The following is a 99,287-nucleotide window of genomic DNA, read 5'->3' as shown; positions in this document are numbered from 1 at the left end:
TGTGATGGTGTGTGGGTCCTCTTTATGGGGTGATCCCGCTGTCGTGCGCGGGCCACAATCTTTTTGTGGGTTGTTGGTGCTGTGTTGTTCGGGTGTGTTGTGCCGGTCCTGGTGGGGGCCGGCGTTTTCTGCGTTCAGGGCATCTCGCGTGCGCAGTGCGCGACTGGGAGTCGCGCGGCTGCCGCCTTCGGTGCGGGTCCTTCAGCCTCGGTGCAGTGCTCTGTGGGGCAGTCCTGCATCGGGGTCTGCAGGGGCCTGACCGTTGCCAGGCATGGTGGAGTCGATCACCGGGGCCGAGCGCGAGGCCTGCTTCGCTGCACTCGATCCTCTAGATTGGGACGGAGCAGGTCAGAAGACAACAGAATGAGGGCGAGCACCATGGCCGACGAGCGCAGCGAGCATCGGAACGACAGCCGTACGGAGCACAGCAGCCGCGGCGGAGGCCAGGGCCGGCGCGAGGACGCGCGCGGCGGCGCTCGCTCGTACGGCTCACGCGATGACAAGACCCCTCGAACGTCGCGGGATGACCGTCCTCAGCGCAGCGGATATCAGGGCGGCAGCGGCCGCGGGCGAGATGATCGTAGTCAGGGTTCGGGCTACCAGCGTCGTGACGATCGTGCTCAGGGTTCCGGCTACCAGCGTCGTGATGATCGTGCTCAGGGTTCCGGCTATCAGCGTCGTGATGATCGAGGGGGCTACCAGGGCGGATCCGACCGCACCCGAGACGACCGTGGCGCCAGCTCGAGCTATCAGCGCCGCGATGATCGCTCGCAGCCCGGTGGCTACCAGCGCCGCGATGATCGTGGTGGCTATCAGCGCCGTGACGAGCGGTCGCCCTCCGGTGCCCGTGAGCACCGCGAGGATCGTTCCTCGAGCGGCAGCCACGAGCGTCGTGATGATCGCTCCGGGTATCGGGGACGGGATGACCGCGGAGCGCAGGGTCGCCCTCAGAGCGGCGGCTACCGCGATGATCGTGGCGCGCGCGGCGGTTACCGCGGTCGCGAGGATCGTCCCCAGGGCGGTGGCTACCGGGGCCGCGAAGACCGCGGCTCATCGAGTGGATACCGAGGCCGCGATCAGCGTCCCTCGGACGAGCGGCGCTCTTCGGGCGGATATCAGGACCGCGGCGACCGGGTTCGGTCGGGCGGCTATGGCGAGCGTCGTGATACCGGGGGATTCCGCGATCGCGACGATCGTGGTGCAGGCGGCGGGTACCGCGGTCGCGAGGATCGAGGGCAGTCCCGTCCTCCTCGCGATCGCGATGACCGCGGCGCCCAGAGCGGCTACCGGGGTCGCGATGACCGCGGCGCCCAGGGCGGTTACCGTGGCCGTGACGACCGTGGTGCCCAGGGCGGTTACCGTGGCCGTGACGACCGTGGCGCGCAGGGCGGCTACCGCGGCCGTGACGACCGCGGTGCGCAGGGCGGATTCCGGGGCCACGAGGATCGGGGGCAGTCCCGTCCTCCGCGAGATCGCGATGACCGCGGCGCTCAGGGCGGCTACCGCGGTCGTGATGACCGCGGGGGCTCGGCCGGGTACAAGGGCCGTGATGACCGTGGTCGCGATGGACGGGCAGCCTCCGAAGGCTCTGCACGTCCCGGACAGGAGCGCCGCAGCACGCGTCCGCCGGAGCCCGCTGTGCCCGAGAACATCACGGGCAAGGAGCTGGACCGGGAGGTCGCCGACGAGCTGCGCGCCCTCAGCAAGGACACCGCGGATCGCACCGCGCGCCACCTGGTGATGGCCGTCAGCCTTATGGACGAGGACCGCGACCAGGCGCTCGCGCACGCACGCTATGCAGCGAGCATCGGCGGACGCATCGCGGTCACCCGCGAGACCTACGGCGTCGCCGCCTATCAGGTGGGCGATTACAAGACGACCGTCCGCGAGCTGCGCACGGCGATGCGCATCAGCGGGCGCACCGACCTGCTGCCCATGCTGGCCGATGCGGAGCGGGGTCTGGGCCGCCCTGAGCGCGCCTTCGAGATCGCGGCATCGCCCGAGGCGGAGAAGCTCTCGGTCGAGAGCACCATCGAGCTGATGATCGTCGTCGCCGGCGCCTACGCGGACACAGGCGACACCGAGACGGCCCTGCAGACCCTCGAGATCCCCGCACTGCGCTCCAAGGTCGACGGGAAGTGGCCTGTCCGGCTGTGGGCCGCGTACGCGGATCTGCTGGAGACGGCCGGCCGTGCGGAGGAGTCCCGCCGCTGGCTGACCCTCGCTGCAGATGCCGACACGGAGCGTCTGACGGACGCGGCGGCCCGGCTCGGCCGACCGGCCCCTGAGGTCGAGGCGGATCCGACCTGGTACGACGATGAGGAGGTCGAGGTGCTCGACGTCTTCGAGGAGTACGCGGACCTGGACGACGAGGATCCTGCCTCCGCGGATGGCACCGAGGTCGACGCCGGCGCGACCAGCGCTGCGGACAGCGAGGAGCTCGACGACATCGACGCTGCCGACGACGACCACCGTGCCGAGGGCGAGGACCTCTCAGAGGCCCCCGTCACGGCCGATCTCGGTGAGGAGAGCACGGACGGGGAGGAGGCGCGATGACCGTCCCGATCTCCCCGAGCCTCCTGGACGTCTACGACGCACTGCTGCTCGATCTCGACGGCACGCTCATGCACGGCGGGGTGCCGATCCCGCACGCCGCCGACGGCGTGCGCACGGCCCGAGAGCGCGGCGCGCTGATCGGGTTCATCACCAACAACGCCTCCCGCACCCCGGATGCCGTCGTCGCGCACCTGGCGGAGGTCGGCGTGCAGGCCGAGGCGCACGAGGTGGCGACCTCGCCGCAGATCGCGGTGCAGCTCCTCGCCCAGCACGTCGAGGAGGGGGTCACTGTCCTCGTCGTCGGAGCGGAGAGCCTCGCCAGCGAGGTGGCGGGGGCCGGCTTCACGCCGGTCTTCCGCGACAGCGAGGACGTCGCCGCCGTGATCCAGGGCTTCTCCCCGACGCTCGGCTGGGCGGATCTCGCAGAGGGCTGCTACGCGCTGCGCCGCGGGGTCCCGTGGGTCGCCACGAACACGGACGCCACCCTGCCCACCGAGCGCGGGATGGCCCCGGGCAACGGCTCGCTCGTCCACACGCTGGTGCACGCCACGGGACGGACCCCGCTGGTCGCGGGCAAGCCGCAGCCGGAGATGTTCGCGCTCGCAGCCGAGAAGCTCGGTGCGCGGCGCCCCCTGGTCGTCGGGGATCGCCTCGACACCGACATCGAGGGCGGCAACCGCGCGGGCATGGACACCCTCCTGGTGCTCACCGGGGTCGATGGGATCGCCGAGGCGGTCCACGCCGAGCCGCTCCTGCGCCCCACGTGGATCCTGCCCGACCTGTCGACGCTCACGGCGCCCGCGCCCAGGCCGCTCGTCCAGGGCGATTCCGCGCGCTGCGGCGCATCGGGAGCGCGCTGGGACGGCGAGGACATCGTCCTCACCGGCCAGAGCGCGGACCCGCGCGCGCTGCACGCCGCTCTCGCACTCATCGCCCAGCGCCATGAGGAGGCTCGCTTCGGCGGGGCGGTGCGCGAGGAGTCCGGAACCGTCATCGCCCCGCCGGCAGAGGCCCCGGCTCCATGAGCGCCCGCCGCCTGGACCTCGCTCTCGCAGAGGAGGGGCTCGCGCGCTCGCGCACCCACGCCCAGCGCATCATCGCGGAGGGCCGCGCGCGGGTGGACGGCGCTCCCGCGCTGAAGCCCTCGCACCCGGTTCCCGAGGGCGCCGCGGTGGAGGTCGCCGACGTCCCCGACGGGATCGAGTACGCCTCCCGCGCCGCGCACAAGCTCGCGGGCGCCCTGGAGAGACTCGGCGTCGACCCCGAGGGGAAGCGCTGCCTCGACGCCGGCGCCTCCAGCGGCGGCTTCACCGATGTGCTGCTGCGGCGGGGCGCCGCGCGCGTGATCGCCGTGGACATCGGCCGCGATCAGCTCGCAGCCCACCTGCGGGGCCACGAGCGCCTGCAGATCCACGACAACACGTCCATCCGCGGGCTGCGCGCGCAGGACGTCGGGGGAGCGGCGGACCTGATCACGGCCGACCTCTCCTTCATCTCCCTGCGCACCGTCCTCGGCGATCTCGCTGCGCTCAGCGCGCCCGGCGCCGACCTGGTGCTCATGGTGAAGCCGCAGTTCGAGGTGGGGAAGGCGGCGCTGCCGCGCACCGGCGTCGTCAGCGAGCCGCGCGAGCGCATCCGGGCTGTCGCGGGTGTCGCGCAGGCGGGCCTCGAGTGCGGGATGTCCCTACTGGGCGTCGCCCAGAGCGACCTGCCCGGCCAGGACGGCAACCTGGAGTACTTCGTGCACCTGCGCGCCCCGCGCGAGACCCCGGACGCAGCCTCGGCCGTGCCGGGGGAGCCGGTGCTCGAGCGCAGCGCCTATGACATGATCGAACGCGCGGTCTCCCCGCTCTCCACCCCCTCGGCGCCGCTGCGGCGCGCGCCCGAGCCGACCGAAGGGTCCCGCTCCGCATGAGGCGATTCCTGCTCTACGTCCACTCCGGCCGGGCCTCCGCCCTGTCCGGCATGAAGAGCATCCTGCACGAGCTCGCCCAGCACGATGTGCGGGCGGTCGTCATCGACGAGCAGGTCGCCGAGATCCGAGCGAACGAGCCGGGCATCGTGCCCGACGGCCTGCTCGAGCTGCTCGGCGGCGAGGGCGTGGACGTCGTCGACGCGGTCAGCGCCGCGGACCTCGTCGAGCTGGGCATCGTGCTCGGCGGGGACGGCACGATCCTGCGCGCACTCGAGGTGGTGAGGGAGGCCGACGTCCCCGTGCACGGCGTGAACCTCGGCCACGTCGGATTCCTCGCCGAGAGCGAGGTGGAGGAGCTCTCCACCACGGTGCGCCGTCTCCTGGACGGCGCCTATGCGATCGAGGAGCGCTCCACCCTGGACATCGCGGTGCGCGGCGAGGGCGACGAGCTCATCGCCGAGGACTGGGCCCTGAACGATGCGAGCCTCGAGAAGGCCGATCGGCAGAAGATGATCTACGTCGTCGTCGAGATCGACGGTCGCCCGGTCTCGTCGTTCGGGTGCGACGGCGTGCTGCTGTCCTCGTCCACGGGCTCCACCGCCTACGCCTTCAGCGCCGGCGGACCTGTGGTGTGGCCCGAAGTCGACGCCTTCCTGATCGTGCCGCTGGCCGCGCACGCCCTCTTCGCCCGCCCCCTCGTGCTCGGGCGCTCCTCGGAGGCGGCGATCGAGATGACCGTCGACAACCGCGACGGCGGCGTCCTCACGCTCGACGGGCGCCGCACGATCGAGATCGCGGCCGGGATGCGCGTCGAGTCCCGCCTCTCCTCGCGCTCCGTGCGCCTCGTGCGGCTGCAGGCCACACCCTTCGCCGACCGGCTCGTGGAGAAGTTCCAGCTGCCTGTGATCGGATGGCGCGGCCGCGACGGCCGGGCCGTCTGAGAGCGGCACGGACGACTGCGAGGCCCTGACAGCGATGCTCTCCACCCTGAGGATCCGCCTCATCGGCGTGATCGACGATGCGACCCTCGAGTTCGGTCCCGGCTTCACGGTGCTCACCGGCGAGACCGGCGCCGGCAAGACGATGATCGTCACGGGACTGACCATGCTGCTGGGCGGCCGCCTCGATCGCGGTCGCGCAGGCACCGCGAGCACCGTGGACGGCACCCTGGCCCTGGCCGGGCACACCGAGCTCGCACGCGCTCTGGACGAGCTCGGCGCGGAGGACGAGGACGGAGAGGTGCTCGTCGTGCGGCGCGTCACCCGCGATGGCCGCTCCCGCGCCCAGATCGGCGGAGTCCCCGTGCCGATCGGTGCGCTCGCCCGGCTCGTCGGCTCCGCCGTCACCGTGCACGGGCAGTCCGACCAGACCCGCCTGCGCGAGGCCGATCAGCAGCGCGAGGCGCTGGACGCCTTCGCCGTCTCGACCGTCAGCGCGCCGCTGGAGCGGCACCGCGAGCTCTGGCAGGAGCGCACTCGCGCGGCCGAGGAGCTCGACGTCCTCCAGCGCCTCCTCGCCGAGCGGGAGACGCGCGGCGCGCAGCTCCGCACCGCTCTGGAGCGGATCGAGCGCATCGAACCGCAGCCGGGAGAGGAGGACGAGCTGCGCGCCCGGATCGAGCGCCTGGACCACGCGGTCGACCTCCGCTCCGCCGCCGACCAGGCGGGCGCCGCGCTCGCAGGCGACGACGACGGCCCCGCCGCAGGCCCCCTGCTCGACATCGCCACGAGCCTGCTGCGCTCTGCCGCACGCACCGACCCGGAGCTCGCTCCCGTCCTCGAGCGCCTGGAGAGCACCCGGCTGGAGATCTCCGACATCACCGCGGAGCTCTCCCGCTACGCCGACGGCATCGACGCCTCCCCGGGGGCGCTCGAGGACGCCAACGAGCGGCTCCACGAGATCACCGTCCTCGTGCGCGACCTCGGCCCCGTCCTGGGCGGCGCCGAGACCGCCGCAGAGGTCCTGGAGCGCTCCGCCGTCGCCGCCGCCGACCTCGACCGGCTCGACGGTGCGGAGGACGAGCACGCCGCGCTGACCGCGCGCCTCGCCGAGATCGATGCGGAGCTCGAGGACACCGCCGCCCGACTCACCGAGGCGCGCGTCGCCGCCGCGCGCACCCTCGCCTCCGCCGTCCAGGAGGAGCTCGGGCACCTCGAGATGCCGGCGGCGAGCATCCGGGTCGACGTCGCCCCCCACGCTCCCCGTGCGCACGGCCGCGACCAGGTCTCGATCCTGCTGGCCCCGCATCCGGGAGCGGACCACCTGCCGGTGGCGACAGCGGCGAGCGGCGGTGAGCTCTCCCGCGTGATGCTCGCGCTCGAGGTCGCCCTCGGCTCCTCGCGCGCGGATCGCAGCGCCGCCCCCGTGTTCGTGTTCGACGAGATCGACGCCGGCATCGGAGGCCGCGCTGCGCTCGCCGTCGGCCAGCGCCTCGCGCGCCTCGCCGAGCACGCCCAGGTCATCGTCGTCACCCACCTCCCGCAGGTCGCCGCCCACGCCTCCACCCACCTCAACATCGTCAAGCGCAGCGGGGACGGCACCACGAGCTCCACCGTCGAGGCGCTCGAGGGCGAGGCTCGCGTGCGCGAGCTCGCGCGGATGCTCGCCGGCGACGTCTCCGAGCTCGCGCTCGCCCACGCCGCCGAGCTGCTCGCCGAATCCCGCGCCGCGGCCGACGGGCCCGCATGACGGCCCCCCGCGCCGTCGTCAGCGGCACCGCGCGCCTCGGCCGCCGCACCAAGGACCTCACCAAGCGCCTGCGCGCCGGCGACATCGCCGTCATCGACCACGAGGACATCGACCGCGTCGCCGCCGAGGCGCTCGTCGAGAAAGGCCCGGCCGCCGTGCTGAACGCGGCCCGCTCCACCTCCGGCCGCTACCCGAACGCGGGCCCCCAGATCCTCGTGGACGCCGGGATCATGCTGGTCGACGACTGCGGGCCGTCGCTGTTCGAGAGCGTGCGCGAGGGGAGCAGCCTCACCATCAGCGAGGGGCGCATCCTGGAGGGCGATCGGGAGCTCCTGCAGGGCGCCGCGCAGGATGCGGCGAGCGTCGCCGCCGCGATCCTCGCGAGCCGCGAGGGCCTCTCGGAGCAGCTCGAGCTGTTCGCCCGCAACACCCTGGAGTACATGCTGCGGGAGCGGGATCTCCTGCTCGACGGAGTCGGCGCCCCGGACATCGCGACCGACCTCGCCGACCGCCCGGTGCTGATCGTGGTGCGCGGATACCACTACAAGGAGGACCTCGCGGCGCTCGCCCCCTTCCTGCGGGAGAACCGCCCGGTGATCATCGGCGTCGACGGGGGGGCCGACGCGGTGCTCGAGGCCGGCTGGAAGCCGCAGCTGATCATCGGCGACATGGACTCCGTCTCCGATCGCGCGCTGGCCAGCGGCGCTGAGCTCGTCGTCCACGCCTACCGCGACGGCCGCGCTCCCGGAATGGAGAGGCTCGAGGAGCTCGGGCTCGCCGATCGGGCCGTGCTGTTCCCCGCGTACGGCACGAGCGAGGACATCGCGATGCTCCTGGCCGACGAGAAGGGGGCGAGCGTGATCGTCGCCGTCGGCACCCACGGCACGCTCGAGGAGTTCCTCGACAAGGGGCGCGCTGGGATGAGCTCGACCTTCCTCACCCGTCTACGGGTCGGCTCCAAGCTCGTGGACGCCAAGGGCGTCTCCCGCCTGTACCGCCAGCGGATCTCCACCCTCCAGCTCGTGCTGCTCGCGCTGTCCGGGCTCATCGCCCTGGGGGTCGCTCTCTGGGCGACGCCCGGCGGGCAGGCCGTCTTCCAGCTGCTGGGGGCGAGACTGGACGATGTCCTGGCCTGGTTCACCGCCCTGTTCGCCACCCGCCCCGCCCCCGGATCCTAGGAGGGATGTCGTGATCGATTTCCGCTATCACCTGGTCTCGCTGATCTCCGTGTTCCTCGCTCTCGCCGTGGGGATCGTGCTCGGCGCCGGCCCGCTGCGCGAGAGCCTCGGCTCCCAGCTCACCGGGCAGGTCGAGCAGTTGCGCGCCGAGCGCGACCAGCTGCGCGCCCAGGGCGATGACCTCACCGCCCAGCAGGACGAGCTCGCGGCGTACATCGGCGCCACCGGCCCTGCCCTCGTCGCCGGCAGCCTGGAGGGCACGCGCACCGCGGTCTTCTACGACTCCGGCAGCGTCTCGGCCCCCGTGAACGGGATCGGCGCCCTGCTCACCGCGGCCGGGGCCGAGCAGGTCCTCACCGTCCGGCTGGAGCGCGGGCTGTGGGACCCCGCCGGAGCCGAGAGCCGCTCGGGCGCGCTGACCGCTCTGCGCGCCCTCAGCCCGCAGACCGTCGCCGAGGCGGAGCAGAGCGACGGCGCGCTCGCCGCTGCGGGCGAGGACTCCGACGCCGCCGTTCTCGGCAGCGTCATCACCGTGCTCGTGACGAGCCCCGACCTCGCCGAGGAGACCCGCACGCAGATGTGGTCCGTGCTCGAGGACGCCTCTCTCGTGAGCGCCGACGGCGAGACGGCTTTCCCCGCCGATTCCGTCATGGTCGCGGGCGCTGCCGCAGGCGATCTCGTCGTCGAGGGGGAGGACAGCGCTCTCGCCGCGCAGCGTGCCCAGCTCCTGCTGGAGACGCAGTCCGGTCTGCTCCTCGAGCTCGCCGAGGCGCAGGTCCCCGCCGTCGTCACCGCGGCGACCCCGCAGAACGACGACACCGTCGGCCTGCTGCGGACCGTCCGGGGGGATGCCCGCTTCGCGGGGCTGTCCACCGCCGACCGCCTCCAGGCGCCCGATGGTCCCGCGATCGCGGTCCTCGCCCTGGCCGAGCAGCTCCGCGGCGGCTCGGGGAGCTACGGCACCGCCTCCGACGCGCGCGCCCGCGTGCCCGAGACGCCCGCCCTCGCCGGCGAGGCGAGCGACGGCGGTCAAGGATGAGCGGGATGCGAGAGGCTCTGCGCCGCACGAACTTCGCCGGTCGCGAGGTGACCCTCGCACAGGGGGTCGCGGTCGCGATCGCCGTCCCCGTGCTCACCGGGCTGGCCGGGATGCGCGGGCGGGCCGCTGCCGCCGCCGGCATCGGCGCTCTGGGGCTGGCCGACGACCTCCTCGAGCCGATCCAGCGCCGCCGCGGCGCCGCGACCAGCAAGGGACTGCGCGGTCATGCCCGCGCCCTGCGCGAGGGGACTCTCACCACGGGCGCGGCGAAGGCCATCGGCATCCCGGTGCTGTGCGTCGCCGCAGCGCTGACGGAGACGGGCGGGCCGCGCCGGAGCCTCGCCGCCCGCGGCGCAGGCGCGGTCCTCGACGGGGCGATCGCGGCCGGCACCGCGAACCTCGTGAACCTCCTGGACCTCCGGCCGGGTCGCGCGCTGAAGGCGTCCCTCCTGCTCAGCGCCCTCGCTGCGGCATCCCCGCGTCGCCTCCAGAGCGACGCCGAGAGCCCCCTCGCCCCAGCGCCCGATGCTCGCGAGCGCGGTCGCGCGCTCGGAGCCGCCGCCGCCGGCATCAGCGCACTCGCGCTGCCCGTGGACCTCCGGGAGAAGGGGATGCTGGGCGACACCGGGGCCAACGCGCTCGGCGCGATGATCGGCACCGCTCTCGCGCTGCGCCTGCAGGCCGCCCCGGGCAGTCCCGCATCGGCGCACGTGCGCAGCGCCGCCGCCCGCGGCGCTGCGCTGCTGGGGCTGAGCGCTCTCACCCTCGCGAGCGAGAGGGTGAGCTTCAGCGCCGTCATCGAGGCGAACCCGGCTCTGCGCGCCCTCGACGCGCTGGGACGACGAGGGGCGCCATGAGCTCGAGCGCCCCGAACGCCGCATCCGACGCCGCGCCCGACGCGGGGTCCGGCGCATTGCCCGGCGCCGCGGAATCCCGCCCCACCGCCCCTGGTCTCGGCAGCGCGATCCTCCGCGGCGCGACCCTGATCCTGGTGATCACGCTCCTGGCCCGCATCGCGGGCTTCGTGCGCTACCTCGTGTTCGGGGCGAGCGTCGGCGCGGGGGACGTCGGCACCGCCTATGCGAGCGCGAACCTCGTCCCGAACCTCCTGTTCGAGGTCGCCGCCGGCGGTGCGCTCGCCGCGAGCGTGGTCCCGCTGGTCGCGGGGCTCGTGGGCGGCAGCCGCACGGAGCGCGAGGAGGCCAGCCGCATCATCTCGGTGCTGCTGTGCTGGACGCTGCTGGTCACGATCGTGCTCGCCGGCGCTCTCGCGCTCGCCGCGGATCCGCTCGCGGCCCTCATCCTCGACTCGCGGGCCCCGACGGACGCGGCGACCGTCGCCCTGGGCGCGCGGATGCTGCGCGTGTTCGCGCTCCAGCTGCCCCTGTACGGGATGACCGTCGTGCTCGCCGCGTACCTCCAGGCCCGCAAGCGCTTCTTCTGGCCCGCGCTCGTGCCGCTGCTGAGCTCGCTGCTGGTGATCCTCGCCTACCGGCTCTACGCCGGCGCCGCGCCCGCGGTCGCCACCTCCACCACCATCGGCCCCCTCGCCGAGGGCCTGCTCGTATGGGGGACGACCGCAGGCGTCGCCGTGATGGCGATCTCCCTGTGCATCCCCGCGGCGCGCGCCGGTCTGCGCCTGCGGCCGGGGCTGCGGATGCCCGCGGGGCACGGGCGGCGCGCCCTCGCGCTCGCGGGAGCGGGACTGGGAGCCGTCGGCGCTCAGCAGCTCGCGCTCGCACTGATCCTGCTGCTCGCGATGCGCACGGGCGGCACGGGCACGCTGCCGGTGTTCCAGTACGCGCAGGCCGTCTACCTCCTGCCGTTCGCAGTGCTCGCGATCCCGCTCATCACGAGCGTCTTCCCTCACCTGTCCGAGCAGCGCACGGTGGGCGATATCGCCGCCTTCGGCCGCACGGCGGGCCTCTCCCTGCGCACCCTGGCCGTGATCGGCGCGATCGGCGGCGCCGCCCTCTTCGGCGCCGGCCCCGCGCTCGAGGCCTTCTTCCGCCACATCGACCGCGCGGGCGCAGTCGGAGTGGGCGCCGCGGTCGCCGCGATGGCGCTCGGCCTCCTCCCGTACATCCTCACCGTCCAGTGCACGCGGATCCTCTCCGCGGCGCTGCGAGCGCGCGATGCCGCGATCGTCGGCTCCATCGGCTGGATCGCCGCGGGCGCGCTGATCGTCGCGGTGGCGATGGCCTCCACGGGCGCCGGGGCGGCCCAGGCCGCCACCGCGTTCGCCTTCGCCATCAGCATCGGCATGTGGGTCTCCGCGGTCTCCGGCATGCACAGGGTCTCCGACGTCCTCGCCAGCGGCGCGCAACGCGCGCCGCTGCATCGCAGCGTCCTCGCCGCAGCGGTCGCGGTCCCGGCCGGCGGCATCCCGGCCCTGCTCCTCGGCCGGGCCCTCGTGCACCAGGGCGTCGGGGAGATCGGCACGGTCCTGCTCGGAGTCCTCACCGGGGGAGTCGCGGCCGCTATCGCACTGGCCGTGATGGCGCTCGCCGATCCCGGCGCCGCCGCCCGGCTCCGCTCCCGCCTTCCTCGCGGCCGGGGCCGGCGATGAGCGGGCGCGCCCACGGGCTGCGCGTCCTGCTCGTGGAGCCCTCCGCGAGCGGGGGACTCGCCGCGCACGTGCGCATGGAGCGGGAGGTGCTCGCGGAAGCGGGAGCGCAGGTGCGCGATGCGCCGGTGCGGATCGGACCGCGGCCCTCGCTCCTGGACCTCCTCACCATCGCCCGGCTGCGCCGGCTCCTCTCGGCGGCCCGCCGCGGCGCCCCGCCGGTCGACGCCGTGCACGCGCACGGCCTGCGCGCCGGAGGGCTGACGGCCCTCGCCCTGCCGCGCACCGCCGCCGGGCGCCACCGCTCGCGCTCGCGCTCCGGGGAGGCGGGGCCGCGCGCAGGAGATACGCCCCGCCTCGTGGTCACGCTCCACAACCGCATCGCCGGACCGTTCCCGGTGCGCGTGCTCGGCAGGTCGCTGCTGAGCATCATCGTGCAGCGCGCCGACGTCGTGCTCGCCGTCTCTCCCGACCTCGCCGAGGCCGCCGCCGGCGCGGCGCGCATCGAGCACGCGGTCATCCCCGCGCCTGCGCGCACGTCAGCGCGCACGTCAGCGCCGCTGCAGACCCCCGCCGCGCTCGTCCCGAGCCTCACCCCTGAAGTGCCCGGCGCGGAGGGCGCGGGCCCGGGGGAGCCGGTCCCGCAGGTCTCCGGGGGGCCGCTGGAGATCCTCGCCGTCGGCCGGCTCGCTCCGCAGAAGGGCTTCGACATCCTGCTCGAGGCCGTGCGCACCGTGAAGGACCACGGCGCCGACGTGCGGGTGCGGATCGCCGGGGACGGCCCGGACCGCCAGGCCCTCGCGGCCCGGATCGCAGCGCATGATCTGCCCGTGGAGCTGCTCGGCCGACGGGAGGACATCCCCGCGCTCCTCGCCCGCGCCGACCTGGTCGTCTCCTCCGCGCGCTGGGAGGGCCAGCCCGTGTTCCTCCAGGAGGCGCTCGCGGCCGGTCGGCCCATCGTCGCCACCGATGCCGGCGGCACTGCGCTGGTCACCGGCCGTGCAGCCCGACTGGTGGCCCCGGGCGATCCGACCGCGCTCGCCGGAGCGATCCTCACGATGCGCAATCCCCGGGTCCGGGCCGCGGCCGGCGAAGCCTCGCGCGAGCGCTCCCGCGCCCTTCCCGGCCGCGGAGAGCTCCTGGACCAGCTGCTCGATGTCCTCGGCCCGCCGGGAGATCTCGCATCGTGCGGCTCGGAGGCGGCAGGCGCCGAGTTATGGTAGCTTGGCGGTCCGTGGCAGATTCCAGCGCGAGCACCCCCCTGACCCCGTCCGCATCGACCCGAGACGCAGCGTCCGGCCCCGGTGCGAAGCCCTTCCGCAACACCGGCATCACGAAGCACATCTTCGTCACCGGCGGAGTGGTCTCGAGCCTCGGCAAGGGGCTGACGGCATCCTCCCTCGGCATGCTCCTGAAGAACCGCGGCCTGCGGGTGACCATGCAGAAGCTCGATCCGTACCTCAACGTCGATCCGGGCACCATGAACCCGTTCCAGCACGGCGAGGTCTTCGTCACCGAGGACGGCGCTGAGACGGACCTCGACATCGGTCACTATGAGCGCTTCCTGGACGTGAACCTCTCGCGCGCCTCGAACGTGACCACCGGTCAGGTCTACTCGGGCGTGATCGCCAAGGAGCGCCGCGGCGAGTACCTGGGCGACACCGTGCAGGTCATCCCGCACATCACCGACGCCATCAAGTCCTCGATGCGCGCCCAGGCGGGCGAGGACGTCGACGTCATCATCACCGAGATCGGCGGGACCGTCGGCGATATCGAGTCCCAGCCGTTCATCGAGGCGGCCCGGCAGGTGCGCCAGGACGTCGGCCGCGACAACGTCTTCTTCATCCACGTCTCGCTGGTGCCCTTCATCGGCCCCTCGCAGGAGCTGAAGACCAAGCCCACCCAGCACTCCGTGGCGGCGCTGCGCTCGATCGGAATCCAGCCCGACGCGATCGTGCTGCGGGCCGACCGGCCCCTGCCGGCCTCGGTGAAGGCGAAGATCGCCTCGATGTGCGACGTGGACCTGGACGCCGTGGTCACCTGCCCCGACGCCCCCTCGATCTACGACATCCCGAAGGTGCTGCACAGCGAGGGGCTGGATGCCTACGCCATCCGGCGCCTGGGCCTGCTCAGCCACGACGTGGACTGGACGAGCTGGAGCGCGCTGCTGGAGCGCGTCCACCACCCCGACCGCACGGTGCGCGTGGGACTGGTGGGCAAGTACATCGACCTGCCCGACGCCTACCTGTCGATCACCGAGGCGCTGCGCGCGGGCGGCTTCCACCACAGCGCCCGCGTCGAGATCCGCTGGATCCCCTCCGATGACTGCGAGACCCAGGAAGGCGCGCAGAAGGCCCTGCGGGACCTGGACGCGATCATCGTGCCCGGCGGGTTCGGCGTGCGCGGCGTGGACGGCAAGGCCGGGGCGCTGCGCTTCGCCCGCGAGCAGGGGATCCCTGCGCTCGGGATCTGCCTGGGCATGCAGTGCATGGTCATCGAGTACGCGCGCACGGTGCTGGGCTGGGAGGACGCCCACTCCACCGAGTTCGGGCCCGAGACCGCTCACCCCGTGATCGCGACGATGGCCGAGCAGGAGGACATCCTCGCCGGCGGCGACCTCGGCGGGACGATGCGGCTCGGCGCCTACGATCACGAGCTCGTGCCCGGCAGCGTCGTCGCCGAGACGTACGGGGCGACCGTCGTCTCCGAGCGGCACCGCCACCGCTACGAGGTGAGCAACGCGCATCGCGGCCCGCTCGAGGAGGCAGGGCTCGTGGTCTCGGGCGTCTCCCGCATCGGCGAGGACCGCTCGCTCGTGGAGTTCGTGGAGCTGCCCCGCGAGGTGCATCCGTTCTACGTCGGCACGCAGGCGCACCCTGAGCTGAAGTCCCGGCCGACCGCAGCGCACCCCCTGTTCGCCGGGCTCATCGGCGCGGCGATCGCACGCCAGGATGCTGCTGTCGAGGGCGCTGCGGCCGAGAACACGGCGGTCGAGGGCGCTGCGGCCACCACGGCAGGCGACACCGCCGCGGCCGCCGTGGACGGTGCGCAGTGAGCACCTCGCAGCCGACTGCAGCGGCGGGCTCGGCCGCTGCGCAGGTGGCGGCGCTGCGCGATGAGCCCAGTCCCCGTCCCGTCAGCGCGCATCGCCGGGCGTATTCGGGGATGATCTGGGATGTCATCCGCGACACCGTGGACTTCGCCCCGGGGGTGCAGTTCGACCGCGAGTACATCGCGCACACAGGCGCCGTCGCCGTACTCGCCGTCCGGGAGGACGGCAACGGGGACCGTCGCCGCGCGCAGATCCTGCTGATCCGTCAGTACCGCCACCCCCTGCAGCGCGCCTTCTGGGAGATCCCGGCGGGCCTGCTGGATCAGGAGGGGGAGGATCCGGCCGACGCCGCCGCGCGCGAGCTCGCGGAGGAGACGGGCCTCGCCGCAGGGAGCATCGAGCACCTCATCACCACGGCACCGAGCCCCGGGAGCTCGCAGGAGGAGATCCGCATCCATCTCGCGCGCGATCTGCGCGAGGCGGAGGGCGTGGACTTCGAGCGCGAGGACGAGGAGGCGGAGATCGAGATCCGCTGGGTGCCGTGCGAGGAGATCCTCGAGGCGATCGGGCGCGGCGCGCTCACGAGCGGCACGCTGCTGACCGCCGTGCTCGCCTACCTGCAGCTGGGCTGAGCCCGGGCACTCGGGCTGAGTTCGGCCGCCCGGGAGCAGGTCCGGCCGGTCGGGCTGGGCCCGGTCAGTGGGACTCGGGCTTCGGCAGGGACGCGCACAGCACGGGCGCGACCAGCTCGGCCTGCCACGGCCGGGCGCCGAGCGCCTCGAGCTGCCCCCGCACCGCGACCTCATCGCCGGCCGAGTCGTTCTCCCAGATCCACGTGCGCAGCAGGCCGGGGTTCACCAGGTTCTCGGAGGGGACCTGCAGCTCCTCGGCGCGCGCGGCGACCGCCTCCCGCACGGGGAGGTAGCGCTCGGCGACCTCAGGCCACTTCTTCGACCACAGCTTGTGGGGCGGCGGATACGCGGGCTCGGAGCGGTCGGGCAGGTGCGCGGGCGCCGTGGTGAGGCCCGTGCGGGCCGCCTGCCACCAGGCGTCCTTCCCCCGCAGCGCCTTCGGCAGCGCGGCCGAGAACGCCTCCCGGGAGGTCTCGGCGTGCTTCGCGGCCTCGACGATCTCGCGATCGCGCAGCACCCGGTGCGGGGAGAGGTCCTCGCGCGAGGCGATCGCATCGCGCATCTCCCACATCGAGCGGGCGACGGCCATCTGCCGCTGCGAGCGCAGCACGCCCACGCCGTGCAGCTTCCGCCACGGCTCCGCGCGCGGAGCGGGGCTCCCGGCGGCGAGGAGATGCGCGAACTCCTCCTCGGCCCAGCGGGTCTTGCCCGCCTCCTCGAGGCGGGCGGCCATGATGTCGCGCACCTCGACCAGCACCTCGACGTCGAGCGCGGCGTAGATCAGCCACGGCTCCGGGAGGGGGCGCTTGGACCAGTCGGCAGCGGAGTGCTCCTTCGCGAGCGCGAGGCCGAGGGCGTCCTCGACGACGGCGCCGAGGCCGACGCGCTGCATGCCGAGCAGCCGCCCGGCGAGCTCGGTGTCGAACAGCCGCGCTGGGCGCAGGCCGAGCTCGTCGAGGCTCGGGAGGTCCTGGCTCGCCGCGTGCAGCACCCACTCGCGGCTGTTCATCAGCTCGATGAACGTGCCCGGGAGCGTGAAGGCGATCGGATCGATGAGCGCGGTGCCCGCGGCGTCCGTGCGCACCTGGATCAGGTACGCCTTGGAGGTGTACCGGTACGAGGAGGCGCGCTCGACATCGACCGCGATGGGCTCCTCGGGAGCGGTCGCGGCGCGCTCGCACCACTGCAGCAGCGGCTGGATGCGGTCGATGAGATCGACCATCCCGTCGCGGGGCGCGCGCAAGGGGGTGGCGGCGGGGCCTGCCTGGGCGGCGTCGTCGGCAGGAGCTGCCGCTGCGCTGCGCGTGCGAGGGGAGCGGCCGGGAGCCTGCGCCTCGGGGACGCGGGCCGGTTGCGGGGCGCGGCCGGCGCGGGAGCGCGTGCGGCGGCTCGACGGGGATCCGGCGGTCTCGGCGGGGGCCGAAGGAGCGGCGGGATCGTGCGGGGAGGGGGGAGTGGCGGGCATCAGCCGCGGTTCCTCTCGTCGGTCAGGGATCGAGCCCGGGCGCGATGCGAGGGCACGAGCGGCGCGACCTGGGCGGGAGCCGGGGGGAGGCCGCCGGCGGCCGCGAGCATTGCAGCCCACGCCGCGAAGTGGGGGCCGAGGTCGGCGCCGGTGGCAGGGGTGTCCGGAGTCCACGAGACGCGCATCTCGACGTCCACGGTGGAGGGCCGGGAGGCCAGCGCCCCGTAGCTCTGGGAGACGACGCGGGTGGCCGTGCAGCCGAGCTCGCGCGCCTGCGCGCCGTTGAGCTCGAGCGACTCGGTCACCCAGGACCACGCGACGTCCCCGAGCATCGACTCGATCGCGAACTCGGGCTCGAGCTGCGCCTGGACGAGGGCGACCATGCGGTACTCCCCCTGCCAGGACTCCTCGCCGGCGGGGTCGTGCAGGATCACGATCCGCCCGCTGGCGAGCTCATCGTCGTGCAGGAGGACCTCGCCCTCGGCCGCCCAGGTGTGCGGGGCCATCCGGCCGGGCGCGGGGATGTCCCTCCATGCGACCTCGGGCCGCAGGGCCGCACGGGTCATCTCCTCGATCGCGGTGCGGAATGCGCGCGCGGCGGCGGGGAACTCGTGGACGGACACGCTCGGGAGCCTAACGGCGCAGGCAGCCTCGGCAGCCGAGGCGCGCCGGGCCCGGGTGCCCGGCCCTCAGTCCTGGAGGACGAGGCTGATGGAGTTGATGCAGTACCGCTGGTCGGTCGGGGTGGGGAACCCTTCGCCCTCGAAGACGTGCCCGAGGTGGGAGCCGCAGTTCGCGCAGCGCACCTCCACGCGCCGCATCCCGAGGGAGACGTCCTCCAGCACCTCGAGGACGTCGCTGCCCTGGGGTGCCCAGAAGGCGGGCCACCCGCAGTGCGCATCGAACTGCTCGCTCGCGCGGAACAGCTCGGCACCGCAGGCGCGGCACGCGTAGGTGCCGGCTGGGCGCACCTCCTCGTACTCGCCCGTGAAGGGCCGCTCAGTGCCGGCCTCGCGCAGCACCTGGTACTCGGCGGGGGAGAGGCGCTCGCGCCATTCGGAATCGGAGAGCTGGACGGGGTACTGCGAGCCGCCGATGGGGTGAGCGTTCATGGGGGTCCCTCCTCGGGGAGCGGTGGTGCGGCGGTGCGCCGCGCTCAGGACTCCAGGGTATGCCGGTCCTAGACTCCTGCCCATGACGCGACCCCAGCCCTCGACGCGCGATCCCCGGCCCTCCGCGTCGGCCGGGCGCTCTCTCCCTCTGCTGCTGGGGGCCGTGGGAGGGGGAGCGTTCCTGCTCACCGGCGGCGCGCTCGCGATCGGCGCGCGCATCATGGCGCGCACGCCGCTGCTGCCCCAGAGCTCCGCGCGCGCCCGGGCCGACGTCATGGTCCGCGCGGCCTACCCGGATCGCGTCCACCTCGATCACACCCCCGAGACCGCGCGCGCGGGCTGTCTCGCGCTGCGGCAGTCCGGCGGGGCCGCCCACGCCCGCCTCGGCCCCGTCACCGGTCGGCCGACGCCCACCACGGTGTCCCGCCCGATCCTCGCCCTCGACACCGCCGAGCCGCTGGTCCCAGGACCGGCGAGCACGAACGGCTTCTTCTGGCCCGGCACCCCTGCGAGCGCGCACGGCATTGCCTTCGAGGACGTCGAGATCGCCTCTCCCGTCGGGCCGATGCCCGCGTGGCTCGTGCGGCCGGAGCCTGGCCGCGCGGCCGATGGCGCGGCAGGCACCTGGGTGATCCTCGTGCACGGACACGGCGCGACGCGCGGGGAGGCCCTGCGCGTGATCCCCCTGCTGCGGGAGCTCGGACTCACGACGCTCACCATCACCTACCGCAACGACACGGGCGCCCCCGCCTCGGCCGACAGCATGCACCACCTGGGCGCCGCCGAATGGGAGGACGCCGAGGCGGCTCTCGCCCACGCGCTCGCCGCAGGAGCCGAGCGCGTCGTCCTGTTCGGCTTCTCCATGGGCGGGGGGATCGCGCTGCGCACCTCGGTGCTCTCCGCGCACAGGGGTCGGATCGCAGGGCTGATCCTGGACTCCCCGGCGGTGGACTGGAGGGACATCCTCACGTACCACGCGAAAGCGATGCGGGCGCCGGCACCGATGCGCCGACTCGCCCTGTGGATGATGTCGAGCACGCTCGGGCGCAGACTCGTGCGCCTGCATGAGCCGCTCGCGCTCGCCGAGATGCATCCCGCCTTCTACGCCGAGCACCTGACCCACCCGGCGCTCCTGGTCCACGCGCGCGAGGACTCGACCGTCCCGCTCGCACCGAGCCGCGAGCTCGCGCGCCTCGCTCCCGACCTGGTGCGGTACGTGGAGGTCGAGGGCGCGAGCCACACCCGCGAGTGGAACCGCGACCCCGCGGCGTACGAGCGCCTCATCGCAGAGCACCTGGTGGATCTGCTCGGTCTGGACGTGGACCCCGCGGCGCTGCGGCTCCCGATCCGCGACCCCGCCTCGCCGGCGGGGGAGGGCTCCACGGGCGAGCGGATCTGAAGCGCTCCGGGCTCGGACCCCGGCTGGAGGGCGTCGACGCCTCCGGCCCGCCGGCCGGTTCAGCGCACGCGGTACCGGGTGAGGGTCGCGTGCTCGCTGACGATCAGTGTCTCCAGCGCGAGGTCGGCGTCGAGATCCTCGCCGCCGGTGAGCCGGGGGCCCTGGCCGCCGACGGCCGCGTGCGAGACCGTCAGGCACAGCTCCTGGATCGCCCCTGCGGCGAGGAACTGTGTGAGCACGCCGGGACCCCCCTCGCACTGCAGGGCGCGGTGGCCTCGCGCTGCGAGCGCCGCGATGAGCTGCGCAGGCCCCTCGGCCGCGATGATCTGCGCGGACGGGAAGCCGCTGCGCCGGGCGGCAGCAGTCTCCTCGCCAGGGGGCACCGCGAGCAGCGTCGGCCAGTCGGGCTCGATGCTGCCGGGGAGATCTCCGGTGCGAGTGAGGATGACGAGCTCGGGGCGCGCCGCGCCGCCCGGCCGACGGGAGGGCGTGCGCAGGCTCGCGCGGCCCGACGGGCGGCGATAGTCCTCCGCGCGCACGGTCTGCGCGCCCACGATGATGCAGTCCGTCAGCGCCCGCAGCACCCCGAAGGCGAAGGAGTCGGTCGGGTTGTGGAGCGAACCGCTGGTGCCGTCGGACCCGGCGATGGCGCCGTCGACCGAGGTGTTGAGCATCGCGCGCACGTGCACGCGATCCACGGGCGGGGCGTAGAGATCTGCGAGGCGCTCGGCGCCGGCGTCGTCGAGGGCGATCTCCACGGGGCGGGCGGAGGGCGCCCCGCGGTCCCAGATCAGATGCACGGCGATGTCCTCCAGGAGCTGCGGGTGGCCAGGGCGCCTCAGCGTACGCGGTGCTCCCGCCCCTAGACTGGGGCCCCGTGACCGACACCCTGACTTCGCGCCGCCCGAACCCGCCTCTGGATCGGCTGGTGGCGGATCTCGTGCCCCCGCCGCGCTTCGCGCAGGCGCGGCTGGAGAACTACATCCCCGATCCCCGATTCCCCTCGCAGGCGGCGGCCAAGGAGCAGATCGGCGCGTTCGCGCGCGGCATCGGGAAGCCGGCAGGCGGTGGCGGTCTGCGCGGCATGTTCCGGAAGAAGCCCGCTGCTGCGCGAGGCCTCTATCTCGACGGCGGGTTCGGCGTGGGCAAGACCCACCTCCTCACCTCCCTCTTCCACGCCACGGAGGGCCACCGCGTCTACGGCACGTTCGTGGAGTACACGAACCTGGTCGGAGCGCTCGGCTTCAACCGCGCGATCGAGCTGTTCGGCGATGCGATCCTGCTGTGCATCGACGAGTTCGAGCTCGACGATCCCGGCGACACGCTCCTCATGACGCGACTGATCCGCGAGCTCTCGGACCGGGGTGTCTCGATCGTCGCCACGTCCAACACGCTCCCGGAGGCCCTCGGCGAAGGGCGCTTCGCCGCACAGGACTTCCTGCGGGAGATCCAGACGATGTCCGAGCGCTTCGAGGTGCTCCGCATCGACGGGCACGACTACCGGCGCCGCGACGCCGTGGAGGAGGCGCCCGCGCTGGATCCCGAGCTGGTCGCCTCCCACGCGGCTGCGACCCCGGGAGCGACCCTGGACGGCTTCCCGGAGCTCCTGCGCCACCTCGCGACCGTCCACCCCTCGCGCTACGGGGCGATGCTCGACGGGGTGAGCAGCGTGCACCTGCAGGACCTCGCTCAGATCGCGAACCACAACGACGGACTCCGCTTCGTGGTGCTCGTGGACCGCCTGTACGACCGCGAGATCCCCGTGCTCGCGAGCGGCCAGCACGCCGCGCAGATGTACTCCGCCGAGCTGCTCGCCAGCGGCTACCGCAAGAAGTACTACCGCTCGCTCTCGCGCCTGTCCTCGCTCGCGCGCGACGGCGCTGCGCTCGTCACACGCAATGCGTAGAGTCGAGCACCGTTTTCCGTGCCCGACGTGGCCAGAAGCTTCTCCGGCAGGATCTACCCCGCAATTCGATCACTCGCGCGAGGCACGGGTTGGGCTCCGTCCTCTCGGTCTGTCACTCCGCAGGGCGAGCGCAGAGCACGGGGCTTTCAAGGCCGGGCTGGGCCGGGCGAGAGGACTGGGGAAATCTGAACTCCCGGCCATAAAATGCGCTGCCGACGTCACCCAGTTAGAACCAAGTTCGGGTGAGGGGTCGTGGCTAGCGGGTACATGCTCTCGACGCAGATCCGCATCGGCGTAGCGATCGTGGCGCCAGGGAGCGCCCGCTAGGACACCTGTTCCACCCTCACGCGGACGTGAGTTCAGCATCTGCCTGCGACGCTGCGGAGGGTCGCCGGCTCAGGCGCCCGAGCGGGGATCCGAAGTCAGGAGAGTGCTGCGCAACAACGTTTCGACAGGATCCAAAGCGCGCGAGGGGAGGGGCGCATCGAGCTCAGGCTGCATGCCTGCCCGCCACCAGAGCACATCCTCCTGCGTGCGCAGGACCGTACCTGGTGCGCCGTACGGAGCCTGTGGGTCATGTACCCAGTACCGTTCAGCCCGGACTTCATCACCTTCCGCGTCCCACAGCGGCTCACCCTCGAGCAGTCGCAGCAGGCGGCCCTCGGCGAGCGCATGCAAGGAGCCCATGCCGACGACTGGTTGCTCGTCTGACGGCCACAGCATGGGGTGCGCGAGGTCGGGCGTCGATAGGCGTACGACTTCGCCCTCAACCAGTCGCGCACCACGCGCATCCGGATCTGCTGCAACGCTGACGAGAATGCCTAGGGCATGCGCGAACTCGCCTTCGGGCCCTTCCGTCGGGGTGACAATCCAACGGATTCCCTCTGCCTCGGATGCTCGTCGCTGGATCGGAATTTCCGCGACGCCGAGCAGCGCCTCGCTGTCATTGGGTTGGCGCCGCTCGACTCGAACTCGACACTCTGCGATCGCGCTGTCCTGAGGCACTGCTCCGGCTTCCTCGATCAAGATCCCGATGTCGCTGCGCAACGACTGCGGCCAGGTTCGCAGGATGCCGCCGCTGAACCAGCGGCGGTGAATGGCGATGGTCCCATCTGGTCCGCGCAACGCGATAAGCCCCGCGCCGGTGGAGAGGCTGTGCGTGTCGGCGTGCGGCCACGCCTCCCAGGCGATGGCACCCCATGTCGAACAATACTCGACGGCCAGCAGTTCTTTCCAATTCAGATTCATCAGCTGATCTCTGCAATGCGGCCGTCTGAATACAGGGATCCAACACGATTGCCTCTCGAGTCCAGCAACTTCCATGCGCGACCGCCGTTACCTGCGCGACCGCCGTGTCCCGCTGTGTCCTTCACGATAGACCATGCTTGGCCCCGCGACTCGCGGTAGCCGTTCGTGGTCTTCACGGGAAAGGCATCGAGGTTTACTCTTCCGGAACTCTTCATGAGTCGGTTCGGGATCCCGCCGCAGGCCGATAACGGCAAGGTTCCGTCATGGGTAGGGGCGGGTGCGGCAAAGCTACAGGTGTTGACGGCGGAAAAGGCTTGGTCGTCTCGTTGGAGGGCGGTCACGGCAGGGATTGCGAGTGCTACCGCCACCACGACTGTTGAGAATGTGCGCCTGAGGTGAGCGGGATGGGGTAGAGCAAAGCGCATGGAGGATTCCTCGCGTGAAGGGAGTCGTGGTCGACCGGTGAGAAAACCCAGATCGTTGTGAGGAAAATCTAGGGGGCAGTGCTCCACGTGTCAACCCGCTCTCCGGGGCTGGCTTCGCAACCGTGCACTCCGAAACCGGAGGACGGCGACAAGGCGTCGTGAGCTCTGTCCGAGAGCGGCAGGGCGAGTGCGAATGTGCGGAGGGGGCGGTTCGGGCCGCTGGTGGATCGATTCCGTCGTAGCCCTTTCTGACAGATCGTGTAATTCAACGAGCTGTGCGCCATCGAGCCGGCGCTGATCGGCATCTGGGATCTCCCCGTCGAATCCGACCTCCAGGTGGTGCGCGACGAGCTCGGCATCCGCATCGTGGAGACGGAGACCGGGCGAGAGATCCCGCTCGAGGAGCAGTACGTGCCGCCCCAGTTCCGCGAGCGCGGCTGAGAAGCTGAGGAACGTCCGTCAGCAGACCGCAGCGGGCAGCGACGCCAGCTGAGGTCTGCCCAGTCCTTGCGCCGGGGCTCAGGCCCGGCCGCGCACCACGATCACTCCGGGGCCGCTGAGCGCCAGCTCCTCGCCGTCCGTCCCCGCCGCGATCCGCTCTTCATCCGCAGGACTGCCGAAAGCGGCGAGCACCTCGGTATGCGGCACATTCGCTCGCACCTCGTGATCCGCATCCGAGACCAGCGCCGCGACCTGCCCGCGGCGCAGCACGATCCCGTCGTGCTCGAGGATCTCCACGCTGATGCGCGAGAGATCGGGATCCATCAGATCGGGCTCGGAGCGGCGCAGAGCGATCAGGGTGCGGTACCAGTCGAGCATGCGGGCGCTGGCCGGCGTCTCGACCTTCTCCCAGTCCAGGAAGGAGCTGGTGAAGGTGGAGAGCTCCTGCGGATCTGGCACCTCCGCGCTGTCCCAGCCCATCGCGGCGAACTCCTCGATGCGGCCCTTGGAGACGAGCGGCCCGAGCTCCGTGTCATGGGAGGTGAAGAACGCGAACGGCACTGCCGTCGCCCACTCCTCGCCCTGGAAGAGCATGGGGGTCGCGGCGCCCAGCAGGATCAGCGCCGCGGCCGCGGCGTGCTCCTCGGGCGAGATGAGCTGGTGGACGCGATCCCCGATCGCGCGGTTGCCGACCTGGTCGTGGTCCTCGAAGAAGGCGACGAACGAGTGGGCGTCGTAGTGCTGAGACGCAGGATCGACCTGCACGCCCCAGGGAGTGCCGCGGAAGGTGGAGAAGGTGCCCGCGTGCTCGAACATGCCGGTCAGGGTGCGCTGGAGGACCTCCGTGGAGCCGAAGTCCACGTAATAGCCCTGCCGCTCCCCGCTGATCCAGGCATGCACCGCGTGGTGGATGTCGTCGGCCCACTGCATGTCCATGCCGAGCCCGCCCTCGGCGGTCGGCGTCACGGTGCGGGGATCGTTGCGGTCGGACTCGGCGATGAGCACGAGCGGCCGCCCGGTCTCACCCTCCCAGGCGCGCACGGCGTCCGAGAGCTCGGCGAGGATGTGCCGGCTCGAGTCATCCTGAAGCTCGTGCACGGCATCCAGGCGCAGCCCATCCAGACCGAAGTCCACCAGCCACTGCCGGGCATTGCCGAGGATGAAGGCGCGCACCTCCTCGGAGCCGGGCTGATCGAGGTTCACCGCCGCGCCCCACGGCGTGTGATGGGCGCCGGTGAAATAGGGGCCGAACATCCCCAGATAGTTGCCGGCGGGGCCCAGGTGGTTGTAGACGACGTCCAGCAGCACCGCGATCCCGCGCTCATGCGCGGCGTCGATGAAGCGCGCGAATGCCGCGGGGCCGCCGTAGGAGCACTGCGTGGAGTAGAGGCCGACGCCGTCGTAGCCCCAGCCCCGGTCGCCGGGGAAGGATGCCACCGGCATCACCTCGATGGCATCCACGCCGAGATCCGCCAGGTGGTCCAGGCGCTCGATCGCGGAATCGAAGGTGCCGCCTGAGCCGCCCGGCCCCGGGGTGAAGGTGCCGACGTGCATCTCGTAGATGACGCCGCCGCGGATGTCCTTGCCCGCCCAGGGGGTGCGGGGGAGCGCCGACGGGTCCACGACCTCGCTGTCGGCGTGGACGCCGTCCGGCTGGGAGAGGGAGCGGGGATCGGGGACCCACTGCTCCGCGGCGTCCAGGCGGTAGGCGTAGCGCTGGCCGGGGCGGGCGGCGATCCCGGGCAGGGTGAACCATCCCCCTGCCTCCGGAGTCATCTCGTGCTCGGCGCCGTCGATGCGGATCGTCGCGGTGCGCGCGAGCGGCGCCCACACCTCGAAGCGCGAGTAGTCGCGCGACTGGGTCAGCGAGTCGGTGCGAGGCGCCGGCTGGGAATCGGGGAGGGGAGTCGCGGCGCTCATGCCGAGGCCTCCCGCACGAGCAGCGCCACGGGCCAGGTCTCCAGCAGGTCCGCAAGGCGCACGAGGCCCCCTTCGAAGGTGCGGCCCGAGAGCTGGTCGCGCCAGCTGCCGTCCGGCAGGACCACCGCGGCCTCGCTCCAGCCGCCGCGCTGGTTGAGGCCCAGCAGCAGGCGGGTGGCGACCGTGATGAGCTCTGCCTGCGTGCCGGACTCCCCGGCGGTCGCATCGAGCGCGCGCGAAGTGCCGCGGCCGAAGGCGACGGCGTGGCCGGTCGTCGTCGCGACGGGAAGGTAGGCGGCCTCGCGACCGGAGAACAGCTCCGGGCGCTCCCTGCGCAGCGTGAGGGCGTGGTGGGTCAGCCACAGCTTCTCCTCGCCGATGCCGTCGGGCTTCGCGCCCGCGAGCAGGCGGTCCAGCTGCTTCTCGTGCGCCGCATGGTCCACGGCGCGGCGGTTGTCGGGATCGACCAGCGAGAAGTCCGTGGTCTCGTTGCCCTGGTAGACGTCGGGCACGCCCGGGATCGTCAACTGGATGAGCTTCTGCCCGAGGATCGCGGCGCGCTGCGCGGCCAGAGTGCGCTTCGTCCAGGCGCCTAGGATCCGCGCGACCTCCCCGCTCTCCAGCGCCGCCCGGCCGAGGCCGAGAACGGCCTCCTCGTACTCCTCCACCGGGTCCGTCCAGGTGGTGTGCGCCTTGGCTTCGCGCATGGCCTTGGTGAGGTAGCCGTCCAGGCGCTCGGCCGTGATGCGCGGGCTCTGCGCGCCAGGAAGATCCCAGGTGCCGGCGAGGATCTGCCAGAGCAGCAGCTCCATCGCGCCGTCCACGAGCACGCCCCGGTGCTCGATCGTCGCCGCGCGCAGCTCCTCGACCACCGCGCTCCACTCCTCAGGCGCCTCGGTCAGCGGCACGAGACGCGCGCGCACGTCCTCGCTGCGCTTGGTGTCATGAGTGGAGAGCGTCGTCATCGCATCGGGGAAGGTGCGCACCATGCGGTGGCAGTGCTCGTGCAGATCATCGGGCTCCACCCCGATCAGATCCGGATTCGCCCCCACCTCGTTGACCGCGATGAAGCGGTTGAAGCGGTAGAACGCGGTGTCCTCGAGGGCCTTCGCGTGCACGGGGCCGCAGGTCTGGGCGAAGCGCACCATGAACTCCGCGCGGTCAGCGGTGTTCGTGCGGCCCGCGCTGCCGACCTCCTCGCCGCAGGCGAGAGCGACGATCGTGGTCAGGGTCGCGAGCGCGTCCTCGTCGGCGCCCAGCATGCGCCGGGCGCGCTCGGCGGCGTGCTCGATGACGGCCTTCTGGTCTCCGGGGGCCTTCTCGCCGGGCACGATGTAGGCGCGATAGCGGTCCATCGAGCTCAGCAGCGCGACGATCGCGCGCTGGATATTGCGGCGGGTCGCATCGCGCAGGCGGATGTCCTCGGCGCAGATGCGGTGCAGGATGTTCGTGAGGCGCTCGGTCTCGGTCCACAGGCTCGTGGAGATGATCTCCGCGGTCGCATCCGCCGCGATCTCCTCGAAGGGGCGCAGGTCCCCGGTGGTCTGCTGCCACAGGTGGGTGAGCCCCAGCGCGCCGCGCGCGTCCTGGAAGAGCCCGCCGATCCGCCAGAGCGCGTCGTAGCCGGTGGTGCCTGCGCAGGGGAAGTCGCCCGGCAGCTCCTCCTCGCCCTCGAGGATCTTCTCGACCACGGTCCACGCCCCGCCGGAGGCGGCGTCGAGATCGCGCAGGTAGCCGCGGGGATCGGCGAGGCCGTCCGGGTGGTCGATGCGGTAGCCGTCGATCACGCCATCGGCCTGCAGGCGCAGCAGCAGCTCGTGCGTCGCCGCGAACACCTCCGGGTCCTCGACGCGCACGGCGGCGAGGGTGTCCACGTCGAAGAAGCGCCGGTAGTTCAGCTCGTCGTCGGCGACCTTCCAGTAGGCAAGGCGCCACCACTGGCGGTCCAGCAAGTCCACGAGCCCCAGGTGCTCGGTGCCCGCGGCGATCGGCAGCACGTGGTCGAAGTACCGCACCACCTTCTGGGTGCGCGCGGGGATCGGGTGCTCGCCCTCGCGCGCGGGGATCTCGACCTCGTCGAGCGTGATGTCGCCGGCGGCCAGCACCTCGCCGATCGGACGGCCCAGCACCGGCACGAGGATCCCGCGCTCGCGGGAGGTGTCCAGATCGAACCAGTCGGCGTACGGCGATTCCGGGCCGTCCTCCAGGACCGACCACAGGGCGCGGTTGTGCCAGATCGGCGTGGGGATCGCCATGTGATTGGGCACGACGTCCACGATCAGGCCCATGCCGTGCGCGTGCGCGGCATCGGCCAGGCGCCGCAGCGCCGCCTCCCCGCCGATGTCCGCGCTGATCAGCGTGTGGTCCACGACGTCGTAGCCGTGCGTGGAGCCGGGAGCCGCCTGGAGCACGGGGGAGCAGAAGATGTGGCCGGCCCCGAGCTTCGCGAGATACGGGACAGCGGCCGCGGCGTCATCGGCGGTGAAGCCGGCGTGCAGCTGCAGGCGGTAGGTCGAGGTCGGCACGACCTGCTCCTGCGATCCGGTCCGAGCGGAAGGGGCGGTGGAGGCGGGGGATGTCGCCATGGGAGTTCCTTCGAGGCAGGGGGTGGGCGCTCGCGGGGGAGCGGGCGCTGCGGCCGACGGGCGGCGCCGGGCGAGGGGCCGAGAAGCAGAACCCCGGAGGCGCGATGCGCCCCCGGGGTCCGGGATCAGGCCGTGGTGGCGGCGTCGGGACTTCCCGTCGCCCCCGGGGCGTGCTCCTTCTTCGTCTGCTCCCTCTGGGCCTTCAGGGCCGCGGCGCGAGCCACGGCAGCCTGCGAGATGGAGATCGCGGGAGTCTCGGCATTCGCGACCTCCTCGACCTCCGCGTGCGGCCGGCCGAGGAACAGCACCGAGAACGCCGGGCGGGTGATCGTGGTGCCCGGTGCGAGCACATCGCCGATCTCCTGGGCGTTCGCGGTGCCGGTCACCACGAACCACTCCTTGCCGTAGGCGGCATCGGGGATCGTGAAGTCGACGTCGTTGCCCGCGAAGTTGAACAGGATCAGCGCGGAGTCGTCCACGATGCGCTCCCCGCGCTCGTTCGGCTCGGGGATGGCGCCGCCGTTGAGGAACACGGTGACGCACTTGTTCTGCGGATCCTGCCACTCGCCGTCGCTCATCGGGGCCCCGCCGGCGCCGAGCCACACGATATCGGCGAGCTCGGTACCGCCCTCGGGGGTGAGGCCCGTCAGGAAGCGGCGCCGACGGAAGATCGGGTGGGTGCGGCGCAGCCCGATCATCTGGCGGGTGAAGTCCAGCATCTCCTGCTGGTCCTCGTCGAGATCCCAGTCGACCCAGGAGATCTCGTTGTCCTGGCAGTAGGTGTTGTTGTTGCCGCCCTGCGTGCGGCCCATCTCGTCCCCGTGCAGGATCATCGGCACGCCCTGGGAGACCAGGAGCGTCGCCATGAAGTTCTTCGCGCGGCGCAGTCGCAGCGCGGAGATCTCGGCATCCTCGGTCTCGCCCTCGGCGCCGGAGTTCCAGGAGCGGTTGTGGCTCTCGCCGTCGTTGCCGCCCTCCCCGTTGGCCTCGTTGTGGCGCTCGTTGTAGGAGACGAGGTCGCGCAGCGTGAAGCCGTCATGGGCCGTCACGAAGTTCACCGAGGCGATCGGGGTGCGGCCCGTGTGCTGGTAGAGGTCCGAGGAGCCCGCCAGTCGCGAGGAGAACTCGGCGAGCGTGCCCGGCTCCGAGCGTCCCGCGTCGCGCACGGTGTCGCGGTAGCGGCCGTTCCACTCCGACCACAGGGGAGGGAAGCCGCCGACCTGGTAGCCGCCCTCTCCGAGGTCCCAGGGCTCGGCGATCAGCTTGACCTGGGAGATGATCGGATCCTGCTGGATGATGTCGAAGAACGCCGAGAGGCGGTCCACCTCGTGCAGCTCGCGGGCGAGGGTCGAGGCGAGGTCGAAGCGGAAGCCGTCGACGTGCATCTCGGTGACCCAGTAGCGCAGCGAGTCCATGATGAGCTGCAGCACGTGCGGGGTGCGCATGAGCAGCGAGTTCCCGGTGCCGGTGGTGTCGTAGTAGTGGGCCTTGTCGCCCTCGACCAGACGGTAGTACGCGGCGTTGTCGATGCCGCGGAACGAGAGGGTCGGCCCCATCTGGTTGCCCTCGGCGGTGTGGTTGTAGACCACGTCGAGGATGACCTCGATGCCGGCGGCGTGGAGGTTCTTGACCATGGTCTTGAACTCCTGGACCTGCTGGCCGGCGTCTCCCGCGTACGAGTACTCGTTGTGCGGGGCGAAGAAGCCGATGGTGTTGTAGCCCCAGTAGTTGCGCAGGCCCTTCTCGACGAGATGGCCGTCCTGGACGAACTGGTGCACCGGCATGAGCTCCACGGCGGTGACGCCGAGGGACTTGAGGTGCTTGATGATCTCGGGGTGGCCCATGGCGACGTACGTGCCGCGGATGTCCTCGTCGATGCCCGGGTGCTGCATCGTCAGGCCCTTGACGTGGGCTTCGTAGATGACGGTGTCGTGGTACTGGTGGGCCGGCGGGTGGTCGTTGCCCCAGTCGAAGAACGGGGAGACCACCACGGACAGCATGGTGTGAGGAGCGGAGTCCTCCTCGTTGCGCTGGGTGGTGTCGGCGAAGTCGTACGAGTAGAGCGAGGGGTGGTTCGTCGCCATGCCCGTGATCGCCTTCGCGTACGGATCCAGCAGCAGCTTGCTGGGATCGCAGCGGTGCCCGTTCTCGGGGTCGTAGGGCCCGTGCACGCGGAAGCCGTAGCGCTGACCGGCCTGCACGGAGGGGAGGTAGACGTGCCAGACGAAGGCGTCGACCTCGGTGATCTCGATCCGGCGCTCCTCGCCCGACTCGTCGATGAGGCACAGCTCCACGCGGTCGGCGACCTCGGAGAAGAGTGCGAAGTTGGTGCCGCTGCCATCGAAGGTGGCACCGAGCGGGTAAGGCTTTCCAGTCCAGATCTGCATAGCCGCAGACTACCGGGCGGGGCCCCCGTTCCATCGCGTCGTGCCAGGTCATGCCGCGCTCATGCGAGGAGCGACACCTTCGCGGCGTCGCAGGGGGGGCTCGCCAGTGGCGGGGGCCACCCCTGCGGCGCCGGAGCTCGGAGATGCGGGAGCGGGGCTCAGGAGTCCTCGGGCCAGTTCGCCGGGGCCTCGGCTCCGCCTTCGACGACGTCCTCCTGCTCGCCCGAGACCTCCGTCCAGGAGTCCTCGGGCCGGTAGCCCAGCTCCAGCATGGTGTTGGTGAGATCCCAGCGGCGGTTGGGGTTGTCGGAGATCGCGTAGTAGAGGCCGAAGCGCACCTCCGACTCGATCGCGGCGCGGACCACCCGTGCGGTGTCGTCCTCGGAGAGCCACATCGCATGGAGGAGGTCGGCGTCGGCGCCCATCGGGTCCTCGGACATCCAGCCGATGCGCAGGGCGATGAAGTCGAGCCCGTGCTCGTCGTAATAGAAGCGGCCGAGGGCTTCGCCGAAGATCTTCGAGACGCCGTAGAGGGAGTCCGCGCGGGGGATCTGGTGCGGGTAGACGGGCCACTGCTCCTCGCGGTCGTAGCCGCCCATCGCGTGGTTCGACGAGGCGAAGACGACCCGTCGCACGCCGGCCTCCCGCGCCGCCTCCAGGACGTTGCGCAGCCCGACGATGTTCGCCTCCAGCACCTCCTCCCACGAGGACTCGGGGGAGGCGGCGCCGGCGAGATGGACGATCGTGTCGATCCCGTCCATCATCGCGCGCACCTCGGCGTAGTCGGTGATGTCGGCGCGCACGAGCGACTTCTCCTGCTCGAGCGTCTTGGGGGTGCGGCCGTGAGGGACGATGTCGTACTCGCTCGCCAGCCGCTCGGACAGGGCCAGGCCCACGCCGCCGGTCGCGCCGGTGATGAGGATGCGCCGCTTCTGGGATGTGCTGTCAGGGGATGTGCTCATGCCGCCCAGCATGCCGTGCCGATGTGGGTGCACCCCGAAAGCCAGCAGGGCCCCGGTCGATGACCGGGGCCCTGCTGGATCTGGTGGGCGATACTGGGTTCGAACCAGTGACCTCTTTCGTGTCAGGAAAGCGCGCTACCACTGCGCCAATCGCCCGTACGGCCGAAGCCGCGGGAACAACCGGAGCGGACGACCGGGCTCGAACCGGCGACATCCACCTTGGCAAGGTGGTGCTCTACCAACTGAGCTACGTCCGCGTATCGGCGATGCCGACGAGGAAGAACACTACGGGGGAGGGTGGCGGCGCCGCAAATCTCCGACGCGCTTCGTGTCCCACCGCACAGGTCGGGACGGGAGGGGGCGGCTGGTGGCTCATGCCACAGCGCGGATGGCGCACTTGGGTGCGGGGGCGGGGCGGAGGTGGTGTAGTCTCGTTCAGGTCCTGCTGAGACAGCAGGGCTCCAGAGGTGCCGCGGAACATCGCGGGATCGACGGGCGATTGGCGTAGTGGTAGCGCGCTTCCTTCACACGGAAGAGGTCACTGGTTCGATCCCAGTATCGCCCACGAGCAGGATCCTGGATCCTGCTCACGCGGACGTAGCTCAGTTGGTAGAGCACCACCTTGCCAAGGTGGATGTCGCCGGTTCGAGCCCGGTCGTCCGCTCCGGGGAGGCGGCGCGCCCGACGATTGTCGGGAGCGCCGTTCCGCGTCACGGGCTCCTCACGGCCCGTGATCCCGGTGGGTTGGCCGAGAGGCGAGGCAACGGCCTGCAAAGCCGTGTACACGGGTTCGAATCCCGTACCCACCTCGAAAGGCTCCTGCGCGGAGCCGATCGAGGGCGATTGGCGCAGTGGTAGCGCGCTTTCCTGACACGAAAGAGGTCACTGGTTCGAACCCAGTATCGCCCACCAGCACGGAAGGAGCCCCGGTCCATCGGACCGGGGCTCCTCGCATTCCTGCAGCTCAGCGCGGTGTGAGGTGGTTCCCCGCGATCATGCAGCGCACGGAGCCGCCGGCCGACTCGATCGTCGGCACGTCGACGGCGACCACCTCCGCGTGCTCTCCGATCACTGCGAGCTGCGCGCGGGTCAGCGCGGCGCGGGCTGTCGTGGACATCGCGAGCACCGCACCGCGCGAGCCGCGCAGCTCCAGGCAGTTCCCCGCGAACGCAGCGATCTGCTCCTCGTCGAGGTGCACGATCGCCCGGCCACCGGTGCCGAGAGAGTCGAGGACCCGCTCGCGCTGCGCGCGATCGAGGATCAGGGAGTCCCCGATCAGCGCGAGGGACTGGCCGATGCTCATCATGACGTTGGTGTGGTAGATCGGGACCCCGGAGGCGTCGGCCGCATCGAAGACGACCGGCGTGAAGCCGCGGTCCGCGCAGAACTCCTCCAGGAGCTCCTCGTCCATGCGCCGCGACCGGCAGGCGTAGGCCAGGCGATGCACGTGGTCCAGGACCATCGCGCCGGTTCCCTCGAGGAAGAGGCCGTCGTCCTCGCGGGGGGAGTAGTCGATGACGCGCCGCACCACGAACTGCTCGCGCAGCCGGCGCAGGACGTCGGCCCGTCGCTCCTGGCGGCGGTTCGGCGCATACAGGGGGTACAGGCACACAGTGCCGTCGGCGTGGGTCGTCACCCAGTTGTTCGGGAAGACGCTGTCGGGCCGGGTCGCGGAGGCGTCATCGAATACCCGCACCGCGATCCCGCGGGCCCGCAGTGCGGCGGCGAGGGTCGTGACCTCGGCGCGGGCGCGCGCGGCGACGGTCTCCGCCCCGCCCGCGGCCTCGGACTGGAAGGCGTTGTCGCCGAGGGTCGCGGGATTGGGGGTGAAGTGCCGGGGGCGCACCAGGAACACCGCGGCCGGGGACTGCGACGTCGCGTCAGCAACTGCCTGCCCGGAGCGAGGCGCCGGGAGGGGTGCCTGCGGCGCCTGTCCCTCGAGGGCGGCCGCAGCGCCGCCGGGTGCCGGTCGCGAGGGTGCCGTGACGCTCATCCGACCGGGCTCATCACGGAGATCAGGGAGAAGAGGTCCTTCGGATCCTCGGGATCCGCGACCAGATCCACCTGCCCCATGAGATCGGTGCCGAGGTTCGCATCGCGGGCGAAGCGCAGTCCGGAGAAGTCGGAGACCGCGAAGCCCACGGAGTCGAAGATCGTGACCTCGTCGGCGCTCGAGCGACCCGGGTGGGCGCCGCTGAGCACCTCGTGCATCTCGACCACGGGGAAGTCGGCGGGCTTCTGCTGGATCTCGCCCTCGATGCGGGTCTGCGGAGCGAACTCCACGAACACCGGCCCGCGGTCGAGGATCGCCGCGTCGAGCTCCGTCTTGCCGGGGCAGTCGCCGCCGATGGCATTGATGTGCATGCCGGGAGCGATCATGTCGTCGGTGAGGATCGTGGCCTGGGCCTTGTCGGCCGTGCAGGTGGTGACGATGTCGGCGCCCTGGACGGCATCGCGGGTCGAGGCGGCCTGATGGATCCGGAAGCCCAGGGGCTCGAGGTTCCGGCGCATCTTCTCCATCGCTCCGGGATCGACGTCGAAGATCCGCAGGTCCTCGATGCCCAGCACCGCGCGCATCGCGAGGGCCTGGAACTCCGACTGCGAGCCGGAGCCGATCATGGCGCTCACGCGGGAGTCCTTGCGCGCGAGGCGGCGGGCGACCATGGCGGAGGTGGCGGCGGTGCGCAGCGCGGTCAGCAGGGTCATCTCCGCGAGGAAGATCGGATACCCGTTGTCGACGTCGGCCAGGGCGCCGAAGGCGGTGACCGTCTGGAAGCCGCGCGCAGGGTTCATGGGATGCCCGTTGACGAACTTGAAGGAGTAGAGCTCGCCGTCGGAGGTGGGCATCAGCTCGATCACGCCGAACGGGGTGTGGGACGCCACGCGGGGCGTCTTGTCGAAGCGCTCCCAGCGGCGGTAGTCGGCCTCCACGTAGTCGGTCATGCCGCGCAGGATCGATTCTGCGCCGTCGCGCTGGATCCAGCGGGCCATCGCCTGCACATCGAGCAGATCTGTCATCGGTCTCTCCTCCTGGCACGCGCGGGTGCCGCTCTCCGGTGCCGGGCAGCGCTGCACGGGCACGAGCGAGAGGCTATTCCGCACGAAGTGCGCGATCAATCGCCAGGATGCACGTTCTGAGCCGCGAAGATGCACAATCTGCTCCCGTCGGATTAGCATCATGCGCATGGCCGGTCTCTCCGACATCGATCAGCGCCTCCTGGCGCTCCTGCGCAAGGACGGCCGCGCCCCCGTCACCCGTCTCGCCTCCGCCCTGGAGGTCTCCCGGGCGACAGTCGCCGCCCGGATGGAGGCGCTCGAGGCGCGCGGGGTCATCACCGGGTACACGGTGCGCGTGCGCGAGGGGTCTCTGCTCGGACAGGTGCGCGCGGTCAGCTTCATCGAGGTGGAGGGCCGCACCACCGACCACGTGATCTCCGAGCTGCGCGGCTTCGAGGAGATCCAGGCGCTGCACACCACCAACGGCGGCTGGGATCTCGTGGCCGAGATCCTCAGCGCGGATCTCGCCGCCTTCGATGACGTGCTGCGCAGGATCCGCGGCATCGAGGGCGTGGTGAACTCCGAGACCTCGCTGCTGCTGAGCTCCGTGCTGCGCTGAGGTCCCGGGGGTGCTCCCACTACGATGGCGGGTGGGACCTGCACGGTAGGCAGGGCCGACATCGACTCTCAAGGAGACCCCGTGGCCGAGAACGCCATCACCCTCGACGGAACCCCCCAGCAGATCGCGGAGGGGACCACCGGAACGGAGCTCTTCGAGGGGCGGCGCGAGATCATCGCCCTGCGCATCGACGGGGGGCTGCGCGATCTGGCGACCCCCGTCGCCGCCGGCCAGAGCGTCGAGGGCGTCGCGATCTCCGAGCCCGACGGCCTCGCGATCCTCCGCCACAGCGCCGCCCATGTGCTGGCCCAGGCCGTGCAGAAGGTGAACCCCGAGGCGAAGCTCGGCATCGGGCCGCCCATCACCGACGGGTTCTACTACGACTTCGACGTCGCCGAGCCGTTCACTCCCGAGGACCTCAAGGGCCTCGAGAAGGAGATGAACCGGATCATCCGCGAGGGCCAGGCCTTCGTGCGCCGCGAGATCAGCGATGACGAGGGTCGCGCCGAAGAGGCGCAGGAGCCCTACAAGCTCGAGCTCATCGGCCTGAAGTCGAAGGCCGGAGAGGCCGCCGAGGGGGCGAGCGTCGAGGTCGGCGAGGGCGGCCTGACCATGTACGACAACGTGCGCCGCGGGGGAGAGGTGGCGTGGACGGACCTGTGCCGCGGCCCCCACCTGCCCTCCACCAAGCACATCGGCAACGGCTTCGCTCTCACCCGCAGCGCCGCCGCCTATTGGCGCGGCAGCGAGAAGAACCCGATGCTGCAGCGCATCTACGGCACCGCGTGGCCCACGAAGGACGAGCTGAAGGCCTACCAGGAGCGGATCGCCGAGGCGGAGCGCCGCGACCACCGTCGCCTCGGGCCGGAGCTGGACCTCTTCTCCTTCCCCGACACGATCGGGCCGGGCCTGCCGGTCTTCCACCCCAAGGGCGGTGTGATCCGGCGCGAGATGGAGGACTACGTCCGCGCGCGGCACATCGAGGAGGGCTTCGACTACGTCGCCACCCCGCACATCGCCAAGGAGGACCTGTTCTTTACCTCCGGGCACCTGCCGTACTACGCCGACGGCATGTTCCCGCCGATCATCGACGGTGCAGCGCCCGACGGCACCGGCGGCACGCGCTACCGGCTGAAGGCCATGAACTGCCCCGGGCACAACGAGATCTTCCGCTCGCGCGGCCGCTCGTACCGCGATCTTCCGCTGCGCTATTTCGAGTTCGGCACGGTCTACCGCGACGAGAAGTCGGGGGTGCTCTCCGGTCTGACCCGCGTGCGCATGATCACCCAGGACGACTCCCACAGCTACGTCACCCGCGAGCAGGCTCCCGGGGAGATCCGCCACCTGCTGCACTTCATCCTCGGGCTCCTGCGCGATTTCGGGCTCGATGACTTCTACCTCGAGCTGTCCACACGTGCCACCGAGGGCGACAAGAAGGGCAAGTTCATGGGCACCGACGAGCAGTGGGAGAGCGCGACCGCCGTGCTCGAGCAGGCTGCTCTCGAGACCGGGCTCGAGCTCGTCCCCGATCCGGGCGGCGCGGCGTTCTACGGACCGAAGATCTCCGTGCAGGCCCGTGACGCCATCGGCCGCACCTGGCAGATGTCGACCATCCAGTACGACTTCAACCAGCCCGAGCGCTTCGGCCTCGAGTACCAGGCGGCCGACGGCTCCCGGCAGCAGCCCGTCATGATCCACTCGGCGAAGTTCGGCTCCCTCGAGCGCTTCTTCGGCGTGCTCCTGGAGCACTACGCGGGTGCGTTCCCCGTGTGGCTCGCCCCGGTGCAGGTCGTCGGCATCCCCGTCGCCGCGGACTTCGTCCCCTACCTCGAGGAGGTCGCCGCGAAGCTGCGCGAGCACGGCGTGCGCGTGGTGGTCGACGACTCCGATGACCGCATGCAGAAGAAGATCCGCACCCACACCAAGGAGAAGGTGCCCTTCCAGCTGATCGCGGGCGGCGAGGACCAGGAGAAGGGCGCGGTCTCCTTCCGCATGCGCGACGGCTCGCAGGACAACGGCATCCCCGTGGACGAGGCCGTCGAGCGCATCGTGGAGGCCATCCGCACCAAGGCCCAGGTCTGAGAGGGGCGCGGCGATGAGCGAGGCCGACTGGACGCAGGCGGAGGATCCCGCGGACTTCGCGGGGGATCCCGACGGCATGGAGCGGCTGTGGACTCCGCACCGGATGGTCTACATCCGGGGCGAGGGGAAGCCGGAGGATCCGGGCGACGCGCAGCAGTGTCCCTTCTGCGCGGCGCCCGCGCGCAGCGATGAGGACGCGCTGATCGTGCACCGGGGGCGCAGCGCCTTCGTGATCCTGAACCTCTTCCCGTACAACTCCGGTCACCTGCTTGTGTGCCCCTACCGCCACGTCGCGGACTACACGGAGCTCACGGACGAGGAGGTAGCCGAGGTCGCTGCCCTCACCCGCACCGCGATGCGCGTGGTGCGGGACGTCTCGGCGCCGGCCGGCTTCAACCTCGGCATGAACCAGGGCGACATCGCGGGCGCCGGCATCGCCGCGCACCTGCACCAGCACGTGGTGCCGCGCTGGAAGGGGGATGCGAACTTCCTGCCGATCATCGCCCGCACGAAGGCGCTGCCGATCCTGCTCGCCACCACGCGCGAGCAGTTCGCCGCCGCGTGGCCGAGCGGTGCGGGCGAGGAGGGCTGAGGGGATGGCGCATCCCTCGGTGCAGGTCGACTACGGCTACGACCTGCGCACGGCGCCCGACTCCGGCCCGCTCGCTCCGGGGTCCTCGGCCCCTTCGCGCCGCCCTCGGCGCCGGTGGACGGGCAGGCTGATCTGGATCCTCGGCATCGGGGTCCTCCTGCTCGTCGGCGCCGCCGTCTTCGTCTTCGTGATCCGGCCGATGGGGATCGGCACGGCGCTCGTGTCCTTCACCGCCGCGCTGGTGCCGGTCGGTCTCGTGCTGGCGGCGGTGTGGTGGCTGGACCGCTACACCCCGCAGCCCCGCTCGACGCTCGCCTATTCCTTCATCTGGGGCGCCGCGGGATCGGTCGCCCTGACCTTCATCATCGGCGGGGCGTTCATCCTGTGGGTGAGCCCCGAGGACGCGGGGGAGAACACCGCGGCGTTCCTCGGCGCGGTGGTCCAGGCCCCCATCGTCGAGGAGTCGATGAAGTCGGCCGGCCTGCTCGTGCTCCTGCTCTGGGGGCGGCGCTTCATCGGGGGCCCGATCGACGGCGTCGTCTACGCCGCGCTGATCGCGGGCGGCTTCGCCTTCACCGAGAACATCCTCTACTTCGGCCAGGCATTCGCCCAGGCCCAGGCGGAGGGGGCGGTCGATGCGTTCTGGCAGACGTTCCTCCTGCGCGGTCTGCTCTCCCCGTTCGCGCACGTGAGCTTCACCGCCCTGTGCGGCCTCGGTCTCGGCATCGCCGCCGAGCGCCGCTCGGTGATGCTGTCCTTCGGGCTCGGCATCGGAGGGCTCGCGCTCGGGATGTGCCTGCACGCGCTGTGGAACGGCTCGACGTTCTTCCTCGAGGTGGATCCCGAGAACCCGCTCGCAGGCTTCGTCCGCTACTACCTCACGGTGCAGGTCCCGATCTTCCTGATCCTCGTGGCGATCGTCGCGTTCCTGCGGCTGCGGGAGAAGAGGATCGTGCGCCGGCAGCTCTCCGAGTACGGGCGCGCGGGCTGGTTCACGCCGTCGGAGGTCGAGATGCTGGTCTCGATCCGTCGGCGCCGCCGCGCGGAGAAATGGGCGCTGCGCCACGGCGCCGTGCCCGGGATGGCGATGCACGATCTGATCCTCGCCGCCGTCGACCTCGCGATGCACCGCCACGGTGCGCTCCAGGGCCGTCCCACCGCGCGCGCGTCCCAGCGCGAGGCGGAGCTGCTCGAGCGGATCACCGCGGACCGCCGCCTGATCGGGGCGCTGTCCCAGCCGGTCGTCCCGGCCTGATCCGGCCGACGTAGACTGGGCAGGCAATCCACCCGCCGCACGAGAATCCGAGGAGACACATGTCGGGTCACTCCAAATGGGCGACGACCAAGCACAAGAAGGCCGCGATCGACGGAAAGCGCGCCAAGCTGTTCGCCAAGCTCATCAAGAACATCGAAGTCGCCGCGCGGATGGGCGGCCCTGACCCGGCCGGCAACCCGACCCTCTTCGACGCGATCCAGAAGGCCAAGAAGTCCTCGGTCCCGAACGACAACATCGACCGCGCCGTCAAGCGCGGCGGCGGCCTCGACGGCGCCGGCGTCGACTACCAGACGCTCATGTACGAGGGCTACGGCCCGGGGGGCGTCGCCCTGCTGGTGGAGTGCCTCACCGACAACAAGAACCGCGCTGTCTCCGAGGTGCGCCTCGCGTTCTCGCGCAACGGCGGGAACATGGCCGACTCCGGCTCGGTCTCCTACATGTTCAACCGCAAGGGCGTGGTCACCCTCCCGAAGGCGGAGCTCACGGAGGATGACGTCATGCTCGCCGTCCTCGACGCGGGCGCCGAGGAGGTCAACGAGTACGAGGACACCTTCGAAGTGCTGTGCGAGGCGGCCGACGTCGTCGCCGTGCGCCAGGCGCTCCAGGCCGCGGGCATCGATTACGACAGCGCCGAGGCGCAGTTCGTGCCGAACATGCGCACCGAGGTCGACCTCGACGGCGCGCAGAAGGCGCTGCGCCTGATCGACGCGCTCGAGGACAGCGACGACGTCCAGAACGTCTACTCGAACCTGGACATCCCCGACGACGTCGCCGCGCAGCTCGAGTCCGAGTGATGCGCCCGCCCGCACCCGGAGAGGTCCGGTCGTGACCCTCCGGGTGCTGGGCGTGGATCCCGGCCTCACGCGCTGCGGCTACGGGGTGCTCGATGCGGGCATCGGCCGCTCCGCCTCCCTGGTGGACGTGGGGGTGGTGCGCTCCCGCCACGAGGACACCCTGGACATCCGCCTCCTGGAGATCGCGCGCGGCCTCGAGGCGAAGCTCGAGGAGCACGCCCCGGATGTCGTCGCGATCGAGCGGGTCTTCGCGCAGAACAACACCTCCACCGTCATGGGCACCGCGCAGGTGTCCGGCGTCGCGGTGCTCCTGGCCGCGCAGCGCGGGATCCGCGTGGCCATTCACACGCCCTCCGAGGTCAAGGCCGCCGTCACCGGCAGCGGCCGGGCCGACAAGAAGCAGATCCAGACCATGCTCGTGAAGCTTCTGGGCCTGGATGCACCCCCCTCTCCCGCCGACGCGGCCGACGCCCTCGCGATCGCGCTCACGCAGATCTGGCGCGGGCCGGGGCCGGTGCGACTGGACGCGGGCGGGAAGGCGCGCACGAGCGCGCAGGCCGTGTGGGCCGAGGCCGAGCGCTCCGCGCGGCGCGCCCGGGACACCTCCTCCTCCCGCTTCTGATCGAACACACGTTCTACGATGGTGCCGTGATAGCAACCCTGACCGGAACGGTCGCCTCCCTCGGTCTCGACTCCCTCGTCCTGGACGTGCACGGAGTCGGGTACCTCGTGCGCACGACTCCCGCGGCGCTCGCGCAGACCCGCCTCGGCGCCGACCTCACGCTGCACACCGAGATGGTGGTGCGCGAGGACTCGATGACGCTGTTCGGCTTCCCCTCCGCGCAGGACGCCGACGCCTTCCGCATCGTCCAGTCGGTCAGCGGCATCGGCCCGCGGCTCGCCCTGTCGGTCCTCGCGGTCATGTCCCCCGAGGATCTCGCCCGCGCCGTCGCTGCGCAGGACATCAAGGCGATCAGTCGCACGCCCGGCATCGGGCCGAAGGTCGCCAGCCGCATGGTCCTCGAGCTCGGCGGCCGGCTCGCGCCGCCGATCGAGCCCGCTGCGGCCGCAGAGGGCTCTTCCGGGGCGCCGTCGAAACGCGGCGCGGAGCCGGCCGGGACCAGCGGAGTGCAAGCGCAGGTCCTCGAGGCGCTGCTGGGGCTCGGCTGGCCCGAGAAGAGCGCGACCGAGGCCGTCTCCCGCGCGCACGAGGAGCTCGCCGCCGCGAGCGCCGGGGGCGAGCAGGGCGCTGCGATCGACCCGGCGACCCTGCTGCGCAGCGCCCTGCGGGGTCTCGGGGGCAGCAGGTGAGAGCGGAGGGCGAGGCGCTCGGAGGCGGCGAGCCCTTCCTCCCAGCGGACGAGTCCGCTGCGGCGGGGGAGGCGGGCGCCAGCGAGGCATGGGCCCAGGAGGCCCTGGTGCGCGCAGAGTCGGGGGATCGGGAGCGGGCGGCCGAGGCCGCTCTGCGCCCGCGGCGGCTGACGGAGTTCGTCGGCCAGCAGGTCGTGCGGAACCAGCTCTCGCTCGTCCTCGACGCCGCCCAGGCGCGCGGCCGCGCTCCCGAGCACGTGCTCCTGTCGGGCCCCCCGGGGCTCGGCAAGACCACGCTGGCCATGATCATCGCCGCGGAGATCGGGGTCCCCCTGCGGATCACCTCCGGACCGGCGATCCAGCACGCCGGCGATCTCGCCGCGATCCTCTCCTCCCTCGAGGAGGGGGAGGTGCTGTTCATCGATGAGGTGCACCGCCTCGCCCGGCCCGCCGAGGAGATGCTCTACATCGCCATGGAGGACTTCCGCGTCGACGTGGTCGTCGGCAAGGGCGTGGGGGCGACGTCGATCCCGCTGGACCTGCCGCCGTTCACGATGGTCGGCGCGACCACGCGCGCCGGGCTCCTGCCGGCTCCGCTGCGCGACCGCTTCGGCTTCGTCGGCCATCTGGACTACTACCAGCCGCACGAGCTGCACGAGGTCGTGATGCGCTCCGCCGCCCAGCTGGAGGTGGAGATCGCCCAGGGGGCGGCCCGGGAGATCGCCTCGCGCTCGCGCGGCACGCCGCGCATCGCGAACCGCCTCCTGCGGCGCGTGCGCGACTGGGCGCTCGTGCGCGGCAGCGGAGAGCTGGATCTGGACGCGGCGCGCGCGGCGCTCGAGGTCTACGAGGTCGACCCCCGCGGTCTCGATCGGCTGGACCGCGCTGTGCTCGCAGCGCTGTGCACCCGCTTCGCCGGAGGCCCCGTGGGGCTGTCCACCCTCGCCGTCGCGGTGGGGGAGGAGACCGAGACCGTGGAGACGATGGTCGAGCCCTACCTGGTGCGGGAGGGATTCCTCTCGCGCACACCCCGCGGGCGCATCGCCACCGCGCAGGCCTGGGAGCACCTCGGCCTGCCCGCCCCGACGCCGGGAGCGGCGATCGAGCCGACGCTCGGACGGTTCTGAGAATCGGATCTCCGCTCGGTTCTGAGGATCGGGTCCCGCTCCCGCCCCGACCCGCGCGGCCGGGCCCTCCCGGGCGATCAGGCTGCGCCGGGTACAGTGGGCCGGTGCGCGGCGGAGTCCTTCCGCCCCGCTCCGCTCCGTGAAAGGGCCCCCGTGGAACTCCTGCTCCCGCTCCTCCTGTTCGCCGTGCTCATCGTGCCGATGATGCTGATGACCCGCCGCCAGCGCGCAGCCCAGGTCGAGCTGCAGAAAGTGCAGAGAGCGCTCACCGTCGGCGACGAGGTGCGCACGCACTCCGGCTTCTACGGCCTGATCGTCGAGGAGTTCGAGGATGTCGTCATCCTCGAGACCGAGTCGGGCGCCCTCACCAAGTGGTCGCGCGCGGCCCTCGCAGGGCCTGCTGCCCCGTCGGCCGTCTCCGACGCCCCCCTCGAGCCGAGCGATGCCGAGCGCACCGCAGGCACCAGCGAGGAGTTCGAGACGCTCGAGAGCGCGGACCGCGCGGACGACACCATCCCCGGCGTGACCGCTCGCCGGGACGAGACCGACCCGCTGCGCTGATCGCACCGCTCCGCAGATCGCCCCGGCTGCGCGCCGGGGCGATCGCTTCCGCCGTCTGCTGAGGAATCCCGCACCTATGCCCGCACGCCGACTCTCCCTGGGCGCCCTCGTCCTGATCCTGCTGATCCTCGGCGGGACCGTCCTCGCCGGGGTGACCCGTGGAGGCTGGGACCCTGCGCCGAAGCTCGCCCTGGATCTCGAGGGCGGCACGCAGGTCATCCTGCAGGCCTCCACCACAGCCGGCTCGACGGTCGATGCGCAGGCGATGGAGCAGGCCCGCCAGATCATCGCCCAGCGCGTCAACGCGATGGGCGTGGCCGAGACCGAGATCTCGGTCCAGGGCGGCACCAACATCGTGGTCGACGTCCCGGGCCAGCTCGACGAGGCCACGCGCGAGGCGCTCAGCCAGACCGCCGCGCTCTCCTTCCGCCCGGTGCTCGGCACCGTGGCGCCCGAGGGCACCGGCGCCCCGAGCGATGCGGGCGGCGCGACGGATCCCTCTGCCGGCACCTTCTCCGGCCCCGTGTCCCTGGAGGATCCCTACGCCCCGGCGACGAGCACGGCGACCGGCACCGGCGCGAGCGACGGGACCGCCGCCCAGGAGACGGGCACTCCCGCGCCGTGGTCCATGGACTGGATCTCCAGCGGCATCCAGAACGACGTGATGCAGGTCGACTGCACCGATCCCTCGCTCCAGCAGGAGAAGGCCTCGCAGGCTCCCGCATCCCTGCCCGTCGTCGCATGCGCGCCCGACGGCTCCGCGAAGTTCGTCCTCGGCCCGACGGTCGTCGCAGGCTCCTCGATCGTGGACGCCGGAGTGGGGCCCGAGACCACCCCCACCGGCCAGTCGACCGGCTTCTACGTCGTGAACATGACCTTCGACGCGCAGGGGGGCGAGGCCTTCGGCGCCATGACCCAGGCGCTCTACGGCCAGGAGGGAGCGACCACGCAGTTCGGCATCCTCCTGGACGGACTGGTCATCTCCGCGCCCGTGGTCCAGGCGCCGACCAGCACCAACGCCTCGATCACCGGATCCTTCACGCAGGATCAGGCCACGCAGCTCGCGAACCAGCTGAAGTTCGGGGCGCTCCCGCTCCAGTTCGAGGTGCAGTCCGAGCAGCAGATCTCGGCCACCCTCGGCGGCGACCAGCTGCAGAAGGGCCTCCTGGCGGGACTCATCGGCCTCGTGCTCGTCGTCATCTACGCGGCGCTCCAGTACCGCACCCTCGCGATCGTCACCACCTCCAGCCTGCTGGTGATGGGCGTGCTCGCCTACCTCGTGATGACGATCCTGTCCCACATCCCCGAGATCGGCTACCGCCTCTCGCTCGCCGGGGTGGCGGGTCTGATCGTCGCGATCGCCTTCACCGCCGACTCCTTCATCGTCTACTTCGAGCGCGTGCGCGACGAGATCCGCGACGGTCGCGGCATCGTCGCCTCCGTCGACCACGGGTGGGATCGCGCCAAGCGCACGATCCTCGCCTCCGACGCGGTCAACCTGATCGCCGCGGTGGTGCTGTACCTGCTCTCCACGGGCGGAGTGCGCGGGTTCGCCTTCACCCTGGGGCTGACGACTCTCCTGGACCTGCTGGTGGTGTTCCTGTTCACGCACCCGCTGCTGCAGGCGCTCGTGCGCACCCGCTTCTTCGGGAAGGGCCATCCGATGAGCGGGCTCGATCCCGCCCTGCTGGGACGCTCCGTGCCCGCCTATGCGGGGCGCGGGCGCATCCGCTCCGGATCCGAGCGCGCAGACGCGTCCGAGCGCTCCCGCAGCGGTCGCGGCGATCGCGACGCGGCGCCGCGCGAGACCCTCGCCGAGCGCAAGGCGCGCCTCGCGCGCGAGGCGCAGCCCTCCCCGGAGGCCGACCGCACCGCCCCTGACGTCTCCACCGACAGGAGCGCACGATGAGCACCCTGACCCGCCTCTCCTCCCTCGGCAACGACCTCCACTCCGGGAAGGTCTCGGTGCCGATCGTGCGCCGCCGCCGCACCTGGTACGCGATCAGCCTGATCGCGCTCGTGCTCCTCGGCGGCATCGCCGCGCTGCGCGGGGTGAACCTCGGCATCGAGTTCACGGGAGGATCCGAGTTCCAGATCGCCGGCGCCGCCTCCGGGGACGAGTCGCTCGCCCGCGACGTCGTGCGCGCGCACGTGCCCCAGAACGAGCCCAAGATCACCGCCATCGGCGGCACCGCGCTGCGCGTGCAGACGGCCGAGCTCGACTCCGCGCAGACCCAGCAGGTCGCCGCCGAGCTCGCGGACGCCTACGGAGTCCAGCCCCAGGACGTCTCCAGCTCGTTCATCGGCCCGGTCTGGGGCGGGGACGTCACGGGCAAGATGGTGCGCGGGGTCGCCGTGTTCATCGTGCTGGTCGCGATCGTGATGGCGCTCTACTTCCGCAATGCGACCGTCTCCCTCGCGGCGATGCTCACGCTGGTGCACGACATGCTCCTCACCGCCGCCGTGTACGGCGTGGTCGGGTTCGAGGTGACGCCCGCGACCGTGATCGGCTTCCTCACGATCCTCGGCTACTCCCTGTACGACACGATCGTCGTGTTCGACAAGGTGCGCGAGAACACCGAGGACCTCGGCTCCCAGACCCGTTTCACCTACGCCGAGGCGGTCGAGCTCGGGGCCAATCAGACCCTCATGCGCTCGCTGAACACCGCGATCGTGGCCCTGCTGCCGGTGGGCTCGATCCTCGCGATCGGCGCCCTGCTGCTGGGCGCGGGCACACTGAAGGACATCTCGCTCGCGCTGTTCATCGGCATCCTCGTGGGCACCTACTCCTCGGCGTTCATCGCCCCCGGCCTGCTGGTCACCCTCCGCGGGCGCGAGCGCGCGATCCGCGAGCACACGGATCGCGTGCACGCCGCGCGCGCCGCCGGCGCGCCGGCCGGCACCGACCCCTCCCAGCCCCCGATCGACGCGGACCCGGAGGCCGGCGCTCGCGCCGACCGCTCGGGGATCGCGCACCCCGAGCGGGAGGCCGCCGCCGGCGGCTCCTCCCGCGCCTCCTCGCACCCCTCGCAGACAAGGCGCTGACGATGACCCGACCCTCCCTCACCCCGCAGGCGCTCCAGGAGCTGATGACCAGCCGGATCGCCGAGTACCCCGACTTCCCCGAGCCCGGGGTGCTGTTCCGCGACATCACGCCGCTGCTCGCGGACCCGGTCGCTTTCCACGCGATCATCAGCCACTGGTGCTCGATCCTCCCGGAGCGCATCGACTACATCGTCGGCCTCGAGGCGCGCGGATTCGTGATGGGCACCCCGCTGGCCTACGAGCTCGGCGCCGGGTTCATCCCCGCCCGGAAGGCCGGCAAGCTGCCGGGCACGCCGCGCCAGATCTCGTACTCCCTGGAGTACGGCAGCGCGACCGTCGAGATCGCCGAGAACGCGATCCCCGCCGGATCACGGGTGCTCGTGGTCGACGACCTGCTCGCCACCGGCGGCACCGCGGCCGCGGCGATCGAGCTGGTCCGCCAGTTCGACGTCGAGCTGCTGGGCGCCTCGTTCCTCGTCGAGCTGCAGGGCCTGGACGGCCGCAGCAAGCTGCCCGAGGTCCCCGTGACGACCGTCTGGTCGATCCCGAACTGATCCCGGAGCCGGGCTGCCCGGACACCGGTCCGGGCAGCCCTGGCCACGGCATAGACTTGCCGCTCCGCGCAAGGAGGTGGCCCCATGCCTGACCAGGACAAGCCCACGGTCCCGAAGCCAAGGGCCGGGTCGTCGGCTGCGCCCCGCTCCGGGGTCGGCGACTCCGCGGTGCCCACCCTTCGTCGCTCGCGGTCCCCGTTCTCGTTCTTCGGCGCGCGCTCGGCCGCGACGCCCTCGGCCGGACCGGCGAGCGCATACTTCGAGCCCCTCGCGCAGGTCGTGGTGTCCACGCGCTCCAAGGAGGACCTCGCGCTCCTGGAGCGGGCGTACGCGGTCGCCGAGAAGGCGCACCGCGGCCAGATGCGCAAGAGCGGCGATCCGTACATCACCCACCCGGTCTCCGTCGCCACGATCCTGGCGGAGCTCGGCAGCCCGGTGGAGGTGCTGGCCGCGGCGCTCCTGCACGACACGGTCGAGGACACCGACTACTCCCTGGACCAGCTCCGCAGCGACTTCGGCGACGAGGTCGCCGTCATGGTGGACGGCGTGACCAAGCTCGACAAGGTCACCTACGGGGAGGCCGCGCAGGCCGAGACCGTGCGCAAGATGATCGTGGCGATGAGCCGGGACATCCGCGTGCTGCTCATCAAGCTCGCCGATCGCCTCCACAACGCGCGCACCTGGAAGTACGTGCCGTCGGCCTCCGCCGAGCGCAAGGCCAAGGAGACCCTGGAGATCTACGCGCCGCTGGCGCACAGGCTCGGGCTGAACACCATCAAGTGGGAGCTCGAGGACCGCTCCTTCCAGGTCCTGTACCCCAAGGTGTACGACGAGATCGTCTCGCTGGTCGCGCAGCACGCTCCCGCGCGCGAGCAGTACCTGCAGAGCGTCTCCGGTCAGATCCAGGACGATCTGCGCCAGGCCCGCATCAAGGCGACCGTCACCGGCCGGCCCAAGCACTACTACTCGATCTATCAGAAGATGATCGTGCGCGGCCGGGACTTCGCCGACATCTACGACCTGGTGGGGATCCGCGTCCTGGTCGACACGGTGCGGGACTGCTACGGCGTGCTCGGCATCCTCCATTCGCGGTGGTCGCCGATCCCCGGCAGGTTCAAGGACTACATCGCCCTGCCGAAGTTCAACCTCTACCAGTCGCTGCACACGACCGTGATCGGTCCGACGGGCAAGCCCGTGGAGATCCAGATCCGCACCCGGGAGATGCACCGCCGCGCCGAGTACGGAGTGGCGGCCCACTGGAAGTACAAGGCGCTCGCAGGGGCGAATCCCGACCAGCGCGGCGGCAGCGGAGAGATGGCCTGGCTGCGCCAGCTCATGGACTGGCAGAAGGACACGAGCGACTCGGGGGAGTTCCTCGACTCCCTGCGTTTCGAGATCAACAGCCAGGAGGTGTTCGTCTTCACCCCGAAGGGCGACGTCATCGCCCTCCCGCAGGGGGCGAGCCCGGTGGACTTCGCCTACTCCGTGCACACGGAGGTGGGTCACCGCACGATGGGCTCGCGCGTGAACGGTCGGCTGGTCCCGCTGGACTCGGCGCTGAGCACCGGCGATGTGGTCGAGGTGTTCACCTCCAAGGCCGACGACGCGGGTCCGAGCCGCGACTGGCTCGGCTTCGTGAAGTCCCCCCGCGCGCGCACGAAGATCCGGCAGTGGTTCTCCAAGGAGCGCCGCGAGGAGGCGCTGGAGAAGGGCAAGGACGAGCTCGCCAAGGCGCTGCGCCGCCAGGACCTCCCGATGCGGCGCCTGCTGACCCACGAGATCCTCAACGGGGTCGCGCTGGATCTCCACCAGCCGTCGGTCGATTCGCTCTACACCGCCATCGGCGAGGGGCATATCAGCGCCGCGCACGTCGTCGAGACGCTTCGCGCCGGTCTCGGGGGAGAGGCGGGGAGCGAGGAGGACATCGTCGAGATGACGGTGCCCTCCAAGGCGCTCTCCCGGCGCTCGCACGCGCAGCAGCACACGGCCGAGACGGACCAGGGGGTCGAGGTCGACGGCCAGAGCGATCTCTGGGTGAAGCTCGCGAAGTGCTGCACCCCCGTGCCGGGCGATCCGATCCTCGGCTTCGTGACACGGGGCGCGGGCATCTCCGTGCACCACGAGGCCTGCAGCAATGTGCGCCAGCTGGTCGATCAGGATCCCGAGCGCATCGTCCCGGTGCACTGGTCCGGTCGCACGGGCGCGACGTACATGGTGCACATCAAGGTCGAGGCCCTGGACCGGGGTCGCCTGCTCACGGACCTCGCTCTGGTGATCTCCGACCAGCACGTGAACCTCAGCTCCGCCTCGTGCCAGTCCCACCGCGATCGGCTCGCGGTCGCGAACTTCACCTTCGAGCTCGCCGATCCGAGCCATCTGCAGTCCGTGCTGACCCAGGTGCGGAAGGTCGAGGGCGTCTACGACGCCTACCGGGTGACCGCCGACGGCAAGCCGGTAGAGGGGCGCGAGGCCGCGCGCGCCTGAGCGCCCTGGAGCCCGGGTCCAGGGGCTCGCCCTTCGCGGGGCTCGGGGTGCTCGCGGTGTTCGGGGTGCCCGCACGGCTCCCGGGTGAAGCGGCGCGCTCGCGCGTCCACCGAGGGGCGCGCTCGCGGATCCTCCATGCCGCGCAGCAGCTCAGCGGCCCTCCTCGAGCCGCGCAGGCCCTGCACCGAGCGCAGGGCGCGCCCCAGCTGCGCGGGGGTGCAGAGACCGGCTCCGAGCATCGCGGCGACCGCGCGCACTGCCGCGTCCTGAGGCGCGAAGCGCATCAGGTCTATGCAAGTGCGGGCGGGGCTCGTGACCGGCGCTCCGGCGATGACGTCGATCTCCTCGGGCAGCAGGGTGCAGTGGCGCACGCTCGCGCCGCTGACGAGACTGCGGTGCGCAGAGGTGAGCAGCTCGAGAGGGCGGGGGAAGGCGCCTCCCAGATGCACCCAGAGCGCGGACCGTCCCGCGATCACGTGGTGGGGCCGCAGCTGCTCGCCGATCACGCAGCCCACCAGGAGCGCGCGGTCCAGCGCGGTGCGCGCAAGATCAGCGGGGATGCAGAGGTCGCGATCGAGGCGCAGCACGTGCCCGTCGAGCACCGCCCCCTCGGTGGAGGGGCTCCCTGCCGGCCACTGCGCCATCTCGCGCTCCAGCGGCGCGGCGAGGTCGGCGGCGTGCGCGGACCAGGCGGCGCAGGGGAGGGCCCGGGCGGGTGCGGTCATGCAGGGAGCATGGCATGCAGCAGCGGCGCCCCTCCACGATTGTGGACGGGCGCCGCTGCGGTCCCGCTGGCGGAGCTGGGGAGGATTCGCCCTCAGCCGAGGTCGCGCTTGGAGCGCTCGATGACCTCGAGCCACTCGCGGCGCACGCGCAGGGCCTCCTCGGCCTTCGCGATCTTCGCCGGATCGCCGGACTTCCGGGCCTTCTCGAGGTCCTCCTCGTAGCTGGCGATCGCGCTGTGCAGCTGGCTGGAGGCGCCCTCGACGCGGGCGCGCGTCGAGGGGTCGGTGCGGCGCCACTCGTCGTCCTCGGCCTGCTTGACCGAGCGCTCGACGGCGCGCAGACGGTCCTCGATCCGTCGCATCGCTGCGCGCGGGACCTTGCCGGCCGCCTCCCAGGCGTCCTGGATCGAGCCGAGGGCGGCCTTCGCGGCGTCCAGCCCCTTGCTGAGGTCGATCGCCTCGGCCTGCTCGAGCAGCTTCTCCTTGAGCGTCAGGTTCTCCTGCTGCTCGGCGTCCGAGGCGTGGAGGTCCTCGTTGCGGGCGGCGAAGAAGGTGTCCTGCGCGGCCTTGAACCGCGCCCACTGGGCGTCGTCCTTCTTGCGGTTGCCGCGGGGCGCGGCCTTCCACTCGTCCATGAGGGAGCGGTACTCGCGCACCGTGGGGCCCCAGTCGGTCGAGCCCTGGAGGGCCTCCGCGCGGCGGATGATGTCCTCCTTGACCTTCTCGGCCTCGCCGTGCTGCTCGTCGATCTGCGAGAAGAACGCGCGGCGCTTGCGATCGAAGGCGCTGCGCGCCGCCGAGAGCCGCTTCCAGAGCGCATCCTCGGTCGCACGGTCCAGGGCCGGGCCGTCCTTCTGCATGGACTTCCAGGTGGGGACCATCTCGCGCATGGTCTCGCCGGCGCTCTTCCAGCTCATGCGGTCGGGATCGGTCGCCACGAGAGCCTCGATGGACTCGACGAACGCGGTGCGGCCGGCTGCGGCCTCCTCGCGCTGGGCGACCCGCTCCGACTCGAGCGCCTGGATGCGAGCCTTCGCGACTTCGCGCAGATCTGCGGCGCGCGTGCGCAGCGCGGGGATGTCGCCGATGGCCTTCGGCTCCTTGAGGTTCTTGCGCAGGTTCTCCAGGAGCCGGTTGAGATCGGCCTGGGTGAGGTCGGGGACCGCCAGGCGCTGCTCGGTGACGTCCAGGAACGCGACGAGATCGAGGTAGGCGTGCGCCAGCGGCGTGAGAGCCTGCGCGCGGTCCTCCCCGGCGGCGGTGCCGATCACGCGCTTCTGCGTGCCGTCGAGGACGATGATGCTGCCGTCCTCGTCGATCTCGCCGAATGCGAGAGCCGCCTCGACGTCGGCATCCGCATAGGACTGCACGGGGGGCGCGACGGGGATGAGGGTGACGGCCGGCTTGCGCCCTGCGAGGGCCGCGGGGCTCGGAGGCCCGGGGCGGCGCGGCTGAGCGGGGCGCGGCGCGGCAGGCGCCGCGCCCGCCTGCGCTGCGGAGTCCTCCGCCGCGGGCTGCTGCTCGGCGGCCGTGCCGTCTGCTGCGGGCTCCTGGACGGCTGCCTCGCCCGCTGCGGGCTCCTGCGCGGAGGTCTCCGCTGCGGGCTGGAGCTCGTCGGCGGTGCTCTGACCGGCCTCGGTGGCGGGGGCGTCGGGAGTCTCGTTCTCGCTCACCAGGAGCTCCTTCGTTCATTCCGCTGGGATCGCGGGCACTGCCACTGCCGTGGCCTCATCGGATGTGGCGCGGATCGCCACGCGAGCGCACTCTACAGGGCTTCCCTGCCGTGCCCGCGCCCCTGCCCGTGAGCGCGGGCACGGCGGCCCCTCGGGGGCGCGAGGGCGGATAATGGAGGGCCGACCCCTCATGCAAGGAGACCTCGTGGCGAAGATCAGCGCCCTGTCCGGATTCCCCGAGTGGCTGCCCGCGCAGCGCCAGATCGAGCAGCACGTCATCGACGTGTTCCGCGAGGTCGCCGAGCTCCACGGGTTCTCCGGGATCGAGACGCGCGCGGTCGAGCCGCTCAGCGAGCTCGTCCGCAAGGGCGAGATCGACAAGGAGGTCTACGTGCTGCGGCGGCTGCACGCGAGCGAGGAGCCGGGGGAGAGCGCCGATCCGTCCCGTCAGCTGGGACTGCACTTCGACCTCACCGTCCCGCTCGCCCGCTACGTGCTGGAGCACCAGAACGACCTCGCCTTCCCCCTGCGCCGCTTCCAGATCCAGAAGGTCTGGCGCGGTGAGCGGCCGCAGGACGGCCGCTTCCGCGAGTTCTACCAGGCCGATCTCGACATCGTCGGCCAGGACGTCCTGCCGGCGCACCTGGAGGCCGACGTCGCCGTGGTGATGGCCGAGATCCTCTCGCGCCTGCCGCTTCCCGGGTTCACGATCCACGCGAACAACCGCAAGCTCTCGGAGGGCTTCTTCACCTCCCTCGGGCTCGCCGACACCGGAGCGGTCCTGCGCACCCTCGACAAGCTCCCGAAGATCGGTGCCGAGGCGGCCTCCCGCCTCCTGCAGAGCGAGGCCGGCGCGGATGCGCAGCAGGCCGCCGCCTGCCTCGACTTCGCGGGCATCCGCACGGCCGACGGCTCGTTCGCCGATCGCGTGCGGGCCCTCGGCGGCCAGGGCGAGATGCTCGAGGAGGGCATCGCCGAGCTCGCAGCCGTCCTCGAGAGCGTGGGGCGCTCCGTGCCGGGCGTCATGGTCGCGGACCTCTCCATCGCGCGCGGCCTCGACTACTACACGGGCACGGTCTTCGAGACGTTCCTCGAGGGCCACGCGGCGCTGGGGTCGATCTGCTCTGGCGGCCGCTACGACCGCCTCGCCGCGGACAACCGTCACAGCTACCCCGGCGTGGGACTCTCGATCGGGCTCTCGCGACTGGTCTCGCGGATCATCTCCGCCGAGCTCGCGCGCCCGTCGCGGGACGTCCCCACGTGCGTGCTGGTCTCGGTGTCCCAGGAGGCCGAGCGCGCCCGCAGCGAGGAGATCGCCCGCGCCCTGCGCGCGCGCGGGATCAGCTGCGAGGTCGCCCCGAGCGCCGCGAAGCTCGGGAAGCAGATCCGCCACGCGGACAAGCGCCGCATCCCCTTCGTCTGGTTCCCGGGATCGATCTCCGAGGGCGCGGGCGACGAGGTGCGGGACATCCGCACCGGCGAGCAGGTCCCGGCCGACGAGAGCACGTGGCAGCCCCCGGCCGAGGACCTCCACGTGCGCATCCTCCCGGTTGCGAAGGCCGCTGAGGGGGAGTGATCTCGCCCACCCGTGCACGGGGCAGGGAATCCGTGCACGGGGGTCAGCGTTCTACCGGTCATGGCTACCACGACTCTCACCACCGAGAACCATGACGAGACCGTCAAGGACGGCGTCGTCCTGATCGACTTCTGGGCGGGCTGGTGCGTTCCGTGCCAGCGGTTCGCCCCCATCTTCGAGAAGGCCGCCGAGGACCACCCCGACGTCACCTTCGCGAAGCTCGACACCGAGGACCAGCAGGAGCTCGCGATGCGCTACGGCGTCACCGCGATCCCGACCCTCGTCGCATACCGGGAGGGCATCCCGGTCTTCCAGCAGGCCGGAGCCCTTCCCGCCTCCGCCCTCGAGGACCTGATCTCCAAGGTCCAGGGCCTGGACATGGACGAGGTCCGCTCGGCGTACGCCGAGTCGCAGAAGGGCGGTCAGGCGCAGGCCTGACCACCCGGCGCCTCGCGCGGGAGCGGGCAGGAGCGCCCTGACGCTCCCGAGCATCCTGCGACCACGACAGAAGAGGGGCCTCGCACCATCGGTGCGAGGCCCCTCTCCTCATGTCCGCTGATCAGCGGTGATCGCGACCCGGACCGCGATGCTCGTCGCGCCAGTCGCGGGAGCCGCGCGAGTCGGACCCGGCGGAGCGGGGGCGGTCATAGCCGCCGCGGTCGCGGCCGGAGCCGCGCTGATCGCCCTTGTCGAAGCGGCCGCCGCTCTTGCCGGCGAACCCGCCGCGGCCGGCGGGACGGCCTGCGCCGCCGCGAGGGCCCTGATCCTCGGAGATGCGCAGCGCGCGACCCCCGACCTTCGCCCGGCTGATCTGGTCCATCTGCGCGGGGGAGAGCGACCCGCGGATCTGCACCAGGGAGAAGGACCCCATGATGTCGATCTTGCCGATCATCTTGCCGTTGATGCCGCCCTCGCCGGTGATCGCACCGACGAGCCCGGCAGGCTTGACGCCGTGGGAGTGGCCCGCGCCGACGCGGTAGCTGGTATAGCCGTGCTCGGTGCGCGAAGCCGCTGCGCCGCCGCGGGGACCGTTGCGGTCCGAGCCGCGGTCGCGGTCGCCGCCCTTGAGCGAGGCGCCCGTGAACTCCTCGTCCTCGGCCGTGGGGCTGCCGGGGCCCTCATCGCCCACAGCCTTGGCCGTGAGCGCTGCGGCCAGGGTGCGCGCATCCATTCTCGACTCCTCGAGGAAGGCGTCGATGCGCTCGAGGTACATGTCCAGTCGCCCGCGCTCGACGCGCTCGGGAGCGGACTGCAGGAGCGCGGTGGTGCGATGGATCGAGACGTCCCGCGGGCTCGGGATCTGGAACTCCTCGAGGGTCTGACGAGTCGTCTTCTCGATCGCGTGCAGCTTGCGGCGCTCGTGCGGGGCGACGAAGGTGATCGCCTCTCCCGTGCGGCCCGCGCGGCCGGTGCGGCCGATGCGGTGCACGTAGGCCTCGGGCTCGCCCGGGACGTCGAAGTTCACGACGAGGCCGATGCGCTCGACATCCAGGCCGCGGGCGGCGACGTCCGTCGCCACGAGCACATCGAGGGAGCCGTCGCGCAGTCGCTCGACGATCTTCTCGCGCTCCTTCTGGGCCACGTCGCCGCTGATCGTCGCCGCGACGATGCCGCGGGCGAGCAGCTCGACGCCGACGTCCTCGGCGGCCGAGCGGGTGCGCACGAAGACGATCGCCGCATCGGCGTCGGACGTCGCGAGGACCCGGGCCAGGGCGCCGGTCTTGTGGCGGAACGGGACGACCGCGTAGCGCTGGCGCACGGAGGTCACGGTGGAGGACTGCCGCGCGACCGAGACGGAGACCGGATCGGTCATGTGCTCGGCGGCGACCTTCTTGATCGCCGGGGGCATGGTCGCCGAGAACAGCGCGACCTGCTTGCTCTCCGGAGCGAAGCTGAGGATCTGGTCGACGTCCTCCGCGAAGCCCATGCGGAGCATCTCGTCGGCCTCGTCGAGGACGAGGTAGCGCAGGGAGTCGAGCTTGAGGTTGCCGCGCTTGAGGTGGTCGATGACGCGACCGGGCGTTCCGACCACGACCTGCGAGCCCTTCGAGAGCGCGCGCTCCTGCGGGAGATAGGGGGAGCCGCCGTAGACGGAGGTCACCGTGATCTCGCGGGATGCCTGGGCGAACGAGGCGATCGCGTCGGCGACCTGCATCGCGAGCTCGCGGGTCGGAGCGAGCACGAGGGCCTGGGTGGAGCGGTCGGCCGAATCGACGGCCGCCAGGAGGGGGAGGCCGAACGCGGCGGTCTTGCCGGTGCCGGTCTGCGCGACGCCGATGACGTCGCGGCCCGAGAGGAGGGCGGGGATCGCCTGCTCCTGGATGGGGGAGGGGCGGGTGAAGCCGAGAGCGGCCACCGCGGTCATCAGGGCCGGCGGCAGATCGAGATCGGCGAACGTGGGCTCCGCGGGGGCGGCGGGAGCCTCGGGGGTCTCGGCGGGAGCGGCGTCGGCGACGGAGCCCTGGGAGGTCTCGACGTCAGGAGCGTCCGTCTCGGAAGAGGCGGGCATGGGGGAATCGGGGTGCATGGAGTCCTTCGACTGCGAGGGTTGGAACAGACCCACAGGCGTGCAGGTCGGACAGCTCTCAGCATACGGAGACGCCTGCCACCTCCGGCAGGGTCTGCGGGGGCGAGATGCCTCACCACCGCGCTACGATCAGGGCGGTGCGCACCGCCCTGTGAGGCGTCGCACCCCGCGCGCGGCCCGGTGCCGGGCGCGTCCCCACGACTTCGACGAAGGGCATGTCCCGTGCTGCGCACCCATCAGGCCGGTGAGCTCCGCGAGGAGCACATCGGACAGACCGTCACCCTCACCGGCTGGATCGGCCGCCGTCGCGACCACGGCGGTGTGACCTTCCTGGATCTCCGCGACGCCAGCGGCGTCGCCCAGGTGGTCGTCCGCGAGGACGAGGCGATGCACCTGCGCAACGAGTACGTGCTGAAGGTGACGGGCACCGTCGACAAGCGCCCCGAGGGCAACGAGAACCCGGCGCTGCCGACGGGTGCGGTCGAGGTGACCGCGACCGACGTCGAGGTCCTGAACACCTCGGCCCCCCTGCCGTTCCAGCTCGATGACCACACCGAGGTGGGCGAGGAGGCCAGGCTGCGCTACCGCTACCTGGATCTCCGTCGCAGCGGTCCTGCTCGTACCCTGCGCCTGCGCTCCCAGATCAACCGCGCTGCGCGCGAGACGCTGCTGGACGACGGCTTCGTGGAGATCGAGACGCCGACTCTCACGCGCTCGACCCCTGAGGGCGCCCGCGACTTCCTGGTGCCGGCGCGGCTCTCGCCCGGAAGCTGGTACGCCCTGCCCCAGTCGCCGCAGCTGTTCAAGCAGCTGCTGATGGTGGCGGGCATGGAGAAGTACTTCCAGCTCGCGCGCTGCTATCGCGACGAGGACTTCCGCGCCGATCGCCAGCCCGAGTTCACCCAGCTCGACGTCGAGATGAGCTTCGTGGACCAGGAGGACGTCATCGCCCTCGCCGAGAAGATCCTGGTGAACGTGTGGAAGGCCGCGGGCCACGAGGTCGCGACCCCGATCCCGCGCATCACCTATGCGGAGTCGATGCGGCGCTACGGATCCGACAAGCCCGATCTGCGGTTCGATCTCGAGATCACCGAGATGACGGAGTTCTTCTCGAACACCCCGTTCCGCGTCTTCCAGTCGCCGTACGTGGGCGCCATCGTGATGAAGGGCGGCGCCTCGCAGCCCCGCCGCACGCTGGACGCGTGGCAGGAGTGGGCCAAGCAGCGCGGAGCCAGGGGCCTCGCCTACGTGCTCATCCAGGAGGACGGCACCCTCACCGGCCCCGTCTCCAAGAACATCTCGGAGCAGGAGAAGGCCGGGCTGGCTGCGGCCGTGGGCGCGGGTCCCGGCGACTGCGTGTTCTTCGCCGCCGGCGAGCCCAAGCCCTCGCGCGCGCTGCTGGGCGCCGCGCGCGATGAGATCGCTGCGCGTCTCGGCCTCATCGACGAGAGCGCGTTCTCCTTCGTCTGGGTCGTGGACGCGCCCATGTTCGAGCCGGCGAGCGATGCCGTCGCGGCCGGCGACGTCGCCGTCGGCGCCGGGGCCTGGACGGCAGTTCACCACGCGTTCACGTCTCCCAAGCCCGAGTTCGCGGACACCTTCGACACCGATCCGGGCAGCGCTCTCGCCTACGCCTACGACATCGTCTGCAACGGCAACGAGATCGGCGGCGGCTCGATCCGCATCCACCAGCGCGCCATGCAGGAGCGCGTGTTCTCGGTGATGGGGATCGACGAGGAGCAGGCGCGCGAGAAGTTCGGCTTCCTCCTGGACGCCTTCGCCTTCGGCGCGCCGCCCCACGGCGGCATCGCCTTCGGCTGGGACCGCATCGCGGCCCTGCTCGCCGGCACCGACTCGATCCGCGAGGTGATCGCCTTCCCGAAGTCCGGCGGCGGATTCGACCCGCTGACCCAGGCCCCGGCGCCGATCACCGCGCAGCAGCGCAAGGAGGCGGGGGTCGACGCGAAGCCCGAGCCCGCCCCCGCGGCGAAGAAGGCGTCCGACGCTGCAGCCGCCGCGGCAGGCGATGCCGCGGCAGAGGCTGAGAAGGCGCAGCCCGCCGAGGGCTGAGAGCCCCCGCAGCGGAACGACCCCGGAGCTGGCGCTCCGGGGTCGTTCCGCTGTGCGGGCTTGCCGCCCGCGCTCCGATCCGGGGCCGGCAGGCGCGCGTCAGATCAGCGGGGCTGCTCCCCGTGGCGCACCTGCGGGCGGGGCAGGCGGAAGCGGCGGAACTGGAGGGACCGCATCACTCCGTAGCCGGGAAGGCCGGTGCCCACAGCGCCGAAGCGCTCCGTGAGCGCAGCGCGCAGGCGCCGGCGCAGCAGGAACGAGTCGATCACGCAGAGCAGGATCGCGCCCCACAGCACCACCAGCATCGCGAAGCTCATCGCGGTGGCGAGGCGCGGCAGGATCAGCGGCAGGACCAGACCGAGGATCAGCACGATGAAAGCGATGGGGAAGAAGTAGTCGGCGACGTTGCGGCGCGAGTCCACGACGTCTCGCACGAAGCGGCGCTCGGGGCCGCGGTGCTGCGCCGGCATGGCCGACTCGTCGCCCGTGACCATCGCCTGCTGAGCGGCCTGACGCTCCTCCGATGCGCGAGCGCGATCCCGGCGGCGCGCCTCCTTGCGATCCGCGACCACGATCGGGCGCCGGTTCGCCGCCTCGGCCTCGCGGCGGCTGCGCGTCGGCCGGCCCTTGCCGGGCGTGCTGGCAGGGGAGGGGGCGGCGCTCGATCCGGTGCGGACGGGCTCGGTCTGCTCAGGGGTGCTGTTTCGGGGACTCACGGGGCCATCCTAGGCGGGGAGGCGCCCGCACCGGCCGCGACGCGCGCTAGCGTAGAGCCATGCCTCTTCCCGATGACGCCCGAGCCGACGCCCCCTCCGCCGCCCAGGAGCACGAGAGCCTGCGCCGCGACCTCGAGGCTCTGCTCCCGCAGTCCCTCGCCGATCTCGAGGACCTCGTGCGGATCCCGTCGATCGCCTTCCCCGGATACGACCGCGAGCCCGTGCAGCGCAGCGCCGAGGCCGTCGCTGCTCTCCTGCGCAGCGCGGGAATGCCCGAGGTGCGCATCGAGAGCGTCGAAGGAGGCGCGCCCGCCGTGATCGCGCGTCGGCCCGCGGCCCCCGGCCGCCCGACCGTCCTCCTGTACGCCCACCACGACGTCCAGCCGACGGGCGACCCGGAGTCCTGGAGCAGTGCTCCCTTCGAGCCCTCGCTGCGAGGTGATCGCCTCTACGGGCGCGGCGCCGCTGACGACAAGGCCGGCGTCATGGCGCACGTGACCGCGCTGCGGCTGGTCGGCGAGGAGCTCGCCGCGCAGGGGACCGGTGTGACCGTCTTCGTCGAGGGCGAGGAGGAGGCGGGATCGCCCACCTTCCGCCCCTTCATCGAGGCGTTCCGCGAGGACCTCGCGGCCGACGTCATCGTCGTGGCGGACTCCGCGAACTGGGCCGTCGGCACTCCGGCGCTCACCACGAGCCTGCGCGGCATGGTCGACCTGACGGTCACCGTGCGGGTCCTGGACCACGCTGTCCACTCCGGTCTCTTCGGCGGACCGGTCCTCGATGCGCTCACCCAGCTCGGACGCCTGGTGGCCACGCTCCACGATGAGCAGGGCGCGGTCGCCGTCCCCGGCCTCGTGAGCGCACCCGCCCCCGCGGTCGACATGCCGGAGGAGGACTTCCGTCGCGATGCCGGAGTGCTCGAGGGCATGCCGCTGGCGGGGATCGGGTCGCTGACCTCGCGCCTGTGGGCCCAGCCCGCTCTCTCGGTGATCGGCATCGATGCTCCGAGCGTGCGCGACGCCTCGAACACCCTCGTGCCGGCCGCGAGCGCGAAGCTCTCCCTGCGGATCCCTCCGGGTCAGGATCCCGCCGACGCCATGGACGCCCTCGTCGCCCACCTCGAGGCGCACGCCCCGCGCGGCAGCCGCCTCGAGATCCGTCGCGGCGAGCAGGGGCGCCCCTTCCAGGCCCCGCTCGGCTCCCCGGCGATGGACCTCGCCCGCGAGTCGTTCCGCCGGGCATGGGGCACCGATCCCGTGGACACCGGACTGGGCGGCTCGATCCCGTTCATCGCCGACCTCCTCGAGGTCTTCCCCGGCGCCGACGTCCTCGTCACCGGGGTGGAGGACCCCGATTCGAGGGCCCATGGCATCGACGAGTCCCTGCATGTGGGGGAGTTCGCGAACGTCTGCCTCGCCGAGGCGCTCCTGCTGCTCGGCGTCGGCTCGCTCCACCGCGGTCAGGACCCCGCGTGATGAGCGCGAAGCGCGGCGCCTCCCGGAATCAGGCATCCGCTCCTTCCGCTGCCTCCGCTCGGCCGACCGCCCGGCCTGCGGCGCACTCGCTGCAGGCGCCGCGAGCAGGGGAGAGCGGCGGCGGGTCCCCCCGTGTGTCCGCTGCCACGATTCCGATGCTGCTCCTGGGGATCGTCCTCGGGTTCCTGCTCGCCTATTTCCTCGTCGGCTGGGGCGGGCTCGTGGTGCTGGGCCTGGTGATCTGGGGCGTCTCTGCCGTCTTCACCGGCCGCTTGCCGCTCGACGGCGCGATCGCCGGAGCTCTCGGGCTCGCGCTCGGCTACGGCGGGATCATGCTCGTGGCACTGTTCCGCGGCGGCTTCTGAGATCCCCGCGACTCGGGTTCGGCGCTCGCCGGGGTGCGGGGCGTAGGCTGGAGGCATCCGTACCGAGGAGGCACCCCCATGACAACGACCACTGAGCCCACCGCTGCGCCGTCCGCAGCAGCTGCGCCCGCAGGCGCCGACGCCCCGGCTCCCGCGCACGGGGTCGTCCTGACCGAGGTGGCGGCGGACAAGGTCCGCTCGCTGCTCGCACAGGAGGGCCGCGATGATCTGCGGCTGCGGATCGCTGTGCAGCCTGGCGGCTGCTCGGGCCTCATCTACCAGCTCTACTTCGACGAGCGCATGATGGACGGCGACGCGGCGGTCGACTTCGACGGCGTCGAGGTCGTCGTGGATAAGATGAGCACCCCGTACCTGTCGGGCGCCACGATCGACTTCTCCGACACCATCGAGAAGCAGGGCTTCACGATCGACAACCCCAACGCGGGCAGCTCGTGCGCGTGCGGGGATTCGTTCAGCTGAACCTCTGTACCTGAGCATTCGCGCTCCGCGCCCGCCGGCAGTCGCGGCGCGCTGCAGGCCGACGGGCCCGCCGACTCCTCCTGGGAGCGGCGGGCCCGTCGGCGCATCCCGGGCGGCGGGGGACGAGCGCTCGGCGGGTGCGCCGCGAGATGCACGACGCCTCGCCCGACATCGTTCCTGATAGCTGAACACCTGCCGTGAAGCACGTATGATGACGCTGTGCCGTCATGCTCTATCGGCGCGCACATCCCGCGGGTCTGCCCCGACCCCAGACATGCTTTCGCTCCGAGAGCGCTCGCTCACCGGTCCTCGACCGGGATGCGGGCGGGAAACGGAGCTGACGAGTGGAAGGTCATCCTGTGATCCCCCAGGCCACACCCCGACCGCGGCCGCTGCGCCGGGTCGCGATCGGAATCGCGCTCGGCACGCTCGCGCTCTCCGGCTGCACCCGTGAGCAGCAGCGCGGCTTCCTCCCCGGCCCTGCCGACGGCGTGGAGGTCACCAACCAGACGGCGCGCATCACGCAGATGTGGACGAGCTCCTGGCTCGTCCTGCTCGTGGTGGGCCTCATCGTCTGGGGCCTGGCCATCTGGTGCGCCGTGGCGTACCGCCGTCGCCGCAACGACACGGGCTTCCCCGTCCAGCTGCGCTACCACGTGCCGATCGAGATGGTCTTCACCCTCCTGCCGATCGTCATGATCATGACGCTCTTCTACTTCACCCAGCGCGACGTCGGCGAGATCGAGGCGCACCGCGCCGATCCCGATGTCGTGGTGAACGTCGTGGGCAAGCAGTGGAGCTGGGACTTCAACTACGTCACCGATGACGTCCACGAGCCCGCCGGCGTCCAGTCCTTCGAGACGGGGATTCCGGGCGCGGCGGAGTCGCTGCCCGAGGTGTGGCTGCCGGTGGACCAGACGGTCGAGTTCCGCCTGGACTCCCGCGACGTCATCCACTCCTTCTGGGTCGTCGACTTCCTGTACAAGAAGGACATGTTCCCGGGCCACACCACCTCCTTCCAGGTCACTCCGACCCGTGAGGGCGTCTACGCCGGCAAGTGCGCAGAGCTCTGCGGCGAGTTCCACTCGGACATGCTGTTCAACGTCCGCGTCGTCTCGCAGGCCGAGTACGACCAGCACATGCAGGAGCTGCGCGATCAGGGCAACACCGGCCAGCTCGGCGTGGACCTGAACCGCAACCAGGAGGACTGGAGCATGCGCGAATTGAACGACGAGGCGCACGGTCGCACCGGAGAAGAGGTCCAGCAGTGAGCATCCAGACGCCCGTCGCACCGACGGCCCCCGCAGCGAAGGCGTTCGCGCCCGTGCGGGAGACGAGTCTCGGACAGAAGTTCTTCCAGCTCCTCACCACCACCGATCACAAGCTGATCGGCAAGATGTACATGGGGATGGCGTTCTTCTTCTTCTGCTTCGGCGGAATCCTGGCGCTGATGATCCGCGCCGAGCTCTGGGAGCCCGGTCTGCAGGTCGTCGTCTCCAAGGACCAGTACAACCAGCTGTTCACCATGCACGGCACGATCATGCTGCTCATGTTCGGCACGCCGCTGTTCAACGGCTTCGCCAACTACCTGGTGCCGCTGCAGATCGGCGCCGTGGACATGGCGTTCCCGCGACTGAACATGTTCGCCTTCTGGCTGACGCTGTTCGGCTCGATCATCGCGGTGGCCGGCTTCCTCACCCCGCAGGGTGCTGCATCCTTCGGCTGGTTCGCGTACGCGCCGCTCTCGGACACCACGTTCTCACCAGGCCTGGGCGGTGATCTCTGGGTCTTCGGACTGGGCTTGCAGGGCTTCGGCACGATCCTGGGCTCGGTCAACTTCATCACCACCATCCTGTGCATGCGCATGCCCGGCATGACCATGTTCCGCATGCCGATCTTCACCTGGAACATCCTCATCACCGGTGTGCTGGTGCTGATGGCGTTCCCGGTGCTCGCCTCGGCGCTGCTGGCCCTGGGTGCGGATCGCCGCTTCGATGCGCAGATCTTCAATCCCGAGAACGGCGGCCCCGTCCTCTGGCAGCACCTGTTCTGGTTCTTCGGCCACCCCGAGGTCTACGTGCTGGCCCTGCCGTTCTTCGGCATCGCCACTGAGATCCTGCCGGTGTTCAGCCGCAAGCCGATCTTCGGCTACAAGACCCTGGTCTACGCCACGATCTCCATCGCCGCGCTCTCCGTGACCGTGTGGGCGCACCACATGTACACCACCGGCGCAGTGATGCTGAACTTCTTCAGCTTCATGACGATGCTCATCGCGGTTCCGACGGGCGTGAAGTTCGCGAACTGGATCGGCACGATGTGGCGCGGCTCGATCACCTTCGAGACGCCGATGCTGTTCACCCTCGGCTTCCTCACGACCTTCGTCTTCGGCGGCCTCACCGGCGTCATCCTCTCGACCCCGGTGCTGGACTTCCACCTCTCGGACACCTACTTCGTCGTGGCGCACTTCCACTACGTGCTGTTCGGGACGGTGGCCTTCGAGATGTTCGCGGGCTTCTACTTCTGGTGGCCCAAGATGTTCGGCTACAAGCTGCATGAGGGCCTGGGCAAGATCCACTTCTGGTTCCTGATGATCGGCTTCCATATGACCTTCCTCGTCCAGCACTGGCTGGGCGTCGAGGGCGCACCCCGCCGCTACGTCAACTACCTGGCCGAGGACAACTTCGACTGGATGAACAAGTTCTCCACCGTGGGCGCTTTCATCCTGGGAGCCTCCACGCTGCCCTTCATCCTGAACGTCGTGCTCACGCACATGAAGAAGGAGAAGGTCGAGGTGGACGATCCGTGGGGCTACGGCGCCTCGCTCGAGTGGGCGACCTCCTGCCCGCCCCCGCGCCACAACTTCCACTCGCTGCCGCGCGTGCGCTCCGAGCGCCCCGCATTCGACCTCCATCACCCCGAGGTCGGACTGGAGACCCATGTCCTGGCTGAGGAGCCGGTGAAGAACAGGACGAGCAACTGATATGCGCACTTCCGGACGTATCTTCCTGATCCTGACGATCTTCTTCATCATCGTCGGCATCGCCTACGGCATCATCACGGGCACCCGTGCGCCGCTGGGCATCGAGACCGTCGGCTTCCCGGCGTTCATCATGCTGGCCGGCCTCACCGGGCTCATCGCCGTGACGCTCTTCTGGGCGGCCCGCAAGTTCCCGAACCGCCCCGAGGAGGACCTCCACGCAGAGGTCGCCGACGATGCGGGTGTGCAGGGCTCCTTCGCCCCGTACAGCTGGTGGCCGCTGTGGGCGGCGATCGGCGCGGCGATGGCGTTCCTCGGTGTCGCAGCCGGCTGGTGGATCGCCGGCATCGGAGCGGTCTTCGTCGTGGTCGGCGTCGTCGGCTGGGTCATGGAGTTCTCCTCCGGTCCCCACGCCCACTGATCTGACCTTCCCAGTCCGGCCCGGCACCCTCATGGGGTGCCGGGCCGGACTGCGTCGGAGGGCCGGCTGCGGGACGCTGCGCCGCAGCTGGGTGGGACACCGTGCCCCAGATGGGTGCCCGCACCTGCTCCGAGCGGCTCAGAGGCCTCCTGGATGCGCGGAGAGCCAGTCGTCATGCCGCGCCCGCAGAGCGTCCCGCTCGCGCGGGCTGCCGAGGAGCACATCCGCGCCGCCGTCGTAGGGGTGGTAGAGCCAGCGGAAGTCCGCGGGGGCGAGGATGACGCCTCCAGTGCGGTCCTCAGCCACGAGCCGGAGAAGCGGGTCGAGAGCTGCCGGTCGGGCCGCCACGCGGCTCAGGAACGCACTGCACCAGGACTCCATCCCCACCTCGCTGTGGGCGCTCTCGAATCGCCACCACAGCTGGCGGTCCGGGACCGCTTCGCCGAGGTGCGGAGCGCGCCACGCGTGCTCGTCGGGCTCCCACTCGGCGGTCACGACGAGCAGCTCCTGCGCTGCGCCCGTCTCGGGAGAGCCCATCAGCTCGCGCAGCACGGTGCGATGCCGCTCCAGCACGATCTGCTCCTCGAACGCGTCCTCCGCGTAGCGCTTCGATCCGGGGAGCGAGTGGAACCGGACCCAGCGGTCCGGGAACCAGATGCGGAGCATGTCGGCTTCGGGAGTCGATCCCGGCCAGTTCTGGCGCCAGAGCTCCATGAGGCGCTGATCGTCGGAGTCCATGCCCTGATTCTCCTACTCGGCAGAGAGGGCGCCGCCATCGCACTACGAACAGTGGAAAAACGCTGGATATGGAGCCACAGACTCATCAGCATGTAGAGAGCGCAGTCGGCGTCTCCAGATCCGCTCTCATCCGCCCCTCGCATGCATATGGCATCGTGGCGCCCGCTGGCGCTCTTGCCGGAGCGCGGGTCCATCGAGATGAGGGAGTGAGACATGCTCGGCATCGGTCGTGACTACACCCGCGAGGGAGAGACCCTCCTCAAGGGCCTCCATGCGGACGAGACCGCCCTGGAGGCCGCAGAGGAGTGGGGGAGGGGAGTTCTCGCGCGCAGCGGCCTGGACGCCCGCACGCAGTCGGTGCAGGCGATCCGTGCACTGCGGAGCGCGGATCGCCGCCTGTCCCTGATCGCCGCCAAGGTGCTCGTGGACCGGCTGAACGGGCGGCGGGCACCGCGGCAGGGCCGCAAGCCCGGCCCCCCGCCTGCGACGTTGCGCTAGAACCCGCCGTCGGCCGCGCTGCGCTCGGGCGCTCCGAGCGCAAGAACGGGGGAGGAGCCCCGGATATGACGAAGGCCCGGACCTCTCGGTCCGGGCCTTCGCCATGCGCAGATCAGAGTCAGTGACGCTGATCCGGGGTGGTGTAGTCGCCGCCGGTGAGAGCGTCGATCTCGTGCTTCTCGTGGCCCGCGTGGGCCATCGCCTCGCGCAGCTCGGCCGGGGTGACGGGCGAGATGCGGTCCTTGAAGAAGAACGAGGTGGCGGCGGCGCGCAGCGAGGAGACCCCGTTGCCCGCGGTGAGCGGACGGAAGTCGTCGTGCTGCACGAGCACCCAGCGGTCGTACTCGTTGAGCGGCTCGTGGATCTCGAGCATCTCGCCGTCCTCGAGACGGACGACCTTGGAGGTCTCCACACCATGAAGGACCAGATCGCGGCGCTGGCGCTGCATCGACAGGCACAGGCGCTTGGTCACGTAGAACATCAGCACGGGGATCACGAAGATGCCGATGCGGAAGAACCACGTGAGGTCGTTGATCGAGAGATGCAGCTTCATGCCGATGAGGTCGTTGGTCGCGGCGAGAGCGAGGATCACGTAGATGCTGATCCACGCGACGCCGAGACCGGTGCGCACCGGCGTGTTGTACGGCAGGTCGAGCACGTGGTGCTCGCGGTCATCGCCGGTCACCCACGACTCGATGAAGGGGTACAGGGCGAGGAAGGCGAGGAGCGCCCCGTAGATCGCCATCGGGATGAGCATGTTCAGCGAGATCACGTAGCCGAAGATCGTGAACTCCCAGCCCGGGATGAGGCGGAGGCCGCCGTCGGTCCAGAGCATGTACCAGTCGGGCTGGGACCCGGCCGAGACGGGGGAGGGGTCGTAGGGACCGTAGATCCACACGCCGTTGATCGCGGTCGTCGCCGAGACCAGCGCGATGATGCCGAAGACCAGGAAGAAGAAGCCGCCGGCCTTCGCGGTGTAGACCGGGAAGAGCGGGAAGCCCACGACGTTGCGATCCGTGCGGCCCGGGCCGGGGTACTGCGTGTGCTTGTGGAGCACGAGCAGCACGAGGTGGATCGCGATCAGGCCCAGGATGGCGGCGGGCACCAGCAGGATATGGATCGTGAACAGGCGCGGGATGATGTCGTGGCCGGGGAACTCTCCGCCGAACAGCAGCATCGAGAGGTACGTGCCGACGATCGGGATGGCCTTCATCAAGCCGTCGACCACGCGCAGGCCGTTGCCGGAGAGCACGTCATCAGGGAGCGAGTAGCCGGAGAAGCCGGCCACCATGCCGAGGATCATCAGCGAGAAGCCCACGAGCCAGTTCAGCTCGCGCGGCTTGCGGAAAGCGCCGGTGAAGAACACGCGGAACATGTGGACGAAGATCGCCACCATGAACACGAGCGCCGCCCAGTGGTGCATCTGGCGGAAGAGCAGGCCGCCCTTGACCTCGAAGGAGAGGTGGAGGGTGGACTCGAACGCCCGTGATACGTGCGCGCCCTGGAGCGGGGCGTAGATGCCCTCGTACACGACCTCGTCCATGGAGGGGACGAAGAACATCGTCAGGAACGTGCCCGAGATCAGCAGGATGACGAAGCTGTACAGGGCCACTTCGCCGAACATGAAGGACCAGTGGTCCGGGAATATCTTGCGCGCGAAGAACTTGACGAACCCGGCGCCGGAGACGCGCTGGTCGAGCCAGGCGCCTCCGACGGCGCCGAGCTTCATCATGCGGCCGCCCTGGGCAGCGGAGCTGCCCGAGGCCGAGGCGGCGGTGGGCTTCGTGGGGGTGGTGGTCGCCATCAGCTCACTTGTCCTTGTGGATGTCCCAGAAGCTGGGACCGATCGGCTCGGGGAAGTCGCCGCGGGCGACGAGGTAGCCCTCGGCGTCGACCTCGATGGGCAGCTGCGGCAGAGGACGGTGCGCCGGGCCGAAGATGACCTTCGCGCCGTCGGTCACGTCGAAGGTCGACTGGTGGCAGGGGCACAGCATGTGGTGGGTCTGCTGCTCGTACAGGGCCACGGGGCAGCCCACGTGCGTGCAGATCTTCGAGAACGCGAGGATGCCCTCGTAGCCGTTGTCGAGGCTGCTCTGGTTCTTGCCGAGCGCCGGGTCGATGCGCACCAGCACGGCGGCGGCCTTCGCGCGCTCCTCGAGGTAGTCGGGGGTCTCGGAGTCCAGTCCCTCGGGCATCACGTGGAAGATCGAGTTCATGGCGACCTCGTCCGCACGGATCGGAGTGCCGTCGTGGTCGCGCGTGATGCGCAGGCCGGCCTTCCAGAACGTGTGGTGGAGCTTGTTGCCCGGGAGCGGGCCGAGCGTCGACAGCGGCGCGAGGACCGCGATCGGCAGGGCCGCGAGCGCGGCGACCATGGTGGTCACGATGACGGGACGGCGACCGACGCCGGACTCCGCGAGACCGCCGGTGATGATGTCGGCAGCGGCCTGCTGCGTCTCGGGGGAGCCAGCGATCGCGTGGCGCTCCTCGGACACCTCCTCGTCGGGCATGAGGGTCTTCGCCCAGTGCACCGCGGCCGCGCCGATGAAGAACATCGAGATCGCGAGGCCGAGGCCGGTGAACAAGTTCGACCAGCGCACGGCGTGCAGGGTGCCGGGCTCGGCGAGCAGGTTGCGGTCCATCGGGGTGAACACGAAGTACGCGGCGATGAAGAGCGCCGTGCCGAGCACGGAGATCAGGAACATCACGGCGACAATGCGCTCGGCGCGCTTCTCCGCGCCCCGATCGTGATCGCCCTGGCGATGCGCGTGCGGGGGAAGCCCCGGGTTCGGGAAGCCCCCGCCCTCCTTCGCGGCGATGGCGCTGACGCCCTTGGCGGGACGGGTTCCGTCGAGATTCTCAGTCACGTTCCTGCTCACTTGGCCTTCGCCCCCAGCCACACGGTGCAGCCGACGAGGAGCGCGAGGACGATCGTCCATGCGTAGAGACCCTCGGTGACGGGTCCCAGCGAGCCGAGGGAGATGCCTCCCGGCGAGCCGTTCTCCTCGAGAGCCTTGAGGTAGGCGACGACATCGCGCTTGTCCTCGGGGGAGAGGTTGTCATCGTTGAAGACGGGCATGTTCTGCGGGCCGGTCTCCATTGCCTCGTAGATGTGCGTGCTCTCGACGCCGCCGAGAGCGGGCGCGTACTTGCCGCGGGTCAGCGCACCGCCGGCGCCGGCCGCGTTGTGGCACATGGCGCAGTTGATGCGGAAGATGTTGCCGCCGTTCTCGAGATCGGCGTTCGCCAGATCGAGGGTGGACTCGTCGGGGACCGACGGGCCGGGGCCGAGCGAGGCGACGTACGCCGCGAGCTGGCGGGTCTGCTCCTCGTTCATCTGCGGGGCCTTGCGGGCGGCCTGGGGGCCGGACATCTGCATGGGCATGCGGCCCGTGCCGACCTGGAAGTCGACCGCGGCCGCGCCGACGCCCACGAGCGAGGGGCCGGTGGCGTTGCCCTCGGCGTCGACCTCGCCGGCGCCGGTGGTGCCGTGGCAGGTGGCGCAGTTGGCGAGGAAGAGCGCTTCGCCCGCGGCGACGTCGTCTTGGCTGTAGGACTCGGCCTGGGCGCTGCGCGGCTGGAGGGCGGCGTAGAGCCCGCCGGTCGCGAGGAGCGCGAGCAGCAGGATCACGACGAACGCCATCGGGTGGTGTCGACGTGCGGCGAGTGCCTTCACGATCTGAGCCTCGATTCAGTGGGCGGTGTGTGCGGGGGACTGGGCCAGCGGGGCGGAGGGCCCAGGTCGCTCAGAAGAGCGAGGAGAAGAACGAGAAGTTCAGCGGGACGGTGCCGTTGATCAGCGGGTCCATCAGGTAGACCACGAAGAACAGGCCGACCCACACGACATCCACGAAGTGCCAGTAGTACGACACGCAGATCGCGCTGATCTGCTCGTGGTGAGTGAAGCGCTCAGCGGCGAAGGAGCGGGCGAGCACGAAGAGGAAGGCGATCAGGCCGCCGATGACGTGCAGGCCGTGGAAGCCGGTGGCGAGGTAGAAGATCGAGCCGAAGGGGGAGGAGCTCATCGTGACGCCGGCGTGCGCGAGCTCCGTGTACTCGAAGGCCTGGCCCGAGACGAACACGGCGCCCATGAGGAAGGTGAGGGTGTACCACTCGACCATTCCCCAGCCGGCGATGTTGAAGATCGAGCCGGTGCGGTGCTTGCGGTGCTCGCCCTTGGCCCAGGGGAGACCGCCCTCGGCGGCCATCACGCCGATCTGGCACGTCACCGAGCTCAGGACCAGGATCACGGTGTTCGCGAGGGCGAAGTCGTGCGTGAAGTGGTGCTGGCCGTCGATGAACGTCTGGGGCGCCATCGCGTGCAGCGTGAAGTATATGGCGAAGAGGCCGGCGAAGAACATCAGCTCGCTGGCGAGCCAGACGAGGGTGCCGATCTGCGTCACATTGGGGCGGCCCACAGCCGGAGCGGGGGCGGATCGCGGAGACAGGGTCGCAGTAGTCACGTCACCATTATGCCGTGTCGTCAGATTCGGCGGGCCCAGTACACGACTCACCGGGACCACCCCCGGGACAGGGCCCCGCGGTCCTTGGAATCATAACCCTCATGACGGGCTGTCATGAACCTGGGCGACGCCTGTGAGGGGTGCCCGCTGCCTGCGATTCCTGGGCGGCCGGGCCTGCACGGCACGCAGGAGAGGTGCGATGATCACCCCATGCGCTCCGAAGACTGCACCTGGCCTCGTCTCACCTCGCAGCTGATCCGCGGCGAGGACCTTCCCGCCGCTTCCGCCGCCTGGGCGATGGACGAGGTGATGGGGGGCGGAGCGACTCCGGTGCAGCTCGCAGGGTTCCTCGTCGCTCTCGCCGGCAAGGGCGTCACGAGCACGGAGCTGGGGGCCCTCGCCGACGCGATGATCGGTCATGCGCGTCCCGTGGACCTGCCTCGCAGGGCAGTGGACATCGTCGGCACGGGCGGCGATCTCGCGAACACCGTGAACATCTCCACCATGGCCGCTGTCATCGTCGCGGCCTCGGGCCGCGCCGTGTTCAAGCACGGCAACCGCGCCTCGACCTCGAAGTCCGGCACGGCCGACGTCCTCGAGGCGCTCGGCGTGCGGGTCGATCTCCCGGTGGCCTCCACCGAGAGCCTCGCGCGCGAGCTCGGCATCGCGTTCCTCTTCGCGCAGGTCTACCACCCGTCGATGCGGTTCGCCGTCGACGCCCGCAAGGGCCTCGGCGTCCCGACGGTCTTCAACGTGCTCGGTCCCATCACCAATCCCGCCCGCCCCCGGGCGAGTGCGGTGGGCGTCGCCGATCCGGTGATGGCTCCGACCGTCGCAGGCGTCTTCGCCGGTCGGGGGACGAGCGCTCTCGTCTTCCGCGGGCAGGACGGGCTCGACGAGCTGACCGTGGGCGCGTGCTCGGATATCTGGGAGGTGCGCGCCGGCACTGTCGCCTCGCACGTCCTCGATCCGCGAGAGCTGCTGGGGATCCCTCGGGCGCCCGTGGACGCGCTGCGCGGCGGGACTGCGCTGGAGAACGCGGGTTCCGCTCGCGAGCTGTTCGCGGGCGGCGGCCGGGAGGCCGTGCGCGACGCCGTGCTGCTGAACGCCGCTGCGGGGATCCTCGCCTTCGACGGCATCGACGACGGCCCCGCGACCTCCGACTCCTCCTCCGGCGCGGAGCACGATGCTGCCGCCGGCGTGAGGGCCGGGACGGCGTCCTCCGGGGACCGGCCCTTCGAGGAGCGCTTCACCGCTGCGTTCGAGGAGGCCGCCAGGACGCTCGAGAGCGGCGATCCCGAGCGCCTGCTCGCCCGGTGGTCGGAGCGCTCCTCTGCCGGCGCGACGGACTGAGCCGGCGGCGCCGAGCCGCGCGGGCCGACCCGCACGGGCCGGCGCGGCGCGGAGGGTCAGCTCTCGAGGCCCAGATCGAACGCCACGTCGAGATCCCGCGAGGAGTAGGTCTTGAAGGCGATGTTCGTGCTGGTGTCGATCACGCCCTCGACCTTGGAGATCCGGTCGGCGATGACTTCCGCGAGAGCCTCGTGGTGCTGGACGCGCACCACGGCGATCAGATCGGCATCGCCGGTGACCGAGTAGACCTGGTCGACGCCCTGGATCTCGGCGATCTGCTGGCCGACCTCGGGGATGCGGGAGCTCTGTGCGGTGATCGAGACGATCGCGGTGATCATGGGTGCTCCTTCGGTGCGCGCAGTGCGCAGGGGTCGCGGGCGAGTGCTGAGCCCAGCCTAGACCGGCATCAGGCAGCCTGCTGCGGGCTCACGAGGGGGCCGGGGCGAGAGCGGCGAAGGCACGGGCGAGCGATCCGCTCTCGAAGCGCGCGCGGGCCGGCACGCTCCATCCGCCCTCGCACAGCACGACCCGCATGCCCTCGCCCTCCAGCCAGGCCCCCATCAGCTCGGTCTCCTGGTGGTAGCCCTGGCAGAGCGGCGAGGCGAGGTCCCCTTCTCCTGCGCCGGTCAGGGCGAGCGAGCGCGCGATCGTCACGGGGTCGGCGCCGCGCGGGGAGATCGCCGTGCCGGCGAAGCGGCCGTGCCGTACCGCGAGCAGCTCCCAGCTGCCCAGCGGCGCATCCGCGGCGGAGGTCGGTCGGGCGGCGACGAGCAGCGGAGCGCCGGCGAGGGCGCGCAGGCGCTGGGCGCGCCGCGCCGCGTGGAGATAGGTCTCGGCGAGCTCTCGGATGCGCGCGGCGTCCTCGTAGCGCCCGGCGTCCGAGAAGCTCCGCATCCGCTTCGCGGCATGGCCGAGCACGAGTGCGGGATCCTCGAGCATCGCCGTGCGCAGCGCCTCATGGTGCGCCTGATCGAGCCCTGTGCGCGCCCCGCCCTCGAGCGACGCGCCCCGACCGAGGACGGCATCGTGCAGCAGCCCGCGCAGCGGTTCGACGTCGTGCCGGGAGCGCAGCGGTCCGATATGCGCGGACCCGTCGGACTCCTCGCGCGCGATCCGCGCCCCCCGCAGCCCCTCTCTGCCGGCGCCCAGACGCAGCCAGAGGGCCTTCTCCGGCCGCAGTCCGTGGCGATTGGCGCGAGGCTGCTCGCGCGCGATGATGCGCAGCTCCCGCACGGCCGCTTCGAGTCGGGTCGCGCACTCGATCGTGCGGATCTCGGTCAGGACCGGCAGGACGTCCAGGACCTTCTTGCGCGTCTCGGAGGCGGTGAAGTAGGTGCGCACCCGGTTGCGGAGGTTATGGGAGGTGCCGACGTACAGGACCTCCTGCTCGGGGCCGAGGAACTGGTAGACCCCGGGCACCGGAGGCACCGACTGGCCCAGATGGCGCTTGCGCGCCTGGGCGGGGGTGACCTTGCGGTGCGCTCCGGCGAGGTCCTCCACGGTGCTCGCGCCGCGCTCGCCCAGCCGGGCGATGATCGCGTGCAGCACGTCGACGGTGGCGCGGGCGTCGGAGAGGGCGCGGTGGTCGGGCCTCACGCGCGCGCCGACGTGCGCCGCGAGCGTGCCGAGCTTGTGGTCGCGCACCTCGTCGCGCCCGAAGACGCTGCGCGCCAGGCGCAGCGTGTCCAGGACGTCGTTGCCCGGCCAGGGGCGGTCGATGCGGGCGCACTGCGCGCGCAGGAAGCCGATGTCGAATCGTGCGTTGTGCGCGACGAGCACGGCATCGCCGACGAAGTCCAGGAGCATCGGCAGTGCCACCTGGATGGTGGGCGCATCGCGCACCAGGGCATCGGTGATGCCCGTGAGGGAGGCGATGTAGGCGGGGATCGGGCGCTGGGGGTCCACGAAGGTGCGGAACTCGCCGAGCACCTCGCCTCCGCGGATCTTCACGGCGCCGATCTCGGTGATCGCATCGGCGGCGGCGTCGGTCCCGGTCGTCTCGAGGTCGAGGACCACCATCTCGGCGGCCTCGAGCGGTGTGCCCAGCTCGTCGAAGGAGAGCTGGCGGCGAGGCGGGGGCGGCGTCATGCAGGCGACTCTAGGGGCGCGCACCGACAGTCGGCCCGGCGATCACCGGGCCGACTGCCTCCGCGATCAGGACGCGGGCTTCTCGCGCGAGTAGATGCTGTCGATGACGTCGGCGAAGTCCTTGGTCACGATATTGCGCTTGAGCTTCAGCGAGGGAGTCAGGTAGCCGTTGTCCTCGGTGAAATCGGTGTCGATGACCTCGAAGACCCGGATCGACTCCGCGCGGGAGACGGAGGAGTTCGCGGCGTCCACGACCTTCTGGAGCTCGCCCCGGACCGTCTCGTTCTTCCCCGCCTCGGCCGCGGTCATCTCCGGAAGGCCGTTGTTCTTGAGCCAGGTGGGGAGCATCTCCTCGTCCAGGGTGAGGATCGCGGCGACGAAGGGCTTCTGGTCGCCGACGACCATGCACTGGCTGACCAGGGGGTGCGAGCGGAGCCGGTCCTCCAGAGGCGCGGGTGAGACGTTCTTCCCGCCTGCCGTCACCAGCACCTCCTTGGTGCGCCCCGTGATGGAGAGGTAGCCGTCCTCGTCGAGAGAGCCGAGGTCGCCGGTGCGGAACCAGCCGTCCTTCATCGCCTCTGCGGTCGCCTCGGGGTTGTTGTGGTAGCCCTTGAAGACCATCACTCCCTTGATGAGGATCTCGCCGTTGTCGTCGATCGCGATCGACGCGCCCGGCAGCGGAGGGCCGACGGTGCCAGGCTTCACCTTCCACGGCAGGTTGACCGCCGCGGGCGCGGTCGTCTCCGTGAGGCCGTAGCCTTCGAGGATGGTGACGCCGATGCCGCGGAAGAAGTGGGCGAGGCGGTCGCCCAGCGGCGCGCCCCCGGAGACGGACCAGCGCACCTCTCCGCCCATGGCGTTGCGGAGGGTCTTGTAGAGCAGCGCGTCGAACACGCGGTGCTTCGCCTTCAGCACGAGAGGCACCCGGCCTGCGGAGAGCGCCTTCGAGTAGTCGATCGCCGTCTTCGCGCCGGCGGCGAAGATCGCGCCCTTGCCGCCGGTGATGGCCTTCTGCTCGGCCCCGTTGTAGACCTTCTCGAAGACGCGGGGGACCGCGAGCAGGAAGTTCGGCTTGAACGCGGCGAGATCCGCCATCAGGTTCTTCGTGTCCGCCGTGTGGGCGGTCGTCGCCCCCGCGTGGGTCTGCAGCACGTGGAGAAGGCGGGCGAACACGTGGGCGAGGGGGAGGAACAGCAGGGCGCGCGAGCCCGGCGGGAGCACCTCGTCGCCGAGCAGCACCACGGCGCTGCGGCTCGTGTCCACGAAGTTCGCGTGCGTGAGCTCCACGCCCTTGGGCCGGCCGGTGGTGCCGGAGGTGTAGATCAGCGTGGCGACGTCAGCGAGGGCGCGAGAGGTGCGGGCCTGCTCGAGCTGCTCGTCGGAGATCTCGGCGCCCTTCTCGCGGAGCGTCTCGATCGCGCCGTCGTCGAGGACCCAGATCTCCTGGAGCTCCGGGAGCTCGTCGCGCACGGAGCGCACATCCTCCTGGTGGCGCTGGGTCTCGACCACGGCGTACGTGGCGCCGCTGTCGCTGGCGATCCACGCGATCTGGGAGGGGGAGGAGGTCTCGTAGACCGACACGGACACGGCGCCGGCGAACCACAGCGCCCAGTCCACCAGCGCCCAGTCGAAGCTCGTGCGAGCCATCAGCGCCACGACGTCGCCGGGCTTCACGCCGGCGGCGATGAAGCCCTTGGCGAGGGAGCGCACGCCCTCGAGGAAGTCCTCGGAGGAGACGGGCGCGAAGGAGCCGTCCTCGCCGCGCACCTCGAACGGGGGGACCCCGGGATGCTTCGCGAGGCGCTCGAGGAGCAGGTCAGTGGTGTTCTCCTCCGGCCGGCTGGTGTGCTGCGCCGGGGTTCCGAACTGCTTCACGGGCATCTCCTTCGATCCGGACGTCCCTGCTCGCCGTCGGCCCCGCAGTGCGGAGCGCGGCGAGGGGCGAGCCCTGCGTCTGGTCTGGCGAGTGGAGCGCATCGGCCTCCTCGCCGTGGCCCATCATCCTAGCGCGACGCGCCGGCGCACCCGCGATTAGCATGGGGATGAGCGGTCGGCGCAGTGCCGGCCCGGCGCCGCGGCCCGCTGCCCAGCCCCCTCCCGCACTGCGGGATCACGCCCAGAAGGAGTCGCATGCTCGCCATCGGAGTGGACATCGGCGGAACGAAGATCGCTGCGGGAGCCGTGGACGAGGACGGTCGGATCCTCGCCTCCACGCGGCGCCGGACCCCGGCCACCGACGTCCCCCTGATCCTGGAAGCCGTCGCGGACGCGGTGGAGGAGCTCTCCCGCGACCGCGAGATCGGCGCGGTGGGGGTGGGCGCGGCCGGATTCGTCGGCGCGGATCGCAGCACGATCGTCTTCGCCGCGAACCTCGCGTGGCGCGACTGCCCCTTCGGGGCGCAGCTCGCCGAACGGATCGGCCTGCCGGTCGTGGTGGAGAACGACGCCAACGCCGCAGGCTGGGCGGAGTTCCGCTTCGGCGCGGCGCGAGGCGCCCGGGACATGATGATGCTGACCGTCGGCACCGGTCTCGGCGGGGCGCTCGTGCTGGACGGCCGGCTCGTGCGGGGCAGCGCCGGGTTCGCCGGGGAGGTGGCCCACATGAACGTGGTGCCCGAGGGGCAGTGGTGCGGGTGCGGGCGCCGCGGCTGCCTCGAGCAGTACACCTCGGGCCGCGCGCTCGTGCGCATGGCGCGCCACCGCGCGCTCGCCGCCGATCCGCTCCTGTCTCCGCTGCTGGAGGAGGCCGGAGGGGTTCCGAAGGAGATCGACGGCCCCACGATCACTCGCCTCGCGCAGCAGGGGGATCCGGGCTGCGCGGCGCTGCTCGCCGAGCTGGGCCGGTGGCTCGGATTCGGGGCGGCCAGCATCGCGGCCGTGCTCGATCCCGAGGTGTTCGTCATCGGCGGCGGGGTGGGCGACGCGGGGGAGCTGCTGCTCGCCCCAGCGCGGGACTCCTTCGCCGCCTCTCTGGTCGCCCGCGGGCACCGTCCCCTCGCCCCGTTCGTGCGAGCGAGCACCGGGGACCGCGCGGGGATGATCGGCGCCGCCGATCTCGCGCGCAGCGAGCCCTGAGCGGCTAGGGCCTGGGGCGATCCGTCCCGGCGGCGCGGCGGCGGAGCAGGAAGTCCGAGGAGGCGGCGAACAGGCGCTCGGCGTCGTGGTCGAGCGTCGCCACGTGGTAGCTGTCCGGGAGCGCGAGGCGCTCGACGGGTCCGCGCACGCGCGCGGCGATCAGGTCACTGCTGCGCGGGGGCACGGTGTGGTCCTGCGGGGAGACCGCGATGAGCACCGGGGCGGTGACGCGCGGCAGGTCCCGTCGGACGGCCGAGACCAGGCGGCGCATCGCGCCGACGGCGCGCAGGGGCGTGCGGTCGTACCCCTCCTCCGCGGCGCCCTCGCGGCGGATGTCGGAGGCGATCCCGGGCAGGGAGCCCAGCACGGGAGCGAGCAGCGGCGCCACGCGCCACACGTGCTCCGGCCGGGCGACGGCGTTGACGAGCACCACGGCGTCCAGGCGCGGGGCGATCCCGGGATCCTGTGCGAGCCGCAGAGCGAGCGCCCCTCCCATCGAGAGTCCGCCGAGCGAGATGCGCTCGTGCCGCTCCAGGAGGGCCAGAGCGGCTGCGCGCACCTCGCCGTACCAGTCGCGCTCATCGGTGCGGGCCATCTCCTGCCAGGTCAGGGCGTGCCCGGGGAGCAGGGGCAGCTCCACGTCCCAGCCGGCGGCGGCGTGGTGCTCGGCCCACGGGCGCAGGGACTGCGGAGAGCCCGTGAAGCCGTGGCACAGGAGGAGACCTCCCGCGGGATTAGAGTGGGGCGCGCTCCGCCAGGGGCGGGACAGTTCGCTGAAGGCCATGCGCCATGCTCGCATGCGCGCGCGGCGCGGGGACCGCGGCACGGCGGTTCCACCACGAGCAGGGAGAGCAGATGGCCCCCCATGACGAGACGCCCCTGGTCTACCGGGTCGGCAAGAGCATCCTGATCGCGCTGATGCGCCTGCCCTACCGGCCCCAGGTGCGCGGGCAGGAGCACATCCCGGCCACGGGTCCGGTGATCCTCGCCAGCAGCCATCTCGCGGGCGCCGACACGATCTTCCTGCCGACGGCGCTCGAGCGCACGGTGCACTTCCTCGGCAAGTCGGACCTCTTCGCGGGGCGGTCCCTGCGCGGGCGGATCGTCGCCGCGTTCATGCGCTCCGTCGGCGTGATGCCCGTGGACCGCACCGGCGGCGGCGCCTCCAGCGCGGCTCTCGAGGCAGGCCTCGAGGTGCTGCGGCGCGGTCACGTGCTGGGGATCTACCCCGAGGGCACGCGCAGCCCCGACGGCCGGCTCTACCGGGGCAAGACCGGCGTGGCGCGCCTCGCGCTCGCCTCGGGCGCGCCGATCGTGCCGGTGGCGATGACCGGGACCTTCGAAGCGCAGCGGGGCAGGCGCTTCCTCCCGCGCCGGCACCCGCGCATCACCACTGCGGTCGGAGCGCCGATCGATGTCGCGCAGCTCGTGGAGGACAGGGAGGCGGCCCTGCACGACCAGGCGGCCGTGCGACGCATCACCGACACCGTGATGGCGCGCATCCAGGCGCTCTCCGGCCAGGAGTACGCGCCGCAGTACGCCGCGAGCGCGAAAGCGGCGATCGCGCGCGGGGAGAGCCCCCTCCCGTCGGCCCCCGCGCCGGGAGACGACGCCGGCGCGCGCTGACGGCGCTGCCGGTCCGCACCCCGGACCCCGTCCGGTCGCCCTGCGCGGGTTCAGTACCCTGGGGGCGTGAATTCTTCTGCCCACACCCCGGCCCGCGCCCACTCCTTCAGCCTGTCCTCCTCGAGCTCCGAGCTCGCGGCCCTCGGCGCCTGGCGCGAGATGCCGCGGGTGCAGCAGCCCACCTGGCCCGACGAGTCCGCGCGTGCGGGAGTCTTCGACCAGCTGCGCGCCGCGCCTCCGCTGGTGTTCGCAGGCGAGGTCGACGTGCTGCGCGGTCGCCTCGCGGCGGCGGCGCGCGGCGAGGCGTTCCTCCTCCAGGGCGGCGACTGCGCGGAGACGTTCGCGGAGTCCACGGCCGATCGCATCCGCAACAAGATCCGCACCATCCTGCAGATGGCCGCCGTCCTCACCTACGGCGCGTCGGTTCCCGTGATCAAGATGGGCCGCATGGCCGGTCAGTTCGCGAAGCCGCGCTCCGCCGACGAGGAGACCCGCGACGGGCTCACCCTGCCGACCTACCGCGGCGACGCGGTCAACGGGCACGGCTTCACCGAGACCGATCGCCTCCCGGACCCCGAGCGGCTGTGGCGGACCTACACCACGAGCGCGCAGACGCTGAACCTCCTGCGCGCGTTCACGGCAGGCGGCTTCGCGGATCTGCGCGAGGTCCACTCCTGGAACCAGGGATTCGTCTCGGGCCCCGGGTACGACCGCTACGAGCAGCTCGCACGCGAGATCGACAAGGCCGTGCGGTTCATGAACGCCATCGGCGCCGACTTCGACGCGATCCAGGGCGTGGAGTTCTACTCCTCCCACGAGGCGCTCCTGCTGGACTACGAAGAGGCGCTCTCGCGCATCGATTCGCGCACCGGCGAGGTCTACGACTGCTCGGGCCACTTCCTGTGGATCGGTGAGCGCACCCGTCAGCTCGACGGCGCGCACGTCGACTTCCTCTCGCGCGTGCGCAACCCCATCGGCGTGAAGCTCGGACCCGACGCCAGCGTCCAGGACGCCCTGGCGCTGATCGACGCCCTGGATCCGGAGCGGGAGCCCGGTCGCCTAACCTTCATCACGCGCATGGGCGCGGGGAAGATCCGCGACCGTCTCCCGGCGCTCGTCGAGGGCGTGCGGGATGCGGGGGCGCAGGTCGCATGGGTGACCGACCCGATGCACGGCAACACGATCACCTCGTCCAACGGCTACAAGACCCGGCGCTTCGAGGACATCCTCGACGAGGTCGTGGGCTTCTTCGAGGTCCATCGCGCCCTCGGCACCGTCCCCGCGGGCCTGCACATGGAGCTCACCGGAGACGATGTCACCGAGGTGCTCGGCGGGGCGGGGCTGATCGACGAGGCCGGTCTCGAGCGCCGCTACGAGACGCTCGTGGATCCCCGCCTGAACCACCAGCAGTCCCTCGAGCTGGCGTTCCTGGTCGCGGAGATGCTCGCCGAGCGCTGAGCGAAGTCTGGGCAGGATCGACGAGGAGGGGGCCGACGGCGCGGAGCCGTGGGCCCCCTCCTCGCGTTGCGCTCCCGGGTCAGAACACCTTGATGGTGACCGTGGAGCCCTTGGCCGCCTGGCTGCCCGCGGCGGCGGACTGCTCGTAGACCGTGCCGAGCACCGGCGTGCCGCGCTCGTACTCCACGGCGACGGCGAAGCCCGCGGCCTCGAGCTGCGCGCGCGCGTCGGCCTCGCTGAGTCGGAAGACGTCGGGCACGGCGACCATCTCCGGTCCGAGCGACACCACGAGCGAGACCCGGTCCCCGCGGAACGCGGTGCCGCCGGCGGGGCTCTGCGAGATCACGGACCCCGCCGGGACGGTGGGGGAGTGCGCCTGGGTGCGGCCGACGGTGAAGCCCGCGCTCTCCAGCGCCGACTGCGCGGCATCCGCTCCGCGACCGCTCTGGTCGGGCACCGCGATCGGCTCGCGGCCCTGGGAGAGCACGACATGCACCTCGCCGCCGGCGGGGAGCGCCTCGGCCTCGGCGGACTGCGAGATGACGCTGCCCTCGGGGACGGTCTCCGAGTAGGCCGGCTCGTCCTCGACGAGCACGAGCCCGACCGCGTCGACCTGCGCCTGGGCCTGCTCGAGGCTCATCCCTTCGACGGCGGGCACGGCGAACGTCTCGACGCCCTTGGAGACGACGAGCTCGACCGTGTCGCCGCGCTTCAGCACGCTCCCCGGTTCCGGCGACGTGGAGATGATCCGCCCCGCGGGGACCTCGGGGTCGAAGCGCTCCTCCGTGGCGGTGCGGAGATCCTGCGCGGTGAGCGAGGCATCCGCCGCCTCGAGCTGGGTGCCGGCGAGCGCGGGCACGGTGCGGTCGCCGCCGGGACCTTCGGTGAGATACCACCAGGAGCCGGCCGCGATGCCTCCGATCAGCGCGAGAACGAGGACCAGCGGCGCCAGCAGACGCAGCGCGGCGGACGTCCCCCGCAGCGGGACCGCCAGGTGCCGGCCCCGCCGGGGTCTGGGCAGGCCGATCGAGACCTCGCGCGTGCGCTCGTCCTCGCCGTCTGCGCGCTCGGCGGGAGCCGCGGCGCCGTCGGGGGCGGGCTCTCCGCCCGCGGGGACTTCCCCACCGGGATCGTCGGCCGCGGGCAGCGCATGCGGAGCGCCCGCGGCGGGGGAGAGGAAGGCGCGAGCGGGAGCGTCTCGCTCCAGATCCACGTCGTCCATCTGGGCCGTCAGCCGGGGGACGTCCTGGGTGTCCGTCTCCTCGAGAGGCGCGGGCTCGGCGTCCAGCACGCCTGGCGGGAGGGTGCGCAGCAGCTCGCGGACGCTCGCGAGCATGTCCTCCGCGCTGCGGGGCCGCTGCTCGGGATCGCGGGAGGCCGCCCAGGTGATGAGCGAGTCGACCTCCTTGGGCACGGTGGCGACCAGCGCCGAGGCGGCGGGGATGTCCTCGTGGACGTGCTGGAAGGCGACGTGCACCGGCTGCTCGCCGAGATAGGGCTGCCTGCCCGCTAGCATCTCGTACAGCACCACGGCGAGGGAGTACAGATCGCTGCGGGCATCGCAGTGGCCGCGGGTGACGACCTCCGGGGAGATGTACGCGACGGTCCCCAGGAGCGTGCCGCTGGCGGAGGAGTTCGCGGAGCCGATCGCCCGAGCGAGGCCGAAGTCGGCGACCTTCACGCTCCCGCAGGGGGTGAGGAGGATGTTCTCCGGCTTGATGTCGCGGTGCACGATGCCCGCCGCATGCGCGGCCTGGAGCGCCTCGAGCACCTGCTCGGCGATCACGAGCGCCTCGCGCACCCGCAGCCGGCCCGCCTCGGCGATCCGGGTGCGGAGGGTCCCGCCCTCGATGAGCTCCATCGACAGGTAGATGCGGTCGCCGTCCTCGCCCTGGTCGAAGACGCCGACCACGTGGGGATGGGCGAGGCGTGCGGCGGCGCGCGCCTCGCGCGCGAAGCGGCGATGGAAGTTCTCGTCGATCGCGAGATGCGGGTGCATGATCTTCAGCGCGACGACGCGGTCGAGGCGGTCGTCGTGGCCCCGGTAGACGGTGGCCATGCCGCCGCGCGCGATCAGCTCCCCGACGGCGTAGCGCCCGTCGAGGAGCACGCCGGAGTCAGGGGAAGTGGCAGGCGCGCTCACATCAGCCACAGTACGGGGTGCACGGGCCTCGCACGGACAGCGACACTCGCCGCGGCGGCAGTGTGCAGGTGCCCTGCGGGCATGGCACGCTTGGGGCGTGAGCACTCTCGATACCCTGATCTCCGACTGGCTGAACCTCCCCGATGCTGCCGAGGCGCTCGGCGTGGAGGTGTCCCGCGTGCGTCGCCTCATCGACGACGGCGCCCTGGTCGAGGTGCGCCGCGGCACGCCGGCGGTGCGCCACGTCCCCGCCGAGATGATCATCGATGGCGAGGTTGCCCCCCACCTGCCCGGCACGATCACCGTGCTGCGCGATGCGGGGTTCAGCGACGAGGAGCTCCTGGTGTGGCTGTTCACCGAGGACGAGACGCTCCCCGGCCGGCCGATCGATCATCTGCGACGCGGGCAGCGGGGCGAGGTGCGCCGACGCGCCCAGGCGATGGCCTTCTGAGCAGGGCCAGCTGAGCGCACCCGCAGTGTGTGCGGCGCGCACCCGCAGCGAGCGGGCAGCGCCTGCTCAGTCCTCGGCCGGGAGCGCGCCGAGGTCGAGGTCCGTCAGGTCCGTGGCGGAATCGGCGAGCATCTGCAGCCCTGCGCGCCCTGCGGCGGAGAGCCCCGGGATCCCGGCGAGCGCTGTGCGCGCCCCTGCCGCGAGCTGCGTGATCTCCCGCGCGATCGAGGCGACCGCGCCGGTGCTCGCCATCAGCTGCTGCACTCGGGCGACGTCGCTCGCGCTCGCGTCCTCCCGGCCGACGACGGCCTCGAGGAGCGCGCGGCCGGGCGCATCGGCGGCCGCGTGCGTGCGCGCGAGCAGCGCGGTGCGCTTGCCCTCGCGCACGTCGCCGCCGATCGGCTTGCCCGTGCGCTCCTCCTCGCCGACCACGCTGAGCAGGTCGTCGCGCAGCTGGAAGGCGATGCCGATGTCCTCGGCCCAGCGGGTCAGGGCGTCCAGGGTCTCGCCCTCTGCGCCCAGCAGGCGCGCGCCGAGGCGCACGGGCCGGGCCGTCGTGTAGGGGACGGTCTTCCAGCGGATGACGCTGCGCGCGGCGTCCTCGGCGCTCTCGGGCGAGGTGAATCCGCCCGCCTGGTGGAGGATGTCCAGGTGCTGCCCGGCCATCACCTCGGTGCACAGGGCTGCGAACTCCGCGTGTGCGCCGTCGATCGAGGCGATCAGCTCGTGCGCCCACGCCAGCGAGAGATCGCCCAGGACGATCGCCGCCGCCTCCCCGAAGCGGTCCGCGCCCCCGTCGAGGCGACGCGCGCGGTGCTCCTCGGCCAGAGCGATGTGGACGGCCGGGCGACCCCGCCGCGTCTCCGAGCGATCGATGACATCGTCGTGGAGAAGGGCCGAGGCCTGGACGAGCTCGATGGCCGCCCCGCACGCGCCGAGCGCCTGAACCTGGGCGGGGGAGAGCGCATCGCCGGCTGCGGCGACTCCGCCCCAGAAGCACAGCCGCGGGCGCAGCAGCTTCCCGCCGACCAGGAACTCCTCGAGCACGTCGGCCATGCGCGCGGCCTCCGGGGCGATCGCGGCGAGGTCCTCGCGATGGCGATCGAGCGCGGAGCGGAGGGTGCTCTCGACGGCGCGGGCGCACTGCGCGTCGAGCTGCGCGAGCGCGGTCGCGTCGGCCTGCGGGCTGCGGAGAGGATCCATGCTCCGATCCTTTCATGGGCGCCCCACTGCGCCTGAGAAGGGGCGGCTGCGAATCCTCCCCGTCGACGGCCTTCCACATGTTCCCCCTCCCCAGTGCGCCGCCGGAGGCGCAGGCGAAGGATCCGGTCATGACTCTTTCGACGGATCCGCCCACCATCATTCTTCGCCCGCACGAGCCCGCCGAGCTGCTGGCCCAGGCGCACCTCTGCCTCGGCACCGTCCCGCGGGACAGCATCGTGCTCGTCGGCCGGCGCAGCCCCGGCGGCAGCGCCATCGCCGCGCGCATCCCCCTGGAGGTCATCCTCGAAGCCGATGCGCCCCAGGAGTTCCTCTCCCAGCTCGCTCTGCTCGGGCAGCACGGATGCGACGGCGCGTTCGCCGTCTCCCTCGCCGGGGACGGCCTCGAGCCCTGCACCGAGGAGAGCCGCGATCGCGCGGTGCTCGCCGGGGTGCGGCTCCTGGCGGGGATCACGGGCCTCCTGCCCGGGTTCGACCTCCCGGAGGTCTGGGTCATCGGAGGCGGCACGGCCATGCCGGTCCTCCTGGAGCCTGTCGATGACGACGCCTACGACCTTGGCATCGGCCCCCAGGAGCCGCTGCCCCCGCTGCGGGAGACCCTCGTCGCGCTCCAGGCGGCGCATGCCGGGCTGCAGATGCCGGCCGACGAGACCGCGCGCCGGCAGCGCCTCCTGCAGGCGGCCTCCCGCGTGAGCGCGGCGCGCGCCCCGCGCCCCCTCGCGCCGCTCTCCCTGCTGTGGGAGCGCGCGGCGCCGGCGCTCTCCGCGCTCGCCGGGCAGTCACCGGGCGCTACCGATCCCGCGCCCAGCATGACGCACTGTGAACAGGTGCGCGCTGCGCTCGAGAGCCTCTCCTCGCCCGGCGGCGCGGAGGAGCTCCTGGCGCTCCTGGTGGATACGGGATTCGAGGGTCCGGCGGCGCTCGAGACGGTGCTGTGGGACCTCGTGAACGACCCTACGCTCGTGCCGCCGGCGAACGTCTGCGCAGGTGGGGACGACTATCGGACCATCGAGGACCTGCGGGCCCTGCTCGGCGACGGCCGCGGGGGAGAGGACCACCGGGTCTGCGGGGATCCAGCGGCGGCGTGGTCCGCGCTCACCGCAGCGCTGAGCGTCCTCGCCTGGTGGAACCACCGGTTCGCGACCGCCGGCGACCTCGCCGACGCCCTGCGGGAGGCGCAGCCCGGCGATCCTCTGGCACCCTTGCTCGCACGCCTGGCCGGGAGCTCCATCGCACCGGCCTGGCAGCCGCCTCCCGTCCAGGAGCGCTGCGGGGCGAGCGGCACCGTCCGCCCCCTCCGCGCTCCTAGGCGCCGTTCCCGAAGGAGATGACGAGCGATGAGCGCACCGCCCGCGGACCGCCTGCCGACCTCGGCGCGCCGCGGTGCCCCTCCCGCAGGCGCCTGGCATCCGGAACTGGGGCGGGGGGACCGGCGCTTCCTCCCGCTCGGCGCGATCGGACTCGAGAGCGGGAGCACTCTCCCGGATGCGCTGCTGGCCTACGAGAGCTGGGGGACGCTCGCCGCGGACGGCTCCAACGCGATCCTCGTGCTCCACGCCCTCACCGGTGATTCCCACGTGATCGGCCCCGCGGGACCCGCGCATCCCACCGCTGGATGGTGGGAGGACCTGGTGGGCCCCGGCCGGCCCATCGACACCGATCGCTGGTTCGTCATCGCCCCGAACGTCCTCGGCGGCTGCCAGGGCAGCACCGGTCCGAGCTCGACGGCGCCCGACGGGCGCGCATGGGGCTCGCGGTTCCCTGCGCTCACCGTGCGCGATCAGGTCGCAGCGGAGCACGCTCTGCTCGAGCACCTCGGGCTCGAGCGCTGGGCCCTGGTGATCGGCGGCTCCATGGGCGGGATGCGCGCCCTGGAGTGGGCGGTGACCTGGCCCGACCAGGTCGAGCGGCTCGCCGTGATCGCCAGCAGCGCCCGCGCCAGCGCCGACCAGATCGCCTGGAACAGCATCCAGGAGACGGTGATCTGCGCCGACGCGGGCTTCGCCGGAGGGGACTACTACGAGCTCCCGGCCGGCCAGGGGCCCCGCCGGGGGCTGGGCATCGCCCGGCGGATCGCCCACACGACCTACCGCACGGCGCATGAGCTCGAGGAGCGCTTCTCCAACCGGGAGCAGGACCAGGAGGATCCGGCGGCGGGAGGCCGGCACCAGGTGGTCAGCTATCTCGATCACCACGCCGACAAGCTCGTGGCGCGGTTCGACGCCAATTCGTATCTCGCTCTCGTGCGCGCGATGAGCACGCACGACGTCGGGCGCGGGCGCGGGGGCATCGGGGCGGCGCTCGGCCGGGTGCGCGCGCGCACCCTCACCGTCGCGATCGACTCCGACCGGCTCTTCCCTCCCGCCCTCGTGGAGGAGATCCCCGCGGGCATCCCCGGGGCTCGCCACCGCGAAGTGCACTGCGACCAGGGGCACGACGGCTTCCTGCTGCCCAGCCCGGAGCTCTCCGGGTGGATCAGGGACCTGCTCACGCAGTAGTGTCTGCATCACATCAGCCGGTGCGGGCGAGCCCCAGCCCCGCGCGCTGCGCAGGAAGGATCGCGCCCTATGAGCGTCGTCGTCGGATACTCGCCCTCCAGCCAGGGCGATGCTGCGCTCGCCGCCGCGCTGAAGGAGGCGCGCCGTCGGGGCGCGGGCCTCGTCGTCGCCTCCCATGCCTTCCATGATCCGGAGGCGGGTCGCACGAGCGCCGACGAGTCCGCGGTCCAGGCCGCCATCGCAGCCGCTGCTGGCGGCGAAGAGATCCCCTCCTTCACGGTGCGCCGCGGGCAGGATCTCGAGGTCGGCGACTTCCTGCTCCAGGTGGCGGAGGAGGAGGGCGCGCAGCTGCTCGTCGTGGGCCTGCGGCAGAAGTCGCGGATCGGCAAGCTGAACATCGGCGCGGCCGCACGGCGGGTGGTGCTCGCGAGCCCGTGCCCCGTGCTCGCGGTCAAGGATGCGGTGCCGGAGCCTCGCTGAGATCGGCCGTGGCGCGGGCGCCGAGAGGCGTTCCGGCGCCGATGCCGAGAACAATCCGGCGCCGCGGGAATAGATCCTGCAGGAGCGCCGTTGGTACAGTACGAGGCTTGACGGCAGCGTCCCTTCGTGCGCCCTGCGCACGGTTCCGCGCCCCGGTTCCAGGACCCGTCTGTCTCGCCCCGCACGTGCCCGCCCCATGAAGTCCGGTCCAGCTCCCGAAGGATCGGCGGAACAAGGAGACTCTGTGACTGCGTCGAAGTCCACCGCTGACACCCCTGTCGAGGAGACTGCGACGGCTGCGAAGTCGGCCGCGTCCAGCACCGCCGGCACCGCGCGGACGAGCGCCGCGACCAAGAGCACCGCAACCAAGAGCACCACTGCTAAGAGCACCGCTGCCAAGAGCGCGAGCACGGCCAAGACTCCCGCGACGAAGGCTGCGGCGGAGAAGACCACGGCGGAGAAGCCCGCGGCAGCCGCCAAGGGCGCTGCTGCGAAGACGTCGACGGCCGCGAAGACCACTGCCGCGAAGACCGCTGCATCGAAGACCACTGCCGCGAAGACGACCGCCGCGGCGAAGAAGGCTGCCGAGGCGGAGGCCGCTGCAGCCGACGCCGCTGCGAGCGAGGTCCCCGCTGAGGCCGACGGCGTCGAGGAGAAGGCCGAGGAGAAGAAGGCGCCCGCGAGGGCTCCCCGCGCACGCGCCGCCGCGAAGAAGCCCGCGACCTCGCGCGCGAAGGCCGCTCCCGCCGAGGAGGCACCGGAGGACGATGCCGACGAGGATGGCGAGGAGACCGAGGGCAAGCCCGCCGCGAAGAACGACGGCGAGGACGACTCCGCCGGCCTGGTGATCGATTCCTCCGAGGACGACGCCCCGGCCCAGCAGGTCGTCACCGCCGGCGCCACCGCCGATCCGGTCAAGGACTACCTCAAGCAGATCGGAAAGGTCGCGCTGCTGAACGCGGCCCAGGAGGTCGAGCTCGCAGAGCGCATCGAGGCCGGCCTCTACGCCGAGCAGAAGCTCAAGCGGGACGAGTCCGTGAAGAAGACCAAGGCGGGTCGCGAGCTCGCGATCATCGCCGAGGACGGCCGCGCCGCGAAGGACCACCTGCTCGAGGCGAACCTGCGCCTGGTGGTCTCGCTCGCCAAGCGCTACACCGGCCGCGGCATGCTGTTCCTGGATCTCATCCAGGAGGGCAACCTGGGCCTGATCCGCGCGGTCGAGAAGTTCGACTACTCCAAGGGCTACAAGTTCTCGACCTACGCGACGTGGTGGATCCGCCAGGCGATCACGCGCGCCATGGCCGACCAGGCGCGCACGATCCGCATCCCCGTGCACATGGTCGAGGTCATCAACAAGCTCGCTCGCGTGCAGCGCCAGATGCTGCAGGACCTCGGCCGGGAGCCCACCCCGGAGGAGCTCGCCAAGGAGCTCGACATGACCCCGGAGAAGGTCGTCGAGGTGCAGAAGTACGGCCGCGAGCCCATCTCCCTGCACACCCCTCTCGGCGAGGACGGCGACAGCGAGTTCGGCGATCTCATCGAGGACTCCGAGGCCGTGGTGCCCGCCGACGCGGTGAGCTTCACGCTCCTGCAGGAGCAGCTGCACTCGGTGCTGGACACCCTCTCCGAGCGCGAGGCCGGGGTCGTCTCGATGCGCTTCGGGCTCGAGGACGGCCAGCCCAAGACCCTCGACGAGATCGGCAAGGTCTACGGGGTCACGCGCGAGCGGATCCGCCAGATCGAGTCGAAGACCATGTCGAAGCTGCGCCACCCCTCGCGGTCCCAGGTGCTGCGCGACTACCTGGACTGATCCTCGCCGCGCCGGTCCTCGCCGCACCGCTCTGCGGCGAGCGGCCCCAGGGATCCTCGCGCTCCGCGTTGCGTGCCCGCCCCGGCTCTGTCGGCGGCGGGCACGTGCCGTTCCGGGAGTGCGCGCCCCGGACGACGTCGGGCCCCGCACCTCGAGGTGCGGGGCCCGACGGGCGCTGCGGGGATGAGTCCCGAGAGGGGCTCAGTCCTGATATCAGTCCTGGACCAGCACCGGGCGCGGCTCCAGGCGATCGGTCTCGTCGATCACCTCGGCGGCGATGGGCTCGAGCGCATCGGCGTGGGCGCGCGCGTGGTGGGCGCAGAACATCAGTTCGCCGCCCGAGGTCAGGGCAACCTTCACGTAGGCCTGCGCACCGCAGCGGTCGCAGCGGTCGTGCGCGGTGAGGCGAGGGGCTTCGAGGGTCGTGTTCATGTCGCTCATCTAATCACCGTCGGCGCTCGCGGCGAAGGACTCTCCACCCCGGTTCGCTCACCGCGCAAACGGCGGTGGCCCACCTCGCACGGCACGCCGAGAGCGGGGCGCGCCGGCTCGATCGTCGGCCCCGCCTCGTAGAATCGGGGACGTGCCCGAGACCTCCGCTTCCGCCCGCCCTGCCGCCGCGTACGACGCCCGCAACCTCCAGGTCCTCGAAGGGCTGGAGGCGGTGCGCAAGCGCCCCGGCATGTACATCGGCTCCACCGATTCGCGCGGGCTCATGCACTGCCTCTGGGAGATCCTCGACAACGCGGTCGACGAGGCCCTCGGCGGCCACGGCGAGAGCATCTCAGTGGTGCTGCACGAGGACGGCTCCGTCGAGGTGCGCGACACCGGTCGCGGCGTGCCCGTGGACGTCGAGCCCCGCACGGGCCTGACCGGCGTCGAGGTCGTCTACACGAAGCTGCACGCCGGCGGGAAGTTCGGCGGCGGCTCCTACGCTGCTTCCGGCGGTCTCCACGGCGTCGGCGCCTCCGTGGTGAACGCGCTCTCCGCGCGGCTCGACGTCGAGGTGGACCGCTCCGGGAAGACCTACGCCATGAGCTTCCAGCGCGGAGTCCCCGGCTCCTTCGCCGACGGGTCCGACGGCCCCTCGCCCAGCAGTCCCTTCACCCCTGCGAGCGGCACGGGCGCGCTGCGCGAGATCGGGAAGGTGCGCCGGGGGGTCACTGGCACGCGCGTGCGCTACTGGGCGGATCCGCAGATCTTCATCAAGGGCTCGCACTTCTCCACGGAGGAGCTGAACCGGCGCGCCCGTCAGACCGCCTTCCTCGTGCCCGGGCTCGGCATCACGATCGCCGACCATCGGCCCGAGCGCACTCCGGAGCAGCCGGAGGAGCGCACCTTCCGCTACGAGGGCGGGATCTCCGAGTTCGTCGAGTACCTCGCCTCCGACGAGAAGATCACCGATGTGATCCGCCTGCACGGCACCGGCGCGTACACCGAGACGATCCCGGTGCTCGACTCCAAGGGCCACATGGTCTCCCGTGAGGTGGACCGCACCTGCGAGGTCGACATCGCGCTGCGCTGGGGCGCCGACTACGAGACGACCGTGCGCTCCTTCGTGAACATCGTGGCGACCCCCAAGGGCGGCACCCACACCGCAGGCTTCGAGCAGGCCCTGGTGAAGACGCTGCGCAAGCAGGTCGAGAACCAGGCGCGGCGCGTGAAGTTCAACGCGAAGAACGAGAAGGTCGAGAAGGACGACACCCTGGCCGGTCTCACCGCCGTGATCACCGTGCGCCTGGAGGAGCCGCAGTTCGAGGGCCAGACCAAGGAGGTCCTCGGCACCCCGGCGGTCCGGCAGATCGTCGCGAAGGTCGTGGAGGAGGAGCTGACGGCCTTCCTCACCTCGACCAAGCGCGGGGAGAAGGAGCAGGCGGCCCTCGTGGTCGACAAGGTCGTCTCCGAGATGCGCGCGCGCATCGCAGCGCGCATGCACAAGGAGGTCTCGCGCCGCAAGAACGCGCTGGAGTCCTCGACGATGCCCACCAAGCTCGCCGACTGCCGCTCCACGGAGGTCGAGCGCTCGGAGCTGTTCATCGTGGAGGGCGACAGCGCGCTCGGCACCGCGAAGAACGCCCGCAACTCGGAGTTCCAGGCGCTGCTGCCCATCCGCGGCAAGATCCTGAACGTCCAGAAGGCGTCGATCACCGACATGCTGAAGAACACCGAGTGCGCGGCGATCATCCAGGTGATCGGCGCGGGCTCGGGCCGCACCTTCGACCTCGACGCGGCGCGCTACGGCAAGATCATCATGATGAGCGACGCCGACGTCGACGGCGCCCACATCCGCACCCTCCTGCTCACCCTGTTCCACCGCTACATGCGCCCCATGCTGGAGGCGGGCCGGATCTATGCGGCGGTGCCGCCGCTGCACCGCGTGGAGATCATCCACGGCGGCGGGAAGAAGAACGAGTTCGTCTACACGTACTCGGAGGCGGAGCTTCACCGCCTGCTCAAGAGCCTGGAGCGCCGCGGCAAGCGCTACAAGGAGCCCATCCAGCGGTACAAGGGCCTCGGGGAGATGGACGCCGACCAGCTGGCCGACACCACCATGGATCCGCGCCACCGCACCCTTCGCCGTGTGCGCATCGAGGATGCCGAGGCCGCAGCGGTCGTGTTCGACCTGCTCATGGGCAGCGACGTCGCTCCGCGCAAGCAGTTCATCATCGAGGGTGCAGAAGAGCTGGATCGTGAGAGGATCGACGCATGAGCCTGGCAGTCCGAGTCATCCCCTGCCTGGACGTGGATGACGGCCGCGTCGTCAAGGGCGTCAACTTCCAGAACCTGCGCGATGCGGGCGATCCCGTCGAGCTCGCGCGCGTGTACGGCGAGGCCGGGGCCGACGAGCTGACCTTCCTCGACATCAGCGCCTCGACCGGGGGCCGCGGGACGATGCTCGACGTCGTGCGCCGCACCGCGGAGCAGGTCTTCATCCCTCTGACCGTCGGAGGCGGTGTGCGCAGCGTCGAGGACGTCGACCAGCTGCTCCGCGCAGGCGCCGACAAGTGCGCCGTCAACACTGCCGCCATCGCCCGGCCCGAGGTGATCACCGAGATCGCGGAGCGCTTCGGCAACCAGGTCCTCGTGCTCTCCGCCGACGCCCGCAGGGTCACCGACGACACCCCTGACGGCCCTGCGCGCGCGGGCTCGGGCTTCGAGATCACCACGCACGGCGGGCGCCGCGGCACCGGCATCGATGCGATCGAGTGGATCACCCGGGCCGCCGAGCTGGGCGCGGGCGAGATCCTGCTGAACTCCATGGACGCCGACGGCACGAAGGATGGTTTCGACCTGGAGCTCATCGCTCTGGCGCGCGCCGCGGCCTCCGTCCCGCTCATCGCCTCGGGAGGGGCGGGCAGCGCGGAGCACTTCGCCCCTGCGGTGCGCGCCGGTGCCGACGCGGTCCTCGCCGCGAGCGTGTTCCACTTCGGGCAGATGAGCATCGGCGAGGTCAAGGCGGCGCTGGCCGGCGACGGTCTGCCCGTGCGATGAGCGCCCCCCGTCCGGTGGGCCGTCCCGTCCGCCGCACAGGGCCGAGCGTGCGACGCTCCGTCATCAGCCTCGCCCTCCTCGCGTGCCTGGTCTGCGGGTGGCTCGTCTGGGACAACCAGCGGATCGTGACGACCACCTATGCAGGCGTGTCCGTGCGGCTGCCCGCCGCGTTCGACGGGCTGCGGATCGTCCAGGTCTCGGATCTCCACTCGCGCAGCTTCGGGAAGGACAACGAGCGGCTCCTGGAGGCGATCGCGGATGCCCGCCCGGATCTGATCGTCCTGACCGGGGACCTCATCGATCGCACGACCGCAGATCCGGCGACTGCACTCGATTTCTCGCAGCGCGCGGCGGAGATCGCCCCGGTCTTCAGCGTGACCGGCAACCACGAGGGCGCCTCACCGCTGCGGCGGGAGCTCCTCGAGGGTCTTCAGGCACGCGGTGTCCGCACGCTCGCCGGGACGAGCGCGGACCTCGAGCGCGACGGCGAGGTCCTGCGCATCGCGGGAGTGGACGATCCCCTGGTCGCCGGAACCGCTGCCGACGGGGACGCAGGAGGCTCCGGGTTCGCGCAGCAGCTCGCCGCAGTGGCGACGGGCCCGGAGGATCCGTGCACCGTGCTCCTCGCGCATAGGCCGGAGCTGGTCGAGGAGTATGCCGCGACCGGGGCGGATCTCGTGCTCTCGGGGCATGCGCACGGCGGTCAGGTGCGCATCCCCTTCATCGGGGGGCTGGTGGCGCCCGGGCAGGGACTGCTGCCGGAGCTGACCAGCGGGATCGTCGAGAGAGGCGAAACCCGCATGGTCATCAGCCGCGGCCTCGGCAACTCCCTCGTGCCCCTGCGTGTGAACAACAAGCCCGAGCTCGTGGTCCTCGTGCTGCGGACGCGGTGAGCTCCCGCCTCAGACCTGCGCGAGCGTGTAGCGGGCGCTGATCGTGTGCGCCTCGCCGGGAGCGAGGGCGACGAAGCCGTCCTTCGCGGCGGCAGTCTCCACGCACACGAACTCGGGGAATGCCTCGTCGGGCATGTCGGGCAGGCGGCCCGCCTTCGCGGCGCCCGGGTTCCACAGCACCGTCTTGGTGGATCCCTCGGATGCGATCTCGATGCTACGGCCCAGCTCCCGATCCTCGACGCGGATCGGTCCGGTGACGGCGTAGACGCGGTCGACCTCGCCGTCGATGCGGGGCTCGCCCTCCTGGCTCTTCTCCGTCAGGCCGTCGGCGCTGTCGAGGTAGGTGCTGCCGGCGAAGCCCTCGAAGGAGAGCTTCTCGGCATCCCCGACGGCGAAGTACGTGTGCAGAGCGGCCTCGAGCTCGAGGGGCGCGTCGCCGGCCGTGATCGTGAGCGCGATGGTGAGCGCCGAGGGGCTCACGCCCACGCGCAGCCGGGCGCTCGTCCCGCTGCCGCTCGGATCTGCGCCCTCCAGGCGCAGGGTCGCGTCGACGGCTTCGGGCTGCTGGCCCTCGCCCGCGTCGTCGGCAGACTGCGCGGTGCCGTCGGCGAGCGCCGGGGTCACGCTCTCCACCTCCCAGCGATGGGTGCGCAGCCAGCCGTGGGGCGGCACCGCCTGGAGGTCCCTGCCGGGCCCGAACCAGGGGCCGACGAGCGGGACTCCGCCGCGGATCGCCTTCCCGGGGCCGAACTCCGAGGTGGGGCTCATCCACAGCAGATCCTCGCCCGTGGAGGGGACCCAGCTCGTGAGGTGGGCGCCGTCCAGCTGGATGACGGCGCTCGTGCGCTCCAGCTCGATCACCAGGGCGGGGAAGCCGTGGCGGTCCTCGAGCGTGACGCCGGCGGGCAGGTCGATGCTCGTGTTCTCGCTCATGCCCCCATCGTGCCACCGTCGGCGTGTCCCAGGCCACAGTGGCCGGGGATTGCCCGGGCGCGGATCTCCGGGGCCGGGGTCACCCGACGGCGGCGACGGGCACGGCGACCGGGGAGCCCGATCCGTCGCGCCGGCCGACGGGGGCGGGCAGATCGACGGGCTGGCCGGCCTGGGTGCAGGCCCGCGCGGGGGAGGGGACGACCCACGCGCCGATCAGCACGTCCTCTCCGCGCAGGAATCGGTGGCAGCGCATGCCGCCGGTGGCACGGCCCTTGGCGGGGTACTCGGTGAGGGCGGAGACCTTCAGGGACCCCGTCTGCGTGAGCGCCAGTGCGGCCGAGCTGCCGGAGATGGTCACGACCTCCGCCTCGCGCGTGACGTCGACGGCGGTGAAGGAGAGGACCAGCGCCCCGGGCTGCAGCTTGATCCCGGCGACGCCGCCTGCCCCTCGGCCCTGGGCGCGCACGCCGGAGACGGGGAAGTGGAGCAGCTGCGCATCCGTGGTGACGAAGACGAGGTCGATGTCGTCGACGGGGGCGTCGCCGTCCAGGTCGACCACCCCGACCACGGCATCGCCCGGCTTCAGCGCGATGATCTCGAAGCCGTCGGTGCGCGGCAGATCCAGGCTCACGCGCTTGACCACGCCGTCGCGCGTGCCGAGCACCAGCGAGCCGCCCCGCTCGAGGTCGGTGTCCTGGGCGCGCACGATCCCCACCACGCGCTCGCCCTTCTCGAGCGCCAGCAGATCTTCCAAGCGGGTGCCTCCGGCGAGGGAGGGCGGGCCGGCGGTAGGGGTGAGCGCAGGCAGCTCGACCACCGGCACATGGAGCAGGCGGCCGCGATCGGTGACCGCACCGATCTGCGCGCGCGCGGAGGTCAGCACCTGGGCGAGCACGACGTCGTGGGCGGAGCGCGCATCGCCGTCGCGCAGCACCGGCTCCTCGCTCGTGGTGCGAGCGATGAGGCCGCTGCCCGAGAGCAGCACGCGGCACGGCTCGTCGGCCACCTCGAGCGGCGCCGACAGCGACGCCGTGCCCTGCTGCGAGGACTCCAGCAGCACGGTGCGCCGCGCCGTGCCGTGCTCGGCGGCCACGGCTGCGAGCTCGTCGGAGACCAGGGAGCGCAGCGCCTCCTCGGAGGCGAGGATCTCCTGCAGCGCCTCGATCCGCGCACGCAGCTCGTCGCGCTCGCCCTCGAGCTCCATGCGGGAGAACTTCGTCAGCCGGCGCAGCCGCAGCTGGAGGATGTACTCGGCCTGCACGTGCGTGAGATCGAAGGCGGCCATCAGGGCGGTGCGCGCGCGCTCGGAGTCCTCGGCCGCGCGGATGATCGCGATGACCTCGTCGATGTCGAGGATCGCGAGCAGCAGCCCCTCGACCAGGTGCAGCCGGTCGGTGCACTTGCGCAGGCGGTGCTCGGTGCGGCGGCGCACCACGGTGAGGCGGTGGCCGACGAACACCTCGAGCAGCTGCTTCAGCCCGAGGGTGCGGGGCTGCCCCTCGACGAGCGCGACGTTGTTGATGGAGAAGGACTCCTCCAGCGGCGTGTGCTTGTAGAGCTGGGCGAGCACGGCGTCGGGGTTGAACCCGGTCTTGATGGTCATCACCAGGCGCAGCCCGTGGCGGCGGTCGGTGAGGTCCTGGTAGTCGCTGATGCCCTGGACCTTCTTGGACTGCACGGCGTCGCGCAGCTTCTCCGCGACCCTCTCCGGGCCCACCTGGTAGGGCAGCTCGGTGACCACGATGCCCTTCTTGCGGCTCGTGATGCTCTCGATCTTCGTGGTCGCGCGCATCTTGAAGGAGCCGCGGCCCGTGCGGTAGGCATCGCGTACGCCGTCCAGCCCCACGATCCGCCCGCCCGAGGGGAGATCCGGACCCGGCACCATGCGCATCAGGTCCTCGAGCGATGCATCGGGGTGGCGCAGGAGGTGACGGGCGGCGGCGATCACCTCGACGAGGTTGTGCGGAGCCATGTTCGTGGCCATGCCGACGGCGATGCCGGAGGCGCCGTTGACCAGCAGGTTCGGGAACTGGGCGGGGAGCACCTCGGGCTGGAGGAGCTGGTTGTCGTAGTTCGGGACCATGTCCACGACGTCCTCGTCCAGCGAGGTCACCATGAGCTGCGCGGAGCGGGCCAGCCGCGCCTCCGTGTAGCGGGCCGCCGCGGGCCCGTTGTCCAGGGAGCCGAAGTTGCCGTGGCCGTCGACCAGCGGCACGCGCATCGAGAAGTCCTGCGCCATGCGCACCAGGGCGTCGTAGATCGCGGAGTCTCCGTGGGGATGGAGCTTGCCCATCACCTCGCCGACCACGCGCTGGCTCTTCACGTGGCCGCGGTCGGGCCGCAGGCCCATGTCGTCCATCATGTAGAGGATGCGGCGCTGGACGGGCTTGAGCCCGTCGCGCGCGTCCGGCAGCGCGCGGGAGTAGATCACCGAGTAGGCGTATTCGAGGAAGGACGTCTCCATCTCGCTGGTGACGTCCACGTCGACGATGACGCCGTCGACGTTCTCGTCCTCTGTGCTGGCGCTGGGCTGCCGGGTTCGTGCCATGCCGTTCATCCTGCCCCATCGCCTGCGCGCATCCGCGCAGGCACGGGCGTGATCCGGCGTACGCACGGCCGCCGCAGGTCCCGGCGGCGCGCAGAGAGGGAGCCTAGGATCTGGTCCATGGGAGCACGTCGCGATGGAGCCGAGACCCCCCGCCCGCGAGTCGCCGACCTGATCCGCGCCGCGCGGCCCGCTCGCGCCGGAGCAGAGGTGGGCGACGGCGCGCGCACGCCCGCCCAGCACGCGGGATATCCCGCGCACTGGGAGGCGGACATCGCCCTGCGCGACGGCTCGGCGGTGCACCTGCGGCCGATCCTCCCCTCGGACGCCGAGCGCCTCCAGGCGTTCCACGAGGCCCAGTCCGAGCGCTCGCGCTACTTCCGCTTCTTCGCGCCCATGCCCTCGCTCTCCCCGCGGGATCTGGAGCGCTTCACCGTCGTCGACCACCGCGACCGCGCGGCGCTGGTGGTGCTCGCGGCCGACGACATCATCGCCGTGGGCCGGTACGACCGTGCGAGCGCGACCGAGGCGGAGGTGGCGTTCAACGTCTCCGACAGCCACCAGGGCATGGGGATCGGCTCGATCCTGCTGGAGCATCTCGTGGCAGCCGCGCGGGAGAACGGCATCCGCACCTTCCTCGCCGATGTGCTGCCGCAGAACGCCTCGATGCTGGGTGTCTTCACCGACGCGGGCTTCGACGTCAGCCGCACTCTCGACGACGGGGTCGTCACGGTCTCCTTCGACATCGACCCCACTGCGCGGTACCGGGAAGTGATGGCCGAGCGCGAGCACCGGGTGGAGGCCCGCGCGATGGAGAAGCTCCTGCACCCGTCCGCGATCGCGCTGATCGGCGTCTCCACCCGCACGGACTCGATGGGCGGGCGCTTCCTGCGCCACCTGCAGGACGCCCGCTATCCCGGCGGCATCAGCATCGTGTCCCCCGACGCGCTCGAGATCGGGGGGACTGTCACCGTGCCGAGCATCCGCGAGCTGCCGCCCGGCATCGACCTCGCGGTGATCGCGCTGAGCAGCCCGGAGGCCTGCCTCGAGGCGGTGGGGGAGTGCGGTCGCGCCGGAGTGCGCAGCGTGCTCATCCCGACCGAGGGCTTCGCCTCGGCACTCTCGGGCCCGGGAACCGGGGGGAGGGGCGGCGCCCCGGCGCTGCAGCGCCGGCTCGTCGCCCGGGCGCGCCGCTACGGGATGCGCGTGCTGGGCCCCGGCTCGTTCGGCTTCCTGCGCACCGGAGAGGATCCCCTCAACGTCTCCCTATCCCCCCGGCTTCCCCGCCCCGGATCGGTGGCCATCGCCGGCCAGTCCGCCGCGCTCAGCGCGATGCTCCTGGCAGGGGTCGATGCTCGCGGGATCGGCGTGCGAGAGTTCGTCGCCGTCGGCAACCGGGCCGACGTCTCCCTCAACGACACGCTGCAGCACTGGGCAGGGGACGACGCGGTGAGCGTCGTGGCGCTGGCCCTGGAATCGATGGGCAATCCGCGCAAGTTCACCCGACTGGCCCGCCGCATCACGCGCAGCGCGCCCCTGGTCGTGCTGCGCCCGCCCAGCCTCGGCAACACCGCACCGCCCGGGCACGACGTGCGCGCCTCGACGCTGCCCCGTGCCGCCCTGGACCAGGTGCTCGCCTCCAGCGGCGTGGTGACGACCCGCAACGTCGAGCATCTGATGGACGTGGTCGAGGCCATCGAGCGCCAGGGCGTCCCCTCGGGAGGACGCGTCGGCCTGCTCTCGAACACGCCGGCGCTCGGCGAAGCACTGCGCGGCGCCGCCGACGCCGCCGGCCTCGAGGTCGTCCAGGACGACCGGCGGATCCCGCTCGGCACCGACGATCGCCTGGTGCGCCGCGCCTTCACCTCCATGGCCGCGCTCGGCGAGGTCGACCTCGTGATCGCCGCGATCCTGGATCCGCTCACCGGGGACATCGCACGGTCCCTGCGCGAGCTCGCCCGGATCGCGGCGGGCTCCGGGGTGCGCCTGGTCGCGTGCGTGGTCACCGATCACTCCCGCTTCTCGCGGATGCGCGAGGAGGTGCGCAGCGACCCGGGGCTGCCACCCGTGCACTCGAGCCCCGCGGGCGCGGTGAGAGCGGCGGCCGGGATGGTCGCTGCGATCCGCCCCGCCGCCGGGGAGGAGCCGGCCGCCGCCCAGCGCGAGGGCATCGACGTCGAAGCGGCCCGCTCCCTCGTGCGCGCGGCGCTCGGCGAGCGGGAGGGGCCCGTGCTGCTCAGCGAGGAGGACACCGACCGGCTCCTTCGCGCCTACGGCCTCGCGCTCCTGCCGAGCCGCCCCGTCGCCGGCCTCGAGGACGCGCTCGCCGCTGCCGAGGAGATCGGGTATCCCCTCGCGCTCAAGAGCACAGATCCCGCGCTGCGCCACCGCGCCGATCTGGGCGGAGTCCGGCTGGACATCGCAGGACCCGAGTCGCTGCGCCGGGCCCTCGCCGCGATGCGCGAGGCCCTGCACTACTCCCCGGCAGGATTCGCGATCCAGGCGATGGCTCCGCCCGGCGTGCCGGTGGTGGTGCGCACCCAGGAGGACGCCTCCCTCGGGCCGGTCGTCTCCTTCTCCCTCGCCGGCGACGCGACCGACCTGCTGGGGGACATCGCCTACGCGATCCCGCCCCTCAGCGAGCAGGAGGCGCGCCGACTGATCCGCACCCCCCGCAGCGCCGTGAAGCTCCGCGGCACGGGCGCCCTGCCCCCGGCGGACACCGCGGCGCTCGAGGATCTGCTGGTGCGCACGGCCCTCATGGCCGAGGACCTCCCCGAGATCCAGCAGCTCGACCTGCACCCGGTGCTCGTCGGGCAGCGCGGCTGCACCGTGATCGGCGCGCGGGTCACGCTGGCCCACGCGCCGAACCGCACCGACTGCCTCCGCCGCCAGCTGGGCGGCTCAGAGCTCTGAGCCCGGCCCGGCTCTGATCCCGGCCCGCCCGCGAGCACGCGGCGGGATCGCGATCGACGGGATCGTGGAAGGATGGCGACATGGCCTCTGCACCCACCTCCGCACTCCCCGCCGATCTGCTCAGCGAGCTCGAGGGCGCCGGGTACTTCCCCCAGATCGCCGCCGCGAGCCTGGAGCGCAGCGTGCGCGGCGCCGCCGTGATCGCCCACCTGGTGCGGCCGGAGACGACCTTCGACGGCCCGGAGGTGCGCCGCCACCTCACGGTCCTCGCGCTGACCGCGACGCACCTGGTCATCTCCCACCTCGATGACGATCCGGCCGACGTCCTCAACCCGAGCCAGGTCGTCGCCGCCGTCGAGCGCGTGCGCCTGGAGCGCGTGCACACCACCGGCCTCTCCCAGGTCTTCGACGCCGATGCGAGCGGCGCCCGCGCCCGCGAGAGCGAGGTGACCCTCGCACTCACCTGGGGCGGCAGCCGGAGGCTCGACCTCGAGCGCGCCTGGTGCGAGGACCCCGAGTGCCAGGTCGACCACGGGTTCAGCGGCACCCTGTCACCGGGAGACCTCGCACTGCGCGTGAGCGCCCTCGCCGACGGGGAGGCCGCCGTGCGCGCCGCCCTGGACTTCCACGACGCGCTGCTGGACGCCGTGGATGCCCGGGCCTGACGCGCAGCGCACCGGCGC

The 99,287-nt window shown here is 71.7% G+C and carries 83 protein-coding genes and 6 tRNA genes (1 of these 89 cut by a window edge); 56 read left to right on the top strand and 33 right to left on the bottom strand.

What is annotated here, in order from left to right; genetic code table 11:
• Positions 1–489 precede the first annotated feature (489 nt).
• Both Bequi_RS09075 and Bequi_RS09070 read right to left on the bottom strand, forming a co-directional pair.
• Positions 490–855, bottom strand: coding sequence for a hypothetical protein (locus Bequi_RS09075; protein WP_249737607.1), 366 nt, complete (start codon positions 853–855; stop codon positions 490–492).
• 195 nt (positions 856–1,050) lie between these two features.
• Entirely contained in the window at positions 1,051–1,440 is a 390-nt protein-coding gene (locus tag Bequi_RS09070) for a hypothetical protein (RefSeq protein WP_249737606.1), read from the bottom strand.
• A gap of 198 nt (positions 1,441–1,638) precedes the next feature.
• Between Bequi_RS09070 and Bequi_RS09065 the strand changes: the two genes are divergently transcribed.
• The 12 genes from Bequi_RS09065 (at position 1,639) to Bequi_RS09010 (ending at position 15,626) form a co-directional block, all read left to right on the top strand.
• Positions 1,639–2,556, top strand: a complete 918-nt coding sequence (locus tag Bequi_RS09065) for a tetratricopeptide repeat protein (RefSeq protein WP_249737605.1) — start codon at positions 1,639–1,641, stop codon at positions 2,554–2,556.
• Positions 2,553–3,581 (top strand): HAD-IIA family hydrolase, encoded by a 1,029-nt coding sequence (locus Bequi_RS09060; RefSeq protein ID WP_249737604.1) that lies wholly within the window; start codon positions 2,553–2,555, stop codon positions 3,579–3,581. The genes Bequi_RS09065 and Bequi_RS09060 overlap by 4 nt, the downstream gene beginning before the upstream one ends.
• Positions 3,578–4,471, top strand: coding sequence for a TlyA family RNA methyltransferase (locus tag Bequi_RS09055; RefSeq protein ID WP_249737603.1), 894 nt, complete (start codon positions 3,578–3,580; stop codon positions 4,469–4,471). Before Bequi_RS09060 ends, Bequi_RS09055 begins: the two co-directional genes overlap by 4 nt.
• On the top strand, positions 4,468–5,412 hold the full coding sequence (locus tag Bequi_RS09050; protein ID WP_249737602.1) for an NAD kinase: 945 nt from the start codon (positions 4,468–4,470) through the stop codon (positions 5,410–5,412). The genes Bequi_RS09055 and Bequi_RS09050 overlap by 4 nt, the downstream gene beginning before the upstream one ends.
• A 34-nt stretch (positions 5,413–5,446) precedes the next feature.
• Positions 5,447–7,159, top strand: a complete 1,713-nt coding sequence (recN, locus tag Bequi_RS09045; protein ID WP_249737601.1) for a DNA repair protein RecN — start codon at positions 5,447–5,449, stop codon at positions 7,157–7,159.
• Positions 7,156–8,337 (top strand): putative cytokinetic ring protein SteA, encoded by a 1,182-nt coding sequence (steA, locus tag Bequi_RS09040; RefSeq protein ID WP_249737600.1) that lies wholly within the window; start codon positions 7,156–7,158, stop codon positions 8,335–8,337. The genes recN and steA overlap by 4 nt, the downstream gene beginning before the upstream one ends.
• 10 nt (positions 8,338–8,347) lie before the next feature.
• A complete protein-coding gene (locus Bequi_RS09035) occupies positions 8,348–9,376 on the top strand; it encodes a copper transporter (protein ID WP_249737599.1) in 1,029 nt (342 codons plus the stop codon).
• Positions 9,377–9,381: 5 nt separating this feature from the next.
• A complete protein-coding gene (locus Bequi_RS09030; RefSeq protein ID WP_249737598.1) occupies positions 9,382–10,233 on the top strand; it encodes a hypothetical protein in 852 nt (283 codons plus the stop codon).
• Positions 10,230–11,945, top strand: coding sequence for a lipid II flippase MurJ (locus tag Bequi_RS09025; protein WP_249737597.1), 1,716 nt, complete (start codon positions 10,230–10,232; stop codon positions 11,943–11,945). The genes Bequi_RS09030 and Bequi_RS09025 overlap by 4 nt, the downstream gene beginning before the upstream one ends.
• Positions 11,942–13,165: a glycosyltransferase gene (locus Bequi_RS09020; protein WP_249737596.1), complete on the top strand. Its 1,224-nt coding sequence runs from the start codon at positions 11,942–11,944 to the stop codon at positions 13,163–13,165. Before Bequi_RS09025 ends, Bequi_RS09020 begins: the two co-directional genes overlap by 4 nt.
• A 107-nt stretch (positions 13,166–13,272) precedes the next feature.
• Entirely contained in the window at positions 13,273–14,997 is a 1,725-nt protein-coding gene (gene pyrG / locus Bequi_RS09015; RefSeq protein ID WP_249737622.1) for a CTP synthase, read from the top strand.
• Positions 14,994–15,626 carry an NUDIX domain-containing protein gene (locus tag Bequi_RS09010; protein ID WP_249737595.1) on the top strand — a complete coding sequence of 211 codons (633 nt, stop codon included), beginning with the start codon at positions 14,994–14,996 and terminating at the stop codon, positions 15,624–15,626. The genes pyrG and Bequi_RS09010 overlap by 4 nt, the downstream gene beginning before the upstream one ends.
• A gap of 64 nt (positions 15,627–15,690) precedes the next feature.
• Here Bequi_RS09010 and Bequi_RS09005 read toward each other — a convergent pair whose 3' ends face one another.
• The 3 genes from Bequi_RS09005 to msrB form a co-directional block, all read right to left on the bottom strand.
• Positions 15,691–17,091, bottom strand: coding sequence for an HRDC domain-containing protein (locus Bequi_RS09005; protein ID WP_249737594.1), 1,401 nt, complete (start codon positions 17,089–17,091; stop codon positions 15,691–15,693).
• A complete protein-coding gene (locus Bequi_RS09000; protein WP_249737593.1) occupies positions 17,091–17,714 on the bottom strand; it encodes a DUF3000 domain-containing protein in 624 nt (207 codons plus the stop codon). The genes Bequi_RS09005 and Bequi_RS09000 overlap by 1 nt, the downstream gene beginning before the upstream one ends.
• A gap of 66 nt (positions 17,715–17,780) precedes the next feature.
• Positions 17,781–18,203, bottom strand: coding sequence for a peptide-methionine (R)-S-oxide reductase MsrB (gene msrB, locus Bequi_RS08995; RefSeq protein ID WP_249737592.1), 423 nt, complete (start codon positions 18,201–18,203; stop codon positions 17,781–17,783).
• 82 nt (positions 18,204–18,285) lie between these two features.
• Here msrB and Bequi_RS08990 point away from each other — a divergent pair, with 82 nt between their 5' ends.
• Positions 18,286–19,602, top strand: a complete 1,317-nt coding sequence (locus tag Bequi_RS08990; protein WP_249737591.1) for an alpha/beta hydrolase — start codon at positions 18,286–18,288, stop codon at positions 19,600–19,602.
• A gap of 59 nt (positions 19,603–19,661) precedes the next feature.
• Here the strand turns inward: Bequi_RS08990 and Bequi_RS08985 are convergent, their stop codons facing one another.
• Positions 19,662–20,402, bottom strand: coding sequence for a dihydrofolate reductase family protein (locus Bequi_RS08985; protein WP_249737590.1), 741 nt, complete (start codon positions 20,400–20,402; stop codon positions 19,662–19,664).
• A gap of 77 nt (positions 20,403–20,479) precedes the next feature.
• Here Bequi_RS08985 and zapE point away from each other — a divergent pair, with 77 nt between their 5' ends.
• Positions 20,480–21,508, top strand: a complete 1,029-nt coding sequence (gene zapE, locus Bequi_RS08980; RefSeq protein ID WP_249737589.1) for a cell division protein ZapE — start codon at positions 20,480–20,482, stop codon at positions 21,506–21,508.
• A 396-nt stretch (positions 21,509–21,904) separates the two neighbouring features.
• On the opposite strand, the gene Bequi_RS08975 is transcribed toward zapE, so the two are convergent.
• From Bequi_RS08975 to Bequi_RS08945, 7 genes are all read right to left on the bottom strand, one after another.
• A complete protein-coding gene (locus Bequi_RS08975) occupies positions 21,905–22,756 on the bottom strand; it encodes a hypothetical protein (protein WP_249737588.1) in 852 nt (283 codons plus the stop codon).
• A 944-nt stretch (positions 22,757–23,700) separates the two neighbouring features.
• Positions 23,701–25,542, bottom strand: a complete 1,842-nt coding sequence (gene treZ / locus Bequi_RS08970; RefSeq protein WP_249737587.1) for a malto-oligosyltrehalose trehalohydrolase — start codon at positions 25,540–25,542, stop codon at positions 23,701–23,703.
• Positions 25,539–28,127, bottom strand: coding sequence for a malto-oligosyltrehalose synthase (treY, locus tag Bequi_RS08965; RefSeq protein ID WP_249737586.1), 2,589 nt, complete (start codon positions 28,125–28,127; stop codon positions 25,539–25,541). Before treY ends, treZ begins: the two co-directional genes overlap by 4 nt.
• Positions 28,128–28,252: 125 nt before the next feature.
• The gene (gene glgX / locus Bequi_RS08960; protein WP_249737585.1) at positions 28,253–30,514 is read right to left on the bottom strand and encodes a glycogen debranching protein GlgX; all 2,262 of its coding nucleotides are present in this window, start codon (positions 30,512–30,514) and stop codon (positions 28,253–28,255) included.
• A gap of 158 nt (positions 30,515–30,672) precedes the next feature.
• Positions 30,673–31,476, bottom strand: coding sequence for an NAD-dependent epimerase/dehydratase family protein (locus Bequi_RS08955; RefSeq protein WP_249737584.1), 804 nt, complete (start codon positions 31,474–31,476; stop codon positions 30,673–30,675).
• Positions 31,477–31,557: 81 nt separating this feature from the next.
• A tRNA-Val gene (locus Bequi_RS08950) sits at positions 31,558–31,632 on the bottom strand.
• Between the two features lie 28 nt (positions 31,633–31,660).
• Positions 31,661–31,733, bottom strand: a tRNA-Gly gene (locus Bequi_RS08945).
• A 236-nt stretch (positions 31,734–31,969) separates the two neighbouring features.
• On the opposite strand from Bequi_RS08945, the gene Bequi_RS08940 reads away from it, so the two are divergent.
• From Bequi_RS08940 to Bequi_RS08925, 4 genes are all read left to right on the top strand, one after another.
• A tRNA-Val gene (locus tag Bequi_RS08940) sits at positions 31,970–32,041 on the top strand.
• A 26-nt stretch (positions 32,042–32,067) separates the two neighbouring features.
• A tRNA-Gly gene (locus tag Bequi_RS08935) sits at positions 32,068–32,140 on the top strand.
• A gap of 74 nt (positions 32,141–32,214) precedes the next feature.
• A tRNA-Cys gene (locus Bequi_RS08930) sits at positions 32,215–32,285 on the top strand.
• 28 nt (positions 32,286–32,313) lie between these two features.
• Positions 32,314–32,388 (top strand) — tRNA-Val (locus Bequi_RS08925).
• Between the two features lie 52 nt (positions 32,389–32,440).
• Here Bequi_RS08925 and ctlX read toward each other — a convergent pair.
• Both ctlX and Bequi_RS08915 read right to left on the bottom strand, forming a co-directional pair.
• Entirely contained in the window at positions 32,441–33,469 is a 1,029-nt protein-coding gene (gene ctlX / locus Bequi_RS08920; protein WP_249737583.1) for a citrulline utilization hydrolase CtlX, read from the bottom strand.
• Positions 33,466–34,494, bottom strand: a complete 1,029-nt coding sequence (locus Bequi_RS08915; RefSeq protein ID WP_249737582.1) for an ornithine cyclodeaminase — start codon at positions 34,492–34,494, stop codon at positions 33,466–33,468. Before Bequi_RS08915 ends, ctlX begins: the two co-directional genes overlap by 4 nt.
• 166 nt (positions 34,495–34,660) lie before the next feature.
• Here Bequi_RS08915 and Bequi_RS08910 point away from each other — a divergent pair, with 166 nt between their 5' ends.
• The 13 genes from Bequi_RS08910 (at position 34,661) to Bequi_RS08850 (ending at position 48,918) form a co-directional block, all read left to right on the top strand.
• Complete coding sequence (locus tag Bequi_RS08910; protein ID WP_249737581.1) at positions 34,661–35,092, top strand: Lrp/AsnC family transcriptional regulator; 432 nt, start codon at positions 34,661–34,663, stop codon at positions 35,090–35,092.
• An 81-nt stretch (positions 35,093–35,173) separates the two neighbouring features.
• Positions 35,174–37,174: a threonine--tRNA ligase gene (gene thrS / locus Bequi_RS08905; RefSeq protein ID WP_249737580.1), complete on the top strand. Its 2,001-nt coding sequence runs from the start codon at positions 35,174–35,176 to the stop codon at positions 37,172–37,174.
• 13 nt (positions 37,175–37,187) lie between these two features.
• Positions 37,188–37,766: an HIT family protein gene (locus Bequi_RS08900; protein WP_249737579.1), complete on the top strand. Its 579-nt coding sequence runs from the start codon at positions 37,188–37,190 to the stop codon at positions 37,764–37,766.
• A 4-nt stretch (positions 37,767–37,770) separates the two neighbouring features.
• A complete protein-coding gene (locus Bequi_RS08895; protein ID WP_249737578.1) occupies positions 37,771–39,021 on the top strand; it encodes a PrsW family intramembrane metalloprotease in 1,251 nt (416 codons plus the stop codon).
• Between the two features lie 59 nt (positions 39,022–39,080).
• The gene (locus Bequi_RS08890; RefSeq protein WP_249737577.1) at positions 39,081–39,836 is read left to right on the top strand and encodes a YebC/PmpR family DNA-binding transcriptional regulator; all 756 of its coding nucleotides are present in this window, start codon (positions 39,081–39,083) and stop codon (positions 39,834–39,836) included.
• A 31-nt stretch (positions 39,837–39,867) separates the two neighbouring features.
• The gene (gene ruvC, locus Bequi_RS08885) at positions 39,868–40,458 is read left to right on the top strand and encodes a crossover junction endodeoxyribonuclease RuvC (RefSeq protein WP_249737576.1); all 591 of its coding nucleotides are present in this window, start codon (positions 39,868–39,870) and stop codon (positions 40,456–40,458) included.
• Between the two features lie 26 nt (positions 40,459–40,484).
• Positions 40,485–41,147 carry a Holliday junction branch migration protein RuvA gene (ruvA, locus tag Bequi_RS08880; RefSeq protein WP_249737575.1) on the top strand — a complete coding sequence of 221 codons (663 nt, stop codon included), beginning with the start codon at positions 40,485–40,487 and terminating at the stop codon, positions 41,145–41,147.
• A 104-nt stretch (positions 41,148–41,251) separates the two neighbouring features.
• Positions 41,252–42,274 (top strand): Holliday junction branch migration DNA helicase RuvB, encoded by a 1,023-nt coding sequence (ruvB, locus tag Bequi_RS08875; RefSeq protein ID WP_249737621.1) that lies wholly within the window; start codon positions 41,252–41,254, stop codon positions 42,272–42,274.
• A gap of 153 nt (positions 42,275–42,427) precedes the next feature.
• Positions 42,428–42,835, top strand: a complete 408-nt coding sequence (locus Bequi_RS08870) for a preprotein translocase subunit YajC (RefSeq protein ID WP_249737574.1) — start codon at positions 42,428–42,430, stop codon at positions 42,833–42,835.
• A 76-nt stretch (positions 42,836–42,911) separates the two neighbouring features.
• Entirely contained in the window at positions 42,912–44,744 is a 1,833-nt protein-coding gene (secD, locus tag Bequi_RS08865) for a protein translocase subunit SecD (RefSeq protein ID WP_249737573.1), read from the top strand.
• Positions 44,741–45,880, top strand: coding sequence for a protein translocase subunit SecF (gene secF / locus Bequi_RS08860; protein ID WP_249737572.1), 1,140 nt, complete (start codon positions 44,741–44,743; stop codon positions 45,878–45,880). The genes secD and secF overlap by 4 nt, the downstream gene beginning before the upstream one ends.
• Positions 45,881–45,882: 2 nt before the next feature.
• Positions 45,883–46,434 (top strand): adenine phosphoribosyltransferase, encoded by a 552-nt coding sequence (locus tag Bequi_RS08855; protein ID WP_249737571.1) that lies wholly within the window; start codon positions 45,883–45,885, stop codon positions 46,432–46,434.
• 84 nt (positions 46,435–46,518) lie between these two features.
• Complete coding sequence (locus Bequi_RS08850; protein ID WP_283774838.1) at positions 46,519–48,918, top strand: RelA/SpoT family protein; 2,400 nt, start codon at positions 46,519–46,521, stop codon at positions 48,916–48,918.
• Here the strand turns inward: Bequi_RS08850 and Bequi_RS08845 are convergent.
• Both Bequi_RS08845 and Bequi_RS14385 read right to left on the bottom strand, forming a co-directional pair.
• On the bottom strand, positions 48,861–49,643 hold the full coding sequence (locus Bequi_RS08845; protein ID WP_249737570.1) for a type IV toxin-antitoxin system AbiEi family antitoxin: 783 nt from the start codon (positions 49,641–49,643) through the stop codon (positions 48,861–48,863). The genes Bequi_RS08850 and Bequi_RS08845 overlap by 58 nt on opposite strands.
• 92 nt (positions 49,644–49,735) lie before the next feature.
• Positions 49,736–51,316 carry a DUF349 domain-containing protein gene (locus tag Bequi_RS14385; protein ID WP_249737569.1) on the bottom strand — a complete coding sequence of 527 codons (1,581 nt, stop codon included), beginning with the start codon at positions 51,314–51,316 and terminating at the stop codon, positions 49,736–49,738.
• A 205-nt stretch (positions 51,317–51,521) separates the two neighbouring features.
• Here Bequi_RS14385 and hisS point away from each other — a divergent pair, with 205 nt between their 5' ends.
• On the top strand, positions 51,522–52,892 hold the full coding sequence (gene hisS, locus Bequi_RS08835; RefSeq protein WP_249737568.1) for a histidine--tRNA ligase: 1,371 nt from the start codon (positions 51,522–51,524) through the stop codon (positions 52,890–52,892).
• A gap of 60 nt (positions 52,893–52,952) precedes the next feature.
• Positions 52,953–53,330: a thioredoxin gene (gene trxA, locus Bequi_RS08830; RefSeq protein ID WP_249737567.1), complete on the top strand. Its 378-nt coding sequence runs from the start codon at positions 52,953–52,955 to the stop codon at positions 53,328–53,330.
• 121 nt (positions 53,331–53,451) lie between these two features.
• On the opposite strand, the gene Bequi_RS08825 is transcribed toward trxA, so the two are convergent.
• Positions 53,452–55,401 (bottom strand): DEAD/DEAH box helicase, encoded by a 1,950-nt coding sequence (locus Bequi_RS08825; protein WP_249737566.1) that lies wholly within the window; start codon positions 55,399–55,401, stop codon positions 53,452–53,454.
• 240 nt (positions 55,402–55,641) lie between these two features.
• Between Bequi_RS08825 and aspS the strand changes: the two genes are divergently transcribed.
• Positions 55,642–57,489: an aspartate--tRNA ligase gene (gene aspS / locus Bequi_RS08820; protein ID WP_249737565.1), complete on the top strand. Its 1,848-nt coding sequence runs from the start codon at positions 55,642–55,644 to the stop codon at positions 57,487–57,489.
• Between the two features lie 104 nt (positions 57,490–57,593).
• Here aspS and Bequi_RS08815 read toward each other — a convergent pair whose 3' ends face one another.
• Positions 57,594–58,205: a DUF3043 domain-containing protein gene (locus Bequi_RS08815; RefSeq protein WP_249737564.1), complete on the bottom strand. Its 612-nt coding sequence runs from the start codon at positions 58,203–58,205 to the stop codon at positions 57,594–57,596.
• A 59-nt stretch (positions 58,206–58,264) separates the two neighbouring features.
• Between Bequi_RS08815 and Bequi_RS08810 the strand changes: the two genes are divergently transcribed.
• From Bequi_RS08810 to ctaF, 6 genes are all read left to right on the top strand, one after another.
• A complete protein-coding gene (locus Bequi_RS08810; RefSeq protein WP_249737563.1) occupies positions 58,265–59,680 on the top strand; it encodes a dipeptidase in 1,416 nt (471 codons plus the stop codon).
• 155 nt (positions 59,681–59,835) lie between these two features.
• Positions 59,836–60,045, top strand: coding sequence for a hypothetical protein (locus tag Bequi_RS08805; protein ID WP_249737562.1), 210 nt, complete (start codon positions 59,836–59,838; stop codon positions 60,043–60,045).
• 78 nt (positions 60,046–60,123) lie between these two features.
• On the top strand, positions 60,124–60,525 hold the full coding sequence (gene erpA, locus Bequi_RS08800; protein ID WP_249737561.1) for an iron-sulfur cluster insertion protein ErpA: 402 nt from the start codon (positions 60,124–60,126) through the stop codon (positions 60,523–60,525).
• A 359-nt stretch (positions 60,526–60,884) separates the two neighbouring features.
• Entirely contained in the window at positions 60,885–61,796 is a 912-nt protein-coding gene (gene ctaC, locus Bequi_RS08795; protein ID WP_249737560.1) for an aa3-type cytochrome oxidase subunit II, read from the top strand.
• The gene (gene ctaD / locus Bequi_RS08790) at positions 61,793–63,505 is read left to right on the top strand and encodes an aa3-type cytochrome oxidase subunit I (protein WP_430623108.1); all 1,713 of its coding nucleotides are present in this window, start codon (positions 61,793–61,795) and stop codon (positions 63,503–63,505) included. The genes ctaC and ctaD overlap by 4 nt, the downstream gene beginning before the upstream one ends.
• 1 nt (position 63,506) lies before the next feature.
• Positions 63,507–63,923 (top strand): aa3-type cytochrome oxidase subunit IV, encoded by a 417-nt coding sequence (gene ctaF / locus Bequi_RS08785; RefSeq protein ID WP_249737559.1) that lies wholly within the window; start codon positions 63,507–63,509, stop codon positions 63,921–63,923.
• 138 nt (positions 63,924–64,061) lie between these two features.
• On the opposite strand, the gene Bequi_RS08780 is transcribed toward ctaF, so the two are convergent.
• Positions 64,062–64,661: a DUF3885 domain-containing protein gene (locus Bequi_RS08780; RefSeq protein ID WP_249737558.1), complete on the bottom strand. Its 600-nt coding sequence runs from the start codon at positions 64,659–64,661 to the stop codon at positions 64,062–64,064.
• A 213-nt stretch (positions 64,662–64,874) separates the two neighbouring features.
• On the opposite strand from Bequi_RS08780, the gene Bequi_RS08775 reads away from it, so the two are divergent.
• Positions 64,875–65,159 carry a hypothetical protein gene (locus Bequi_RS08775; protein ID WP_249737557.1) on the top strand — a complete coding sequence of 95 codons (285 nt, stop codon included), beginning with the start codon at positions 64,875–64,877 and terminating at the stop codon, positions 65,157–65,159.
• A gap of 118 nt (positions 65,160–65,277) precedes the next feature.
• Here Bequi_RS08775 and qcrB read toward each other — a convergent pair whose 3' ends face one another.
• The 4 genes from qcrB to ctaE all read right to left on the bottom strand — a co-directional run bounded on the left by qcrB (position 65,278) and on the right by ctaE (position 69,622).
• Positions 65,278–66,963, bottom strand: coding sequence for a cytochrome bc1 complex cytochrome b subunit (qcrB, locus tag Bequi_RS08770; protein WP_249737556.1), 1,686 nt, complete (start codon positions 66,961–66,963; stop codon positions 65,278–65,280).
• Between the two features lie 4 nt (positions 66,964–66,967).
• Positions 66,968–68,026 carry a cytochrome bc1 complex Rieske iron-sulfur subunit gene (qcrA, locus tag Bequi_RS08765; protein WP_249737555.1) on the bottom strand — a complete coding sequence of 353 codons (1,059 nt, stop codon included), beginning with the start codon at positions 68,024–68,026 and terminating at the stop codon, positions 66,968–66,970.
• 8 nt (positions 68,027–68,034) lie between these two features.
• Positions 68,035–68,835 (bottom strand): cytochrome bc1 complex diheme cytochrome c subunit, encoded by an 801-nt coding sequence (qcrC, locus tag Bequi_RS08760; RefSeq protein WP_249737554.1) that lies wholly within the window; start codon positions 68,833–68,835, stop codon positions 68,035–68,037.
• 70 nt (positions 68,836–68,905) lie between these two features.
• A complete protein-coding gene (gene ctaE, locus Bequi_RS08755) occupies positions 68,906–69,622 on the bottom strand; it encodes an aa3-type cytochrome oxidase subunit III (protein WP_249737553.1) in 717 nt (238 codons plus the stop codon).
• Between the two features lie 210 nt (positions 69,623–69,832).
• Here ctaE and trpD point away from each other — a divergent pair, with 210 nt between their 5' ends.
• On the top strand, positions 69,833–70,975 hold the full coding sequence (gene trpD, locus Bequi_RS08750) for an anthranilate phosphoribosyltransferase (RefSeq protein ID WP_249737552.1): 1,143 nt from the start codon (positions 69,833–69,835) through the stop codon (positions 70,973–70,975).
• A 56-nt stretch (positions 70,976–71,031) separates the two neighbouring features.
• Here the strand turns inward: trpD and Bequi_RS08745 are convergent, their stop codons facing one another.
• The 3 genes from Bequi_RS08745 to Bequi_RS08735 all read right to left on the bottom strand — a co-directional run bounded on the left by Bequi_RS08745 (position 71,032) and on the right by Bequi_RS08735 (position 74,944).
• On the bottom strand, positions 71,032–71,313 hold the full coding sequence (locus Bequi_RS08745) for an Lrp/AsnC family transcriptional regulator (RefSeq protein ID WP_249737551.1): 282 nt from the start codon (positions 71,311–71,313) through the stop codon (positions 71,032–71,034).
• 88 nt (positions 71,314–71,401) lie between these two features.
• Complete coding sequence (locus Bequi_RS08740; protein ID WP_249737550.1) at positions 71,402–73,063, bottom strand: DEDD exonuclease domain-containing protein; 1,662 nt, start codon at positions 73,061–73,063, stop codon at positions 71,402–71,404.
• Positions 73,064–73,129: 66 nt separating this feature from the next.
• Positions 73,130–74,944: an AMP-dependent synthetase/ligase gene (locus Bequi_RS08735; RefSeq protein ID WP_283774836.1), complete on the bottom strand. Its 1,815-nt coding sequence runs from the start codon at positions 74,942–74,944 to the stop codon at positions 73,130–73,132.
• Positions 74,945–75,193: 249 nt separating this feature from the next.
• Between Bequi_RS08735 and Bequi_RS08730 the strand changes: the two genes are divergently transcribed.
• Entirely contained in the window at positions 75,194–76,138 is a 945-nt protein-coding gene (locus Bequi_RS08730; protein WP_249737548.1) for an ROK family protein, read from the top strand.
• 4 nt (positions 76,139–76,142) lie between these two features.
• Here Bequi_RS08730 and Bequi_RS08725 read toward each other — a convergent pair whose 3' ends face one another.
• Positions 76,143–76,922: an alpha/beta hydrolase gene (locus Bequi_RS08725; protein ID WP_249737547.1), complete on the bottom strand. Its 780-nt coding sequence runs from the start codon at positions 76,920–76,922 to the stop codon at positions 76,143–76,145.
• 71 nt (positions 76,923–76,993) lie between these two features.
• Between Bequi_RS08725 and Bequi_RS08720 the strand changes: the two genes are divergently transcribed.
• Together Bequi_RS08720 and Bequi_RS08715 are read left to right on the top strand one after the other, a co-directional pair.
• Positions 76,994–77,764 (top strand): lysophospholipid acyltransferase family protein, encoded by a 771-nt coding sequence (locus Bequi_RS08720; RefSeq protein WP_249737546.1) that lies wholly within the window; start codon positions 76,994–76,996, stop codon positions 77,762–77,764.
• 66 nt (positions 77,765–77,830) lie between these two features.
• Positions 77,831–79,222, top strand: coding sequence for a class II 3-deoxy-7-phosphoheptulonate synthase (locus Bequi_RS08715; protein ID WP_430623107.1), 1,392 nt, complete (start codon positions 77,831–77,833; stop codon positions 79,220–79,222).
• Positions 79,223–79,301: 79 nt separating this feature from the next.
• Here Bequi_RS08715 and pknB read toward each other — a convergent pair whose 3' ends face one another.
• A complete protein-coding gene (gene pknB / locus Bequi_RS08710) occupies positions 79,302–81,365 on the bottom strand; it encodes a Stk1 family PASTA domain-containing Ser/Thr kinase (RefSeq protein ID WP_249737545.1) in 2,064 nt (687 codons plus the stop codon).
• A gap of 97 nt (positions 81,366–81,462) precedes the next feature.
• Here pknB and Bequi_RS08705 point away from each other — a divergent pair, with 97 nt between their 5' ends.
• The gene (locus tag Bequi_RS08705) at positions 81,463–81,816 is read left to right on the top strand and encodes an Rv2175c family DNA-binding protein (RefSeq protein WP_249737544.1); all 354 of its coding nucleotides are present in this window, start codon (positions 81,463–81,465) and stop codon (positions 81,814–81,816) included.
• Positions 81,817–81,882: 66 nt separating this feature from the next.
• On the opposite strand, the gene Bequi_RS08700 is transcribed toward Bequi_RS08705, so the two are convergent.
• Positions 81,883–83,019 carry a polyprenyl synthetase family protein gene (locus Bequi_RS08700; protein WP_249737543.1) on the bottom strand — a complete coding sequence of 379 codons (1,137 nt, stop codon included), beginning with the start codon at positions 83,017–83,019 and terminating at the stop codon, positions 81,883–81,885.
• A gap of 128 nt (positions 83,020–83,147) precedes the next feature.
• Here Bequi_RS08700 and Bequi_RS08695 point away from each other — a divergent pair, with 128 nt between their 5' ends.
• The 4 genes from Bequi_RS08695 to Bequi_RS08680 all read left to right on the top strand — a co-directional run bounded on the left by Bequi_RS08695 (position 83,148) and on the right by Bequi_RS08680 (position 87,825).
• The gene (locus tag Bequi_RS08695) at positions 83,148–84,368 is read left to right on the top strand and encodes a hypothetical protein (protein WP_249737542.1); all 1,221 of its coding nucleotides are present in this window, start codon (positions 83,148–83,150) and stop codon (positions 84,366–84,368) included.
• A gap of 6 nt (positions 84,369–84,374) precedes the next feature.
• Positions 84,375–85,535 carry a homoserine O-acetyltransferase MetX gene (metX, locus tag Bequi_RS08690; RefSeq protein WP_249737541.1) on the top strand — a complete coding sequence of 387 codons (1,161 nt, stop codon included), beginning with the start codon at positions 84,375–84,377 and terminating at the stop codon, positions 85,533–85,535.
• A 69-nt stretch (positions 85,536–85,604) separates the two neighbouring features.
• Positions 85,605–86,015 (top strand): universal stress protein, encoded by a 411-nt coding sequence (locus tag Bequi_RS08685; RefSeq protein ID WP_249737540.1) that lies wholly within the window; start codon positions 85,605–85,607, stop codon positions 86,013–86,015.
• Positions 86,016–86,211: 196 nt separating this feature from the next.
• Positions 86,212–87,825: an RNA polymerase sigma factor gene (locus Bequi_RS08680; RefSeq protein WP_283774834.1), complete on the top strand. Its 1,614-nt coding sequence runs from the start codon at positions 86,212–86,214 to the stop codon at positions 87,823–87,825.
• A 213-nt stretch (positions 87,826–88,038) separates the two neighbouring features.
• On the opposite strand, the gene Bequi_RS08675 is transcribed toward Bequi_RS08680, so the two are convergent.
• A complete protein-coding gene (locus Bequi_RS08675) occupies positions 88,039–88,257 on the bottom strand; it encodes a DUF7455 domain-containing protein (protein ID WP_249737617.1) in 219 nt (72 codons plus the stop codon).
• Positions 88,258–88,408: 151 nt separating this feature from the next.
• Between Bequi_RS08675 and Bequi_RS08670 the strand changes: the two genes are divergently transcribed.
• The 3 genes from Bequi_RS08670 to Bequi_RS08660 are packed head-to-tail and all read left to right on the top strand — an operon-like array spanning position 88,409 to position 92,210.
• Complete coding sequence (locus Bequi_RS08670; RefSeq protein ID WP_249737538.1) at positions 88,409–90,535, top strand: DNA gyrase/topoisomerase IV subunit B; 2,127 nt, start codon at positions 88,409–88,411, stop codon at positions 90,533–90,535.
• A complete protein-coding gene (hisF, locus tag Bequi_RS08665; RefSeq protein WP_249737537.1) occupies positions 90,532–91,317 on the top strand; it encodes an imidazole glycerol phosphate synthase subunit HisF in 786 nt (261 codons plus the stop codon). Before Bequi_RS08670 ends, hisF begins: the two co-directional genes overlap by 4 nt.
• The gene (locus Bequi_RS08660; protein ID WP_249737536.1) at positions 91,314–92,210 is read left to right on the top strand and encodes a metallophosphoesterase; all 897 of its coding nucleotides are present in this window, start codon (positions 91,314–91,316) and stop codon (positions 92,208–92,210) included. The genes hisF and Bequi_RS08660 overlap by 4 nt, the downstream gene beginning before the upstream one ends.
• Positions 92,211–92,219: 9 nt before the next feature.
• On the opposite strand, the gene Bequi_RS08655 is transcribed toward Bequi_RS08660, so the two are convergent.
• Together Bequi_RS08655 and Bequi_RS08650 are read right to left on the bottom strand one after the other, a co-directional pair.
• Positions 92,220–93,143, bottom strand: a complete 924-nt coding sequence (locus Bequi_RS08655; protein ID WP_249737535.1) for a D-hexose-6-phosphate mutarotase — start codon at positions 93,141–93,143, stop codon at positions 92,220–92,222.
• Positions 93,144–93,222: 79 nt separating this feature from the next.
• Positions 93,223–95,691 carry a DNA gyrase/topoisomerase IV subunit A gene (locus Bequi_RS08650; RefSeq protein WP_249737534.1) on the bottom strand — a complete coding sequence of 823 codons (2,469 nt, stop codon included), beginning with the start codon at positions 95,689–95,691 and terminating at the stop codon, positions 93,223–93,225.
• Positions 95,692–95,808: 117 nt separating this feature from the next.
• Between Bequi_RS08650 and Bequi_RS08645 the strand changes: the two genes are divergently transcribed.
• From Bequi_RS08645 to Bequi_RS08635, 3 genes are all read left to right on the top strand, one after another.
• Positions 95,809–98,604: a bifunctional acetate--CoA ligase family protein/GNAT family N-acetyltransferase gene (locus tag Bequi_RS08645; protein ID WP_249737533.1), complete on the top strand. Its 2,796-nt coding sequence runs from the start codon at positions 95,809–95,811 to the stop codon at positions 98,602–98,604.
• Positions 98,605–98,684: 80 nt separating this feature from the next.
• Positions 98,685–99,269, top strand: a complete 585-nt coding sequence (locus tag Bequi_RS08640) for a DUF5998 family protein (RefSeq protein ID WP_249737532.1) — start codon at positions 98,685–98,687, stop codon at positions 99,267–99,269.
• On the top strand, positions 99,256–99,287 hold the 5' end (the start) of the coding sequence (locus tag Bequi_RS08635; protein WP_249737531.1) for an alkaline phosphatase family protein. It continues 1,213 nt past the right edge of the window; only the first 32 of its 1,245 coding nucleotides appear in the window; it begins with the start codon at positions 99,256–99,258; the stop codon falls past the right edge of the window. Before Bequi_RS08640 ends, Bequi_RS08635 begins: the two co-directional genes overlap by 14 nt.

The sequence above is a fragment of the Brachybacterium equifaecis genome, from assembly GCF_023509525.1.
In the GTDB taxonomy this organism is placed as follows: domain Bacteria; phylum Actinomycetota; class Actinomycetes; order Actinomycetales; family Dermabacteraceae; genus Brachybacterium; species Brachybacterium equifaecis.
This window is presented reverse-complemented; position numbering and strand designations above follow the sequence as displayed.

Excerpts from the sequence above, each read along its gene's own strand:
- Bequi_RS08990 (WP_249737591.1), top strand. The coding sequence starts at position 18,286 with ATGACGCGACCCCAGCCCTCGACGCGCGATCCCCGGCCCTCCGCGTCG.
- Bequi_RS08825 (WP_249737566.1), bottom strand. The coding sequence starts at position 55,401 with ATGCCCGCCTCTTCCGAGACGGACGCTCCTGACGTCGAGACCTCCCAG.
- Bequi_RS08850 (WP_283774838.1), top strand. The coding sequence starts at position 46,519 with ATGCCTGACCAGGACAAGCCCACGGTCCCGAAGCCAAGGGCCGGGTCG.
- Bequi_RS08845 (WP_249737570.1), bottom strand. The coding sequence starts at position 49,643 with ATGACCGCACCCGCCCGGGCCCTCCCCTGCGCCGCCTGGTCCGCGCAC.
- Bequi_RS08780 (WP_249737558.1), bottom strand. The coding sequence starts at position 64,661 with ATGGACTCCGACGATCAGCGCCTCATGGAGCTCTGGCGCCAGAACTGG.
- Bequi_RS08745 (WP_249737551.1), bottom strand. The coding sequence starts at position 71,313 with ATGATCACCGCGATCGTCTCGATCACCGCACAGAGCTCCCGCATCCCC.
- erpA (WP_249737561.1), top strand. The coding sequence starts at position 60,124 with ATGACAACGACCACTGAGCCCACCGCTGCGCCGTCCGCAGCAGCTGCG.
- Bequi_RS08655 (WP_249737535.1), bottom strand. The coding sequence starts at position 93,143 with ATGAGCGAGAACACGAGCATCGACCTGCCCGCCGGCGTCACGCTCGAG.
- Bequi_RS08675 (WP_249737617.1), bottom strand. The coding sequence starts at position 88,257 with ATGAACACGACCCTCGAAGCCCCTCGCCTCACCGCGCACGACCGCTGC.
- hisF (WP_249737537.1), top strand. The coding sequence starts at position 90,532 with ATGAGCCTGGCAGTCCGAGTCATCCCCTGCCTGGACGTGGATGACGGC.
- Bequi_RS08955 (WP_249737584.1), bottom strand. The coding sequence starts at position 31,476 with ATGAGCACATCCCCTGACAGCACATCCCAGAAGCGGCGCATCCTCATC.
- Bequi_RS08650 (WP_249737534.1), bottom strand. The coding sequence starts at position 95,691 with ATGGCACGAACCCGGCAGCCCAGCGCCAGCACAGAGGACGAGAACGTC.
- secF (WP_249737572.1), top strand. The coding sequence starts at position 44,741 with ATGAGCACCCTGACCCGCCTCTCCTCCCTCGGCAACGACCTCCACTCC.
- Bequi_RS09020 (WP_249737596.1), top strand. The coding sequence starts at position 11,942 with ATGAGCGGGCGCGCCCACGGGCTGCGCGTCCTGCTCGTGGAGCCCTCC.
- Bequi_RS08700 (WP_249737543.1), bottom strand. The coding sequence starts at position 83,019 with ATGGATCCTCTCCGCAGCCCGCAGGCCGACGCGACCGCGCTCGCGCAG.
- ctaF (WP_249737559.1), top strand. The coding sequence starts at position 63,507 with ATGCGCACTTCCGGACGTATCTTCCTGATCCTGACGATCTTCTTCATC.
- Bequi_RS08720 (WP_249737546.1), top strand. The coding sequence starts at position 76,994 with ATGGCCCCCCATGACGAGACGCCCCTGGTCTACCGGGTCGGCAAGAGC.
- Bequi_RS09050 (WP_249737602.1), top strand. The coding sequence starts at position 4,468 with ATGAGGCGATTCCTGCTCTACGTCCACTCCGGCCGGGCCTCCGCCCTG.
- Bequi_RS09025 (WP_249737597.1), top strand. The coding sequence starts at position 10,230 with ATGAGCTCGAGCGCCCCGAACGCCGCATCCGACGCCGCGCCCGACGCG.
- Bequi_RS08855 (WP_249737571.1), top strand. The coding sequence starts at position 45,883 with ATGACCCGACCCTCCCTCACCCCGCAGGCGCTCCAGGAGCTGATGACC.
- msrB (WP_249737592.1), bottom strand. The coding sequence starts at position 18,203 with ATGAACGCTCACCCCATCGGCGGCTCGCAGTACCCCGTCCAGCTCTCC.
- trpD (WP_249737552.1), top strand. The coding sequence starts at position 69,833 with ATGCGCTCCGAAGACTGCACCTGGCCTCGTCTCACCTCGCAGCTGATC.
- Bequi_RS09005 (WP_249737594.1), bottom strand. The coding sequence starts at position 17,091 with ATGCCCGCCACTCCCCCCTCCCCGCACGATCCCGCCGCTCCTTCGGCC.
- treY (WP_249737586.1), bottom strand. The coding sequence starts at position 28,127 with ATGGCGACATCCCCCGCCTCCACCGCCCCTTCCGCTCGGACCGGATCG.
- trxA (WP_249737567.1), top strand. The coding sequence starts at position 52,953 with ATGGCTACCACGACTCTCACCACCGAGAACCATGACGAGACCGTCAAG.
- Bequi_RS08685 (WP_249737540.1), top strand. The coding sequence starts at position 85,605 with ATGAGCGTCGTCGTCGGATACTCGCCCTCCAGCCAGGGCGATGCTGCG.
- Bequi_RS08810 (WP_249737563.1), top strand. The coding sequence starts at position 58,265 with ATGCCTCTTCCCGATGACGCCCGAGCCGACGCCCCCTCCGCCGCCCAG.
- Bequi_RS08775 (WP_249737557.1), top strand. The coding sequence starts at position 64,875 with ATGCTCGGCATCGGTCGTGACTACACCCGCGAGGGAGAGACCCTCCTC.
- Bequi_RS08730 (WP_249737548.1), top strand. The coding sequence starts at position 75,194 with ATGCTCGCCATCGGAGTGGACATCGGCGGAACGAAGATCGCTGCGGGA.
- metX (WP_249737541.1), top strand. The coding sequence starts at position 84,375 with ATGAGCGCACCGCCCGCGGACCGCCTGCCGACCTCGGCGCGCCGCGGT.
- ctlX (WP_249737583.1), bottom strand. The coding sequence starts at position 33,469 with ATGAGCGTCACGGCACCCTCGCGACCGGCACCCGGCGGCGCTGCGGCC.
- Bequi_RS08910 (WP_249737581.1), top strand. The coding sequence starts at position 34,661 with ATGGCCGGTCTCTCCGACATCGATCAGCGCCTCCTGGCGCTCCTGCGC.
- Bequi_RS08660 (WP_249737536.1), top strand. The coding sequence starts at position 91,314 with ATGAGCGCCCCCCGTCCGGTGGGCCGTCCCGTCCGCCGCACAGGGCCG.
- Bequi_RS08975 (WP_249737588.1), bottom strand. The coding sequence starts at position 22,756 with ATGAATCTGAATTGGAAAGAACTGCTGGCCGTCGAGTATTGTTCGACA.
- Bequi_RS08680 (WP_283774834.1), top strand. The coding sequence starts at position 86,212 with ATGAAGTCCGGTCCAGCTCCCGAAGGATCGGCGGAACAAGGAGACTCT.
- Bequi_RS08695 (WP_249737542.1), top strand. The coding sequence starts at position 83,148 with ATGACTCTTTCGACGGATCCGCCCACCATCATTCTTCGCCCGCACGAG.
- Bequi_RS09060 (WP_249737604.1), top strand. The coding sequence starts at position 2,553 with ATGACCGTCCCGATCTCCCCGAGCCTCCTGGACGTCTACGACGCACTG.
- glgX (WP_249737585.1), bottom strand. The coding sequence starts at position 30,514 with ATGCAGATCTGGACTGGAAAGCCTTACCCGCTCGGTGCCACCTTCGAT.
- secD (WP_249737573.1), top strand. The coding sequence starts at position 42,912 with ATGCCCGCACGCCGACTCTCCCTGGGCGCCCTCGTCCTGATCCTGCTG.
- Bequi_RS08740 (WP_249737550.1), bottom strand. The coding sequence starts at position 73,063 with ATGACGCCGCCCCCGCCTCGCCGCCAGCTCTCCTTCGACGAGCTGGGC.
- Bequi_RS08645 (WP_249737533.1), top strand. The coding sequence starts at position 95,809 with ATGGGAGCACGTCGCGATGGAGCCGAGACCCCCCGCCCGCGAGTCGCC.
- Bequi_RS08890 (WP_249737577.1), top strand. The coding sequence starts at position 39,081 with ATGTCGGGTCACTCCAAATGGGCGACGACCAAGCACAAGAAGGCCGCG.
- Bequi_RS09055 (WP_249737603.1), top strand. The coding sequence starts at position 3,578 with ATGAGCGCCCGCCGCCTGGACCTCGCTCTCGCAGAGGAGGGGCTCGCG.
- Bequi_RS08915 (WP_249737582.1), bottom strand. The coding sequence starts at position 34,494 with ATGACAGATCTGCTCGATGTGCAGGCGATGGCCCGCTGGATCCAGCGC.
- Bequi_RS09030 (WP_249737598.1), top strand. The coding sequence starts at position 9,382 with ATGCGAGAGGCTCTGCGCCGCACGAACTTCGCCGGTCGCGAGGTGACC.
- Bequi_RS08895 (WP_249737578.1), top strand. The coding sequence starts at position 37,771 with ATGGCGCATCCCTCGGTGCAGGTCGACTACGGCTACGACCTGCGCACG.
- steA (WP_249737600.1), top strand. The coding sequence starts at position 7,156 with ATGACGGCCCCCCGCGCCGTCGTCAGCGGCACCGCGCGCCTCGGCCGC.
- Bequi_RS08805 (WP_249737562.1), top strand. The coding sequence starts at position 59,836 with ATGCTGCTCCTGGGGATCGTCCTCGGGTTCCTGCTCGCCTATTTCCTC.
- Bequi_RS08725 (WP_249737547.1), bottom strand. The coding sequence starts at position 76,922 with ATGGCCTTCAGCGAACTGTCCCGCCCCTGGCGGAGCGCGCCCCACTCT.
- Bequi_RS08900 (WP_249737579.1), top strand. The coding sequence starts at position 37,188 with ATGAGCGAGGCCGACTGGACGCAGGCGGAGGATCCCGCGGACTTCGCG.
- recN (WP_249737601.1), top strand. The coding sequence starts at position 5,447 with ATGCTCTCCACCCTGAGGATCCGCCTCATCGGCGTGATCGACGATGCG.
- Bequi_RS08735 (WP_283774836.1), bottom strand. The coding sequence starts at position 74,944 with ATGCCCGTGAAGCAGTTCGGAACCCCGGCGCAGCACACCAGCCGGCCG.
- treZ (WP_249737587.1), bottom strand. The coding sequence starts at position 25,542 with ATGAGCGCCGCGACTCCCCTCCCCGATTCCCAGCCGGCGCCTCGCACC.
- Bequi_RS08640 (WP_249737532.1), top strand. The coding sequence starts at position 98,685 with ATGGCCTCTGCACCCACCTCCGCACTCCCCGCCGATCTGCTCAGCGAG.
- qcrB (WP_249737556.1), bottom strand. The coding sequence starts at position 66,963 with ATGGCGACCACCACCCCCACGAAGCCCACCGCCGCCTCGGCCTCGGGC.